This window comes from Bacillus sp. GZB (assembly GCF_001975995.1).
In the GTDB taxonomy this organism is placed as follows: Bacteria; Bacillota; Bacilli; order Bacillales; family Bacillaceae; genus Bacillus; species Bacillus velezensis.
Genome location: NZ_MTQG01000010.1, coordinates 1036079 through 1151421 on the forward strand (window position 1 = coordinate 1036079; position 115343 = coordinate 1151421).

At 44.0% G+C, this 115343-nt stretch carries 87 protein-coding genes and 6 pseudogenes (1 of these 93 cut by a window edge); 58 read left to right on the forward strand and 35 right to left on the reverse strand.

The annotated features are described in order from the left end of the window. Positions 1–144: 144 nt before the first annotated feature. A complete protein-coding gene (locus BXO87_RS05145; RefSeq protein WP_032866014.1) occupies positions 145–1239 on the reverse strand; it encodes an L-dopachrome tautomerase-related protein in 1095 nt (364 codons plus the stop codon). Between the two features lie 562 nt (positions 1240–1801). On the opposite strand from BXO87_RS05145, the gene BXO87_RS05150 reads away from it, so the two are divergent. Together BXO87_RS05150 and xynB are read left to right on the forward strand one after the other, a co-directional pair. Continuing rightward, positions 1802–3193: an MFS transporter gene (locus tag BXO87_RS05150; protein WP_038458099.1), complete on the forward strand. Its 1392-nt coding sequence runs from the start codon at positions 1802–1804 to the stop codon at positions 3191–3193. A gap of 42 nt (positions 3194–3235) precedes the next feature. After that, positions 3236–4837 (forward strand): xylan 1,4-beta-xylosidase, encoded by a 1602-nt coding sequence (gene xynB, locus BXO87_RS05155; RefSeq protein ID WP_038458102.1) that lies wholly within the window; start codon positions 3236–3238, stop codon positions 4835–4837. 143 nt (positions 4838–4980) lie between these two features. On the opposite strand, the gene xylR is transcribed toward xynB, so the two are convergent. Beyond that, entirely contained in the window at positions 4981–6135 is a 1155-nt protein-coding gene (gene xylR / locus BXO87_RS05160) for a transcriptional repressor XylR (RefSeq protein ID WP_038458105.1), read from the reverse strand. 264 nt (positions 6136–6399) lie between these two features. On the opposite strand from xylR, the gene xylA reads away from it, so the two are divergent. From xylA to ppsA, 3 genes are all read left to right on the forward strand, one after another. After that, positions 6400–7737 (forward strand): xylose isomerase, encoded by a 1338-nt coding sequence (xylA, locus tag BXO87_RS05165; RefSeq protein WP_038458107.1) that lies wholly within the window; start codon positions 6400–6402, stop codon positions 7735–7737. A gap of 135 nt (positions 7738–7872) precedes the next feature. Beyond that, a complete protein-coding gene (gene xylB, locus BXO87_RS05170) occupies positions 7873–9372 on the forward strand; it encodes a xylulokinase (protein WP_038458110.1) in 1500 nt (499 codons plus the stop codon). A gap of 174 nt (positions 9373–9546) precedes the next feature. After that, positions 9547–12144, forward strand: a complete 2598-nt coding sequence (gene ppsA, locus BXO87_RS05175; protein WP_038458111.1) for a phosphoenolpyruvate synthase — start codon at positions 9547–9549, stop codon at positions 12142–12144. A 527-nt stretch (positions 12145–12671) separates the two neighbouring features. On the opposite strand, the gene BXO87_RS05185 is transcribed toward ppsA, so the two are convergent. Beyond that, positions 12672–12770 carry a YjcZ family sporulation protein gene (locus BXO87_RS05185; protein ID WP_003154037.1) on the reverse strand — a complete coding sequence of 33 codons (99 nt, stop codon included), beginning with the start codon at positions 12768–12770 and terminating at the stop codon, positions 12672–12674. Between the two features lie 513 nt (positions 12771–13283). Beyond that, complete coding sequence (locus tag BXO87_RS05190) at positions 13284–13655, reverse strand: hypothetical protein (protein WP_154018344.1); 372 nt, start codon at positions 13653–13655, stop codon at positions 13284–13286. Between the two features lie 347 nt (positions 13656–14002). Here BXO87_RS05190 and BXO87_RS05195 point away from each other — a divergent pair, with 347 nt between their 5' ends. Then, complete coding sequence (locus BXO87_RS05195) at positions 14003–14188, forward strand: hypothetical protein (protein ID WP_003154035.1); 186 nt, start codon at positions 14003–14005, stop codon at positions 14186–14188. Between the two features lie 381 nt (positions 14189–14569). Then, positions 14570–14941 (forward strand): annotated as a pseudogene (locus BXO87_RS05200) (DinB family protein); the annotation flags it as partial. Between the two features lie 151 nt (positions 14942–15092). Here BXO87_RS05200 and adhP read toward each other — a convergent pair. After that, positions 15093–16109, reverse strand: coding sequence for an alcohol dehydrogenase AdhP (adhP, locus tag BXO87_RS05205; protein WP_038458113.1), 1017 nt, complete (start codon positions 16107–16109; stop codon positions 15093–15095). Between the two features lie 254 nt (positions 16110–16363). On the opposite strand from adhP, the pseudogene BXO87_RS20960 reads away from it, so the two are divergent. The 10 genes and pseudogenes from BXO87_RS20960 to BXO87_RS05235 form a co-directional block, all read left to right on the forward strand. Further along, positions 16364–16738, forward strand: a pseudogene (locus BXO87_RS20960) (LbetaH domain-containing protein); the annotation flags it as partial. 211 nt (positions 16739–16949) lie between these two features. Next, a complete protein-coding gene (locus BXO87_RS21130) occupies positions 16950–17072 on the forward strand; it encodes a hypothetical protein (RefSeq protein WP_007410351.1) in 123 nt (40 codons plus the stop codon). Positions 17073–17087: 15 nt separating this feature from the next. Continuing rightward, positions 17088–17291 (forward strand): hypothetical protein, encoded by a 204-nt coding sequence (locus BXO87_RS20965; RefSeq protein ID WP_017417852.1) that lies wholly within the window; start codon positions 17088–17090, stop codon positions 17289–17291. Positions 17292–17382: 91 nt separating this feature from the next. After that, on the forward strand, positions 17383–17526 hold the full coding sequence (locus BXO87_RS21240; protein ID WP_193427904.1) for a hypothetical protein: 144 nt from the start codon (positions 17383–17385) through the stop codon (positions 17524–17526). Positions 17527–17709: 183 nt separating this feature from the next. Beyond that, positions 17710–17787, forward strand: a pseudogene (locus tag BXO87_RS21245) (UPF0715 family protein); the annotation flags it as partial. Between the two features lies 1 nt (position 17788). Continuing rightward, positions 17789–18475, forward strand: a pseudogene (locus tag BXO87_RS05220) (GNAT family N-acetyltransferase); the annotation flags it as partial. 217 nt (positions 18476–18692) lie between these two features. Next, positions 18693–19235 (forward strand): GNAT family N-acetyltransferase, encoded by a 543-nt coding sequence (locus BXO87_RS05225; RefSeq protein WP_038458115.1) that lies wholly within the window; start codon positions 18693–18695, stop codon positions 19233–19235. Positions 19236–19532: 297 nt separating this feature from the next. Then, positions 19533–19784, forward strand: a pseudogene (locus tag BXO87_RS20970) (hypothetical protein). A 128-nt stretch (positions 19785–19912) separates the two neighbouring features. Next, on the forward strand, positions 19913–20248 hold the full coding sequence (locus BXO87_RS05230; RefSeq protein ID WP_021493426.1) for a DUF3902 family protein: 336 nt from the start codon (positions 19913–19915) through the stop codon (positions 20246–20248). A gap of 128 nt (positions 20249–20376) precedes the next feature. Beyond that, positions 20377–20856, forward strand: coding sequence for a DUF4944 domain-containing protein (locus tag BXO87_RS05235; protein ID WP_038463928.1), 480 nt, complete (start codon positions 20377–20379; stop codon positions 20854–20856). Between the two features lie 46 nt (positions 20857–20902). Here BXO87_RS05235 and BXO87_RS05240 read toward each other — a convergent pair whose 3' ends face one another. Further along, a complete protein-coding gene (locus BXO87_RS05240; protein WP_038463931.1) occupies positions 20903–21130 on the reverse strand; it encodes a hypothetical protein in 228 nt (75 codons plus the stop codon). A gap of 285 nt (positions 21131–21415) precedes the next feature. Between BXO87_RS05240 and BXO87_RS05245 the strand changes: the two genes are divergently transcribed. From BXO87_RS05245 to BXO87_RS05255, 3 genes are all read left to right on the forward strand, one after another. Further along, positions 21416–22036, forward strand: a complete 621-nt coding sequence (locus tag BXO87_RS05245) for a DUF3885 domain-containing protein (protein ID WP_038463934.1) — start codon at positions 21416–21418, stop codon at positions 22034–22036. A 225-nt stretch (positions 22037–22261) separates the two neighbouring features. Next, complete coding sequence (locus BXO87_RS05250; RefSeq protein ID WP_032875031.1) at positions 22262–23335, forward strand: LLM class flavin-dependent oxidoreductase; 1074 nt, start codon at positions 22262–22264, stop codon at positions 23333–23335. A 207-nt stretch (positions 23336–23542) separates the two neighbouring features. Beyond that, positions 23543–24163, forward strand: a complete 621-nt coding sequence (locus tag BXO87_RS05255) for a lytic polysaccharide monooxygenase auxiliary activity family 9 protein (RefSeq protein ID WP_003154023.1) — start codon at positions 23543–23545, stop codon at positions 24161–24163. Between the two features lie 164 nt (positions 24164–24327). On the opposite strand, the gene BXO87_RS05260 is transcribed toward BXO87_RS05255, so the two are convergent. From BXO87_RS05260 to BXO87_RS05270, 4 genes are all read right to left on the reverse strand, one after another. Then, positions 24328–24426, reverse strand: a complete 99-nt coding sequence (locus BXO87_RS05260) for a YjcZ family sporulation protein (protein ID WP_003154022.1) — start codon at positions 24424–24426, stop codon at positions 24328–24330. A gap of 748 nt (positions 24427–25174) precedes the next feature. Further along, entirely contained in the window at positions 25175–25711 is a 537-nt protein-coding gene (locus BXO87_RS05265; protein WP_038458119.1) for a hypothetical protein, read from the reverse strand. Positions 25712–25995: 284 nt separating this feature from the next. Continuing rightward, positions 25996–26142: a hypothetical protein gene (locus tag BXO87_RS20795; RefSeq protein ID WP_162472287.1), complete on the reverse strand. Its 147-nt coding sequence runs from the start codon at positions 26140–26142 to the stop codon at positions 25996–25998. A gap of 168 nt (positions 26143–26310) precedes the next feature. Continuing rightward, positions 26311–28728 carry a peptidase G2 autoproteolytic cleavage domain-containing protein gene (locus BXO87_RS05270; protein ID WP_076851239.1) on the reverse strand — a complete coding sequence of 806 codons (2418 nt, stop codon included), beginning with the start codon at positions 28726–28728 and terminating at the stop codon, positions 26311–26313. A gap of 378 nt (positions 28729–29106) precedes the next feature. On the opposite strand from BXO87_RS05270, the gene BXO87_RS05275 reads away from it, so the two are divergent. Next, the gene (locus BXO87_RS05275; protein WP_038458124.1) at positions 29107–29541 is read left to right on the forward strand and encodes a dUTP diphosphatase; all 435 of its coding nucleotides are present in this window, start codon (positions 29107–29109) and stop codon (positions 29539–29541) included. A gap of 87 nt (positions 29542–29628) precedes the next feature. Here the strand turns inward: BXO87_RS05275 and BXO87_RS20975 are convergent. Next, a pseudogene (locus tag BXO87_RS20975) lies at positions 29629–29734 on the reverse strand (DUF4177 domain-containing protein); the annotation flags it as partial. Positions 29735–29946: 212 nt separating this feature from the next. Between BXO87_RS20975 and BXO87_RS05280 the strand changes: the two are divergent. From BXO87_RS05280 to BXO87_RS05285, 3 genes are all read left to right on the forward strand, one after another. After that, positions 29947–30768: a poly-gamma-glutamate hydrolase family protein gene (locus BXO87_RS05280; RefSeq protein WP_032875039.1), complete on the forward strand. Its 822-nt coding sequence runs from the start codon at positions 29947–29949 to the stop codon at positions 30766–30768. Between the two features lie 108 nt (positions 30769–30876). Further along, positions 30877–31026: a hypothetical protein gene (locus BXO87_RS20800; protein WP_007410334.1), complete on the forward strand. Its 150-nt coding sequence runs from the start codon at positions 30877–30879 to the stop codon at positions 31024–31026. Beyond that, positions 31013–31843, forward strand: coding sequence for a prohibitin family protein (locus tag BXO87_RS05285; protein ID WP_007611716.1), 831 nt, complete (start codon positions 31013–31015; stop codon positions 31841–31843). The genes BXO87_RS20800 and BXO87_RS05285 overlap by 14 nt, the downstream gene beginning before the upstream one ends. A 27-nt stretch (positions 31844–31870) precedes the next feature. On the opposite strand, the gene BXO87_RS05290 is transcribed toward BXO87_RS05285, so the two are convergent. After that, a complete protein-coding gene (locus BXO87_RS05290) occupies positions 31871–32320 on the reverse strand; it encodes a YndM family protein (protein ID WP_003154009.1) in 450 nt (149 codons plus the stop codon). A gap of 153 nt (positions 32321–32473) precedes the next feature. Between BXO87_RS05290 and BXO87_RS05295 the strand changes: the two genes are divergently transcribed. Continuing rightward, entirely contained in the window at positions 32474–32902 is a 429-nt protein-coding gene (locus tag BXO87_RS05295; protein ID WP_038458127.1) for a hypothetical protein, read from the forward strand. Positions 32903–33240: 338 nt separating this feature from the next. On the opposite strand, the gene lexA is transcribed toward BXO87_RS05295, so the two are convergent. Then, a complete protein-coding gene (gene lexA, locus BXO87_RS05300) occupies positions 33241–33861 on the reverse strand; it encodes a transcriptional repressor LexA (RefSeq protein WP_007611720.1) in 621 nt (206 codons plus the stop codon). A 156-nt stretch (positions 33862–34017) separates the two neighbouring features. On the opposite strand from lexA, the gene yneA reads away from it, so the two are divergent. The 6 genes from yneA to BXO87_RS05330 all read left to right on the forward strand — a co-directional run bounded on the left by yneA (position 34018) and on the right by BXO87_RS05330 (position 38369). Further along, positions 34018–34329, forward strand: coding sequence for a cell division suppressor protein YneA (gene yneA, locus BXO87_RS05305; protein WP_003154001.1), 312 nt, complete (start codon positions 34018–34020; stop codon positions 34327–34329). Positions 34330–34344: 15 nt separating this feature from the next. Then, positions 34345–34995: a YneB family resolvase-like protein gene (locus tag BXO87_RS05310; RefSeq protein WP_007611724.1), complete on the forward strand. Its 651-nt coding sequence runs from the start codon at positions 34345–34347 to the stop codon at positions 34993–34995. Positions 34996–35063: 68 nt separating this feature from the next. Next, positions 35064–35297: a DUF896 domain-containing protein gene (locus BXO87_RS05315; RefSeq protein WP_003153997.1), complete on the forward strand. Its 234-nt coding sequence runs from the start codon at positions 35064–35066 to the stop codon at positions 35295–35297. Between the two features lie 166 nt (positions 35298–35463). Continuing rightward, the gene (gene tkt / locus BXO87_RS05320) at positions 35464–37467 is read left to right on the forward strand and encodes a transketolase (protein ID WP_032875043.1); all 2004 of its coding nucleotides are present in this window, start codon (positions 35464–35466) and stop codon (positions 37465–37467) included. A gap of 151 nt (positions 37468–37618) precedes the next feature. Beyond that, positions 37619–38065 carry a sporulation inhibitor of replication protein SirA gene (gene sirA / locus BXO87_RS05325; protein WP_003153995.1) on the forward strand — a complete coding sequence of 149 codons (447 nt, stop codon included), beginning with the start codon at positions 37619–37621 and terminating at the stop codon, positions 38063–38065. 85 nt (positions 38066–38150) lie between these two features. After that, positions 38151–38369, forward strand: coding sequence for a YneF family protein (locus tag BXO87_RS05330; RefSeq protein WP_003153994.1), 219 nt, complete (start codon positions 38151–38153; stop codon positions 38367–38369). A 73-nt stretch (positions 38370–38442) separates the two neighbouring features. Here BXO87_RS05330 and BXO87_RS05335 read toward each other — a convergent pair whose 3' ends face one another. Continuing rightward, positions 38443–38616 (reverse strand): aspartyl-phosphate phosphatase Spo0E family protein, encoded by a 174-nt coding sequence (locus BXO87_RS05335; RefSeq protein WP_012117647.1) that lies wholly within the window; start codon positions 38614–38616, stop codon positions 38443–38445. A 201-nt stretch (positions 38617–38817) separates the two neighbouring features. Here BXO87_RS05335 and BXO87_RS05340 point away from each other — a divergent pair, with 201 nt between their 5' ends. The 3 genes from BXO87_RS05340 (at position 38818) to BXO87_RS05350 (ending at position 40543) form a co-directional block, all read left to right on the forward strand. Beyond that, a complete protein-coding gene (locus tag BXO87_RS05340; protein WP_108654823.1) occupies positions 38818–39525 on the forward strand; it encodes a cytochrome c biogenesis protein CcdA in 708 nt (235 codons plus the stop codon). Between the two features lie 84 nt (positions 39526–39609). Continuing rightward, positions 39610–39972, forward strand: coding sequence for a response regulator (locus tag BXO87_RS05345; RefSeq protein WP_007410327.1), 363 nt, complete (start codon positions 39610–39612; stop codon positions 39970–39972). Positions 39973–40051: 79 nt separating this feature from the next. Beyond that, positions 40052–40543, forward strand: a complete 492-nt coding sequence (locus tag BXO87_RS05350; protein WP_007611735.1) for a CcdC family protein — start codon at positions 40052–40054, stop codon at positions 40541–40543. Between the two features lie 27 nt (positions 40544–40570). Here BXO87_RS05350 and BXO87_RS05355 read toward each other — a convergent pair whose 3' ends face one another. The 4 genes from BXO87_RS05355 to sspO all read right to left on the reverse strand — a co-directional run bounded on the left by BXO87_RS05355 (position 40571) and on the right by sspO (position 42023). Continuing rightward, a complete protein-coding gene (locus tag BXO87_RS05355; RefSeq protein ID WP_038458133.1) occupies positions 40571–40999 on the reverse strand; it encodes a DUF2621 domain-containing protein in 429 nt (142 codons plus the stop codon). A 234-nt stretch (positions 41000–41233) separates the two neighbouring features. Further along, on the reverse strand, positions 41234–41605 hold the full coding sequence (locus BXO87_RS05360) for an Hsp20/alpha crystallin family protein (protein WP_007410324.1): 372 nt from the start codon (positions 41603–41605) through the stop codon (positions 41234–41236). A 95-nt stretch (positions 41606–41700) separates the two neighbouring features. Beyond that, positions 41701–41847 (reverse strand): small acid-soluble spore protein P, encoded by a 147-nt coding sequence (locus BXO87_RS05365; RefSeq protein WP_003153984.1) that lies wholly within the window; start codon positions 41845–41847, stop codon positions 41701–41703. Between the two features lie 29 nt (positions 41848–41876). Next, positions 41877–42023, reverse strand: coding sequence for an acid-soluble spore protein SspO (gene sspO, locus BXO87_RS05370; RefSeq protein WP_032875047.1), 147 nt, complete (start codon positions 42021–42023; stop codon positions 41877–41879). A gap of 231 nt (positions 42024–42254) precedes the next feature. Here sspO and acnA point away from each other — a divergent pair, with 231 nt between their 5' ends. The 7 genes from acnA (at position 42255) to BXO87_RS05405 (ending at position 47051) form a co-directional block, all read left to right on the forward strand. Next, entirely contained in the window at positions 42255–44981 is a 2727-nt protein-coding gene (acnA, locus tag BXO87_RS05375; RefSeq protein WP_032875049.1) for an aconitate hydratase AcnA, read from the forward strand. 61 nt (positions 44982–45042) lie between these two features. Beyond that, positions 45043–45552, forward strand: coding sequence for a TlpA family protein disulfide reductase (locus BXO87_RS05380; RefSeq protein WP_014418022.1), 510 nt, complete (start codon positions 45043–45045; stop codon positions 45550–45552). Positions 45553–45630: 78 nt separating this feature from the next. Beyond that, positions 45631–45756, forward strand: coding sequence for an FbpB family small basic protein (locus BXO87_RS05385; RefSeq protein ID WP_012117651.1), 126 nt, complete (start codon positions 45631–45633; stop codon positions 45754–45756). A gap of 63 nt (positions 45757–45819) precedes the next feature. Beyond that, a complete protein-coding gene (locus tag BXO87_RS05390; protein WP_003153977.1) occupies positions 45820–45966 on the forward strand; it encodes an acid-soluble spore protein N in 147 nt (48 codons plus the stop codon). Positions 45967–45990: 24 nt separating this feature from the next. Then, positions 45991–46233, forward strand: coding sequence for a small acid-soluble spore protein Tlp (tlp, locus tag BXO87_RS05395; protein ID WP_007410320.1), 243 nt, complete (start codon positions 45991–45993; stop codon positions 46231–46233). An 86-nt stretch (positions 46234–46319) separates the two neighbouring features. Further along, positions 46320–46736 carry a YbgC/FadM family acyl-CoA thioesterase gene (locus tag BXO87_RS05400; protein WP_003153973.1) on the forward strand — a complete coding sequence of 139 codons (417 nt, stop codon included), beginning with the start codon at positions 46320–46322 and terminating at the stop codon, positions 46734–46736. 15 nt (positions 46737–46751) lie between these two features. Then, positions 46752–47051, forward strand: a complete 300-nt coding sequence (locus BXO87_RS05405) for a hypothetical protein (RefSeq protein WP_007611759.1) — start codon at positions 46752–46754, stop codon at positions 47049–47051. Positions 47052–47082: 31 nt separating this feature from the next. On the opposite strand, the gene BXO87_RS05410 is transcribed toward BXO87_RS05405, so the two are convergent. Together BXO87_RS05410 and plsY are read right to left on the reverse strand one after the other, a co-directional pair. Further along, entirely contained in the window at positions 47083–47370 is a 288-nt protein-coding gene (locus BXO87_RS05410) for a HesB/YadR/YfhF family protein (protein WP_007410318.1), read from the reverse strand. Between the two features lie 88 nt (positions 47371–47458). Continuing rightward, entirely contained in the window at positions 47459–48040 is a 582-nt protein-coding gene (gene plsY / locus BXO87_RS05415) for a glycerol-3-phosphate 1-O-acyltransferase PlsY (RefSeq protein ID WP_038458135.1), read from the reverse strand. A 151-nt stretch (positions 48041–48191) separates the two neighbouring features. Here plsY and BXO87_RS05420 point away from each other — a divergent pair, with 151 nt between their 5' ends. From BXO87_RS05420 to parC, 3 genes are all read left to right on the forward strand, one after another. Next, positions 48192–48599, forward strand: a complete 408-nt coding sequence (locus tag BXO87_RS05420) for a CoA-binding protein (RefSeq protein WP_007410316.1) — start codon at positions 48192–48194, stop codon at positions 48597–48599. A gap of 423 nt (positions 48600–49022) precedes the next feature. Then, on the forward strand, positions 49023–50990 hold the full coding sequence (gene parE, locus BXO87_RS05425; protein ID WP_038458137.1) for a DNA topoisomerase IV subunit B: 1968 nt from the start codon (positions 49023–49025) through the stop codon (positions 50988–50990). Between the two features lie 2 nt (positions 50991–50992). Next, on the forward strand, positions 50993–53416 hold the full coding sequence (gene parC / locus BXO87_RS05430) for a DNA topoisomerase IV subunit A (RefSeq protein WP_032858581.1): 2424 nt from the start codon (positions 50993–50995) through the stop codon (positions 53414–53416). 51 nt (positions 53417–53467) lie between these two features. Here parC and BXO87_RS21135 read toward each other — a convergent pair whose 3' ends face one another. Then, on the reverse strand, positions 53468–53593 hold the full coding sequence (locus BXO87_RS21135; protein ID WP_003153957.1) for a hypothetical protein: 126 nt from the start codon (positions 53591–53593) through the stop codon (positions 53468–53470). A gap of 24 nt (positions 53594–53617) precedes the next feature. After that, positions 53618–53971, reverse strand: a complete 354-nt coding sequence (locus tag BXO87_RS05435) for a hypothetical protein (protein ID WP_065180810.1) — start codon at positions 53969–53971, stop codon at positions 53618–53620. A 376-nt stretch (positions 53972–54347) separates the two neighbouring features. Between BXO87_RS05435 and BXO87_RS05440 the strand changes: the two genes are divergently transcribed. From BXO87_RS05440 to BXO87_RS05490, 11 genes are all read left to right on the forward strand, one after another. After that, positions 54348–55766 carry an alanine/glycine:cation symporter family protein gene (locus BXO87_RS05440; RefSeq protein WP_071391774.1) on the forward strand — a complete coding sequence of 473 codons (1419 nt, stop codon included), beginning with the start codon at positions 54348–54350 and terminating at the stop codon, positions 55764–55766. 203 nt (positions 55767–55969) lie between these two features. Next, the gene (locus BXO87_RS05445; RefSeq protein WP_076851240.1) at positions 55970–56926 is read left to right on the forward strand and encodes a sugar kinase; all 957 of its coding nucleotides are present in this window, start codon (positions 55970–55972) and stop codon (positions 56924–56926) included. Positions 56927–56955: 29 nt separating this feature from the next. Next, entirely contained in the window at positions 56956–57975 is a 1020-nt protein-coding gene (locus BXO87_RS05450) for a zinc-binding alcohol dehydrogenase family protein (RefSeq protein ID WP_076851241.1), read from the forward strand. A gap of 13 nt (positions 57976–57988) precedes the next feature. Then, positions 57989–58624 (forward strand): bifunctional 2-keto-4-hydroxyglutarate aldolase/2-keto-3-deoxy-6-phosphogluconate aldolase, encoded by a 636-nt coding sequence (locus BXO87_RS05455; protein ID WP_076851242.1) that lies wholly within the window; start codon positions 57989–57991, stop codon positions 58622–58624. A 1-nt stretch (position 58625) separates the two neighbouring features. Next, a complete protein-coding gene (gene uxuA / locus BXO87_RS05460) occupies positions 58626–59702 on the forward strand; it encodes a mannonate dehydratase (RefSeq protein ID WP_076851243.1) in 1077 nt (358 codons plus the stop codon). Then, positions 59699–60535 carry an SDR family oxidoreductase gene (locus BXO87_RS05465; RefSeq protein ID WP_076851244.1) on the forward strand — a complete coding sequence of 279 codons (837 nt, stop codon included), beginning with the start codon at positions 59699–59701 and terminating at the stop codon, positions 60533–60535. Before uxuA ends, BXO87_RS05465 begins: the two co-directional genes overlap by 4 nt. A gap of 83 nt (positions 60536–60618) precedes the next feature. After that, the gene (locus BXO87_RS05470) at positions 60619–61620 is read left to right on the forward strand and encodes a substrate-binding domain-containing protein (RefSeq protein WP_038458149.1); all 1002 of its coding nucleotides are present in this window, start codon (positions 60619–60621) and stop codon (positions 61618–61620) included. Positions 61621–61697: 77 nt separating this feature from the next. Continuing rightward, positions 61698–62969 carry an MFS transporter gene (locus BXO87_RS05475; RefSeq protein WP_038458151.1) on the forward strand — a complete coding sequence of 424 codons (1272 nt, stop codon included), beginning with the start codon at positions 61698–61700 and terminating at the stop codon, positions 62967–62969. A 118-nt stretch (positions 62970–63087) separates the two neighbouring features. Beyond that, positions 63088–63903, forward strand: coding sequence for a hypothetical protein (locus BXO87_RS05480; protein ID WP_038458154.1), 816 nt, complete (start codon positions 63088–63090; stop codon positions 63901–63903). After that, positions 63900–64508 (forward strand): DUF4166 domain-containing protein, encoded by a 609-nt coding sequence (locus BXO87_RS05485; RefSeq protein WP_038458157.1) that lies wholly within the window; start codon positions 63900–63902, stop codon positions 64506–64508. Before BXO87_RS05480 ends, BXO87_RS05485 begins: the two co-directional genes overlap by 4 nt. Then, positions 64502–66130 (forward strand): YndJ family protein, encoded by a 1629-nt coding sequence (locus tag BXO87_RS05490; protein ID WP_038458160.1) that lies wholly within the window; start codon positions 64502–64504, stop codon positions 66128–66130. Before BXO87_RS05485 ends, BXO87_RS05490 begins: the two co-directional genes overlap by 7 nt. A gap of 173 nt (positions 66131–66303) precedes the next feature. On the opposite strand, the gene BXO87_RS20695 is transcribed toward BXO87_RS05490, so the two are convergent. Continuing rightward, complete coding sequence (locus BXO87_RS20695) at positions 66304–66507, reverse strand: hypothetical protein (protein WP_161941451.1); 204 nt, start codon at positions 66505–66507, stop codon at positions 66304–66306. A gap of 188 nt (positions 66508–66695) precedes the next feature. Between BXO87_RS20695 and BXO87_RS05500 the strand changes: the two genes are divergently transcribed. After that, positions 66696–66980 (forward strand): MFS transporter, encoded by a 285-nt coding sequence (locus BXO87_RS05500; RefSeq protein WP_087920768.1) that lies wholly within the window; start codon positions 66696–66698, stop codon positions 66978–66980. Between the two features lie 144 nt (positions 66981–67124). Beyond that, positions 67125–67394 carry a hypothetical protein gene (locus BXO87_RS05505; protein ID WP_014418037.1) on the forward strand — a complete coding sequence of 90 codons (270 nt, stop codon included), beginning with the start codon at positions 67125–67127 and terminating at the stop codon, positions 67392–67394. 124 nt (positions 67395–67518) lie between these two features. On the opposite strand, the gene BXO87_RS05510 is transcribed toward BXO87_RS05505, so the two are convergent. Continuing rightward, the gene (locus BXO87_RS05510) at positions 67519–68685 is read right to left on the reverse strand and encodes an alpha/beta hydrolase (RefSeq protein ID WP_046702320.1); all 1167 of its coding nucleotides are present in this window, start codon (positions 68683–68685) and stop codon (positions 67519–67521) included. A gap of 245 nt (positions 68686–68930) precedes the next feature. Then, complete coding sequence (locus tag BXO87_RS05515) at positions 68931–70430, reverse strand: cellulase family glycosylhydrolase (protein WP_038458163.1); 1500 nt, start codon at positions 70428–70430, stop codon at positions 68931–68933. 458 nt (positions 70431–70888) lie between these two features. On the opposite strand from BXO87_RS05515, the gene BXO87_RS05520 reads away from it, so the two are divergent. Continuing rightward, the gene (locus BXO87_RS05520) at positions 70889–71200 is read left to right on the forward strand and encodes a magnetosome magnetite crystal formation protein family (protein WP_007611800.1); all 312 of its coding nucleotides are present in this window, start codon (positions 70889–70891) and stop codon (positions 71198–71200) included. 49 nt (positions 71201–71249) lie between these two features. On the opposite strand, the gene BXO87_RS05525 is transcribed toward BXO87_RS05520, so the two are convergent. From BXO87_RS05525 to BXO87_RS05570, 10 genes are all read right to left on the reverse strand, one after another. Next, positions 71250–72650, reverse strand: a complete 1401-nt coding sequence (locus tag BXO87_RS05525) for a sensor histidine kinase (protein WP_038458166.1) — start codon at positions 72648–72650, stop codon at positions 71250–71252. A 2-nt stretch (positions 72651–72652) separates the two neighbouring features. Beyond that, positions 72653–73360, reverse strand: a complete 708-nt coding sequence (locus BXO87_RS05530) for a response regulator transcription factor (protein ID WP_038458169.1) — start codon at positions 73358–73360, stop codon at positions 72653–72655. A gap of 143 nt (positions 73361–73503) precedes the next feature. Then, the gene (gene xynC, locus BXO87_RS05535; RefSeq protein ID WP_070081901.1) at positions 73504–74775 is read right to left on the reverse strand and encodes a glucuronoarabinoxylan endo-1,4-beta-xylanase XynC; all 1272 of its coding nucleotides are present in this window, start codon (positions 74773–74775) and stop codon (positions 73504–73506) included. Positions 74776–74827: 52 nt separating this feature from the next. Continuing rightward, positions 74828–76366: a glycoside hydrolase family 43 protein gene (locus tag BXO87_RS05540; RefSeq protein ID WP_076851259.1), complete on the reverse strand. Its 1539-nt coding sequence runs from the start codon at positions 76364–76366 to the stop codon at positions 74828–74830. Positions 76367–76536: 170 nt separating this feature from the next. Next, positions 76537–84396, reverse strand: coding sequence for a bacillomycin D non-ribosomal peptide synthetase BamC (bamC, locus tag BXO87_RS05545; RefSeq protein WP_076851246.1), 7860 nt, complete (start codon positions 84394–84396; stop codon positions 76537–76539). A gap of 83 nt (positions 84397–84479) precedes the next feature. Continuing rightward, positions 84480–100571, reverse strand: coding sequence for a bacillomycin D non-ribosomal peptide synthetase BamB (gene bamB, locus BXO87_RS05550; RefSeq protein ID WP_076851247.1), 16092 nt, complete (start codon positions 100569–100571; stop codon positions 84480–84482). A gap of 44 nt (positions 100572–100615) precedes the next feature. Continuing rightward, the gene (bamA, locus tag BXO87_RS05555) at positions 100616–112564 is read right to left on the reverse strand and encodes a bacillomycin D hybrid PKS/NRPS BamA (protein WP_038458189.1); all 11949 of its coding nucleotides are present in this window, start codon (positions 112562–112564) and stop codon (positions 100616–100618) included. 19 nt (positions 112565–112583) lie between these two features. Then, complete coding sequence (gene bamD / locus BXO87_RS05560) at positions 112584–113786, reverse strand: bacillomycin D biosynthesis malonyl-CoA transacylase BamD (protein WP_038458191.1); 1203 nt, start codon at positions 113784–113786, stop codon at positions 112584–112586. 559 nt (positions 113787–114345) lie between these two features. Continuing rightward, positions 114346–115131 carry a 3-hydroxybutyrate dehydrogenase gene (locus BXO87_RS05565; protein WP_014418050.1) on the reverse strand — a complete coding sequence of 262 codons (786 nt, stop codon included), beginning with the start codon at positions 115129–115131 and terminating at the stop codon, positions 114346–114348. A 12-nt stretch (positions 115132–115143) separates the two neighbouring features. Continuing rightward, positions 115144–115343, reverse strand: partial view of a CoA transferase subunit B gene (locus BXO87_RS05570; RefSeq protein WP_007410136.1) — the final stretch only. Its footprint extends 463 nt past the window's final position; 200 of the gene's 663 nt are visible here — the last part of the coding sequence; its start codon lies beyond the right edge, outside the window; its stop codon occupies positions 115144–115146.

The following is a 115343-nucleotide window of genomic DNA, read 5'->3' on the forward strand; positions in this document are numbered from 1 at the left end:
AAGAGGTCGATATTTTAGTCCTTGACCAAAATATGACCAAAAAAATTGAAGTTATGAATCTAACTCCATAATTGAGGACACGTATTTATTGTAATCCCTTATTCGGTTTAGGATGAAGGCTAAATGAACCGGCCATTTTTATTTTCAAAAAGCAGGAGCAGGAAATTCATCAATTTTGATACGAAGTAAACTATAAGGTTTCTGTCGTAAGTCCTTTCCATAATGAAATCTAGCCTGCCGATGTAATTGGTTCACGATGACATATAAGTATTCATCCGGACCAATCGAAAAAGTATCCGGCCATAAAATTCTCGGATCATGTGCGATGGTTTCCATTGTGCCATTCGGCAGCATCTTTCGAATACTATTGTTCTCATAATCTCCGGCATAAATGGCTCCTTTTGCATCTGTAATCATTCCATCAGACGCGCCTTTTTCTCCCCAATACGCCACATGATAAAGTAAATCCATGTCCGGTATATTTCTATCTCTCAGGGCTTCTGTTGAGATTGAGAACAGATGACGGCTGGTCAGTGGACAAAAAAATAATACCTTTCCGTCAGGAGAGATCGCAATACCGTCGGATGCCAGCCTAAACGGGGAAGTTGAACCATCCCTGTTACGATTCATCAAAATTTTGCCTTCTATTTTCGGTATAAAATAGGAATCCGGTGAAGTTGGATTTGCTCCATTTAACCGTCTAAATGCGTTTCCGGTTTCTAAATCAACGACGATAATAGCGCCTGGTCCTTTGGAAGAAGAATCCGTTATATAGGCATAACCTGCAGTTCCAACACGAAAATCAAATCGGACATCATTCAGGTAAGTTGTTGGAAGGACAACATCTTCTGTAAAGGTATAAACTCTTCTGATTGTATTGGTTTTTAAATCAACAGCGACTAATTTTGCCCCGCCTTTAATTGGTTCAGAAAAATTGGGTGCCGCTGTATCTAGTACCCAAAGGGTTCCTCTTCCATCAGTAACTACACTTTGGACACTGATGAAAGTCATTTTGATATTCTCAGGGTTAACCAAATTGGTTTGTAAATCAGGATAAGGCTGCAATTTATCCCCAATTATCTCCGCCACCGTAAATTTAACATCGTCTCCCCATTTCGGAAAACAAATGAAAATACGACCAGTTTCTGAAACAGTAACACCGGTAGGCATAGCTCCATAAAATGCATAAACCAGTTCTAAATCCCCAAAATATTTTTCAAAAGGCAGCATAGGTTTCATCATATCCTCCTCAACCAATTAAACGGGATATCACTTATATATGATTCGCATTTTTTCTAGTGCATGTTTCTTAATACGTTTTTCTAAACACAAGATGATGGAAGTGCTTATCATTTAATAAGTCAGTCAGGTGACACAGGGGGTTTTTACTTAACGTCTGTCGAAGCAGTCGGCAATTACAACATGGTATGTCCTTTGATCGGTTTTAAATTCTCTGAAAAAAGAGTTGAAAAAGCAGAAAAGATTTTATAATATGAAATCAAGTTAGTTTGTTCGGTCAACAAACTAATAAAACCACTTTAATTGTCCATCATGTAAAGGTCTTAAATGGGAGGGGGATAAGAGGCTCGATTTAATTGGAGGTATATAAAAGCGAAAGCCAAGCTTTTATCCTGTTCACTGCTATCTGATCACCATTTGGATGTTGAAAATGCTCTGTGAAAGTAAACCGCTGTCATTTTTTGAAAGCGCTTTTATACGCCGCTCACTGGCTGATAATTTTAAAGAAATGTTATACCATTCATCATGTTCCTTATGTAAAGGATCGAAAAGGGGAGAAATCATGCTCAGTGAAAATGTAAAGAAGATCAGCATGGTTGAAAAAGTTGGATATGCGTCTGGAGATTTTGCTTGTAATTTAATTTATGCAACAGTGTCTACGTATCTTTTGTTCTTTTATACAGATGTTTTTGGTTTATCGGCAGCAACAGCCGGTACGATGTTTTTAGTGGTTAGAATCATCGACGCTCTCGCTGATCCTTTTATCGGAACAATAGTTGACAGAACAAATAGCAGGTTTGGCCGCTTCAGACCGTATCTTTTATTCGGAGCTTTTCCCTTTGTCATATTGGCAATACTCTGTTTTACAACCCCGGATTTTTCGGATATGGGGAAATTAATATATGCCTATATCACCTATGTCGGCTTATCGCTTACATACACCATGATAAACGTGCCATATGGCGCGTTAACATCTGCAATGACCAGAAATAATCTAGAAGTTGTTAGTATAACGTCTGTCCGTATGTTATTTGCGAATCTTGGGGGACTTGTCGTTGCATTTTTTGTTCCCTTACTGGCTGCTTATTTAAGCGATACTTCCGGCAGCGAATCTCTTGGCTGGCAGCTAACCATGGGTATTATGGGAGTTATAGGCGGGTGCCTTTTAATCTTTTGTTTTAAAAGCACAAAAGAGCGTGTCACGCTTCAAAAATCCGAAGAAAAAATTAAATTTTCGGATATATTTGAGCAGTTTCGTGTTAATCGGCCTCTAGTTGTATTAAGTATTTTCTTTATTATTATTTTTGGAGTGAATTCAATCAGTAATTCGGTTGGCATCTATTACGTAACGTATAATTTAGAAAGAGCAGATTTAGTGAAGTGGTACGGTTTGTTGGGAAGTTTGCCTGCTTTAGTCATTTTACCGTTTATTCCAAAGCTTCATCAATTATTAGGGAAGAAGAAATTACTAAACTATGCATTATTACTGAATATGATCGGCCTCTTAGCTTTACTGTTCGTTCCGTCAAGTAATGTATTCCTCATACTTTTCTTTCGATTGCTGGCCGCTGCAGGAAGTCTCACTGCCGGGGGGTATATGTGGGCGCTTATTCCTGAAACAATAGAATATGGAGAGTATAAGACCGGGAAAAGAATGGGCGGTCTCATATATGCTATTATCGGATTTTTCTTTAAATTCGGCATGGCCTTGGGAGGGGTTGTACCGGGTTTGGTTCTAGATCAGTTTGGATATGTGGCAAATCAGGTGCAAACGCCGGAGGCATTGACGGGAATTTTAATTACAGCAACCATTATTCCCGTGTTCTTACTGGTTCTGGCCATGATTGATATTAATTTCTATAACTTAGATGAGAAAAAATATAAAAGCATGGTTCGAGAATTAGAGAATAGAGACAAAGTTTATTTGGATCATATTGACGATTTCAAAGCTTAAAACATGATGAGTCAACAGAAAATAGCTGAGGAGGAGTTCAAAATGAAGATTATCAATCCAGTACTTAAAGGATTCAACCCCGATCCGAGTATTTGCAGGGTTGGAGAGGATTATTATATCGCTGTATCTACATTTGAGTGGTTTCCGGGAGTCCAGATACACCACTCAAAAGATTTAATCAATTGGCAGTTGGTTGCACATCCATTACAGAGAGTTTCGCAATTAGACATGAAAGGAAACCCTAATTCAGGCGGGGTCTGGGCGCCATGTTTAAGTTACAGTGACGGAAAGTTTTGGCTGATTTATACGGATGTTAAGGTCGTAGATGGCGCCTGGAAAGATTGTCACAATTATTTAGTGACTTGTGACACGATTAATGGTGATTGGGGGGAGCCGATCACATTAAACAGCTCGGGATTTGATGCTTCTTTGTTCCATGATACGGATGGGAAAAAATATTTATTAAATATGTTATGGGATCAGCGTATTGATCGGCACTCCTTTGGAGGCATTGTCATGCAGGAATATTCTGATAAGGAGCAAAAACTAATCGGCAAACCGAAAGTGATTTTTAAAGGAACTGAAAGAAAGCTGACAGAAGCGCCGCACCTTTACCGTATCGGGAACTATTATTATTTATTAACCGCAGAAGGAGGAACTCGGTTCGAACATGCTGCTACAATTGCCCGTTCTGCAAATATTGAGGGTCCATATGAAGTTCATCCTGATAATCCTATCTTAACGTCATGGCATGCGCCGGAAAATCCGCTGCAAAAATGCGGACATGCATCCATTGTACAAACACATACAGGCGAGTGGTATTTAGCTCATTTAACGGGACGTCCCATTCATCCGGACGATGATTCAATTTTTCAGCAGAGAGGATATTGTCCTCTGGGCAGAGAAACAGCTATTCAAAAGCTCTATTGGAAAGATGGCTGGCCTTATGTAGAAGGCGGAAAAGAAGGGAGCTTGGAAGTGGATGCACCTTCTATACCAGAAACAATGTTTGAAGACACGTATCCGGAAGTTGATGAATTTGAGGATGCAACATTAAATATTAATTTTCAAACGTTAAGAATTCCGTTTACGGAGAAATTAGGATCATTAACTCAAGTGCCAAATCATTTACGATTATACGGCCATGAATCCTTAACTTCGACATTTACTCAGGCATTTGTAGCCAGACGCTGGCAAAGTCTCCATTTTGAAGCGGAAACGGCTGTTGCGTTTTATCCGGAAAATTTTCAGCAAGCCGCTGGTTTGGTGAACTATTACAATACAGAGAACTGGACGGCTCTTCAAGTCACGTATGATGAAGAGCTTGGCCGTATTCTTGAATTAACGATATGTGATAACTTTTCTTTTTCACAGCCATTAAAAAATAAAATTGTGATTCCTCGTGAAGTCAAGTATGTCTATTTAAAAGTGAATATTGAAAACGAAAAATATTATTATTTGTATTCATTTAACAAAGAAGATTGGCACAAAATCGACATTGCATTGGAATCGAAAAAATTATCAGATGATTACATCCGCGGAGGAGGATTCTTTACAGGAGCTTTTGTTGGGATGCAGTGCCAAGATACGAGCGGTCATCATATTCCGGCCGACTTCAGATATTTTCGTTATAAAGAAAAGTAATTAGCACATGAAAAAGGAGATTTCTATTTTAGAACTCCTTTTTCATATTAGAAGGTGCCTATGTCAGTATTGATTCAGAAATACGCCTAGAATAAAAAAACCCATCTTTAAAGATGAGCGCAAAACATAGAAGTATGTACATTTCAGTTATGAACCATGTCGAGAAAATGATCAATAACAATAGAGGACATTCCTAGAGCGGGTGCATTTTTTCCTAAGGTAGATGGTAATAGCTCGTAGCTATTGTCTAGCTGGGAATAAACCCTGGATGACACTTCACTTTTAATTGAATGTAAAACCATAGGATGCGATTCAATGATGCTGTTTCTTAAAATGATGGCTTGCGGATTAAATGTATTTAAAATATTGGTCAGGCCTATTCCTAAATAGAAACCAAAATTCTGTAATGCCTGTAAAGTTCCAACATCATTCAGATGGGCGAGGTCTATGATATCTTGGCTGGACACTTTTTTCTCTTTCGTCTGAAGAGATGTTACTAAAGCCTTTTCTGAAGCATACAATTCCCAGCAGCCTCGGTTTCCGCAGCTGCATTTAGGACCCTTAAAGTCTATTGTCATATGTCCCATTTCTCCGGAGAATCCGCCAACCCCTCTATATAAATGATTGTTGATCATAACGCCGATCCCTATTCCTGTACCGATACTTGCATAAATAATGTTATCGTGATTTTTTGCAGCACCAAATACTTTTTCTCCATATGCGCCGGCATTTGCCTCATTTTCAATAAAAACGGGCACATTGAACTTTTCTTGGATGAAAGATTTTAAGTCAATATCTCTCCAGTTGGAGTTCGGAGCGAAAACAATTTTTTGATTTTTGTCAATCAGCCCGGGCGCGCATATCCCTATACCAATAAGACCGTATGGAGATTGCGGCATATTTGCAATAAAGTGATGAATCATCTCAACTAAAATATCTTTAGTGATTTCTGGAGAATTGCATTCCAAATGATGGTGTTGATCAAGGACGATCGTCCCTTCAAGATCTGTTAAAATGCCATTAACATAATCCACGCCAACATCTATTCCTACGGAGTATCCTGCTTTTTTATTAAAAACAAGCATGACGGGTCTTCTGCCGCCGCTTGATTGTCCCTGACCTATTTCAAATACGAGGTTTTCTTTCATTAATGTGTTTACCTGTGACGAAACAGTTGATTTATTTAATCCGGTCATTTCAGATAATTTTGCTCTTGAAATAGGAGAATTCTTAAGTATTTCGTTTAGTAATAACTTTTGGTTAACTTTTTTGACAAAGGCTTGATCAGCGATATCCACTTCATCCACTCCATTTGTATAATCTTTAAATTAAGTTGAACGTTCTGTGTTATCGTGCGAAACGCAGTACATAGCGAATCCAACCTTTATTATATCTAATGTGTTCGTAAAAAACTAAAAAAAAATATTGAAAATACTGATGAGGTTATATAAGATGAAAATAAGTTAGTTTGTTTGGGCAACAAACTAATGTGCAACATGACATAAAAGCATTTGTATTTGAATGATCATGTTTAGAATTTATTTTTAAGGGGGAAATCACACATGGCTCACTCTCATTCCGGTTCAGTCAACTATTTTGAAAGCGCAAACAAAGTGATTTACGAAGGGAAAGAATCCACGAATCCTTTAGCATTTAAATACTATAATTCTCAAGAAGTAATTGGCGGAAAAACGATGAAAGAGCATTTGCGATTTTCTATTGCCTATTGGCATACATTTACCGCTGACGGCACAGACATTTTTGGCGCAGCTACGATGCAGAGACCGTGGGATCACTATAAAGGCATGGATCTGGCGAGAGCGAGGGTAGATGCAGCGTTTGAGCTGTTTGAAAAACTGGATGCGCCATTTTTTGCTTTTCATGACCGAGATATCGCACCGGAAGGAAGTACGTTAAAAGAGACAAATCAAAATCTGGATATAATCGTGGACATGATAAAAGACTACATGAGAACCAGCGGCGTTAAGTTATTATGGAATACTGCAAATATGTTTACGAATCCCCGTTTCGTCCATGGTGCGGCGACTTCTTGTAACGCAGATGTATTTGCGTATGCCGCAGCCCAAGTAAAAAAAGGATTAGAAACAGCAAAAGAGCTTGATGCCGAGAACTATGTATTTTGGGGCGGACGTGAAGGGTACGAAACTTTGTTAAATACCGATTTAAAATTTGAGCTTGATAATATGGCCAGATTTATGCATATGGCAGTGGATTATGCGAAGGAAATCGGGTATACAGGGCAGTTTTTGATTGAACCAAAACCAAAAGAGCCGACCACCCATCAATATGATACGGACGCAGCAACAACCATTGCCTTTTTAAAGCAATATGGCTTAGACAATCATTTTAAATTAAATCTCGAAGCCAATCATGCCACATTAGCCGGGCATACATTCGAACATGAATTACGCATGGCGAGAGTGCATGGCCTTCTTGGCTCTGTTGACGCGAATCAGGGTGATCCGCTTTTAGGCTGGGACACAGATGAATTTCCGACAGATTTATATTCTGCGACATTAGCCATGTACGAAATTCTGCAAAATGGCGGTCTTGGAAGCGGGGGATTAAACTTTGACGCAAAGGTCAGGAGATCTTCTTTTGAGCCTGATGATTTACTATATGCCCATGTTGCAGGGATGGATACATTTGCAAGAGGGTTGAAAGCCGCCCACAAATTAATCGAAGATCGTGTGTTTGAAGATGTGATTCAACACCGTTACCGCAGCTTTACTGAAGGGATTGGTCTTGAAATTGCAGAAGGAAGAGCTGATTTTAAGACACTTGAGCAATATGCGCTAAACAATCAGCCAATTAAAAACGAATCAGGGAGACAGGAGCGGTTAAAAGCGATATTAAACCAATACATTTTACAGGTATAACAAATGAAAAAAGAAGCTCCAGATCCCGCTGTAAAAAGATGCAGGCAGCCAAGTTCCCGGAATTGCCCGTCATGAAGTTACTGTTATGGCGGGTCATTTCAATGAGGATCTATTTAGAGAGGAAGGAGTGAAAAAATGAAGTATGTCATTGGAATAGACCTTGGAACGAGTGCCGTTAAAACCATTTTAGTCAATCAAAACGGCAAGGTTTGTGCAGAAACGTCCAAAAGTTACCCGCTCATCCAAGAGAAGGCGGGATATAATGAGCAAAATCCTGAAGACTGGGTGCAGCAAACAATTGAAGCATTGGCTGAATTAATTTCGATATCCAACGTTCAAGCCGGGGATATTGACGGGATTAGCTATTCAGGACAAATGCATGGGTTAGTACTGCTTGACCAAGATCGGCGGGTGCTGCGTCATGCGATTCTTTGGAATGATACCAGAACGACGCCTCAATGTAGCAGGATTACCGAGACATTTGGCGATCATCTGCTTGATATCACAAAAAACCGTGTCCTTGAAGGGTTTACATTACCTAAAATGTTATGGGTGAAGGAACATGAGCCTGAACTTTTTAACAAAACCGCTGTTTTTTTGCTTCCGAAAGACTATGTGAGATTCCGCATGACTGGCGCCATTCACACCGAATACTCCGATGCGGCAGGAACGTTACTTTTACATATGACCCGCAAAGAGTGGAGCGATGAGATTTGCAATCAATTTGGTATTTCAGCGGAAATTTGTCCTCCGCTTGTTGAATCCCATGACTGTGTAGGATCGCTGCTTCCGAGCGTTGCGGCGGAGACTGGGCTGTTGGAAAAAACAAAAGTGTACGCCGGGGGAGCAGACAATGCTTGCGGTGCTGTCGGAGCCGGTATTCTTTCTTCCGGAAAAACATTATGCAGTATCGGGACGTCAGGAGTCATACTTTCCTGTGAAGAAGACAAAGAAAGGGACTTTAAAGGGAAAGTGCACTTTTTTAATCATGGAAAGAAGGATTCTTTTTATACGATGGGAGTCACGCTCGCTGCAGGGTACAGCTTGGACTGGTTTAAAAGAACGTTTGCGCCGAACGAATCGTTTGAACAATTATTGCGGGGAGTGGAATCTGTTCCGATAGGAGCAAATGGACTGCTGTACACTCCTTACTTAGTCGGTGAAAGAACGCCGCATGCTGATTCATCTATTCGGGGAAGCTTGATCGGAATGGACGGAGCCCATAAAAGAGAGAACTTTTTGAGGGCGATAATGGAAGGCATCACATTCTCTTTATATGAATCAATTGAGCTATTCCGTGAAGCGGGAAAATCAGTTGATACGGTTGTCTCTATTGGCGGGGGAGCTAAAAATGAAACGTGGCTACAAATGCAGGCTGATATTTTCAATACGAGGGTGGTTAAGTTAGAGAATGAACAAGGTCCCGCCATGGGGGCTGCGATGTTAGCTGCCTTCGGAAGCGGGTGGTTTGACTCTCTTGAAGAATGTGCAGAGCAGTTCATTCATGAAGCAGCTGCATTTTATCCAAAAGAACAAAACGTTCAAAAATATAAAACACTATTCGAGTTGTATAAGAACATTTACGTTCACACAAAAGATCTCAACACAGCTTTAAAGAGCTTTAGACAAAAATGAAGAAAGAACCTCGCCAAATTGGCCAGGTTCTTTTTATATTGCACAAAAACAGACACGGTGATATAATCAGAACACGCGCGCTTTCTGTGTGAAAAGTCATAGTTATCCATCTTATATTATGATTATATCATGCTGAAAAGCTCTTGTCAAATTTTTTTGAAGGGGAGATATAGAATGAGTTCTTTGGTTCTCGGCATTCACGAAATTGAAAAAACACAGCCTTTGCTCGTTGGAGGAAAAGGGTTACATTTAGGGGAATTATCAAAAATTCAAGGAATACAAGTACCGGAAGGATTTTGTGTCACAACCGCAGGATATCAAAAAGCCATTGAACAAAACGAAACGTTACAAGCGCTGTTGGATCAACTGACCATGCTGAAAGTGGAGAATCGCGATCAAATTGGTGTAGTCAGTAAAAAAATCCGGCAAACCATTATGGAAGCAGAAATTCCTTCAGATGTAGTCAAAGCAGTTGCTTGCCATCTCTCCCGGTTCGGCGAAGAACATGCCTATGCCGTACGTTCCAGTGCGACAGCTGAGGATTTACCGCATGCTTCTTTTGCCGGTCAACAAGACACCTATTTAAATATTACCGGGGTCGATGCGATCTTGCAGCATATCAGTAAATGTTGGGCGTCCCTATTTACGGATCGCGCGGTCATTTACCGTATGCAAAATGGGTTTGATCACAGCCAAGTTTATTTATCCGTTATCATCCAAAGGATGGTGTTCCCTCAGGCTTCGGGAATTTTATTTACCGCTGATCCGATGACCGGAAACCGAAAGCTGCTATCCATCGATGCCGGTTTTGGACTTGGTGAAGCACTGGTCTCCGGCTTAGTCTCTGCCGATTGTTATAAAGTACAGGACGGGCAAATTGTCGATAAGAGAATAGAACCCAAAAAATTGGCTATCTATGGACGAAAAGAAGGCGGAACGGAAACACAGGAGATCGCTCTTGATCAGCAAAAGATTCAAACACTGACTGATGAACAAATTTTACAGCTGGCACGTATCGGGAGACAGATCGAAGCTCATTTCGGCCAGCCGCAAGATATCGAATGGTGTTTGGACCGCAATACTTTTTATATTGTCCAAAGCCGGCCGATCACAACGTTATACCCCGTTCCTGAAGCGAACGATCAAGAAAATCACGTCTATATCTCTGTTGGTCATCAGCAAATGATGACGGATCCCATAAAACCCCTTGGGTTGTCTTTTTTTCTGTTGACGACTGCTGCACCCATGCGTAAAGCCGGCGGAAGGCTATTCGTTGATGTCACACATCAACTGGCATCTCCTACTGTCAGAGAAGTTTTCTTAAAAGGCATGGGGCAGCACGATCCGCTCTTAAAAGACGCACTTATGACCATAATAGAGCGAGATGATTTCATTAAGCCGATACCTGATAAAACGGCACCGATTCCCGGCAAAGGCAATGCAGATATGCCGGAACAAGCTGAAAACGATCCGGCAATTGTTTCTGATTTGATTAAGAGCAGTCAGGCATCGATAGAAGAGTTAAAACAAAACATCCAGACGAAATCAGGATCTGATTTATGTCGTTTTATTTTGAAAGATATCCAGGAATTAAAGAAGATTTTATTTAACCCAAAAAGTTCGGTGTTGATTCGAACTGCAATGGATGCTTCATCATGGATTAACGAAAAAATGAACGAGTGGTTAGGTGAAAAAAACGCAGCAGATACGCTTTCTCAATCTGTACCCCATAATATTACCTCGGAAATGGGGCTTGCGCTTTTGGACGTCGCCGATGTGATCCGCCCTTATCCAGAAGTAATTGCCTATTTAGAGAATGTAAAAGATGATCACTTTTTGGATGGGCTGGTGACGTGTGAAGGCGGGCGGGAAACCCGTGACGCTATCTATGCTTATCTCAGCAAGTACGGAATGCGATGTGCCGGAGAAATTGATATGACAAGAACTCGATGGAGCGAAAAACCAACTGCACTTGTCCCTATGATTCTTAATAATCTCAAAAACTTTGAGCCAAATGCCAGTCAGCGGAAATTTGAGCAAGGGCGGCAGGAGGCGTTGAAGAAAGAACAAGAGTTATTAGACCGATTGAAGCAATTACCGGATGGTGAACAAAAAGCCAAAGAAACCAAACGAATGATCCGCATCATCCGGAACTTCAGCGGGTTCAGAGAATATCCAAAATACGGCATGATCAGCCGCTACTTCGTTTATAAGCAGGCTTTACTGAAAGAAGCCGAACAACTCGCAGAAGCGGGCGTTATTCATGAAAAAGAGGACATATACTATCTCACTTTTGAAGAACTTCAGGAAGTCGTACGCACACATAAATTGGATTACCAAATCATCAGCACACGAAAAGGCGAGTACCAAGTATATGAAAAACTATCTCCGCCGCGTGTTATCACATCTGACGGTGAAATCGTTACAGGCGAGTACAAACGAGAAAATCTCCCGGCCGGAGCGATTGCAGGGCTGCCCGTTTCCTCGGGAGTCATAGAGGGGCGGGCACGGGTTATTTTAAACATGGAAGATGCCGATTTGGAAGATGGGGATATATTAGTTACCCCTTATACTGATCCCAGCTGGACACCATTGTTTGTATCCATAAAAGGCCTGGTCACTGAAGTTGGCGGACTGATGACCCATGGAGCGGTTATCGCGCGTGAATACGGCTTACCTGCAGTTGTCGGAGTTGAAAATGCAACCCAATTGATAAAAGATGGGCAGCGAATACGCGTTCATGGAACAGAAGGCTCTATTGAAATATTATAATAGCGGGGTGTGCAGCGCGTCACCAGATATTTCCCGCATTTTAACTAAAAAAGACCGGAACCTCTTAAAGGAGGAATCCGGTTTTTTTATGTGAAAATGACTTAATGTGTGAACACCGTATTTTGTGGGCGGACCCTTTTTAAATGAGTGTGGAAGGCCGCTAAGATACCAAACAAATAAGATTCAGTGACTAAATCTAACGAATGACAATTTTATAAGGGTGAGTAATATCCTTTTTAAGTTCACAACATCTGTAATCCTGATGAATTAAAAACGCCTTAGTAACAACTATTTAGGGGCTATGTTCATGAACAAGTTTTTATTCCGAATTGGATTATTCGTCTCATTCTTCATAGCGGCAATATTGGCGCAGGCAGGGAGGAAACGCTCCCGCTTACCAGAGTAAAAATAAAAAATGGTTATCTTAGATTGATTTTTTAAAAGTAAAAACGCCATAAAACTTCTTATGGCGTCTGTCCGAACTAAGGGATGCAATGTTTGGGAGACGAATATAAATCGTCAATGTGCTAGAAAAGGAATGCAGCACCTACAATGATTAACAAAATGAACAGCACAACGATCAATACGAAAGAACTTCCACCGTAATTTCCACCGTAGTTCCCCATATTATTGCCACCTCCTGTTGTTAGGATAGTACATAATATGCCGGACGATAAATTTCGACATAGATTTAAGTCTAAATAAGAAAAAATGGATGTTATGTCTAAAATGAAGAGCTTCTAAGAATATAAAATAATGGGAAGTTAACTGAAAGAGAGAAATGGATTGGACGGTTTGCTGTTTAAAAAGGAGGGATATGGCTAAACATGCAATGAAACTGTGTATGAAAGTGGTGAGCCATGAAGTTACTTCATCATGCAGAGCCACATACGAAGAGGTACAGGGAAATTATAGTTAACGAAAATATTCATCATTTCCCGGGCAAGCGCAGTATACGACAAATCAAAACAAATCACAAAGGGACGGAAGGTACGATACAAGGAGGCTGCTTGCGGGTATGTGGTGCAGATAAAGTTTCCGTTTCAAAAAGGTCATATGTTTATTCGAAACTTTACGTTTATTCCTGCAGAAGGCTTGTAAAAGAAAGTCGGCAAAACTGCCGACTTTCCTAACGAAATTTAGATCTCAACAGATCTAAAGAAACCATCGACACTATCACCGGTGCCGCTATCATATTTCAGGATGTATTCTCCTTTTTGGTTAACGCTGAATTCCTGAATGAACGTTTTCCCCGCATTTAATGTCGTAGAGGATAAGAGTGTATTCCCATTAGGATAATTAATGGTGAATTTGAAAGATTTGCTGCCGTCATTCGCAACAAAAACTCTGATTTTTCCTGGAGAGCTGCCTTGATAGTTGAATGAAACCTTACCGGTACCGTCAGAAAAAGGCTGACACGCAATATACGGAGCGTCACATGACCAACCAGCAGGTTTCATAACTTTATCTGGATTTGGCAAAGGTTTTGCAGAAACATCTGCAGTCCCCATTAGTGGAATTAACCCAAAGCAAGAGCGCCGGCAATAATTTTCTTTTTCATTCGTATTCCTCCCCTTAATAGTGAATGTGATACAGCTATAAATTTACAATATTTATAAAATAATTCCTTATTTTTCAAATTGAGAGAAGAAGAAAAAATTTTAAGAGGACAAATAAATGTCACAAATTTACAATCTATACACTGCAGTAAACTAGTCAAAGCATGAAGATGATGACCGGGGTGGCTGCGGATCAACTGAAACGAAGTATATTCCCAGGCAAGGAGTATTTCTTTAACCTGAAACTTTTATAAAGCATTAACGTATTACTTTATAAAGGTAAATAAGGAGGCTTCTGAATGGGATTAAAAAATTTCTTTAATACTGAGTTAAAATGCTCTATCTGCGGAAAAACATTAAAATCAGGGGATGAGATAACAGCTTATCTTACACTTCCGAGTGAGAAGAAGATGCCTGTGGGGAGAATGGACAAAGTGTTAAGCAAACACTCTGATAAGGTCTGCTGTAAAAAGTGCAGTGAGTAGGTTTTTAGTGTTATGAGGAACCTCTGGCGGGTTTCCTCATAACAAATATCAACCAATTAAATTAGAAAAAAGCGAAATTGTGATGATTAAAGTAGATAAAGAACTGAGGGATACCAAAGGGATCATTTTTCGTTTACTTTGTTTTTTTGAAGGTTTGTTTAGCTCGTGGATCACTGCACCCCATAAAAGCATGGATGCTAAAATGATAAGACTCATATGTAACAACACTCCCTTGTTTTTATGAATTTTACCATATTTATCACAAGGATGTCGATAGAACGAACATCTCTATAAAAAGAAGATTTTTATCTAAAATTGTTGAGAGATTCAGTGAACTATTATGTAGATTAAATTAGAGAAGTTCGAAAAAGGCCTCAAATTACGTTCAGTCACATCTGCGCGGTGGATGTTATGTGGCTGCAAGTGCTTAAAGGGATAGACATGCAGGAAGCGTTGGAAGGTTCTATGGCTTATGCGGAAAGGGCTCATTTATATTCTGCAGATGAATTTGCGGCGTCTTATGAAGAACTGGCTTCACAGTTTGAAGAATGGATGAATAGCCAAACAGATTTAGAACAAAAAATGAACTTAAATAATCCTTGGTTAGGTTACAGAGAAACTGCTTACTCAGAAATTTTATTCCATGTTGCCAATCACGGCACTTATCATCGGGGCAGCATAACAACTATGTTAAGACAGCAGGGCTACGCTTCGGCAATGAATGACCTTGCATTATATTGGTATCAGGGTTAGTTCAGAGAGTACTTGCAAAATGAATAACCGCTGAATGGTCTGTAGAGCTTTCTTTTCTGAACTAAATGACAAAGTCTCATTCAGTCTGAGTGGGGCGCTGAGCAAGAATAGAGATCAAAGGCTGCCGTATCATTCCCGGCAGCCTTAATGATTAGGAAGTAAAATCGATAACCATGCGGCCGGTCACTTTGCCTTGCTCCATTTCTTCAAAAATATCATTCACATCTTCAATCGGGCGTTTTGTCACTTTAGGTACAACTTTACCGTCTGCAGCAAATTGAAAAGCTTCCTTTAGGTCTTCTCTGGTACCCACTAATGAACCTACTACCTGAATTCCATCTAACACGAGACGGGGAATATCTAAATCCATTTTGTCCACCGGTAAACCGACGGCGACTACGCGAGCTCCTGCTTTTACAACATCAATCGCTTGATTGAAAGGGGTTTTAGAGACAGCCGTGATGACCACTGCATCAAGCCCTAAATCGTTAGTCACTTCTTTTGCTTTAGCGACGGGGTCTTCGTTTAAACTGTTTACAACCGCATCAGCGCCTAAGCTCTTAGCAAAATTCAATTTTTCATCGCTAATGTCGAAAGCAATTACTTTAGCGTTAAAGACATTTTTTGCATATTGAACAGCTAAGTTGCCTAAACCGCCGACTCCAAATACACCGATCCATTGACCTGGCTTAATTTCACTGACTTTAACGGCTTTATAAGTTGTTACACCTGCACAAGTAATGCTGCTTGCTGCTGCAGGGTCTAAATTTTCCGGCACCTTTATTGCATAATCAACCGCTACGATTGCTTCTTCAGCCATTGCACCGTCAACTGTATAGCCGGCATTTTTTACATCACGGCACAAGGTTTCACGGCCAGTTAAGCAATATTCGCAGCGGCCGCAGCTTTCAAACATCCAGGCAATAGAGACGCGGTCGCCCTTTTTCAAACTTGTTACGCCTTCACCAATCTCAGTTACAATGCCTATTCCCTCATGACCTAAAGTGATGCCTGTAACATCCCCGAAATCAGCATTTTTAACATGCAAGTCAGTATGACATACACCGCAGTATTCCATCTTAACTTTGGCTTCACCATGTCGCAAAGGACGTAATTCTTTTTGTACGATCGCTATACTTTTGTCTTTTGTTGCTACTACTGCTTTCACGTCATACACCCCTTTTTATTATTAGCAGAAAATTTTTACTTATCTTAAAATTTAGCACATCGCTCTTGTTTTGAAAACCCTTACATTATTTTACGGACAAGTGTTTCTGCAAAAATTGTGGGAGCTATGCAGAAAAGATCCTTTGGATGATTTGTCGTCATCCGAATGGTGTTTAAATGGGGGATTGTCGTCTCCAAATGCACAGAATTTACATAGTATACATCAATAGACACGTTTTCAAAGGAGGTCTTTTTTTGAGCGATAGAAAGCTGACGGAAGATAAATTCGATAATCGGCTCACTAAGTTTGCGTCCTTTATCAGCCCTAACCCTGTTACATCATTTAATCCGGTTTAAAGATATCCTAAAATCGATAAAACGTCGTTCATAAGTCCGTTTTCCAGCGTGATAGGAGACGTGAGAATAAAGGACAATGTTTATGTAGCGCCAAATGCTGCTATTCGTGCAGATGAAGGAACACCCTTTTATATTGGTTCAAATACAAATCTTCAAGACGGAGTCATTTTACATGGTTTGTTAAAGCAATTTGTCGCAGTCAAAGATAAGGCATATTCCATTTATATCGGAAACAATGTAAGTGTCGGGCATGACGCTCTCATTCATGGCCCTAAAGCTTCGCGAATGAGCCTAAAAGCGGCTCTTTTATAATCCGTCTTTAACGCTTTAACGTAGAAGTTCAGCACTCATGGTTCTGCTGGATAAGACAACTTTTCTTATACAATTAGCATAGTGAAGTTACTTATTTTTACATAACTGTTGGAAATGGTCTTTCCATCTGAGATAATAAAATTCATCTTGATTGATACATGGGGGAGTAAGGATGGGCTGTTTTTATCAAGCGGCACGCAAACCATTTTACAAACAAATTCCTCAAGCGGTTTTTATAACCGAAGAAATTAGTGCTTTGGATAAACGCTGTAAGAAAGACTCTCTGTTTAAATAAACGAGGTGAAAATCAATGAATGGTATAGAATTCTTAGAATCTGTGTCGCGACTTGGACAACTCATTTTGGTGTTTTCCTGCTACGCCGTTTATTGGAAATTGGGTAAAACGAAAAGGGAGCGAAGACTTACAAAATTCGAAGCTTTGCTTAGGTTCTTTGTAATGTTCGGCCTATCTGCATGGGGGCTGTCGTTTCTTGCTTTGAATTTGTGGTCGTAATCATTCTGTCGATATTTGACTTGCACTGCAGAGAATTACACTGGCAGGATATGATTTTACCCTTAGTGAAAAGAATTTCAGGGGTAATCATTTGAACTTGAGAGCGGCTGATAAGGTGAATGGTGATGCAAACAGAAATCATTACTTATTGATCACAAAAGGAGCCGGCTGCGGAGATGTGTGGATTAAAGGCTTTTACGGATTCGAACACGATGAGCCGGATGCAGATTGGTGAGCGATACACAGTCAAGGTATTTCCTTGACCTTTTTTAATGGCAATTAAAATTTCTGGATATTAAGATAGTGAATTGATGATCTGCCAAAAAAACATAGATCTTTTAAAGTGATGGATATATACTGATTTTAAACAATAGGAAAAAAATGAGAAATGTATTTTTATAAAAAGCAGGTGAAATATATGGGAGCGGCGACTTGGAGCAAAAGTCAAAGCTATACTTACACATTGGCTTTTTCAAGTTTGTCGTATGGTTTGATCTTATGAGGATGCGGTAAATGAAAAGAAGAGCTGGCTCAAAGATCGGATGATTGATGGCTTGGTGTTCTATCGCCTAAACGAACGGGCAAAAGTTTTTATTGAATATTTACCTGCAGAAGAAGCGTGGGTTCCGGTAAGCGCACCTCATTTTATGTTTATTAATTGTCTTTGGGTCTCAGGTAAATATAAGAATAACGGACATGCGAAACACTTGTTAGAAAAATGTGTGTCAGATGCAAAATCCCGCGGTATGGATGGGATAGTTCATATAGTGGGGAAGAAAAAACTCCCTTATTTAAGTGATAAGCATTTCTTTGAACATATGGGATTTGCTGTGCAAGATGAAGCAGAACCCTATTTTCAGTTGGTGTCACTGACGTGGAATGAACATGCACATCCTCCTGTATTTAAAAAACAGGTGAAAAGTAATTCCGTTAATGATGAGGGAATCACAATATTTTATACAGCTCAATGCCCGTTTGCAGTCGGATTGTTAAAGGATTTTAAGGAACTGATTGAAAAGAAAGGACTTCATTTTCAGGCCCGGCGAATAACGTCAAAAGATATGGCGCAAAATCCCCGGCAGTTTGGACGACTTTCAGCGTGTTTTATAATGGGACATTTCTCTCATGAGATGATGAGCGTGAATAAGTTTGAAAAAATACTCAATAAGCTTTTAATGGCTTAACTTTGTTTAATTACTATTGCTCGTTTCTATATTCGATACTGAGGGTTTTTCACGAAAATTGTTCAGTACTTTACATCGCGGGCGGCAAATGAATGATTACTGTTTTTGACAAAGATGATAACGTCTATCATTATAGTAAAAATAGATTGAGATAAGTTCTTCAACAAACGAAGAAGATCTTTTCAATGATCGATAACAATGAAACAGGAGACTGCAAATGCAAAAAATTGAAACCCTTCGCTTAATTTTAAGAAATTTTACCGAGAGAGATGCACAAGGTCTGTTGGAATATTCTGCACATCCGAGAGTGAATTGCTTTCTTGATGACAGAATGTCTACGTTAGAAGAAGCTGCCGTAAACGTTCAAAAAAGAAGCCGAGATGACTCTTATATTGCAGTTTGTTTAAAAGACAGTAATGATCTAGTCGGAGAACTATTTTATTTAAAAGAAGAGCCAGATACCTATTCTGTTTGTTGGAATTTCAATGCCCGTTTTGAAGGGAAGGGATACGCAAGTGAAAGTGCGAACGCTTTCTTTGAGTATCTCTTTATGCAAAAAGAAGCAAGAAGGCTTTATGCATATGTTGAAGATGATAACTACAGGTCACAAAAACTATGTGAGAGATTAGGAATGCGTAAAGAAGGTTATTTTCTTGAATTTATTTCATTTACTGCACACGAGGATGGAACACCTAAATATGAAAACACTTACCAATACGCATTGCTAAAGAAAGAATGGTTAAAACAAAAACATAGTTAATAGAATTTGTGGGGAAATAACCTCTCCTTTACCGAAAAAACCTTGCTGAAAGCAGGTTTTTTTGTATTTAAGTTAAATACTTCATTAGGTTACCGATCATACCAATGTATTATGGAATTGAAAAAAGTAATTAGATTAGTAATGATCAAAAAGATTAAGCTTGAAGGTTGGGAAAAACATGAAAATCATGAAAATCATTATAGCAACGTTGTAAAATTGGAGAGAGGATGAATGTGATGGACATTTTGCAGTTTAGCGACAGAAGGTGCAGGAAGTAATTCGAATCAGCAATGTTCAATTCATTTTGATGAATTGAAAGAAGCGCTCGAGAATGGAAAAGTGGTTGATAATCAAAACCTTAAAAGCAGTTCAGAATGAAATCACCAGTTTGATTACTGGAAATCCAGAATAACTGGTGGACGAGCTGTAACTGAAACCGATAATCAAGTGCTGGATATCATCAAACAAGCATACAAACTTGGAATGGTTACGAAAGATAATATGCTTTTGAGAAATCAAGCAATTAACGCTTATAAAACATCTATTTAATTTTAAATCGGCGTTTCAGGTGAACTTTATATCATTTCTGTTTTAGTAAACATATTTAAAAACGAAATAAGAATTAAAATATGCAGACAAAGCGGCGAAGCATATCGCATAAAGGTGTTATCAGATGTATGACCGTGCCTAAAAATAAAACTTATGAAGAAAGGAACTCTAACTTGAAATCAAATTTAGTTTCGTTTCTATTAGCATTGTCAGGATTTATATTCAGTATTTATATGCAGTCAATGGCTTACTGGAGCAATGACTCTATGTTGTGGTATTGGGTCGGTGCGGTTTTGTCGTATCTATTTGCTGCAGGATCAGTGGTTACTCTGATTCTTAACAAAAACAAAGACTCAATTCTAACAATAAGTTGTCTCTTTTTAATGATTGTAACCGTTATGCTTATTTTAGTCACAACTTTTTGGACGACTTTTATCATTATTGCATGGCAATCTGGGATGTGAGGCTAAGGGGAATATGATCTTCTTAGTATTTTTTTATTCCTGGGATTAGAATCCCTTTTTATTATTCTTTCAAATTAAATGTAACAATTCTAATATTCATACGTTCTAAATGATAAAGGCGGGATGTCATGAAAAAACGTAAAGTCATTAAAACATTGCTGGTTATTATCACTGTTCTCATAATAGCAGCCGGATGTGCACTGTTTTCTTTAATTTCAGGAGAAAAAGTTAAATATATCGGCTATAGCCAAAGCAAGACGTGGGAAGCGTCAATCGAAAAATCAGGCAAGACCTCTATCGGCCCTAACTATTTCTTGAATTTGTATTACAGAGGTAATAAAGTGAATGAAAAGAACACGGTGATTAAGAGATTAACATTATTTGTTGACGGCCGGAAATATGGTGAAGATAAAGACTATCATCTTTCAGAATACACCGGAGAGAAATTAGAAGGCGGCGGAACGGGAGAAGACCATATTCAGACGTTTGAATATATGCCGGAAAATGAAGTGATCGGTCATGAAATCACTGTTGAAGCAGTATGGAAAACCGCTCATGAGTCCTATTCAGAAAAATTCAACCTGAAAAGAACGCATTGGTATGACTGAAAGAATAAAAAGAGGGCGGTATAACCCTCTTTTTGACGCGGAGCCTTTATTTTTGTCTGTTTTTCCTCGATTTGCTGAAGTCGATAAAAGAGGCATTGGAGCCGATAAAATTACTTACTAAGACATACATAAAGAAACCATCAACAGCTCCCTGCCGGCGTCCGTTAAAAAGAATGGATAATGAGATAAGCAATACAGCCGCAAGCAAGTCTGCAGCCAGACCTATTTTACGGTGAGACTGAAAATATGCTCTTAATCTTCTGATGTTATTCAAAGCTGACACCTCTTGATGCTTATGTATAAGAAAATAATACCATTGAAATATATGTAATATAAATGAATAAGGTTGGAAACGGAGGTGTCAAAATTTGGGGCGATCTTGTGTAAAAGAAAGGATCAGGATGAATGTGACCAGCATCCACCCTGATCAATGGGGTTCACAGTGTTCTATTTCATTGTATTCCAATCGGAATAATATAACAAGGGTGAAAAAGAAATAAGCGGAATGTTTTCGGCTTCTTCTGCTTCTGGAACGGGAAAAGGAAAGTGAGATGTTTGAATGAAAATAAATGATTATCTGAAGGAAAGGTTTCCGACTTTAAAATTAGTGCCCGGCATTTATCATCAATGGGACGTGGGAATTCATTTTTCTCTCGGCGGCAATATGTATCAATTTAATGAAAGTGCTGCTTTGAATCTTGAGTATTTTCAGCTTGTTCATCATCAAACCGCCGCACTTTTCAATGAGCTGTTTGAACATAGCGATGACATGTTCCTTGTTGCCAACGTGTATAAGCACAAATCTCAAGGTCATCACGCGAGAAAATTAAAGGTTTATCAGCCGTTTCTGAAGTGTAAGGATGATTTATATCGGATTCAAGTGAAGACCTGTCCATGCCCGTTCGAAGAAGAATATGAAATGCAGCAGTTTTCTTTATTATGTAAACGGAAAGATCTGCGTATCCCCCAATTACTTAAGGCAGCCGTCCACGAAGATTTTCCGCTGAAACCAAGGTTCGGGGGCTGTTCCGTTGGGTATTCTGATGTTTTTTTTGTGAATATGACAAAAGATATTATTTTCTTTCTGTATGATGACAGAGGGTGTGAAGTCATTGCTCTTGATGCCGGAAGAATAGGAAAGCTTTATGATCAATATCACGATTGGATTGAATTGGACTGAAAATGAACACATGAATTCGAATCCGCTTGTGCCGGCTTTTTTCTTGCTTAGTCGGGCTGCATGAGTGTAATGGGCAGAATTGAAGGACGCCAGAAACTTTTTTTCCTCTCATACCGACCTTCTGCATGTTAAGCTTCTGTATTTATTTTGAACGAATTCCTATTTGTAAAACGGCTGAATAGAATAACATAAAAGCTTTTTTATACAGTGCAGGAGGAGAGAAATGTGAGGGCTGATCACCGTGATTGTATGGAAATTGGAATTTATTCATTTGCAGAATTATATCCCGATCCTCTGACAGGGAAAACAGTCAGCGCAAAGCAGCGGATAGACGAATTGATGAAGCTGGCGAAACTGGCTGACGACGCAGGGCTTGATGTATTCGGTGTAGGCGAGCATCATCGTCTTGATTATGCGGTATCTTCGCCGCCGGCCATCTTATCAGCGATTTCACAGATCACTGAAAATATTAAGCTGACCAGTGCCACGACTGTATTATCCACCGCAGATCCCGTCCGTTTATTTGAGGATTTTGCAACGCTTGATCTGATTTCAGACGGCCGGGCGGAAATCATTGCGGGACGGGGCGCATTTTTAGACTCGTTTCCCCTTTTCGGTTATGACGTAGGCCATTATAAAGAACTGTTTGAAGAACACATTGACCTCTTTTTAAAATTAAATTCCGGGGAAGAATCGGTTACCTGGAAAGGACGTTACCGGCCGCCGCTGCGCGAGGCAGAAATTTCTCCGCGGCCTTTTCGCGGAAGCATTCCGCTATGGTTAGGTGTTTCGGGGACTCCGGAAAGCGCAGAACGGGCCGGGCGTGCAGGCGCGGGTTTGGCATTAGCTGTACTGAGCGGTGATCCGATGTCATCTAAGCCGCTTGTTGACAAATACCGGGAAGCGGCTTCTAAAGCCGGTCATCCTCCGGAACATGTGAAGGTTGCGGTAACCGGACATATGTTCATTTCAAAAACGAATGAACAGGCAATACAAGAATTTTATCCGTATCATTCAAATTACTGGTCTCACGTTCATTCATATCACGGGATCGATGAGCCTTTAACGAAGGAAGATTTTGAGCGGGCGTCCGGAAAAGAAACAGCTTTATTTGTGGGAAGCTCACAGCAGATCATTGAAAAAATCATGCATCAATACGAGTTATTCGGACATCAGCGATTTCTCGCGCAAATCGATATAGGAGGTATGCCGTTTAAAAAAGCCGCGGAAAACATCGAACGATTAGCAGCGGAAGTAGCACCGGTTATCCGAAAAGAAACCGGCAAATCCAGCGAATGAAGTTCTGAGCAAAAGGGGCGGGCCGGTCAATCGCGGATTCGACAACAGAATCGGCCCGGCTTTTTCTTTATGATTATAAAAAACAAAGGGGAAAGCGCGAACCTCATTGCTTTTTCCTATCAAGAAAAGGAAGGTCATTTCATCCTCCATCGTGAAGTGTATATACCGAAAGGTTTTTATTAACAAAAGAGGGAGGATGATGAAGTAATGAAGGGTTTAGTCAAAGCTGCAGTTTTAACTGTTACTCTTGGTATTGGAGGCGCTTTCTATTCAAGTGATGCATCTGCGCACGGGTATATAAAAGAGCCCGTCAGCAGAGCGTACATGGGAGCATTAGAGAAACAAACATTGGGCTGGACGGCCGCTGCGCAGAAATATGGCTCCGTCATTGATAATCCTCAGTCTGTAGAAGGGCCGAAAGGATTTCCGGCTGCAGGTCCGCCGGATGGAAGAATTGCGTCTGCAAATGGAGGATCGGGACAAATTGACTTCGGTTTAGACAAGCAGACTGCAGATTATTGGGTAAAACAAAACATCCGCGGCGGTTTTAACACCTTTACTTGGTACTACACGGCCCCTCATGCGACATCAAAGTGGCACTATTATATCACCAAGAAAAACTGGAATCCGAATAAACCTTTGTCAAGAGATGAATTCGAATTAATCGGAACGGTAAACCACGACGGTTCCAAGGCAGATACGAATCTGACTCATAAGATTTTTGTGCCGACTGATCGAAGCGGGTATCATGTTATTTTAGGGGTATGGGACGTTGCGGATACTTCCAATGCCTTCTATAACGTCATCGATGTAAACCTTACACAATAATCTATGAATTACTGATCGGCTGCATGTTGATACATCGGCCGATCTTTTTAGTTTTAATGTGTGAATGAAAAGGGGAGAAACAGCAGAGCGCCATAAACATTTCATTTATGGCGCCGTACGATCATGGAGGTGCTGCTGACATGGATGCGGAGGTAAGAGGATTCTTAATAACCGCCGAGGAAAGAAGCCCCAACGATGATTAATAAAATGAATAGCACCACGATTAACGCAAAGGAGCTACCATAACCACCTGAGAATCCCATATAATCTCACCTCCTAAAGAGGATTAATACATATTATGCCGAAATGTAAAGTTTGATAGGGATGCTAGTTTACTTTTTGAAAAAAGGTTTTTTAGTCTATATTTCCTTTACATGACCATCCGTTAAAATGAGTAAAAGGAGGCATCGTACTGCTTCCTGTAATAGAGACGGGTAGGCTCATACATTGAGAAGTTGCGAAGAGAATGCGCAGGTGGCTTGTTTTAAAAAAAATGAAAAGTAACAAGCTATTAGGATTGAAACCTTTTGGTTGGTTTCAAGAGCAGAAGCATGAAAAAAGGGAATGCGAGAAGGAATAGAGAAAAAAGATGCGAAGGGCATAATCGGAACCATGTATCAAAACGGACTGCCTGATGATATACGCGTTTACTCCATTCTGAATGGGAACGTTAACGATCTAAATAGAAGAACTTCAAGTGTTCTGCGGTAAATAAAAAAAGCCGATGAAGGCTTAACATTGATTCGAAGCCATAAAGCATTTTTTTGCTGCGCTTTCTGCAGACGGAGTTTGATTGTAAGAAACGATTCCGATAATCACTAACAAGATGATGAACACCAATATGCTCCACAACATTATTTTTAAAGACTTTGACATGGCATACCCTCACTTTGAAAGACTTTACCGGGGCTGCGTTCGGAGCCCGCACTTCAAGTATAGTCGTTATAACGGTGAAAAATGTGCAGTCCAGTTAAAAAAAACTTGCGGGCGCTCCCGCAAGTTTTCTCCGTATTAAGGTCTGTGAAATTCAATATGCTGATTATCACGATCGAACCACCCTCTGAAAGCCCAATTGATCCAGCCCCCGTCTCCTTTGTTATCGAAGGACCCGTCTTCGAAGACCCAGATTCCGTAAGTAATACCGTCATAAACGGCTGATCCGTAAAATTGAACGCCGTTAAAGCGGTCTTCATATTCTTGATTTAAATTGAACACCATGACGTTGTACTTCTGTCCTGATGCGTAAAATGTTGTTTCCATAACATTTTTTACCCAGCCGGTTCGGTTTTGATCTGACTTAATCGCTTCAGCAATGCGATCTGAGATTCCGAGAACATCTACGTTTACGTTCAGCCCGGCATCAACACCTGCTGCTTTTACGTTTTGGTCTGCTGTTTGGGATAATTTACTTTCTAACGGATTTGCAACGGGTGAAACGTGAGGCGCGTTTGCGTGTTCAGACTGACTGGCTGCTGAGGCACTGGCTGTGAAAGGAATTGTTAGAGATAAAGCTAAGCATGATCCGACTACCGTTCTGGCGATTTTCATGGCTATGACCTCCTGAGGAAATTTTTAAAAATTGTTGCAAATTCATGGTACCGCAGAAAAATTGACCAAGCAAAGAGTAGATTTTCTCAAAAGTCATGTCATTCTATTTGTGTTGTTTTCTGTAAATGAAATACTTTTAATTACGCGAAAAGGGAAGAAATAATAGAGTCTTTTTATGTATTGTGATAGGATGACCGGATTTTGGGTGAAAATAGCCCGGAGAAACGCCATAATAAGAAAAACACCCGGAGTTTACCGGGTGTAAAAAGTGTTGATATGTCAAGTTAGCAGCATTTTTTACATTTTCTTTTATAAACAACGATGTAATCATAATCAAGATGCTTTTTATCTTGTTTCTTCTTTTTTTGTTTAGGCTGCTTTGGGTGGTGATCATAATGTCCGTTCATATCCATGTCCATACCCATATCCATACTCATATTCCTCCTTTTTTCATCTGACGGTAGTATTCTATGACAGAAAGCATGGATGGCTTGGACAAATGAAACGGTATGCTGAAAAAGAGGCATCTCATTCGGTATAAAAAAAAGGATCATACCCGCCCGATAGAAAAGAGAGGAGATGATCCTGATATTGAGACCCTATTTGATAACCGCAATTGCAATGCCGTACCCTTTTTCAGAACTGTATAAGGCTGTCAGTTTCAATACCTTCCAGCCTTCCGCGGCTTTAGTTCCGATGCCGTTATGGGCCGTGATATAATCTCCCGGGCTGACCGTACCGTCGACCCGTACGTAATGCCGGCCGTTGAGTCCGACAATGTGCCATTCGTCTCTGGCCGCGCGTGCTTCATAGTCAGCTTCAAGAGCCGGACTGCAGTCCGGGTTTTGTTTCGGCACGCGTACCGTTTCTCCTGTTTCTTCGTCAGTCACATTCTCGTATATGAAACCGCCGAACTCATTTGTCAAAAAGCGGCTTTGCCATCCGAAGCTTGCGGCTCCTGAGATAAAAGCGGCTGTTTCTGAAATGACGCCGAGCATGTAATCACCGACGTGAGCCGGTTCAATTTTTTCGCCTTTCACTGTGACGATCGTCCCGGCGGGAATTGTCTGGCCGGTTACACTTTCAAAATATTCTCCGTACCCTGACAGGGAAGAGGTGACAGCTCCGGCGAACGTACCGTGGCCGCCCGCTGAATCCAGTTTCCATTTGATGGACTGATGCCCTCCGGCAACCGTGTATGGTTCTTCCAATGTAATGCTTTCTGATGACAGAATCGTTCTGGAGACTTTGCTGCCCGTAATATGGACATTGTTTGAAGCGGCGATAAATGCCCTTGAACCTTCAGAACTTGAACCTCCGGAAGAGCTGATGATCGCATTTCTGTCACCTCTGGCCGTAATATCGCCTGTTCCCGCAATAACGGCGCTTGTCGGGTTGAATGCAAAACCGGAGCTGGTCGCGAGCTGTGCGCCTCCCTTTAAATTGACGGGGATCTGCTCATAAGTCTGTCCTTTTATAGATGCGGCCGCGCTGTAACCTTCCGCTTGCACCCCGAGAATGACGGCCTGACTGTTAGGGGACGTAATTCCGACGGAACCGCCGTCTCCGATCATCGTACCGTTCATAATATTTACGTTATATTGGCCTCCGCCGATTGAGATGCCTTTAGGAGAAGACTTGTATATATCAAAATTTAAAATTTTAACATAATCGGTTTTATTTGATCCGCCGGATATATTGATGTCAACACCTGCTTGTGTAAAGCCGCGTATTTTAATGCCGTTGATCGTAATATTTTGACTGCGGTATTGAAGAGCCACGACTGGATTCCCGCCATAGTCGTATGAGGGATCACCAATAGCTGTGAATCCGTTTACATTAACGTTTTTATAGGCAGAGATGACCAGCGCCCTCGGGGTCACACCGTCATAGAGAGCATTGAATACCGGTTCAATCGCGGTGCAATCGGTTAAAGTAACATCATAAGCCGTCGTGCTTTCGGGGTCTGAGGCCTGATGATGGCCGATATGACGAATATCAAATGAACGTACATCACGATACGAAACATGACCGATAATATGAACATTTTGAGAAGCCGGCCACAGGCTGTGCGCCTTTACCTCAATCCCGCGGATATTTCCGCTCGTATAGTTATTTAAAAGCCATACATGTTTAGAGCCGTCGTCAATTTCAATGCCGTTCGAGTTTGCGCTGCCCTCAGCATGCTCTGTGCCGCGGGGGTTTCCGGAATGGCAGTTGGAAATGAAAATATACTCGCTGTAATGGGTGGTAATGCCGTCGTCTCCGGCGCCGTATGCCACACAGTTATCAATCCATATATATCGGCAGCCGTCTTTCGTCCATTCTGTTTCAGGCAAATGATCGTAAGTCGGAGATGTAATATCAATACCATGGAGACCCGCGTTAACCGTTTCAACATTCTTAATCCAGCCGTATTGCACATTAGCAAACGTTAAACAGCTGGAAAACTGTCCTCCGGGGTTCCTGACCCCGCATTGACGATCAGGATTCCAGTCTAAAGTCATGTTTTCCACAAAAATATTACGGTTTCCATTTTCGTAATCATCGTTAGTAATGACCCATTCGAATGCGGGAGTGTCCTCATGAAGCTTAAGCACGGTAATCCCTTGTCCCTCACCGGAAATGGTAGTCCATGAGGGGAGTTTTATCCCTTGAACCAAAAATTCTCCTGCGGGAACATTTACTTTGACCCGGCCGTTCCCGATCGCTCTCCGAAAAGCTTCCGTATTGTCCCGGCCGTCAGGGACCGCTCCGTAGTCCTCCACATTCACTTCCCGGGTGATTTTATTCATAAGCATTTCGTATTCGGTATCAAGCCGTTCTTTTAAAAGTGAGGTGACCATTCCTTCCGCCGTCACCCGGGCATCTGCGATCTCAAGATTATCATCCGTTGCGGAATGCTTAATAAAATTCTGCATCCTTGCTTTGAGATGCTCCAATTCAGAGGGCTGTGCAGGGCGAGACTGCAATGGGGCGTTTAAAGACGGATCAGGAAAGTTTTTAAATTGAACCATTCTAAAGACACCTCTTTCTTTTGATATAAGCGCCTGAGGCAGGGGACAGAAAAGAGTCGTGCGCCCTTTAAGCGCTTATTCTTCAAATTCTTTATTCAGAACGAAATTCCTTTTGAAACCAAGGTGAAATTTTAAAAAAGCTCTGTTGAAAGAACGGATATAAAGCTTTGTATTATTGTAATTGAAGCTGTCATGTGAAAATGGAGGAAAAACTGATAGGAGGGGCCCTCATTTTAGGTTTATTCTCATTGGCTTCGCAGTGCTTCCTCTTCGGTTGCATATACACCAAAATCAACATTCTTATCAGTTAAATGGTATAATGGGGCACGGATTGGTCATCAATACGACTGAAATAGGGAAGCAAAAGGAGCAGCGAACATGACTTTACAAATCAAAATTAAATATTCAGATGATACGCAAACGAGAATCAGTAAAATTGAACAGGGCGATTGGATTGATCTGCGGGCAGCTGAAGATATAACAATCAAAAAAGGTGAATTCAAACTTATCCCGCTTGGAGTTGCGATGGAACTGCCGGAAGGATATGAGGCCCATGTCGTTCCGCGTTCAAGTACATATAAGCATTTCGGTATCATTCAGACAAATTCAATGGGAGTCATTGATGAATCTTATAATGGCGACAATGACTTCTGGTTTTTTCCTGCATTCGCGCTTCGGGATACCGACATTTCCAAGGGGGAGCGGATCTGCCAATTCAGAATCATGAAGAAAATGCCTGAAGTGGAGCTGATCGAAGTAGACAAGCTCGGGAACAATGACCGCGGCGGACTGGGATCAACAGGCACGAAATAAAACGAAAAAAGACTGCTTAACAGCAGTCTTTTTTTATGGAAACAGCAGTTACATTCAGTTTGTTTAGGGGGTTCTTGAATTGGGAAATCATACGTCACGTTCGAAATTGACTTCGAAATTCGGCCACTCCGTAACCGTTTATGCCGGGAGCAAATATTTGAGTCGGACGCCAGCCCAGCTCAGCATATTGATAAAATGATTTCCCAGCAGTCTTCACTCTCCTCCAAAACTAAGGAGAAGTGTTTCATTTTTATCATTTAAGCTTTCCGTCTCTTTGACAGAAAGACTTTTTTAAGTTAAAGGATAGAGGTTGTTTTGATGTTTTTATTCTTCAAGATGAACGGAGGTTTTGTCCAACGTATATAATATTGTGACAAAAGTGTAAACAAAAGAAAGGATGATGTTATGGCAAAAAGGGTTAGAAGAGTAGAGCGTAAAGCAGCTGGCAAAGAGGCAGAGCAGAAGAAACCGTCCAAAGTCACCCTGTTCTGCCGTTCGCTTCAAAGGCTGAAGCATTTGTATTGTAACATAAACATACAAATGCCATCAATAACCAAAAAAGGAATTTTAGTTTTAATTTTACCGTTTTTGCTCCTGCCGTTCTTTCAGGCTAATGCCGCTTCAGATATTTACGGCGGTTTCGAGGAATTAAAGCTGAATGAAGATCCTTCCGATTTTTCCATTTCAACGCGAGAGCATGACCCTTCTGTCCTCATATTAGCTATACACGGCGGAGGCATAGAGCCGGGTACCAGTGAGTTATCGAGAGAAATTGCCGAAAACCGGAGTTTATATTTATTTGAAGGGTTAAAATCAGCCGGTAATGCGGCTCTGCATTTGACAAGTTCGCATTTCGACGAACCGAAGGCCGTGCAAATGGTGAAAGAGCACTCTAATGTCATTTCATTGCACGGTTACGGCAGTGACGATAAAAAGATAAAAATCGGCGGTACAGACAGAGAGCGGGCCGAACTTTTGACCGATGTGCTGAAACGGCACGGGTATCCTGCCGTTCTTCTTGGCATAAATGATAAATATGCAGGCGTCAGTCCGAACAACCTTGCCAATCAATCTTCATCCGGACTGAGTATTCAAATCGAAATGAGCACCGGCTTCAGAAAATCACTATTTGACACTTTTACGCTGAAAAGCAGAGCATCCACACAAAATGGAACCTTTTATCAATTCACAAAAACGATTTCTGATTTTATCAGTGACAATTATTAATAAGCACGCCTATTTTGCCGGCGGGGCTTTTTCTTTTGAAATTTATGAAACTTTAAGTTCTTAAGATCGTATACATAATTGACAGGATGAAAGAAAAGAGGTGGGCAAATGAAAGTGATGATCGGGTCTATCATTCTTCTTGTCATCATCGGATTCGGTTTATGGCTGATGCTTAGTCCAATCTTTAAACAAGTGGGAAGCGGAGCCAAAAAATTCAAAAAGTCATGGGAGGAAGAAGATCAGCATGAGCGAAAATAAGCGCGGAAACACAAAAAAAATTCTCGGCGGTGTGATTATAGGTGCAGCCCTTTTAATTGCGGGCGTTACAGCGTCACTATTCATTGAAAAAATACCGAACGGTTATGTCGGGGTTGTATACTCACCGAATGGCGGGGTAAAATCCGACACATTGGACCAAGGCTGGCACTTAGTCGGATTATTTAATAAAGTAACGGAATATCCGGTGCGTATGCAGACAGTGAATAATGAAAATATAAAAGTGGCAACCTCAGACGGTAAAAATATAGAAATGGATATCGCTTACAACTATGTCGTGCAGCCTGATAAAGTAGTCGATCTGTTTAACAAATTCGGCGCGGTAGACGTTGAAACGATTGAAAATACATATTTAAAAACAAGGCTGTGGGATGCAGCGCGAAAATCAATCAGCAAATACTCGGTTATTGACACATACGGGCAAAAATCTGCAGAAGCCGCTGCTGATGTCCAAAAACGGTTTGCTGATGATATGAAGAGTCTTGGATTTTTAATTGACGATCTGACGCTTGGCGTACCGAAGCCGGATAAAGCCACACAGGAAGCTATCGATGCAAGGGTGAAGTCTTCACAGGAACTTGAACGGACACAAACTGAAATTAAAATAGCCGAAGCCGAAGCGAAAAAGAAAAAAATTGAAGCGGAAGGGATCGCTGATTACAACCAAATCATAAAGAAATCAATGTCAGATGAAATGATCAAATATAAATGGATTGAAAAATGGGACGGAAAAACGCCGAAAGCGACAGGCACAGACTCACTGCTGCAGCTGCCGCTGGACGATCAGAAGCAAAAATAAAAAGAGAAGGAGGCGATTGCCTCCTTTTTATGTTTTTTCCTGTGGGTCTTTTTCCGGCACTAATTCTTCAGACGCCTCGGTTTGATAGCTCCATAGCGTGCTATCCGTCTCTGTTGTGTCCTGATAATCTTCGGGAAGTACATATTGCTGCAAATACCGGTGAAAAAATGCCTCAAAAACAGAAATGCAAAGTGCAGAGATAACCGATGCCGCGGCAGGCGAGACATTAAATCCGCCAATGTTCATAAGGAATATCCATAATATAATGAATGAAATTCCGAAATCAGCTGCAACGGCTGTGAAATTGCTTGTTCTCGGCAGAATCATGCAATCACCCGCAAAATAAGTGATTAAACTTAAGATCACTGTAATAAACAGAACGTTTAAAAAGGTTACTTGGTACATAAGATCCAGAACAATGTACAGTAAAGCAAGTGTGAGCGCCGTTTTAGAAGCGAAAGCAATTACGTGTTTCATTTGAACCACCTTCGTTATTTCGTTTAGTCTTCATTGTAAGCAATCCGCAAATTTTTAAACTGGTATATAGTGGTTATAAAGGATACGTTTTAATAAAATGTGAATAGACATCACAGGATTCACAAGTTAAAATATGTAAAAAGGGGGATGCAAATGAAAAAATACTGGATATGTATTGCTGTTTTTTTATTATGTTTTAGCGGAATACACTCAGCTAAAGCGGCTACCACTGAATTCGGATCAAAAACAAGCTTCACTTTGGAGGGAAATGCAAAAGAGTTTCATATTGAAAATCCGGGGGCTGTAGCTGCCGACGATTACTTTTTAGGATATAAGTTCACCATAATGAACAACTCTTCGTGCGGTTTAAGCATGAAACTCCAGCGGATGGCGCTGAACGGAAATTTTTATACATTAAGTTCTAAAAACTACAGCGGCAGCTGGTTAAACCTCAGTGCCCAGGATAAAAAATCAATTGATCCGTATCACAAATACAGGATTCTGGTTGAAAGTTCTTCAAACGTCTGTGGCCCCGTCTATATTAAAGGGTTATACGGTGTAGAATATTATCATTTTGATTGAAAATAGATACTCGCTAAAGGCAGCGGGTTTTTTTATATTCAGATATAACTTATCGTACTATGTACTAAATATTCATATATAAATTTTGATGCATCCGCCCACAGAAAAGATAAACAAAAGCAAATTCATCACGCACAAATATACAAAGTTGAAAAATGGATGAAAAGTTTCCTGAGGGAAACATTATTAGTTGACTTCAAAAGTGTGATGTCGGATAATAAGAATGTAAGTTTTTCCTCCTTAGCAGATTCGTTTCTTAAGCCAGGGCGAATCTGCTTTTTTTATACAAAAAAACCCCTTACAGAGGGGTTTTTTACGATAAATGAAGTTTAATAGAATTAATGTACGGCTCTGAATACGCCGATAACTTTCCCCAAAATGCTTACGTTTTGCAGGATAATCGGCTCCATCGTCGGATTTTCCGGCTGCAGCCGCACATAATTGTCTTCTTTATAGAAGCGCTTGACCGTCGCTTCATCATCTTCGGTCATAGCTACGACGATTTCTCCGTTATTGGCCGTGTTCTGCTGTTTGACAATGACGTAATCTTTGTCAAAAATGCCGGCGTCGATCATACTTTCTCCCATGATTTCTAACATAAAGACATGTTCGCCCGGAGGAACCATCCGGTCAGGAAGCGGAAAATACTCGTCGATATTTTCAACAGCCGTAATCGGAATACCCGCCGTCACTTTCCCGATGACCGGAACGTTTACGACCTGGCTTTTCGGAATTTGGACTTCTTCTTCATCCAATACCTCAATCGCCCTCGGTTTAGTAGGGTCCCGTCTGATCAGGCCTTTTGTCTCCAGCCGCGCCAAATGGCCGTGCACGGTTGAACTGGAAGCCAGTCCTACTGCTTCTCCTATCTCTCTTACAGAAGGCGGATATCCTTTCGTTTTTACCTCTTCTTTAATAAAACGCAGGATATCAAGCTGCCTTTTTGATAGCTTCGTCATATTTCGCACCTCAAAACGTCGATTTTAAGTAGATTATAGCATGATTTTCCTGACAGTACAAACATAGGTTCGAAAAAAACGATTGACAGAAACGTTTGTTCGTATATACTGAAAGGTATAAAAAGCGAACAAACATTCTTATCGGAGGTTGTTTACATGGCGAAAGAATCTATTATATTTGTCGGGCTGTTTACTGCAATTTTAAGTGCCGCTATTTTACTTGTCTCATGTGCGGGGAATGATCAGTCCCTCAGCCAATATGTTAAAATAAAGGTTCAGGACGGCGATACACTCTGGTCACTTGCGGATCATGTAGCAGAAAAGAAACACATTAATAAAGAAGATTTCATTGAGTGGGTGACGGAGAATAATCATCTCCAAACTGCTGATATAAAGCCCGGAGACGAACTTATTCTTCCGGTTAAGAAGAAGCATCCGGCCGTATATCAGCTGGCCATTGTCAATTAGAGAGGAAAGAGAGAAATGAAGGCGCTCATTTATGCCCGCGTAAGCACAAACAAAGAACAGCAGCAAACATCATTAAAAAGACAGGAAGAGGAGCTCAGTGAGATCGCTGCTGCAAACGGCATGGAAGTCGTGAAAGTCATTTCTGAGAAAGCCAGCGGTTACGAAATGGACCGCGACGGAGTATTTGAAATGCTTGATGAAATTAAAAAATCACATATTGACGCGATATTGGTGCAGGACGAAACGAGATTGGGAAGAGGAAACGCCAAGATTGCGCTTTTGCATTGTATTTACAGGGAGAATGTGAAAATATATACGACGGCTCATAAAGGTGAACTGGAGCTTTCTGAAGCTGATTCGATGGTACTCGAAATCGTCAGTATTGTTGAGGAATATCAAAGGAAAATTCACAATATGAAAATCCGGCGGGGAATGAAAAGAGCCGTGAAAAACGGCTACAAACCTGAACGGAATCTGAAAAACAGGCATGAAAACAGCGGAAAAGAAAAAAAAGAGGTTCCGGTTTCGGAAATTATCAGGCTGAGAGCCAACAAGCTTACCTTTGCAGAAATCGCAGCGACCTTAAGGGGCTTCGGCTACGATGTGTCCAAAGCCACGGTTCACCGGCGGTTTCAGGAATATATCGCAGACACAGAAGGCAGCTGACGCGCATCAGTTGTAAAAAAGACTGCGTTTTAGTAGTATATAATCAACACGCACCAAAGGAGCTTATTATGATTTCTAAAGAAAAAATTGCAAGAATTAACGAATTGGCTCAAAAAGCTAAATCAAACACGATAACGGATGAGGAAAAAGCTGAACAGCAAAAGCTTCGCCAGGAGTATTTGAAAGGATTCCGCTCCTCAATGAAAAATACGTTAAAGAGCGTAAAAGTGATTGATCCGGAAGGCAACGATGTCACCCCTGAAAAATTAAAAAGAGAACAACAGAAAAATAATCTTCATTAAACAGAAAGAATACGGCAATACGTATTCTTTTTTCGTATATACTAATATCAGGATGTGCTTTACGACAATTTTCAACAAGTTTATCTCAAATTTAAGCTGAAAGAGTTGAGAAAAAGTCAGCATCGCTTTATGATGAAAAGGTACAACAATATGGAAGGGGATTATAATGGATACAATTGAAAAGAAATCAGTTGCCACCATTCGTACACTATCTATAGACGCAATTGAAAAAGCGAATTCCGGACATCCGGGCATGCCGATGGGAGCTGCTCCGATGGCATACACGCTGTGGACGAAATTTATGAATGTAAATCCGCAGAATCCAGGCTGGTTTAACCGCGACCGTTTTGTTTTATCAGCAGGCCACGGTTCAATGCTTTTATACAGCATGCTGCATTTAAGCGGATATGACCTCAGCATTGAAGACTTGAAACAGTTCCGTCAATGGGGAAGCAAAACACCGGGACATCCGGAGTTCGGGCACACAGCCGGAGTAGACGCAACGACCGGGCCGCTTGGACAGGGTATTGCAATGGCAGTGGGAATGGCAATTGCAGAACGCCATCTGGCTGAGACATATAACCGTGATTCATTCAACGTAGTTGATCATTATACATACAGTATTTGCGGAGACGGCGATTTAATGGAAGGCATTTCTTCCGAAGCCGCTTCTCTTGCAGGCCATCTTGAACTAGGCCGCCTGATCGTATTATACGATTCTAATGACATTTCCTTAGACGGCGATTTAGACCGTTCTTTCTCTGAAAATGTAAAGCAGCGTTTTGAAGCAATGAACTGGGAAGTTCTTTATGTTGAGGACGGAAACAACATCGCTGAATTGACGGCTGCAATTGAAAAAGCGCGCCAGAATGATAAAAAACCGACTTTGATTGAAGTGAAAACCACGATCGGTTTCGGTTCTCCAAACCGTGCGGGCACATCCGGCGTTCACGGCGCTCCGTTAGGACTAGAAGAGAGCAAGCTGACAAAAGAAGCGTATGCTTGGACGTTTGAAGAAGATTTTTATGTTCCGGAAGAAGTATACGGGCATTTCAATAAAGCGGTAAAAGAAGCCGGCTCGAAAAAAGAACAGGAATGGAATGAACTGTTCGCGGCTTATAAAGAAAAATATCCTGAGCTTGCTGAACAGCTGTCACTCGGCATGAAAGGCGAGCTTCCTAAAGACTGGGATCAGGAAGTTCCCGTTTATGAAAAAGGCAGCAGCCTTGCTTCCCGCGCATCTTCAGGTGAGGTGCTGAACGGGATCGCTAAGAAAATTCCTTTCTTTGTCGGGGGATCTGCTGACCTTGCGGGTTCAAATAAAACGACAATCAAAAATGGAGGAGACTTCACGGCCAAAGACTACGCCGGGAAAAACTTCTGGTTCGGTGTCCGTGAATTTGCGATGGGCGCTGCATTAAACGGAATGGCGCTTCACGGCGGCCTCCGCGTATTCGGCGGCACATTCTTTGTGTTCTCTGATTATTTAAGACCTGCCATTCGTCTGGCGTCATTGATGGGTCTTCCCGTCACTTATGTATTCACACATGACAGTATTGCCGTAGGAGAGGACGGGCCGACTCACGAACCGATTGAGCAGCTTGCTTCTTTACGCGCACTTCCTAACCTTTCTGTGATCAGACCTGCTGACGGAAATGAAACCGCAGCTGCATGGAAGGTTGCCGTTCAAAGCCAAGATCATCCGACAGCTCTTGTATTGACACGCCAAAACCTGCCGACGATTGATCAGCAGGCTGAAGAAGCGTATGCGGGCGTGGAAAAAGGGGCTTATATCGTTTCCAAAGCCCAAACGGAATCACCGGCCGCTCTTCTTTTAGCGACAGGTTCTGAAGTGGGACTTGCGATCGAAGCTCAAGCGAAACTGGCTGAAGAAAACATTCACGTATCTGTAGTCAGCATGCCGAGCTGGGACCGCTTTGAAAAACAATCGGCCGAGTACAAAAACAGCGTGCTTCCTCCGAATGTGACGAAACGTCTTGCGATCGAAATGGGTTCAAGCTTCGGATGGGGCAAATTTACCGGTCTTGAAGGAGACGTTCTCGCAATTGACCGTTTCGGTGCTTCAGCTCCGGGAGAAACAATTATGAAAGAATACGGGTTTACTGCAGAAAACGTGGTTGACCGCGTGAAAAAACTTTTAAACAAATAACGAGACAAAAGAGGATGAGTCAAATCATCCTCTTTTTCCTGTTTATGCGACAAAAATAGAAGGGGCGGCGTAACAGTAAAAGACAATTCTTTCTTTTCTCCTTTTGTATAATAGAAAGCAATAACGAAGCGCTGTAAAAGGGGATGAGGAAATGGAACGTCATTACTATACGCACCTGATAAAGGATGAGTTTGCGAACCACTACTTCGGGCGGGAAACGGCTATGTTTGAGTTGTTTCGAGACTATCATTGGACAGACCTGACACCCCAGGAATATCAAATGACAGAAAAGCAAGTTCAATATATAACGGAACCGATTCCGGTGATACATATGCATCAGCGTCTCCAGCTGCATTTAAACCGAATGAGTTACAGCCGTTTGGATTCCATTTACCGGCTTACACTGCCCGGAGAAAAGGGCCGCGCCACCTTCATGATGAAAGACAGTTTAATTGAGATTGCAGCTTCGGGAGATTATGAGGCGGAAACGATTTTCTTTGAGATTCTGCGTAAAATCAGCCCCTGTTTTCTTGCAATGGATTTCAAGACACGGCGCTATGGGTGGTTAAATCCGGTCAGAGAAAGAAATTTTGTCTAAAAACGAGGAAAAAGAGATGTAAATGTTGTATAATAGCCTTTGGTTTAGTACACTTTAAACTAGACAACATGAAGGAGGAAATAAAATGACTTTATGGGTTGGCATCCTAGTGGGCGTTGTCGCATTGCTCATAGGTGTTGCACTCGGGTTTTTTATTGCTCGTAAATATATGATGAGCTATTTGAAAAAGAATCCGCCTATTAATGAACAAATGTTACGCATGATGATGATGCAAATGGGAATGAAACCTTCTCAAAAGAAAATTAATCAAATGATGAAAGCCATGAATAATCAAGCGAAATAATACGTACAGATTATGATATAGAGATACATGGTTATAAAAATAAAAAACCCGGAGAGGGTTTTTTATTTTGACGTCATGTTTCACCCCAACTGCCGGTGTGCAGTTCTTTTTGGTATTGTATGAGAAGGTGGTCAAGCTCCTGGCTGAGTTCTATCGTAATGTTTGATGTCATTCCGTTTGTCATGACGATTTTAAGCAGCTCTGCCCGTTTTTTTTCAATTTCATTTAATAGATGCTCTCTAATCACAGGGATATATCCTTTCATACATAAATCTTTCACCTGAGTCGCTATTATTATATCCACATTTATACTGTTTTTCAAATAAGAAGGAGTATAATATCTCGATGTCAAATTAAATTATATAAGCTTTTTCTATAAAAAGTAATCCTTCTCGGGAAAGTGTTAAAAAAATGAAATGATTTTGTCATAACTCGAAGGGAGTGTGTCATCGTGAGTTTTAATTACTTTCTGACGTTTGGGGCCGGATTTCTGTCTTTCATTTCTCCATGCTGTCTGCCGTTGTATCCCGCTTTTTTGTCTTACATAACTGGTGTCAGTATGGACGAGGTGAAAACAGAAAAGGTGATGCTGCAAAAGCGCGGCCTCATGCATACACTTTGTTTTTTGCTTGGTTTCTCCGTGATTTTTATCGCATTGGGATATGGAACTTCGTTTATCGGCAGTTTTTTTACCCAATATCATGAAGCGATCCGCCAGTTTGGCGCTATCATGCTGATCCTTTTCGGGCTGGTTACTGCCGGTGTGTTTCAGCCGAAATTCATGATGAAAGAGCGGCGCATTCACTTTAAGCGCCGTCCGGAGGGGTTTATCGGTTCGGTTCTGATCGGTCTTGCGTTTGCAGCCGGCTGGTCGCCGTGCAGCGGGCCTATTTTAGGAGCGGTATTTTCGCTGGCTAATACAAATCCTTCTTCAGCAGTGCCGTATATGTTTTTATATGTTCTCGGATTTGCGATTCCTTTTCTTGTTCTTTCATTTTTTATTACCAGAATGAATTGGATTCGCAAGCATCAGCTGCTTATCATGAAAATCGGCGGCATTCTTATGATTCTGATCGGAGTTATGCTGTTTTTTAACTGGATGAGCTACATTCTGATCGTTCTGTCAAATCTTTTCGGAGGATTTACGGGTCTGTAACGGATTAATAACTTTTGAACTATTATATACCCTTTTGTTTTTGGTACAATAAGACTAGTTAATGTTAAATATGTGGAGGGGAATATGACAAGAGTTTTAGTTGTAGATGACGCCAAGTTCATGAGGGTGAAAATCAGAGAGATTCTGGAATCGGCGAATTACACAGTGGCCGGGGAAGCGGCTGACGGTGAGGAAGCTCTGGCAGTATATCAAAAAATCCGTCCCGACCTGGTGACTATGGATATTACCATGCCGGTCAAAAACGGTATACAGGCGCTGCAGGATATTTTAGCTTTTGACCCGAAAGCCCGGATCATCATGTGCACCGCCATGCGGCAGCAGCGGATCGTTCTGGAAGCGATTGAATTAGGCGCTAAAGACTTTATCGTTAAACCGTTTGAAGCATCTAAAGTGCTGGAGGCCGTAGGCCGGGTAACGGGAACGTAAACGTGTTCTCTTTTCAAATTGGTTTTTTTTATGTTTTTGGAGTATAGTATATAGTATCAAACTCCGTGCAAGCAAAGGAATGATAAAGATGATGATTATAATTTCATCCGTTATTGCAGCGGCCATGGCAATTTCCGTGATGATCGTCAGGATTAAATCCTCCGACAAGCCCGCTTCACCTAAAAAAATAATTCTCCCGCCGATTTTCATGAGTACGGGAGCGCTTATGTTCCTTTTTCCGATTTTCAGAGTGACGGGCGAAGAATTTTTGGAGGCCATTACGCTGGGCGTGATCTTCTCTATTTTTCTGATTAAAACATCTAAATTTGAGATTAAAAATAATGAAATCTATTTAAAACGGTCAAAAGCGTTTGTGTTTATCCTGATTGGTTTGCTGGTTATCAGAATCGCTATGAAATCCATTTTGAGCACGACGATTGATTACGGAGCTTTAAGCGGAATGTTTTGGATTCTTGCTTTCGGAATGATTGTCCCGTGGCGCATCGCGATGTTTTTGTCTTACCGCAAACTTTCGAATGAACTGAAGACCGCTGATATTCAGATGAATTAAAACCTTTCCGTCCGCCGGAAAGGTTTTTTATTTGAGCAGGGCTTGATAAGGAGTAAGATCAATCTGTTTTTCACGGAGATGCTTTTTTAAAAATTGATGATCACGCTTAGGAGTGGCCAGTATGTAACCCCTGATGATTAAATCACGGTTTATTTGTTCAGCTTCCTCCGCTAAGCAAAGTTCACCGATTTTTCCGGCGATTTTCGCTTTGGCTACATCCCGAAAGAGCTCCGGCACGGGGGCGACCAATTCATCCAAAAACGCCTTGTCACCCTCATTCCATAAGTGCCTGCTTTTTTCAATATAATAGTCCTGCCAATCCAGTTCTGACCGGCCGTCTTCTTTCGGTAAGCGTTTTAAAAATTTTCGAAACATAAAAAACCCGCCGATAGACAGCAATCCGATCATCACGATGACCCAAAATAAAATAAACCACATAAACCAGCCTTCCAGCATTGTTCTATCTCCTCCTTACTTTAACCATATTGTAAACGAAGACAGAATAGAAGAACACATGAAAAAAAAGAATAGAAAAAATGATAGATGTCCAGTCATTCCGGTTGCTAGAACATATTCTATCGTATAGTGATTCTGCTATTTGGCCATGGGAGATTCACTTTGAGGGTATATGACTGATATGACCGGACAAAAAAGCCGCTTCCATTGAGGGATGAAAGCGGCTTTTTTATGTTATAGAGGAAATTGAAAGGAAAAAGAGGCAGGAGTCTCATTTGGCTCCTTGTTCATGGAGACGGTCAGAATATGGTTGGTGAAATCAGTGAAAATATGTTTGTCATTCAGATAAAAAGGAAGCATCATTTGTTTGTTTAACGTCCGTTCAAGCGTTTTAACAGAGAGCATAAACTCATTTCCCGAAAGAGTGACGGTTATCGCTTGCACCTGCTTCAGCGCCGTCAGGTCGGCTTCAATGATATATTGACGGCTTGTTTCATATAGATCGATCGGCAGCGTCTCGTCATACCAAGCATACGGGTCCTCGTAAAACTGCCGCAGCCATTCTTCCGTATCATCAAATTCTTCAGCGTTTTTTGAGTGATTCATGGAAGCATCCCTCCATATTAAAAAGCCTTGCTATAACGTATGCAGAAGCTTTGAATGGGTGAATGGCACAAAAAAAACAGACACCGGGGTCTGTTTTACATATCGTGGCTTGTATTATGTTTTTGTCTTGTATGGTTGCGGTTTTTCACTTTTTTGCTTCCGCTCAGCGGTTCCGGCTGGCCGGGGTTATGGCCCTTCGGAGCATTTTTATGCATATCTTTACTCGTATTTTTATTTGTCATGTTAAAGCCTCCTTTTAAAGGTATTCCGGCTATTGGTTTGTTTTTCTTTTTTTATTGTTCTGCCGTTCTTCTTCCGTCAAAACGAGCTGGTCATTTTCTATATAGCCCGCGCCTTTGCCTTGGCTTTTCGCATCATTCATGCCGTTCATTACATGATTGGCTTTCCGTTTTACCATGATCATCACCTCAACATTAATATGGCTCTTTACAGCCCGTTGTATGAGGCGGAAAATCGGACAAAATTTACCGAAAATCATGCTGATAAGACGATCTTATTGTATTTAATAAAAACATTGATATTTACTTATGTATGATTTTATACTAAGATGAAATTGTGAGAAAATTGTGATGGAATGTGAACATTCATCTAAAGAACGATCTTGATCATTGAAGGGGGATTTTGGAGAATGACAAATCAGCAAAAAGTCGCAACACAAGACGTTTTCCAAGCAAGAAAAACATTTTCTTCAAATGGGAAAACATACAACTACTATTCATTAAAAGCATTGGAAGACGCAGGGGTCGGCAATGTTTCAAAACTTCCTTATTCTATTAAGGTTCTTTTGGAATCCGTTTTGCGTCAGGTAGACGGACGCGTCATTACAAAAGAACATGTTGAAAATTTAGCAAGATGGGGTACTGCTGAATTAAAAGATATCGATGTGCCGTTTAAACCGTCACGGGTTATTCTACAGGACTTTACCGGTGTTCCGGCCGTAGTTGACCTGGCATCTTTAAGAAAAGCCATGGCCTCTGTCGGCGGAGACCCTGATAAAATCAATCCTGAAATTCCGGTTGACCTGGTCATTGACCACTCCGTACAAGTCGACAAAGCCGGTACGGAAGACGCGTTAGCCATTAATATGGACTTAGAATTCGAAAGAAATGCAGAACGTTATAAATTTTTAAGCTGGGCAAAGAAAGCGTTTAACAATTATCAGGCGGTTCCGCCTGCAACAGGTATCGTTCACCAGGTAAACCTTGAGTTTTTGGCAAGTGTCGTTCATACGAAAGAGGAAGACGGAGAACTTGTGACATATCCTGATACTCTGGTGGGAACAGATTCCCATACAACAATGATTAACGGAATCGGCGTCCTCGGCTGGGGTGTCGGCGGTATTGAGGCGGAAGCGGGAATGCTTGGCCAGCCTTCATATTTCCCTGTTCCTGAGGTCATCGGCGCGAAACTTGTCGGAAAATTGCCTAATGGAACGACGGCGACTGACTTGGCGCTGAAAGTCACTCAAGTGCTGCGCGAAAAAGGCGTAGTCAATAAATTTGTTGAATTCTTCGGTCCTGGTGTTGCTGAGCTTCCGCTTGCGGATCGTGCGACTATTGCCAATATGGCGCCGGAATACGGAGCGACTTGCGGATTCTTCCCGGTTGACGAGGAAGCACTTTCTTACCTGCGTCTGACCGGCCGTGAAGAAGAGCAGATCGATATTGTGGAAGCATACTGCCGCAACAACGGTTTATTCTATACGCCTGACGCGGAAGAGCCGATTTTTACAGACGTTGTGGAAATTGATCTGTCAAAAATCGAAGCGAACCTTTCAGGACCGAAACGTCCGCAGGATTTAATCCCGCTTTCCGTTATGCAGGAAACGTTTAAAAAACATCTTGTCAGCCCGGCCGGCAACCAAGGATTCGGAGCGGATGCTGCTGAAGAGAACAAAGAAATTTCATTTAAACTTAACAGCGGTGAAGATGCGGTTATGAAAACAGGGGCGATTGCAATCGCCGCTATTACAAGCTGTACGAATACATCAAACCCTTTTGTATTAATCGGTGCCGGATTGGTAGCCAAAAAAGCGGTAGAATTAGGCTTGAAAGTGCCGAATTATGTTAAAACATCACTTGCACCGGGGTCTAAGGTTGTTACTGGATACTTAGTCAACTCAGGCCTGCTTCCTTACATGAAGGAGCTCGGCTTTAACCTCGTAGGGTATGGCTGTACGACATGTATCGGGAACTCCGGCCCGCTTTCTCCAGAGATTGAAGAAGCGGTTGCTAAAAATGATCTCTTGATCACTTCTGTCTTGTCGGGTAACAGAAACTTTGAAGGCCGGATCCATCCGCTTGTCAAAGGAAACTACCTTGCGTCACCTCCGCTTGTTGTTGCATACGCATTAGCAGGCACTGTGAATATCAACCTGAAAACGGATCCGATCGGTGTCGGAAATGACGGACAAAATGTTTATTTCGATGACATCTGGCCGTCCATGGATGAAATCAATTCTCTCGTCAAACAGACTGTTACGCCGGAATTATTCCGCAAAGAGTATGAAACGGTATTTGACGACAACCAGCGCTGGAACGAAATCGAAACGACGGATGAAGCGCTGTACAAGTGGGATCAGGATTCCACTTACATTCAAAACCCGCCGTTCTTTGAGGAAATGTCTGTAGAGCCGGGAAAAGTTGAGCCTTTAAGAGGACTTCGCGTTGTCGGCAAATTCGGCGATTCCGTGACGACTGACCACATTTCTCCGGCCGGAGCGATCGGAAAAGACACACCGGCGGGCAAATACCTGCAGGAAAAAGGCGTTTCTCCTCGTGACTTTAACTCTTACGGCTCACGCCGCGGAAACCATGAAGTCATGATGAGAGGAACATTCGCCAATATCCGCATTAAAAACCAAATCGCACCGGGTACAGAAGGCGGATACACAACACATTGGCCTACCGGGAAAGTGACATCTATTTATGATGCCTGCATGCGGTATAAAGAAGATAAAACGGGCCTTGTCGTCCTGGCCGGAAAAGATTACGGAATGGGCTCTTCACGTGACTGGGCTGCAAAAGGAACAAACCTGCTCGGCATCAGAACAGTCATTGCCGAAAGCTTTGAAAGAATTCACAGAAGCAACCTCGTCTTTATGGGTGTGCTGCCGCTCCAGTTCAAACAGGGTGAAAACGCGGATACACTCGGCTTAACCGGTAAGGAAGTCATCGAGGTGGATGTTGATGAATCTGTACGTCCGCGCGACTTGCTGACTGTCAGAGCAATCAGTGAAGACGGTACGGTAAAAACATTTGAAGTTGTTGTCCGTTTTGACAGTGAAGTGGAAATTGATTACTATCGCCACGGCGGCATTTTACAAATGGTGCTTCGCGATAAAATGAAACAGTAGCAGAATGAACAAAGGAGAGAAAGCAGTCTGCTTTCTCTCTTTTTATGCGGGAGGCCTTAAGATGCTTGCGAAATGGCTGGGCGGAATATTACTAATCGGGTTGTTAGTGTATGCGGGCTGGAACATTTATTCTGTACAAAAAAGTCCGAAAGAAGGGACAGAAGAAGGGATGAAAGCCCCTGACTTTACACTTGATACATTGTCAGGAAAAAGCATCTCCCTTTCTGATTATAAAGGAAAAAAAGTGCTCCTCAATTTCTGGGCGACGTGGTGCAAGCCGTGCCGAATGGAAATGCCCGATATGCAGGAGCTGCAGAAAGAATATCCTGATATTGCGGTAGCAGCCGTTAATTTTACGTCCTCTGAAAAAAATATACAGGCTGTGAAATCATTTGCTGATCATTATCAGCTGACCTTTCCTATTCTGATTGACAAAAGCGGAATTAATGGAGATTTCAACGTGCTTTCTTATCCGACAACATACATATTAGACGAAAAAGGAACCATTCAGCATATTCGCGTAGGCACGATGACCAAAAAAGAAATGAAAGAAAAACTGGATCTCAAATAGAGGTTCAGTTTTTTTATTGTGAAGGGCTTAGGTTTTGAAAAATTGGAAAAAATGAATGAAAACACGGAGGTGAGAAGATTGAAAAAAATGCGAAAACGTTCTTTTCATGAATTGGTTATGGAAAATAAACGTGAGCTGATGACCAATACGGAATATTTGAATCAGCTTGAAGAAAAGCTGGAGCAGCGGTTCAAACAAAAATAACCTTTAATTTGCAGTCATGTTTGCACCTCCTTTTGCAAAATATACTCTTAAGGAGGGATGAACATGGGCATAAACAAGAAAGACGGCCAGCCGCAATACGCTCCGAGCCACTTAGGGACAAAACCCGTTAAATATAAACGCAACAAAGGGGAAAAGTTTCATGACAAGTCAAACGGACATCCGATTGTCATGCAGACGAAAGGCGAATAACATCATCAAAGGAGAGCAGACATTATGACAAACAATTATCAAAAACCGAATCCGGATGACCGCTCCGATAACGTTGAAAAGCTGCAGGATATGGTGCAGAATACAATTGAGAATATAGAAGAAGCCAAAGAATCAATGGAATTTGCGACAGATGAGGAAAAACAGCGCATTCAAGAGAAGAATGCCAGACGCAATGAAAGCATTGAATCGTTCCGCAGTGAAATCCAGGATGAATCGGCTGCAAGAGAAAACGGCTATCAATCATAATAAAAACCAGGGAAACCTGGTTTTTTTCTCTTTCCGGCTCGTTGTGATAAAATGGGGCTAATCTGATAATAAGGGAGCAGAGAACGTTGCATGTGTCAAAAAAAGAAATAGAAGTGCGTTATGCGGAAACAGATCAAATGGGCATCGTCTATCATGCCAATTACTTAGTCTGGATGGAGGTCGGCAGAACGGCGCTGATTAAGGAACTCGGATTCCTTTACAAGGATATGGAAGATAGAGGAGTGCTGTCCCCTGTATTGGATATCAGCATTTCTTATAAAAAGCCGCTCCGCTACGGAGAAACGGCTGTCGTACATACTTGGATTGAAGAATATAATGGATTTAAAACCGTTTACGGCTACCACATCTATAATCCGGACCAAGAACTTGCCATCAAAGCGACATCCTCTCATATATGCGTTGATAAAGAGAGCTTCAAACCGATTCAGTTTCGCAAGGCTTTTCCTGATTGGCATGCCGCTTACGAAAAGGCAAAAAAATAAGGAGCGGCTGCAGTTATGGCATTTGGAATTACGCGTAAGGAACTGGAAAGATGGAAGCGGGATGTGTCGGAAGGAAAAATCGCTTTTTTAACGCATTACTGGCTGGACGACCGCTTTCCGGAGGCTAAGACCGTGACGAAGGCCGGTTCAAGCGACCTCAATAAACTGATCAGATGGGGAGCGGAGTACGGGCTGAAGCCGGAGTGGATTCACCATAAAAATGAATTTCCCCACTTTGACCTGCTCGGTGATACGCAGAGAAGCATATTAGAAAAAGAACGTCTGACTGATCATCTCAAAAGGTTCAGGCTGTAAAAAAAAGAACGCATCCGCTGCGTTCTTTTTTTTACACATAATCAAATACCGGCTCTTCCGCCTGATCTGAATATGTGACTGACAAATCATGATTATCAAAGTACCATAAGTCGCTTTCTTCAATAAAAAAGGTAATGCCTTCAACTTCCGTGCTGGTGCCGATGTTCATCGGCCGGTCTTTTAAAATGCCGAGAGAAAAGCCTTTCTGAACGTTGCTGCATCCCCCGTAACGGACAAAGAAACGGACATGATCACCTGTTTCCAGATCGAGCTCTTCTTTGTACCAATCCAGCGCGCCTTTCGTTACTTTCATGTTCATCCGGAACACTCCCTTTTTGTTTCTCATATAAAGAAATTATCTCTATTATAAACGCATATGGCATTTTGATGTCAAAATTGAAGTTTCATCAAAACCATTTGATCTTCGGCTCTGTTTTGTTTATGATCCGTTTGATGTTTGCCCTGTGTCTGTAGATAACAAACGCGGTCAAGAGCGTCACTACGATTAATAAATAAGGGTCTTTTACAAACAGACAGTAAATAATCGTATAAATCCCTGTTAACATTGAAGACAGAGAAACAAATTTCGTAAGGAATAAAAATACGAAAAATACTGCAACCATCGTAACGAATAACAGCGGAGCATAAAACAGCAGGACGCCCCCTGATGTGGCTACGGCTTTGCCTCCTTTAAACTTTGCGAACATGGGGAATACATGGCCGATCACTGCTGCCACCCCTGCGAGAAGAGGATGAATGGGGACGTGCAGTAAATATGGGAGCGCCGCGGCCAGGGTGCCTTTTAAAATATCGGCTGCGACGACGACAGATCCCGCTTTAACGCCAAGCGTGCGAAAAGCATTTGTAGCGCCCAAATTGCCGCTTCCGTGTTCTCTAATATCGATCCCTTTCGCAAGTTTGCCTACGATTAAACCTGACGGGATGCTGCCTATTACATAGGCCAAAATAATCAATAAAGCAATCAACATCTACATTTCTCCTTTTCAATGTCCCTTCACTTTATTTTAACACGAGTTGTTACCGTCTGATGACAAGTTTTTTGAGAATTAAGCTGACAAAGCGCTTTTTTTGATTCCGGCGAAGCGGTCATGTACAATATATCAAAAGGAGATGGTAAAGATGCAAAATCCTTCAAAATCAGAGATTAAAGAAATTCTGGACCGGAGCAAACGGATCGCAGTCGTCGGGCTGTCAGACCGTCCCGACCGGACTTCTTACATGGTTTCCAAAGCGATGCAGGATGAAGGGTATGAAATTATTCCCGTCAATCCAACGATTGATGAGGCGCTTGGCGTTAAAGCCGTCGCTTCATTAAAAGACGTGGAAGGACCGATTGATATCGTGAATGTGTTCAGACGCTCTGAGCAGCTTCCCGGCGTCGCTGAAGAATTTTTACAGACGGACGCTCCCGTTTTTTGGGCGCAGCAGGGTCTTGCAAATGAAGAAGCGTATCGCATGATTACAGACAAAGGACGGACGGCTGTTATGGATTTATGTATAAAAGTCGCCCGCGCTGTTATAAAATAGGAACAAAAAAGGCAAAAATCCTTGGCAAATCAGGGGTTTTTGCTTTTTTATTGAAAGAATACTCTTTGCGTATGATGATGAAACAGATACAATAAAGCATGAACAGCTTTTTTAGAAACCCCTTTATACAGGGGTTTACAGTCTGTTTGCGATGGCCCGCATAAAGCTATATAATAGAAAGCGAACTCATGTTCTTATCCGCCGAAAAGGGCACCAAAAAGATGAAAAGCCGTTCGAATGTATGTCTTGCGGCCTAAAAAACGAGCCATTCGCTTAAATATGTTGCGAAATCAAGCATATTGGTTATAATTGTGAGTCCGAGGAGAATTGGACCGAAGCTTGCGCATACTGAAAAACAAAGACATGAAAACATTTAAAAAAGAGAATGATTAAGAGCAGGTTTTTTGAAAGGGGTTTGTACGTTTGGCTAGAAAACAGCAATTTGATTACAACGAAGATGCCATACAGGTGCTTGAAGGCCTGGAAGCCGTCAGAAAACGACCGGGAATGTACATCGGTTCGACGGACGCACGCGGCCTGCACCATCTGGTATATGAGATCGTCGACAATTCCGTCGATGAAGTTCTTGCCGGCTACGGAGATCATATTATCGTAACGATACATAAGGACAACAGCATCTCTGTACAGGACAGAGGACGCGGAATGCCGACCGGGATGCATAAGCTCGGAAAGCCGACGCCGGAAGTTATTTTCACCGTGCTGCATGCCGGGGGGAAATTCGGACAGGGCGGCTATAAAACAAGCGGCGGTCTGCATGGTGTCGGCGCATCTGTCGTAAACGCATTATCGGAGTGGCTGACAGTTACTATTGAGCGTGACGGATATGTTTATAAACAGCGGTTTGAAAACGGCGGCAAGCCCGTGACTTCACTTGAAAAAATCGGAACGACCAAAAAAACGGGAACGCTTACCCATTTTAAACCTGATCCGTCAATGTTCAGCGCAACGGTTTATAATTTTGACACGCTGTCAGAACGTCTGCGCGAATCGGCTTTCTTGTTAAAAGGTTTGAAAATAGAATTAATTGATGAACGGAACGGCGTAAAAGAAGTATTTTATTATGAGAACGGAATTGAAGCATTTGTCGCTTATTTAAACGAGGAAAAAGACGCTTTATGCGAAGTGGTTTCCTTTGAAGGCGAGCATCATGACATTGAAGTCGATTTCGCGTTTCAGTTTAATGACGGGTATTCAGAAAATATGCTGTCATTCGTTAATAACGTCAGAACAAAGGACGGCGGCACCCACGAATCAGGAGCCAAAACGGCAATGACAAGAGCGTTTAACGAGTATGCGCGAAAGGTCGCCCTTTTAAAAGAGAAAGACAAGAACCTTGAAGGCTCCGATATCAGGGAAGGTTTGTCCGCAATCATTTCCGTGCGTATCCCGGAGGAACTGCTGCAATTTGAAGGCCAGACGAAAGGGAAGCTTGGCACAAGTGAGGCGAGATCCGCCGCGGATGCCGTCATTTCCGAGAATCTTGCTTATTTCTTGGAAGAAAACCGCGACACGGCGACCCTGCTTGTCAAAAAAGCGATTAAAGCCAGCCAGGCCCGTGAAGCGGCCCGTAAAGCGAGAGAAGAAGCGAGAAGCGGCAAAAAACGCAAAAAATCAGAAGCGACGCTGAGCGGAAAACTCACACCGGCCGGTTCCAGAAATCCGGCGAAGAATGAATTGTATCTGGTGGAGGGAGACTCTGCGGGAGGTTCTGCAAAACAGGGAAGAGACCGGAAATTCCAAGCCGTGCTGCCCCTTCGCGGAAAGGTCATCAACACAGAGAAAGCAAAGCTTGCAGACATCTTCAAAAATGAAGAAATCAATACGATTATTCATGCGATCGGAGGCGGTGTCGGCGCAGATTTTGAGATAGACGACATCAACTATGACAAGATCATTATCATGACGGACGCGGATACCGACGGCGCGCACATTCAAGTCTTGCTGTTAACGTTTTTCTACCGCTATATGAAACCTTTAATCGAGCACGGAAAAGTCTTTATCGCCCTTCCGCCTCTTTACAAAGTGAGCAAAGGAAGCGGTAAGAAAGAGATTATTGAATATGCTTGGTCCGACGAAGAAATGGACGGCGTTTTAAAGAAAGTCGGCAAAGGGTATACCATCCAGCGCTATAAAGGTCTGGGAGAAATGAACGCAGACCAGCTCTGGGAAACGACGATGAATCCCGAATCGCGAACGCTCGTCAGAGTCAAGATCGACGATGCGGCACGGGTAGAGCGCCGCGTAACGACATTAATGGGAGACAAAGTAGAACCGAGAAGAAAATGGATTGAAAAGAATGTTGACTTCGGATTAGATGAGGAAAGCAATATTTTAGAAAATGAAAACTTGTCGGTCGCTGAGGAGGTTTAATAGTGGCACAGCCAGAATTATTTCATGATTTACCGTTAGAAGAAGTAATCGGCGACCGTTTCGGACGCTACAGTAAATACATTATTCAAGACAGGGCGCTGCCCGACGCTCGTGACGGTTTAAAGCCGGTGCAGCGGAGAATTTTATACGCCATGCACGCAGACGGAAATACATTCGATAAAAATTTCCGTAAAGCGGCAAAAACGGTCGGAAACGTTATCGGTAATTATCATCCGCACGGTGACAGCTCCGTTTATGAAGCGATGGTGCGGATGAGCCAGGATTGGAAAGTGCGGAATGTGCTGATTGAGATGCACGGCAACAACGGAAGCATTGACGGTGATCCGCCGGCTGCCATGCGTTATACGGAAGCGAGATTATCTTCTATCGCGTCAGAGCTTTTGCGTGATATTGATAAAAATACGGTTGAATTCGTTCCGAACTTTGATGACACCAGTAAAGAGCCGGTTGTTTTGCCCGCCATGTTCCCTAACTTGCTTGTTAACGGATCAACCGGGATTTCAGCGGGCTATGCGACTGATATTCCCCCTCATCATCTGGGTGAGGTCATTGATGCCGTCATTAAACGGATTGAATCTCCGGATTGCACCGTCGATGACTTGATGCAGGTGATTAAAGGGCCTGACTTTCCGACAGGAGGCATTATTCAAGGAGTCGACGGCATTCGGAAGGCTTATGAAACCGGTAAAGGCAAAATTATTATCCGCGGCAAGGCTGAAGTGGAATCCGTAAGAGGCGGACGGGAGCAGATCGTCATTACAGAAATTCCGTTTGAAGTAAACAAAGCCAATCTCGTTAAGAAAATGGACGAATACCGCATAGACAAAAAAGTCGAAGGCATTTCTGAAGTCAGGGATGAAACTGACCGCACGGGGCTCCGGGTGGTCGTTGAGTTAAAGAAAGAAGCCGATGCAAAAGGCATCCTGAATTTCTTATATAAAAACACTGATCTGCAGACAACATATAACTTTAATATGGTCGCCATACATAACCGCCGGCCGATGCTGATGAGTCTTACGGCCATCCTGGATGCGTATATTTCCCATCAGAAGGAAGTGGTGACAAACCGCTCCGTCTTTGAATTGCAAAAAGCAAAAGAGCGGCATCACATCGTTGAAGGACTGATGAAGGCGCTGTCTGTGTTAGATGAGGTCATAGCGGTCATCCGGGCAAGCAGCGACAAGAAAGATGCGAAACAAAACTTAATTTCTAAATTCGCATTTACGGAGCCTCAGGCCGAAGCAATCGTATCCTTGCAGCTGTATCGTCTGACAAACACGGATATTACGGCGCTAAAAGAGGAAGCGGAAGAGCTCAGCAAGAAAATTCAGGAGCTCGAAGCCATTTTAAGTCATGATAAAAAGCTGTTAAAAGTCATTACAAGCAGCCTGAAAAAATTGAAAAAGACCTATGCTGACAGCAGACGGTCTGTCATTGAAGAAAAGATTGAGGAAATTAAAATCAATCTTGAAGTCATGGTTGCCTCTGAGGACGTATATGTGACAGTCACTAAAGACGGCTATGTAAAACGAACAAGCCAGCGGTCATTTGCCGCTTCTAACGGCCAGGATTTCGGTATGAAGGATACTGACAGGCTGATTCACCAATTTGAAATGAATACAACGGATGTTCTCCTGCTCTTTACCAATAAGGGAAGCTATGTTTATTGTCCGGTTCACCAGCTTCCCGATATCAGGTGGAAAGACATGGGGCAGCACGTAACGAACATCATCACGATTGACCGTGATGAAACCATCGTGAAAGCTATACCGGTAAAAGAATTTGATCCATCTTCATATTTATTGTTCATGACGAAAAACGGCATGGTGAAAAGAACTGAAATGACGCATTACAAAGCGCAGCGTTACTCGAAAGCGCTTGTTGCCCTTAACCTTAAAGGGGATGATGAGCTGATTGATGTTCATGTCACAGACGGCGGCAGCCAGCTGTTTATCGCCACCCGCCTCGGGTACGGTTTATGGTTCGGTGAAGATGAAGTAAATGTAGTCGGTGCCCGTGCGGCCGGCGTAAAGGGCATAAATTTAAAAGACGGTGATACCGTCGTATCAGGGCAAATTCTGCATGAAACAGATTCGCTCGTCCTTGTCACACAGCGGGGAGCAATCAAACGGATGAACCTATCTGAATTCGAAAAAACATCCAGGGCGAAACGCGGTGTCATCATGCTGCGTGAGCTTAAAAAGAACCCGCATCGGGCAGTCGGCGTATTTGCGTGCGCTTTGGCCGATATGATCGCTGCGGAAACAGAAAAAGGCGAAAGAATCGAAATCGCCGTGAAGTCCTTGCGGGCGAATGACCGATACAGCAATGGCTCCTTCTTTACCGATGAAGATGAGACAGGGCCGGTAACAGATGTATGGCGTATCCCTGCATACGATGTTTAAGAGTAAAATTAAAATAAAAAACCTCCGCTCATTGAGCGGAGGTTTTACTATTTAGCTTTCATGGCTGCCGAATAAGTCAGTGATAGCGTGAATGACTTCGATTCCCTGCCATACAAATAAATTCAACGCAGTGAATGAAAACAACCCTAAAATCACCATTCGTAAGATAAACAACATGTTTAACAACCTCCTCATTTTATGTTACATAGATAGGCGATGTTGAACATGAAGCTCATCGAAATACGAGGACTGATAAAATTTAGCGATTAAAAAGCTTTTCTTTCGCTGTCTTCTCCGGGAAGCGGGGAGTCTCCTGTCTGATATCACGATCAGTGAGACAGAAGCGGCAAAAAGCGCCGTCAAGATATATGAGCCCGTCAGCGATTTTTTCTCATCATCAGCATTTTGGCCGGCCTTCATTTCGTGCATTTCCTGCTGGTCGGCTACCGCTTTAAAATGATGAGCGGTATCAAACGCATGGGGAATGGAGAGCAAATGAAAGCTTGCAATCGCTAAAAATAAAATAGAAGCTTTTAAAAACAAGATTTTTTTCAAATGTTCTCCCCCCTTCATAAGTCTGAATATTTTTATTATAATACCCTAATTTAAATGTAAAGTAAACACATTTATTAAATTTAAAAAATTATTATCCTGGTTAAGTATATACCATTCCATCCATCTTTTCATCTCTTTTTTCTTAAAGACCTATTTGTTATGATATGCACGCATTCCTTATGACGTGACAACATTTTTCGGGCTGTAAGATAAAAAACGGGGCATGACAGCAAAAGATGTGATGAAGAAACCGAAACATTTTCTTAAAAAAACTTCTCAACCACTGTTGTTGTGATATAATAATACCCGTTGTGTTAAAAGATCTAACATATGCAGCAAAAATGACAGTAAAAGATATGTAAAAGGGAGGTTAAACATGGAGGCTTTCATCAGTGAAATCATAAATGTTCCAAATGATTTTATTTGGAAGTATCTTGTTTATATTTTAGTCGGGATCGGATTGTACTTTACGTTCCGTTTTCGCTTTATTCAATTCCAGTACTTTTTTGAAATGTTCAGAATCGTCGGGGAGAAGCCGCAAGGAAATAAAGGAGTGTCTTCAATGCAGGCATTCTTTATCTCAGCCGCTTCTCGTGTCGGAACCGGAAACTTGACCGGCGTCGCGCTGGCGATTGCAACAGGCGGTCCCGGCGCAGTATTTTGGATGTGGATCGTAGCGATTGTCGGTATGGCTTCCAGCTTTGTGGAAAGCACTTTGGCGCAGCTGTATAAAGTGCGTTCCGGTGACGAATTCCGCGGCGGTCCGGCATATTACATGGCAAAGGGACTGGGCGCCCGCTGGCTCGGTATTTTATTCGCCGTATTGATTACCGTTTCTTTCGGACTTATCTTTAACGCGGTGCAGTCAAATACGATTTCTGTGGCGTTTGACGAAGCATTCCATGTGAATAAAACAGTTATCGCAATCATTTTAGCTGTATTAACGGCTTTCATTATATTCGGCGGTCTGAAGCGTGTTGTATCTGTCTCGCAATTAATCGTTCCGGTTATGGCGGGAATGTATATTCTGATCGCGCTGTATGTCGTGATTGTAAATATCTCGGCGGTACCTGAGCTGCTTGTTACCATTGTGAAAAATGCGTTCGGTTTTGAGCAGATCGTCGGCGGAAGCTTAGGAAGCATCATTATTATCGGAGCGCAGCGCGGCCTGTTTTCAAACGAAGCGGGTATGGGAAGCGCGCCGAATGCCGCAGCAGCTGCACATGTGTCGCATCCGGCTAAGCAGGGATTAATTCAGACCCTCGGCGTGTTCTTTGATACGTTTATCGTTTGTACATCGACTGCTTTTATCATTTTATTGTACAGCTTTACGCCTAAAGGCGACGGCATCCAAGTGACGCAAGCCGCACTGCAGCACCATCTCGGCGGATGGGCGCCGACATTTATTGCGATTGCGATGTTTTTATTCGCATTCAGCTCAGTCGTCGGCAACTATTACTATGGTGAAACGAATATCGAATTTATTAAAACAAGCAAAACATGGCTTAATATTTACCGCGTATTCGTCGTAGTGATGGTGGTATACGGATGTTTGGCTGACTTCCAGATCGTCTGGGACATGGCAAACTTGTTTATGGGACTCTTGGCTCTCATTAACTTAGTGGCAATCTTACTGCTGAGTAATGTAGCCTACAAGATCTATAAGGATTATGCCGCTCAGCGCAAAAAAGGTCTTGATCCTGTATTCAAAGCCGAGAATACCCCGGAGCTCCAGCATATTGAAACATGGGCGGAAGAAGAAGGTACAAGCCCTGAACGTAAGACTGCTAACTGAGGACACATGCATACAATTTTCAAAAAAACCCCTTACATTTTGTTGTGAGGGGTTTTTTATGTGAAAAACCGGGTTATTTTTACTGAAAACAGATTTTTTTGAATTTATTGTATTTTTCTCTTGTGTATGTAAGGGCTTTCATATAAAGTTTAACTAAACCGGTTTACCAAACCGATTTAGTCTTAAAGGAAAGGAGTATTGATGTGGCTTCTGATTATGGCATTTTTACGATCGGTGATGCGATGATCACCTTAAATCCCGCAAGCACAGGACCTTTGCGTTTTGTTACCCATTTTGAACGAAAAGCAGGAGGAGCTGAACTGAATTTTGCGATTGCATGCGCCAGATTGAACCTGCACTCAAAGTGGGTCAGCAGACTGGGGAAGGATGAGTTCGGCAGAGTGATTTATCAGTTTGCCAAAGGAGAAGGAATTGATGTGACTGACGTCTCCTATGTTGAAGGCTTTCCTACATCTTTAAATGTCAAAGAGATCAGAAATGACGGTTCAGGCAAGACGTTTTACTATCGTTTCAATTCACCAATTCTGACTCTTGCACCGGAAGATATAACAGAGAATATGTTTGCCGGCATTCACATCGTTCATCTTACCGGTGTGTTCCTCGCGCTTGATAAGAAAAATCTTGAAATTGCTGAAAGGGTGCTTTCCATCGCCAAAGCAAGAAAGATTCCCGTATCTTTTGATCCGAATATCAGGCTGAAGCTGTGGACGATTGAGGAGGCGCGTGCGGCATTTCATCAAATCTTTCCGCATACTGATATTCTTCTGGCAGGCCGGGACGAAATGAAACAGCTGACAGGTATAGGAGAAAATGAAGCATTAGCCCGGTTTGCAGAGAGCTATTCAATCAGTCAGCTAGTCATAAAAGACGGTGAAGCAGGTTCTGCGCTGTATCATGATCATAAGTGGGTTCACAAAGAGGCTTTCCCGGTTGCGCCTGTCGACACGGTAGGAGCGGGTGACGGCTTTAATGCCGGCTACCTGTACAGTTATCTGCATGGTTTTGAACCGGAAAAACGTCTGGAGTTTGCAAATGCAGTCGGTGCGCTCGTCACCACAGTTTCCGGTGACAATGAAGGGCTTCCCTACCTAGAAGAGGTTCTGTCATTTGTAAACAAAGAGACTGTGATTGAACGGTAGCAAGCACAACTTAAAAAGCGGGTGAAAAAATGAAAGCGGTTCAAGTACGGAAAGCATTTGATCTGATGGTGACGGAATGTGAGAAACCGTCAGTTGTCCACGCGGATGATGTTCTTGTCAAGGTGAAGCGGGTCGGAATTTGCGGATCAGATTTGCATATTTATCATGGGACAAATCCGTTAGCGTCCCTGCCGAGAGTAATCGGACATGAAGTCACAGGGGAAGTCGCAAAGACCGGTTCTCATGTCCGGCGTTTCAAGCCGGGTGACCGGGTAGTGATTGAACCGATATCTTATTGCGGAACATGCTATGCCTGCCGGAAAGGACGTCCAAACGTCTGCAAAGCGCTTTCGGTGTTCGGCGTTCATGAAGATGGCGGGATGCGGGAATATATCGTGCTTCCGGAAAAGCAGCTGCATGCTGTTTCGCCCGATCTGCCCTGGGAGGAAGCGGTCATGGCAGAACCATATACGATCGGCGCCCAGGCTGTTTGGAGAGGCAGCGTCGAGAAGGAAGATACCGTTTTGATTCAAGGAGCGGGGCCAATCGGAATCTGCATATTAAAAATGGCAAAGTTCAAAGGCGCTTCCGTCATGATAACCGACTTGAATGATGAACGCTTAGCATTCGCTGAAAAAAACGGTGCGGACGTTACTGTCAACGCACAAAAAGAAGATCCCGTTTTGCGGGTGAACGAATGGACAAAAAACGAAGGCGCCAATGTCGTCATTGATGCTGTCTGTCTCCCCTCAACGTTTGAAACGTCAATTGACGCGGTGTCTCCGGCCGGTCATGTGGTTGTGCTAGGTTTTGATGAGAGGACTGCCGGCATTTCTCAGCTTCCGATCACAAAAAAGGAAGTCACGATCACCGGTTCAAGATTGCAGACGAATCAGTTCCCGTACATTACAGACTTACTGAATAAAGGCCTGTTAACGCACGGCGGTCTTATTACACATACATTTTCAGCAGATGACGTCCATCAAGCATTTCAGTTGATCGAACAGCACCCGGACAAGGTGGGAAAAGCAATCATTACGTTTGATTAAAGGAGGAGCGAGAATGCTGCCTAAGTACGCCATTTACGAAAAACTTCTGCATGCACAAGTGGTGGCTGTCATAAGGGGACAAAACAGCCAAGAGGCGCTTGAAGTTTCAAAAGCGGCCATTTCAGGAGGCATCAGCGCCATTGAGCTTACATACACAACTCCTGAAGTGGAAGATGTCTTTAAGGAACTCCGGCATCAAGATATTCTTCTTGGAGCCGGTTCTGTAATGGATACAGAAACGGCGAGACACGCCATTTTATCAGGCGCCTCATTTATCGTCAGCTCTCATTTTGTAAAAGAGATAGCATCTCTATGCAACCAGTACAGCGTACCGTATCTGCCGGGATGCATGAGCGTGTCTGATATGGCTTTGGCGCTCGAAGCCGGATGTGATGTGGTAAAGCTGTTCCCCGCTAATTCGTTTAATCCCTCATTTATCAAGTCGGTCAACGGCCCTCTGCCGAATGTCCGCATTATGCCGACCGGGGGTATCTCATTAAACAGCATGAATGACTGGCTTTCTGCCGGAGCGGTCGCGGTCGGAGTGGGAAGTGACTTGATAAAAGCATATCAAAAGGGCGGCTATGAAGCTGCCGTATCCCTCAGCAAAGAATACGTCTGCCGAAAAAACGAATATACGGGGGTGTAACATGAATATCACGTTTCGCTGGTATGGCCAAGGTAATGATACGGTGACTCTTGAACATGTCAGACAAATTCCCGGGGTCAAAGGCATCGTCTGGGCTCTTCACCAGAAGCCCGCGGGCGAAGTATGGGAAAAGGAGGACATTGAAGCGGAAGTCAGATTCATTCAATCCTATGGGTTTCATGCAGAGGTCGTGGAAAGCGTGAATGTTCATGAAGCCATTAAACTCGGTCATGAAGAACGCGGACAATATATTGAGCACTATAAACAGACCATTCGCAATCTTTCCGAATTCGGCGTGAAAGTCATCTGTTACAATTTCATGCCGATATTTGACTGGACGCGTACCGATATGTTCCGCGCGCTGGAGGATGGGTCAACCGCTTTGTTTTTTGAAAAAGCGAAAGTGGAAAGTCTGCCTCCGGCGGAACTGATCCGCACGGTTGAGAAATCTTCTGATTTGACGCTTCCCGGGTGGGAGCCGGAGAAAATGGCCCGGATCAAGGAACTGTTTGAGGCCTATCAAACGGTCGGTGAAAAACAGCTTTGGGCCAATCTAGAATTCTTTTTACATGAAATCCTTCCTGTAGCGGAGGAACACGGCATTCAAATGGCCATTCATCCGGATGATCCGCCCTGGTCAATTTTTGGCCTGCCCCGTATTATCACCGGTGAGAAAAGTTATGAAAAGCTGCGAGAGATTTCAGATTCACCCGCCAACTGTATTACGTTGTGCACGGGTTCGATGGGAGCGGATCCCGCCAATGATATGGTAAAGATCGCCAAACGCTATGCGGGAGCTGCGCCGTTTGCCCATATACGAAATGTGAAAATCTGCGATAACGGTGATTTTACGGAAACTTCGCATCTTACCAGTGATGGGTCCATTGATGTTACCAGTGTGGTAAAAGAATTGCACGGCCAAGGCTACAAAGGATATGTACGGCCTGATCACGGCCGTCATATCTGGGGCGAACAATGCCGGCCGGGTTATGGTTTATATGATCGTGCCTTAGGAATTATGTACTTGAACGGACTGTGGGATGCGTTCTCGTCTCATGAGAAAGGGGTGAAGAGATGAGACCGATTCATGAACGTTTATCAGGAAGAACCGCTGTCATAACAGGCGGGAGCGGTGTTCTCTGTTCAGCAATGGCAAAGGAGCTTTCACGGCAGGGGATGAAAATTGCGATCGTCAGCCGGAATGCTGATAAAGCAGAGCGTGCGGCGGGCGAGATTGCTGACGCTGGAGGAACCGCGGTTTCTGTACCGGCTGATGTTTCAGCCCGTGATTCGCTTGAAAAGGCAAAAGACGAGATTATCAGCCGGTTCGGTTCTGTCAATCTTTTAATAAACGGAGCCGGGGGAAACCACCCGGATGCGATCACTGCCAGTGAGACGTATGAAGAGGATGAGCAGGGCACATCATTTTTTGATATGGACGAAACGGGGTTTTCCAGCGTATTTTCAAGCAACTTTACCGGTGCATTTCTGGCATCGCAAGTGTTTGGAAAAGACCTTTTGAAGGCGGAATGTCCCGCGATTATTAATATTTCTTCTATGAGCGCGTATACACCGATGACAAAGGTGCCTGCCTACAGCGCGGCTAAGGCGGCGGTTCAGAATTTTACGATGTGGATGGCTGTTCATTTCGCAAAAAAAGGGCTGCGGGTGAATGCCATCGCTCCGGGTTTCTTTTTGACTGCGCAAAACCGTGAGTTGTTATTACAGGAAGATGGAAGTCTGACAGACCGATCCAATAAGATTATGGCACATACACCGATGAAACGTTTCGGGAAACCGGAAGACCTTCTGGGAACGCTCCTGTGGCTTTCGGATGATTCATGCTCAGGCTTTATCACCGGGGTCACCGTTCCCGTCGACGGAGGTTTTATGGCTTATTCGGGAGTGTGACAGAATCCCTGTCCCTGTCAGATTGTAAACGATTTACTTCTGACTTATACTAGTGAAAAATGAAGACAGACGGGGATGAGTCTATGAAAACCATTACAATTTCTGATGTGGCGAAATATGCAAACGTATCTAAAAGCACCGTATCTCAATTTTTAAATCAGCGCTATGATTATATGAGCGAGAAAACGAAACAAAAAATAGAAGCGGCCATTCAAGAGCTGAACTATCAGCCGAATTTTGTCGCCCGCAGCTTAAAACAGAAATCAACATTTACGGTAGGTGTGGTGGTGGCTAATATTCTTCACACCTTTTCCACTCAGGTCATCAGGGCGGTGGAAGACTATTTTCATGAACAAGGATTTCATATTATTGTCTGCAATGCGGATGATGAACCGGAAAAAGAAAAGAAATATATTGAAATGCTCAGGGCCAAGCAGGTAGACGGAATTATTATTTTTCCGACGGGCGAAAATCTCTCTTTATATGAAAAGATGAAACGCGATACGTTTCCGGTCGTGTTTATGGACAGAACCATTGAAGAACTCGGGATTCCGACAGTGATGCTTGATAATCATCATGCAGCCGGTCTTGCCGTTGACCGGTTTATCGAGAGCGGCATAAAGAGAATCGCGATTATTACGACGTCCATTATACGGGAAATCAGTCCGAGGGTAGAAAGGATTGAAGGGTATAAGAAGGCGCTTGACCGCCACGGAATGATGGTGCGGAACGAATATATCAAAACAGCCGATGCAGCTGATATTTCCAATGTTTTGTCAGAGCTGTTCTCACTTGAGGAGCCTCCAAAAGCGATATTGGCGGCAAACGATATCGTTCTTGTTGAGGTGCTGAAGTATATGAAGGAGCATGATATGACAATTCCGGATAAGGCTGCCGTCATCGGGATTGATGAAGTTCCTTTTGCGGGTTTTTTTACTCCTCCGATTACGACGATCGTTCAGCCTGCGGCAGAAATGGCGCGAAAAGCGGGAAGCATTCTTCTTCGCCAGATACAAGAAAAAGATAGCGGTGAAAAACGGATTCACCGCTATAAACCGGCGCTGCTCGCAAGGCAATCCGGATAACCGGTTTCATTGCATAAACCGGTTTACTCCGGCAATTCAAATGTCTGAATGTTATGAAATGATGAGAGGGGGATTTTATGTTCTCAAAGGATAGATTCCCTATTATTCTTCTTTTATTTTCAGCCGGGGTGATTAACTATTTAGACCGCTCAGCGCTGTCTATTGCAGCGCCGTTCATACAGCAGGATCTCACATTGTCGGCAACCCAAATGGGGCTGATTTTCAGCAGTTTTTCTGTCGGATACGCTGTGTTTAACTTCCTTGGCGGTGTTGCATCTGACCGGTACGGGGCTAAATTGACATTGTGTACGGCGATGATCGTTTGGTCTCTTTTCAGCGGAGCGGTTGCGCTTGCTTTCGGATTTGTAAGTCTTTTGATTATCCGTGTTTTATTCGGTATGGGGGAGGGGCCGCTGTCGGCTGCCATAAGCAAAATGGTCAACAATTGGTTTCCTCCGTCTCAGCGCGCCACGGTCATCGGCCTGACAAACAGCGGAACGCCGCTCGGTGGAGCGATCTCCGGCCCGATTGTCGGGATGATTGCTGTGGCGTTCAGCTGGAAGGTTTCCTTTGTCCTGATCATGATCATCGGTTTAATCTGGGCGGTCATCTGGTTTAAATTTGTCAAAGAACGGCCGGCCCCGACGGAAGACGCCCCGGCAATGAAAGCAGCGATTCAATCGCATGAGCAGCATATCCCGATGACCTTTTATTTGAAACAAAAAACGGTTCTCTTCACGGCTTTTGCCTTTTTCGCCTACAATTACATCTTATTTTTCTTCTTAACATGGTTTCCGAGCTATCTGGTGAAAGAACGCGGTTTAAGTGTTGAATTTATGAGCGTGGTGACTGTTATTCCTTGGATTCTTGGATTTATCGGTTTGGCGGCAGGCGGAATGATTTCTGATTATGTATTCAAAAAAACCGCCGGAAAAGGGGTTTTGTTCTCACGGAAAGTCATTCTTGTCACTTGTCTGTTCGCTTCCGCTGTACTGATCGGATTTGCCGGACTTGTTACCACTACCGTAAGTGCCGTTATTCTCGTTGCTTTATCAGTTTTCTTTTTATATATAACGGGCTCTATCTATTGGGCGGTGATTCATGATGTGGTTGATCAAAGGAATGTCGGGTCAGTCGGCGGCTTTATGCATTTTCTTGCAAACACGGCCGGTATTATCGGGCCTGCTTTAACCGGCTTTATCGCGGACAAAAGCGGATCATTCTCGGGGGCGTTTTTGCTTGCAGGCGGATTAGCCGTTTTGGCCTCGGCTGCGGTAATCCGTTTCGTGCGTCCGATTATCATTCAACCCGCTTCTGAAGATAAAATAGACACGATACCTTATTCATAAGTCATCAAAGTCACTGAGGCTGTCCTGCCGATAACGGGATGGCCTTTTCGTTCTGCCGCTTGATCTGTTCCTATGATAATATAGGAATTGTTTACAAAAGAAGGGAAGAGGAGGGAGCATGAAACAGAAGACGATATATGTCGAAATCAATATTGCATCTGATATAGAAACGCTTTGGGAATATACGCAAAACCCGCATCTTCATAAGGAATGGGATCTGCGTTTTTCTGACATTACATATCTTCATAGGCTGCCAGATGAACCGCAGAGATTTCTATATGAAACACGAATCGGTTTTGGGCTGAAGGTATCCGGCACGGGCGAATCAATAGGTGACATAAGGCCTCGCTCGTCAGAAAGAGTGTCTTCGCTCGCTTTTGCCTCTGATCATCCGCTGTCACTTATAAAAGAAGGCAGGGGCTACTGGAAGTATATAGAGCGGGATAATGGACAAACCGCATTTTTGACTCAATATCAATATGAAACGGCCCGCAGTCTGCCGGGAAGTTGGATAGACCGGTTTTTATTTCGTCCTCTGCTAAGCTGGGCTACCGCATGGAGTTTTGATGCGTTGCGGCTTTGGATAGAACAAAACAGACATCCGAAGATATCAGTCCGTTTCGGATTTGTCTATGTCTTTATGTGTCTCGTATTCAGTCTGTATTGGTTTTTTCAAGGCTTTCATGATGGCTGTGCCGATGCAGAGATCGTGAGGGGAGTGCTGGAGACAGGGTTAGGGGTCTTATGGCTGCTTCCCATGCGGAGAAAGTGGCTGATTCACGCCGGGCAGTCAGTCTTCTTTTGTGTAACGGCACTGTTATATTCCGGCGGCGGATTCTTGATCTCATTAGGAGTACTTACAATAGCCGGCATGATTCTTAAGCTCAAGCTGCCGAGCGCCTGGCATACAAAACGAAAGAGAGAAGTGAAATGACGGATTCAATGTATGAAAAAGCGATTACTCATTATCAATCACTGCACCCGATGCTGCAGAAACGGTACAGATTTGACGGATCACGCAGGTTTTGCGGAGAAGGCGTTATGTCAGAAATAAAGGGAGGTTCTTTTCTTGTCAGAATGCTTTTAAAGACAGGTGTTTTTTTCAGATGTTTTTTCTCAGAGAGGGGAAACGATATCCCTTTCACTATCGAAAACAAAAACAGGCAAAGTGGCGTGGAATGGAATCGTACCTTTTTCTTTAAAAGCAAAACGCGTTTTTTTGATGCAGTCATGGAATATGATGAGCGGGAAAACAGAATTCTTGATTACTTCGGAAAACCCCGCATCCTACTGTCTGAACTGCATTTAGAAGCGTCTTCAGGCGGAGGGCTTGTTATTACATCCGGAAGGCAGTGGCTCCTGATAGGCGGAAAGAAAATCCCGCTTCCGGCATGGATGTGCGGCAGTTCAACCGTTTATGAGGCTTATGATGAAGAAATGAATTGCTTCAGCATAAAGGTTCATGTGAAAAACCGGATACTCGGCACGCTTTTCTCTTACCAGGGGACTTTCCGGGAAACAGAGGGAGAAACATGCTGAAGCGTCATCTCATGGTATGCGTGATTTGCTTTTTGGGATTTGCGGCAGCTGAAGCTCCGCATATATCAGCTGCTGAGACGTTTGTTTTATTTTCCGTACTTTTTTTCGTTCCCGCTGTATTCGATTTTGCTTTTCGGCCGTCAAAGACCTTAGAGAATGTGTTATTACGGAGTTATCCTGTTGCCGCTTTATGTGCGGTGCTTGCGCTTGTCACAGACTTCAGTTTTTTTGCTGCTGTGTGGCTCATTTATACGTTTGGGCTGGCACTGTATGCTGTCCGGCGGCTGACGAAAACAAATATTCACAGAACAGAAGAGATATCTGTTATGGCGGGTTTCATTTATTTGGCCGGGGGCGGATTCTGGTTCTTCGCATATGTCCTTGAGATTCCCGTCATGAATTTCGGCCCGCTTATCGTTCTGCTGACGGCGGTGCACTTTCACTATTCCGCTTTCCTCATTCCGATCTTTAACGGATTGCTCGGCAGGATCATACGGGAGAAACGCGAACTTTACCAGTGGAGCACGGTCATTATTTTGATTTCGCCGATCCTTATTGCCTTGGGGATTACATTTTCAAAGACACTTGATGTGATTGCTGTCGCTCTGTATCTGGCGGGTCTGTATGTAAATGCATATCTCGTCTTTACGGGGCCGTTTGTTACGAAAACAGGAAGGGTCTTGATCAGGAGTTCTTCGGCTGTGTTAATGATCACAATTGCTTTTTCTTTGATATATTCGTACGGTGTCTACCGCGAGGAGGCAACGCTCACGATCAGCCAGATGATTTGGATTCACGGGGCCGTCAATGCATTCGGCGTTATCCTGCCGGCTTTGGCGGGGTGGAGGTTGGAAAATCCGAGACCGTTTGATGAGGGCAGTGAAAGAACGTTCAGCCGTATTTACGGGAAGAGAACGATAGGCAAAGAATTTTTGACTGATATTCATGCAGCAAATGACATCCATTATACCGGCCTTCTGGATCAGCTGAGAGAACTGCATTCTGAAGACTTTTCAACTGAAAAACTGGCGCCGGCCGTTATTTCCTTTTATGAAGAGACAATTGATTATGACATCATGGCAAAAGTGACGTGGAGCAGATGGTTTCGTCCGTTCGCGCGCATGTACGAGCCGTTCAGCAGAAGAGCGGGGCAGATTCACCTGTCCATGAATCCGGATTGGTATATCATGCACAGTGATATTATAGGAGTTGACTCTGACAAAGATGGCAGAAAAAATGTCCGTGCGTGGATCAGAACAAATGAAAAGCAGGAAACCGTTTTTACTGCGCTGTATTCAGCGTACAGGTCAAAAGGGGAAGGATACATGAATATCTCTCTTCCGCTGCCGTACGGCCAAATGACGGGCATTTTAAAACCTTATGCGCGTAAGCAGAATCTTGTTTTGACAAGCAGACGGCGAAAAAGCGGAGCGGGTGATGAAGGGATTTATCTGCAGACGAAATGGGGGGCGTGTCATCTTCCGCTGGCAGAGACATTTCTTATTTCAGCCCAGAGCGAAACAAGCCTGAAGGCCGTTCATCATATGTGGCTGTTTGGACTGAAATTTTTAACTGTGCATTATCGGATCATTCATGCTTCCGCAGGTAACCGAAGCAAGTAACAAGCTGCAGAGCCGTCTGATCATCAGGCGGATTTTTCTCATCTACATGGGTTATATTCACCATTTTATTTGCGAGCTATTTTGCGGCGGATGACACGAAAGGAGTCATGCGCTGGATCTCATTTATTCTCGTGTTAGCTCAGCTGTCCGGGATGACATGAGCGGTTATGTTGTCAGTGAATGAGGATAGGACGCAGCCTCGGTCTTGCCAGTCTTTGCCTGTCTTTCATGATTCGCGAAATGAAAACGACCGCAAAGATACCTGTTACATTGAGCGGTATGGTGAAGGCATTTGGCTTCACAACGGCATATGCGCTGCGTATAGGTGTCAGTGAGAAAGAAATCAGCTTGTTGTCTTTTCGTTTATGACTCCCCACGCACTGGCTCCGCTAGTGATAGGAACGTTAGTTCGCAGGTGCGGAAACTGGGTAACATTAAAGCTGTTTTATTTACTCGCAGCCGTTTTTATTTTTATCATTCCTTTTACCATCAGCCCGATGGCGCTTTATGTGGTTCAGATTTTAATAGGTTTTTCACTCACATTATCTTTCCTTTGCTGCTTGGAATGTCGATTGAGTCTGTTCCGGCAGACATGAGAGCAACATCGATGGGGGCGTACCAGGCGCTTTATGCACTCGGTATTTTCGGAGGACCTTTGGTCGAGGGATTTTTTAACGATTGGCTGGGGCTCAGGGCCGGATTTTATTTCGCGGCAGTGCTCGGGCTGGCGGCTGTCATACTTGCTCAGCTCATATGTGAGGAGCCGATGCGAAAAAATCGTCGGAGTATTACCAGACATGATTTTATTTTTGTGTACGCTTTCAAAAAAGAAGAGATCTTATTCGGATAAAATTCATGACAATATATGTATTTTTAGTGAAAATAAGTATCTGACCTACAAAATATGACAAATTCCCTTTGTACAAGATGGTAAAATCAGATTACCTGCTAAGTGAGAAAGCAGCAGGCAATAAATCACAAGGGGGCAATATTAATGTTAAAAAGTAAAATTAAAAAAATAGCCGGTGCGGCTGTAATTGCTGGAGCATTATTGGTTTCTGTGTCGCCAGCAAAAGCAGAAACTCTTCCGGGATTGATCTGGGTCATGGACAAATATACTGACGCTTTTAAATTCGACATGTTTATTAAAAACGGAAATGAAAAATGGGTTTATGTTTACACAAGATTATCCGATGGCAAAGTTGATGTGGAAGAAGTAAAGTGTGAAACAATTTATAAAGATCGATGCTATGTAAAGCAGTAAGAAATAAATACAAATCGTAATACATCCTATTTTTTTAATTCTGTCTCATCAACTAAGTATACTTAAGATAACGAGACAGAATTTCCATTAAAGATTTAACTTCCTAGAATATATATTATGTAAACTAAAAATTGTGAAGAGAATATAAAAGTGGATTCATATTGCTGGTCTTCTTGATCAAGTCCACGCCATCGTATGCCAGACTTTCCACACTTGCAGCCTTCTGCAGTATATAATGATCAAAAAAGTTCTTCGTATAGTCTGTAACAAGATTTCGCATCTCCATGGCATCCCGTTCGCCTCTAAGTTCCTCATTCACACTGGTAAACACGATGTCGCAGTAATCTAAATGCGCAGCACGATCAACAGAGAAATAATAGGTATCCATGCTATTGTTAGCGCCAATGATCGCATTCATGTTATAGTTCGGTTCAGAAAACAGCAGCAAAAAGGGTTTCTTAAGGTCGCTGCCCTGAAGGCCGAACGCTCCGCTATCCAAGCCAATCCCGCAGGCGAACCGGTCGTCGTCCCGGCAAACAATCGCCGTCGTAGCCCCTCCATAAGAATGTCCGACTATGCCCATACCGATGTCAAGCAACAATCTGCCCTTAAAGATGGAATTCAGCTCTCCAGAGTCCATTTTGACAAGATAATCGGCTACATACCTTACATCTTCTTCCTGTAATTCACTATACTCTGTTAACTTGTCAAGTATCGGCAGTGTAAGCACGTTTCGGCACATCTCAATGGCAGTTTCGTCGTCAGGACGCATCTCCATCTTACCAGCCAAGGCCATCATCTCCGGATCTTCAGAAAACGCCATAATAACATCCGAAAAATCCTTTGATATATTAAACAGGCGCCCATCTTTACGCTTATACATCGTGCTATTCTGATGGCCGATGCTTACCACAACATATCCCATGCTTGCCAAGTCTGTACAGATCACTGTACCCCATTCTGGAGAACCGCCCCCGCCGCAAACATAAAATAACACCGGATAGCGTTTTTCCATCCCGGAGAGAGCAAGGCCGTCGTAACATTGGGTCTTGATATCTAGAGAGTAAGCATCCTTCAACGCAGTGAGAAGCGGCTGCTCATCAAGCATTTCACAGACTTCAGGAAACATGTACGCTGATGCAGTCTTCCCTTCGCTGCTGTCGGACGGATAGTACACAAACGCCGTCAGTTCTCTTTTTGCATGATCTGATGCCGTGTACTCAAAATCCATCTGGGTTCGGCCGACAGTATAGCCGCCAATTGGCTCTGGAAATGCGTCATACTTTTTCATTCTCTTGTTCCCCCTTAAGTAATAAAAGTGGCGGATGTGAAATACATACATTGCGCTACAAACGCTTTTCATTACATCATATGTTCAGTGAATCATATCTACTCCTTGGCTTTCTTGAGATTGCTAACAATATTTGTACAGGCTCATATACTGTTTCAGAGTTTCATCCGCCACGTGAACTTCCTTGTATTGCTGTTTAAGATGATAAAAGCGGACATCGTTGCTGATGTCCGCCTAAAGCTTAACTAATTGGGTTCTGTTCCCCAAATCAGTTTTCCTTGATGATATAATGTGATTTTTTTCGTTGCTTTAAACGTATTTGATTGGAAAAAGGAATAATCGCCGCTTTGTGCATAATTGCTCCAGTCATCGTTGTGAAGACGAAGCTGAATATTCCCTGTGCTTGCTCCCGGTGACAGTGTTCCTTTTTTAAACCCCAGTTCCAGATAGGTATCTGCGCCTTGCTTAGGTTTATGCAGCGTCACAAACTTGTGGGTCAGATTGCCGCATCCAATCTGCGCGTAGTCACAGTCAAAGTTTTGGCCTTTGTTTTTCGCGTTATACCAGTAACGGGCAGTGACATCTTTTAAATCAACCGTCGTATTCCCGTTATTTTTTATGTGAAGCTGCGGGCGGATTTGGTTGCTGTTCACACTCCCATCCCCTGCTTTGTATTGTACAGAAACGCCTTTTTCCTGTGTGGGATTATCTTGTGCTGGCGTTTCAGGGCCGTCCTTCGTTGAATCTTTGTTGCCGCGAATGTTTTCTCTTACGAAGGTTCCTGAAGCAGTTAAATCTGACAGCGGCCAGCCGCCTGTTTTAGATGCTCCTGGCTTTAACGCTGAGGATGATTCCTGCTTATCAGAAAGATTCCAGTTCACCCAGCTGATTTTCTTGCTGTCGAGATAATTCAGCCATTCCCGCGACTGGTCAAGGAATACACCGCCATTTCCAGACGCGTCGCTTGTTCCCCATTCCGTCACGAAAATAGGCGCTCCTTTACTGAGTGCATAGTTTGCTTTATCCCGTAAAGATTGGCCGTGTGTGCCGGCATAAAAATGAAGCGCGTACATGACGTTTGCATCTTTTAGCTGGTCATTGGCAGCATCATTCACATCCTGGCTCCATGTACCGGTTCCGACAATGATGGGATTGTCGGGGTCATTTTTGCGGATAACGGAAATCACTTCTTCCGCATACGGTTTAATATCACGCTTCCAGTTCACGTCACCGTTTGGTTCATTTGCAATTTCATAAATGACGTTTGGCGTGTTTCCGTAAAGACTTGACATTTCCTTGAAAAATTCTTTCGCCTTCTCTTTATTTTGGTTTGGGTTGCCGTCATTTAAGATATGCCAGTCAATGATGACATATATCCCAAGTTCTTTTGCCGTTTCAACTGCTTCTTTCACTTTATTTTTCACGGACGGGTTGTCAATATAACCGCCGTCTGCCGTATACATTGCCGCGCGGAAAACGGTTATGCCCCAATCGTCTCTCAGCCATTTTAAGCTGTCTTTATTGACGAAATCGCCATACCATTGCAATCCGTGTGAGCTGATCCCTTTCAGCTGTACCGCTTTGCCGTCTCGGTTTACGAGCTGTGTACCTTTTATGCTAAGCTGACCATTCTTGGCTACTGGCGTTTTTGTCCCTGCTGCTGATGCCGGTGAAGCCGGCAAGCCGCTCATTGTCAATACCGTAATCAATAAACACGTAATAAAAATAGAAATTGACCGTTTCATATCTGATCTTTTCCTCCTTCGCATCATTTTGGCTCTTTCTTATGAGCTCGAACTCATTGTAAAAATCTTTCTCATGATTGTCTATCAACCTAATTTCTTGTTTTTGGGAGGTGTAAAAGCCTGTCAATTTGCTCTATCTCTATTGAATAAGACACACCTGACACATATAGTACAAAGAAAACCGGACTGAATCGGGACTTTACACGTCATTTTTCAATCGAATCGAAAAATTAAATTTATTTCCAACGTAGACACGCTGAATGTGATGAGTCTCAATATGGCATTGAATCTTAGATTGTTGTAAGAAGACGAGCCCTTGCCCGTCCTGGTTAATTTAAGGTTGATGTAAGGTTCGGATTAATACGGGTTAAGGTTGGAGTTGTACAATAAGATTGTACTTCAGTGAGGGATTCAGCCAGAAGAATTCCCCCTTCAATAAATCATAGAGGTGAAAAGGTTTGAGAGAAAATAAAATTTTGTCTTCATTATGTTACTTCAGTATATTTTTTGCGCCATTTCTGTTTCCGATTATCGTCTATTTCTTAGGTCAGGACGATGTGAAATATCATGCGAAAAAATCTTTATGGACGCATCTGATTCCTTATTTGATTTTTGTAATGGGCATCATCGCTTCAGGTTTACTTGGTATGAATGACATCAGGCACGCCGGGCCTTTCCTGCTTGCGACGTATGCTGTTACATTCCTTGTGGCGATCTACTTTTTCATTTGGAACATTGTCAAAGGAATCAAAGTGTTTTCGGAACAATAGGAAAAAAAGGTTCTGTTATTGATCACAGAACCGTTTTTTTGTATAGCCATTATGATAATTGTATATCTATCGTTGTCCCTTCTCCCGCGGTGCTTTGAATGGTGATGTCCCCTCCGTGCTTTTGGATAATATCCTTTGCTATGGCCATTCCAAGACCAGAGCCTGCATGCGTCGTTCCTGTATTTGTGCCCCTGTAATAGCGATCAAACACTTTTTCCAGCTCCTCTTCTTCTATCCCTTTGCCGTTGTCCTTAATTGTCACATGAGTCCGTTCTTTTTGTTCAAGCTGTACAACGATCTTCACATCAGGATCATTGTGAACGAGGGCATTTAAAATGAGATTCGTGACCGCTCTCCGAATCAATATCGCATCAAGGTTCAGCATCAGCTTTTCCAGGTTCGTTTGAAGTTCAATGGACTTATCCGCATATCTAGAATCGTTTAACATATCAATTAACGTTTCCCGCAGCAGCGATACAAGGTTTACCCGCTCTGTATGTAACATCACATCGTTGTTTTTCAGCCTTGTCGTTAAATTTAAATCTTCCATCACATCTTTCATATAGAGGGATTTACTCTCAATGATCTGGGCGTACTCTCTGATCTGTTCGACTGTGAGATGGTAATTTGGATCTTGGATGATTTCTGCATAGCCTTGAATAGATGCTAATGGTGTTTTAATGTCATGAGAAATATGACTGATCCACTCTTCACGCATTTGCTCTAATTTATCTTTTTCTTTTTTGCTTGAAGATAGTTGTTCCGATAAGTGATTGACATTATAGAAGACATCTTTATAAATGCCTTTGGATTTCATTTTGATCGTATAATCTCCATTAGCTAACCGCTGGATTCCTTGAATGACACGGCCGAGCGGTTTTGTGAGCTGCCGGCTGAATAGATAGCCGATGAGTAACGCGATCAATGCATCTATTGATAATAATATGATGGTCCCTGCATTGAACTTCGTCACAAATTCCTTGGTATCATATGAGAGGACATACTTTCCGAGAGAGGGATTTTTAAACCCTATAAAGTAACTGTACTCCTTGCCGTTTACTTTTTTTCCGCCGGCGTAAATGGTTGATAATAATTGTTCATCCTTATATTTATGTAAATTTACAATTTCAATAGGCGTATATTTTTTCTTCAGTCCTTTAGGTTCTCTATCATGATAAACATCTTGTCCGTTTTCATCTAATATTTGAATCCATGCATTCTGCTCTTTTAAAGCTTTTTGGCCCTCTTTGTTTACTGTGATACCATTGTTCGATAACGTGACATATTGTCGGAATGATCTTGTGAAAGTTTCCGGTGTACTTTCTTCGTCATGTTGGCTGTTCGCCTGGAAAACGAGCCAAAACATAAAAATAAATAAATTAATGAAGACTGTAATGATGGTCACGATAATGACAGAGACCATATATCTGCCTGTTAATCGCCAATTCATCCTTACGCATCCTTTACAACAAATTTGTAGCCTAACCCTTTCACAGTGACGAGAAAGTCTGGTTTTGAAGGGGTGTTTTCTATTTTCTCACGGAGCCTGCGTATATGAACCATCACCGTGTTGTCAGAACCGAAGAAATCTTCTCCCCATACAGCTTGATAGAGTGTTTCTTTACTGATCACCCGATTGGGATGCTGCAGAAAATAGGTCATAAGCATAAGTTCTTTAGGTGTTAACTCAATAGCCGCTTCATTTTTGGTGAGCTCGGCTTGTTGTTGGTTTAATTCAAATGGCCCTTTTTTTATCACGGTTCCGGTTTGAGAAGGCTGTAAGTAAGAGACCCGTCTCAGCTGCGCTTTGACTCGATATGCAACTTCCTTAGGGCTGAAGGGTTTTGTAATGTAGTCGTCCCCGCCGATGGCAAGTCCTACAATTTTATCCGTTTCCTCCCCCTTTGCAGACAAAAAGATAATAGGAACGTGTGAAATGTCTCTTATTTGCTTGCAGATATCATAGCCTTCACCGTCTGGCAGCATGATATCCAATATCACAAGATCGGGATTTTCTTGATGAAATTGAGCTAATCCGTCACGGGCAGACGAAGCGGTGATCACGCGATCAATGCCTTCTCTTATTAATACGGTTTTGATCAGTTCCAAAATTTCTTTTTCGTCGTCTATGATTAATACTTTGCTGTGAAGCCGTGACATATATTGATCACTCCTTGAAGTCATTGTCATTATTATACCCAATGTCTGTGTATCGTTAAAAAAATCAACACTTCTATCCCACAGAAAATAAGCCAATTTTCTTTTTCGAGTAAGAAAATTGGCTTATTGCGATGCTGATGCCTTTAACGCTTTACAACAAATGTTGTCACGCTTTGAGCCGGCAGATGGGCCCAAAAATGATTATCCGTTACTTTGAGATCCGTTCCAGGTTGAAGATTGCTGCTGCTGCTCGTGATCCATCTGGATACTTGCGAAGCAGACCCATTCTGCAACACGAAGTTTTGGTTGACCCCTGTGTTATTTTTATTAATGGCAACAATCACGACTTTATTGTCTCCTTTATAGGCTGACACATAAACATTCGGTTCAGGATTTTTCGTTGCATCAATCCTTACATAGCCAGGGCGCACAAATTTTGAGAAATGAGCCATATTGTATCCGCGTTTGCTGATCATCCCATCTTCTTTCATCGGGCCGTATGATCTGCGGATGTACCACCACACATAAGCTTGAAAATCTCCCTCTACCATTGAATGATGAATATGCTCTGAAACACCTAAAGCCTCAGGCCATCGATCCGCCGAGTTGTTATCACTGTTCGGATAGTATACTTCCGTCATCCAAAGGTCCTTCCCCGCTCCTTTTTGTTTGAAAAGAGGATAAGGAAACTGACTGACCTGAGTGCCGTACAGGTGGGTTCCGAGGATATCCATATTCCTAAGCGCCTGCGGATCGTTCAAAATGGGGTCCGATATATTTTTCAGGTATTGAAATGATTCCGGCGCAATCACACGGGCATTAATGGAACCGGCATTCTCTCTCATGAAACGCAGGATTTCTTGGGGCGTCCACCATGTCCATTCGTGAGCGTAATCAGGCTCGTTCTGCATAGAAATCGCATACAGATTCACACCATTACTCTTCATGAAATTAACGAAATCGTTAAGATGCTGCGCGTATGCGGCGTACTTATCGTATCTCAGCCGCTTAGCTGATGTGTCACCATTATGATTGAAAGTCTCAACCATATCGTTTGGCGGATTCCAAGGGGAAGCAAAAACGATTGCTCCATGTTTGATCGCACTCTTTGCAGTCTCCACTTCCTTGTACCAATTGTTTTTATTTTCATCTACATGAATTCTTAAGACCGAAAAACCTAACTGATTCTGTCCATTGCCAAAAGCGGTCTCCCGTTGAGGCGCAGTCAAATCTCCAATCCAAGCCGGGTGGTTCATTCCTCCAAAACCGCGAATCACTTGTCTATCTGCAGATATATTAACTGTTGCATCACTCGCTGCTGAAACTTCAGTAACTCCCGGTCCTATGAATATGACGGACAGCATTGTGAAACATACCAATAACACACAAATTGGTTTTTTTACGCTCGACATCATTTTTTTCCTCTCCTTCATTTGTCTTTTATGGACTTAGAAAACGTACCTTTGCTTATCTTTGTGTAAACTGCCAGTAATCAACATTAAACAAGTTTCCTGTACCAGTTCCGGTAAATACAAAGAATACGTTGTGAACACCGGATGCGCCGCTTACCGCAGTTTCTATTTCTCTCCAGGATTGCGTTCCGCCTGTGGAAGGGACATTCAAGGTTCCGACAAGCTTACCGTTTGCACTGTCTAGTCGCACTTCTATTCTTCCGCCAAGAGCGGACGCTACATTTGCTTTAAACGTCCTGGCACCGCCTGACCCGAAGTCTGCATTTCCAACAGCAATCCAGTCTCCGTTATGAATGTTTGTGACATGTTGATTATTGACCGGCCCGCCGGGTGCAGAGGAATTCTCGGTCAAAATCCGTCCGTTCCAGGCAAACGTTTCCGCTTCTACCCGGTGATATGGATTCAAGTTGGATAGCTGTTTGACACCTGCAAAATTTGCCGCTACCTCTTGCAGGGAGCCATCTGGATTATGCACAAGCTTATTTATATGGGGAGAACGGTATCCTTTGCCGGCCCCGTAAAGAGCGGAGCTGACAGTTTGAGTATGATACACCACATACCACTCGTTTTTAAAATTGAAAACAGCATGGTGATTGTTTCCGCCGCCTCCGAAAAATGCTCCCGGATTTTTCAGAAAGTGCCCTCTATACGAAAAAGAATTCATAGGACTTGAGCTGGTCATATAGCCGATCTCACCTGGAGGTTTATCGGCCGGGTGCGCGCCCCCGAAATTGATACAATAGGAATAGTAATATTTTCCGTTATACTTATGCATTCCCGAATCTTCAAACATAAAAGGCGCATCAATCGTAGATGCACTTCCGGCAACACTGGTCATATCAGGCCCCAATTTCATGACTCTTGCTGTTTTAGGATCGGCCCATTGCCCCTGTGTGGGATTTGAACCGCCCGGAACGCCTCCGCCGGCATATAGGTAACCGGTACCGTCATCATCTACGAATACTGCAGGATCAAAAAGCCATACAACACCGGACATTCCTGGTGTACTTGGCGTCACCAGCGGTTTTCCGATCGGATCTGTCCATGGGCCGGTCGGGCTGTCTGCGGTGAGAACCCCGATACCTCCGCCGCCGTTTGCGAAATAAAGGAAAAATTTATCCTTACCGTTGATCTTTTTCACCGCGGCTGACGGGGCCCATGATGCTCCTGCCCATTTGGCAATCCCCCGGCCGCCATTCACCCCATTGGCACCCGCTGCGGGAATCGCTCCGTGATCTGTCCAGTTCACCATATCCGCTGAAGATATGACGGATATTTTATTCAAATTGGCAAATGAATTATCCTTAATCGTGCCGTCGCTATTATATTCATAGTCATCGCTTGACATATAGATGTAGACTCTTCCGTTATAGGTCAGCGCAAACGGATCTGCGCCCAGATGGTGGTCGATAAGCGGATTTGAATTCCCAACATGTTTTGCAATTGGAGTGCTTACCGCATTCGCATATTCCCCAGGTAAACAGCTCAATAATAAAGCAAGAACAAATAAACATACGCTGCACTTTTTCATCAGCTTAACATCCTCCTGTTTCCGCATATTAGGTTTTTAAAAAATATGATAACAACAGGTCATGAAGAATGCGTAAAATGAATGATTTTTAGAGTGAAAACGTTGCAAATATCTGACCCTCTTTTATGAAAAATGCCGCCGATTGCAGTCAGCGGCATTTTGCCCTGAATCACTTACATTTTGTCAAACTTCGTGTCGCCAGCAAACGATCCTATTGACAGTTGTTCTTCAAGAACAAGTCCGTGATGATGCCGTTCTTCAATCCTTTTGATAAGAGATCGAATTGTATCCGTATTTTCTTCAATATTGTGAGGGTCAAAGATCGTCACATGGTCTCCTTTTAATTTGTACTCAAGGTAATGCTGTGCGGTTGATTGCTTCCATCCTCTATCGGTCAACTCGCCGCATAGAAAATGATGAATGTTGGCGTTCACCGCGCCGGAATTGATCAGTTTATTGTGATATGTGAGATAGCTTCTGATTTTATCCTTAATGGAAGGAATGGTTAATAATTCTCTATAATAATCCGGAATGATATCCAGATTCCGATGAATGATCTCTTCGGTTTCCTCTTCCGAAAAATAATTCACCGAAACGGCTCTTTTAGAATCAAGCATCATAATGTCCGATACGATGCGTCCGCGCTTCTCCAAGGCTTTGGCAACCTCAAAAGCCAAATTCGATCCCGAGGAGTAACCGAGTAAAACAAAAGGCCCTTGTTCCTGAATGCCTATCATGCTTTCTGCATACCGGTCGACTATCTCTTGCTCGTAAGACGGCTCTTCTAAGAAATCAGCGGCATAGACGGTGCAGCGGCCGTCTAGTCTTTTCGCCATTTCATTATAGACCAGCCCGTACCCGATTAAAGGCGGGAAACAGAACAAAGGGATTGAACCGTTCTGATTCATCTTGACGAATACGTTATCCGTCTTGGACTCGAAAACTGCCGCTTGAATAGCGCATGCCATTGTTTCGATGGTAGGAAAATCGTATACGGCTTGATAATGCATTTTGATTCCCATACGGTCATTGATTTGATGAATAACTTGCAATACTTTGAGCGAATGGCCGCCAACGTCAAAGAAGTTATCTTTAATTCCCGGGTCACTGAGAGCTAAAATGTTCTTCCATATCTCGGCCAGCTGCTTTTCAATTAACGTTCCGGGCGCTTCGTATTCGGTTCCGGTGGGCCTATTTCCCTCAGGAGCCGGCAAAGCTTTTCGATCGATTTTCCCATTTGCGGTTATCGGCATCTTCTCCATTTGGACAAAGTAAGCCGGTATCATATAAGCGGGCAGTTTGTTCAGTAAATGACGCTTCAGCTGCGCCGTATTTAATGAATCGTCTCCTGACAAGTAGGCGCACAGCTGCTTTGAGCCCTCTTCTTCAATCGCGATGACGACCGCTTCTTTGACAGATTCCGATTGCAATAAAGCCGCTTCGACCTCGCCAATTTCAATCCGGTAGCCCCGGATTTTCACCTGATGATCAATTCTTCCTAAATACTCGATATTGCCGTCAGGCAGCCACCGGGCGACATCTCCCGTTTTGTACATTTTTTCGCCTGCAGCAAACGGGTGTTCAACAAATTTCTCAGCCGTTAATTCCGGGCGGTTCAAATATCCTCTGGCCAGTCCCTCTCCTGCCACATAGAGCTCGCCCGGTATGCCCATGACCTGAATGCGTTGATATTCGTCCAAAATATACGCTTGCAGAGTAGGAATAGGTTGTCCGATGTTGCTTCTGCCCTCGTTGATTTCCCGTTCCGTGATTTCTTTATATGTGACATGAACGGTGGTTTCGGTGATGCCGTACATATTGATTAATCGCGTTAAAGGATATTTAAGCTTCCAGTCTTTCAAGAAGGATGGATTTAACGCCTCTCCGCCAAATATGATTTTTCGGATGTTTAAATTGGATTCGGGATCTGCTCTCTCCTCCTGCATCAGTTGATAAAAATAACTTGGCGTTTGATTTAAAATGGTCACAGCTTCCGATTTTAACAATTGCAAATACCTTTCCGGGTTTTTTGCTATTTGTTTCGGAACAATCACTAATTTGCCTCCATACAGCAGCGCTCCGTACATTTCCCATACTGAAAAATCAAAGCAGAAGGAATGAAACAAAGTCCAAGTGTCCGATGCGTTAAAATCAAAAACATTTTTGTTGTTAAATAACAGACGAACCACGTTTTTATGTTCAATGAGCGTGCCTTTCGGATTCCCCGTAGTTCCTGATGTATAAATCACGTAGGCTAATTGATTTGGCATCACGCTCAGATTGAGATTAGATGGTTCGGCGTCGTATGATGACGGATCGTCAAGGAAGACAGTATGACTTTGATAATCGGTACCTTCCAGAAGATGATGTTGCAATAATAAGATAGAGACGTTAGAATCCTCAAGCATATAATGGATGCGTTCTTTCGGATAATCCGGATCGATCGGTACGTAAACGCCCCCGGCTTTCAAAATAGCAAGGATGCCTATCACCATCTCCGGTGAACGCTCCGCCATAATGCCGACAAGCTCCTCGGCCTGAAGACCTTTTGCAACCAAGGTTCGGGCCAGCTGATTGGCGCGTTCATTTACTACCCGATACGTCAGCTTCTTATCTTCAAAAACAATCGCTGCTTGCTCCGGCGTTCGCTCCGCTTGTTCTTCAAACAATTGATGAATCGTCTTTTCCTTTGGATACTCAGCCGCCGTATCGTTGAACTTATCTATCAGAAGCGATCGCTCATCCGCTGTTACGATATCAAGGTCTTGAACGCGAACTTCCTGATCGTCCGCCATTTGCTTCATGATTTGCATGAAATGCGTCTGCATCCGTTCAACACTTGCTTGATCATAAACATCGCGGTTGTATACAAAACGAATGTCAATTTCTCCATCTGGCATCACGATAAAAGTAAAGTCATAATGTGTATGTTCTTCCATATGAAAATCGAGAATGTCTAATGCGTTGTCATCCTGCTTCATATGTTCTATTTGTTTCTCAACCGGGTAATTTTCAAATACCATAATATGATTGATCAACGGCTGCTTTTGCTCAGTTTGAGCCTGAATGTCATACAACGGGAATGTATCATATTTTTGAGAAGCCAGTGCCCGCTCCTGGTTCATTTTCAATACTTGTGCAGCTGTCATTTCAGGCTGCGTATGAATACGTACGGGAATGGTATTGATAAATAAACCGACCATGGTTTCGATTCCCGGAATTTCTGCCGGTCTGCCGGATACGACAGTGCCGAAGACGACATCCTGACTCCCGTTGTATCTTTGCAGCAATAAGCCCCATGCGGTTTGTATCCATGTATTGACGGTGACTTGCTGACGGCTTGCGGCCCGTTTGATTTCGTCTGTGAGCCGCTTTCCTAAACGAAACTCATGCTCACCTTTTTCGTATCCTTTCGCCCGGTCGGAAGTTTGTTCTTGTAACAAAACAGTCTGCCCTTCATAACCTTCTAAATAGTTACGCCAATAGGCTGACGCCTGCTTGTGATCTTGTTGATCCAGCCATTCGATATATCGGCTGTATGGAGTGACGGCTCCCCGCTTCGGCTGCCTTTGCTCGAGTATCGCATAATAGGTTTCAAACACTTCTTTCGTAACAAGAGGCAAACACCAGCCATCCATTAAAATATGATGAAAGCTCCATATCAATCGCGCTTGGTCTTCTTCTGTCCGCAGGATCGATACGCGCATTAAAGCATCCCGGGTGAGATTGAATCCCCGCGCCTTATCTCTTCTTGCAAAATCGGCAATAAACTCGCTTCGCTGATGACTGTTCATGCTGCGAATATCTTCAACGGCCGTTTCAATCGGCTTTTGCCGGAATACAATCTGCAAAGGCTGATCTTTCCATTCTGTATAAAAAAGAGTCCGAAGAATGTCATATTTTTCGGCCAGATGCGCCAAACTCATCCTGAATGCATCGATATCCAAGAAACCTTTCAGATCTAAAGCGGCTTGTTCAAAGTAAGCTTCGGAAGCCGAATCGATCAAGCTGTGGAACAACATTCCTTTCTGCATCGGGGTTAATGGGTATATATTTTCAATGTCACCGAGATGACTCGTTTGCTGCACAAATTGATCCAGTTCACAGATCGTTATACCTTTTAACGAAATATCGCTTGGCGTCAGGTGAATTTGATCTTGAGCATCACAATGTGCGATGACTTGCTGCAGGCTGCTTTTTAAGAGATCGGCACAAGCTTCCATTGTTTCTCTCTGATATTGTTTACCGCAATAGCTGATGGCCAGCGACAATCGGCCGTCTGAAATCATGCCGTTGATATCAAGTGTATAGGTCAAGGGACGATTGTCACTGGCTGTTTTCCCGCTTGAGTAAGGGGATACCTCCATCTTGCCGTTCCGGACATCTTGATCAAATTGACCCAAATAATTGAAACGTATTTCCGGATGTCCGGTCCATTCATGTGCCTTCGGGTGATCGGACAAATATTTGATCAGGCCGTAACCTATTCCTTTTTGGGGGATCTGACGCAAATTTTCCTTCACTGTTTTAATCCGCTGCGGGATATCCTGATCAGCTTTGATTTGAAGCGAAACCGGATATAGGCTTGTGAACCATCCCACCGTACGCGAAATATCGAGATCCGGAATGATAGACTCTCTGCCGTGTCCTTCAAGATCAATGAGAATGTCTTCACATCCGGTCCAACGATGAATAGCAGTTCCCAGACCGGTCAGTAATAAATCGTTCATATCGGTCGAATAAGCCCGGTGAGCGTTTTTTAATAAACGTTCGGTTTCCTCAACGGTCCATTGAACGATGACCGTTTCCTTGTCTTTGGCCAGACCGGTCTCCTGTTCATTGTCCTTTGGCAATGTATGCTGCGGATTATGTTTCTGTCTGAACCAGTATTGATTTTCCGCTTCGAATTCCTGACTTTCTGCATAACGATTCAACTGTTCAGCCCATAACAGGTAAGAGTCCGTTTTCTTCGGAAGCCGGATCGCTTCGCCGTTTTGAAGCTGCTCATAAGCTGCTGCTATATCCTCAAGTAAAATCCTCCACGATACGCCGTCGATGACCAGATGATGAACCGCAATCAGCAAATGATCTCCCTCTTGACACCGGAACAATCCCAGTTTCATGAGCGGCCCTTCGGCTAAATGAATGGATTGCTGAATCTCATTGGAAATGGTTTCTATCGTCTGGGACACATTTTTTTCTTCGCGTAATGAGATCACTTCAAGGCCGAACAGATCACCTTCATCGATCCCGCGATTTCGGGCTTCATATCCATCTTCTGTCGGAACATAGACCATGCGCAAAGCATCGTGATGCTCTGTGATCTTCTTCATGACGTCCCGAAGCTTTGATTCATCCAGTCCCTCTTTCCAATAAAGCATAACCGCTTGATTGTAATGGTGTAATTCCGGGTATTTCTGGTCAAAAAACCAATGCTGAATCGGTGTCAGCAGCGCCCGGCCTTTGATTTCTCCTTGTTCTGCGATTCGGGTTACCGGCTCTACGTATGGAACAAGCTCGGAGATCGTTGGGTATTTAAACAAGTGTTTGATTTCAAACTTATACCCGGCTTGGTATAATCTTGAGGACACTTGAATCGACTTAATGGAATCGCCCCCCAATTCGAAGAAATGATCTGAGATTCCGACCCGTTCTAAGCCTAAGACCGCCTCCCACACCGCGGCCAGTATTTTTTCCAGTTCTGTTCGAGGAGCTTCATAGTTCATGCCTGTAAGATTCTCTCTTGGAGAAGGAAGGGATTTACGGTCTATTTTCCCGTTGAAAGTAAGCGGCATCTCTTCCAGCTGAACGAAATACGCAGGTATCATATAGGATGGAAGCTGGCGGGACAGCTCTTCACGGAGCTCGCCTGCAGTTAAAGCATGTTGTGCGGTATAATAGGCGCACAAGGATGTTTCCCCATCGATTTCCCGGGCGATAACGATGGCTTCTTTGATCGCCGGCAGCTGAAAAAAAGCGCCTTCGACTTCGCCGATTTCAATGCGGTAACCGCGGATTTTCACCTGGTGATCAATCCGGCCCAAATACTCGATATTGCCGTCCGGCAGCCATCTTGCCAAGTCTCCCGTCCGGTATATCCGTTCTCCTGATGCAATCGGATGGTTTACAAACTTCTCGGCCGTCAGTTCGGGACGATTCAAGTAGCCCCTTGCAAGCCCATCGCCCGCTATGCACAGTTCTCCCGCCACACCGATCGGCTGCATATGTTCCAAATCAGCATGTAATGTATACAATTGAATGTTGGAAATCGGTTTGCCTATCGGAATCGATGCATACATTTCTTCCGTCTGGCAATCAAAGTATGATACATCAATTGTTGCCTCAGTCGGTCCGTACAAGTTGATGATTTGAGCTTGGCTCACCGATGTGATGATGCGTTTGAAGCCTGCGACATGTACAGGCTTCAAAGCCTCACCGCTTGCAAACACATGTCTTAATGACGCTAATTTTTGTTTCAACATCCCGCTTGGCTTCTGATCCATGGATTCCAGGAAGGCATGCAGCATCGCCGGTACAAAATGCAATGTGCTGACACCTTTTTGTGCAATTGTATCTAAAATCAGCTCGGGATTCTTTTCTCCTCCGTTTGGCAACAGAACCAATCTGGAACCTGATATCGTCCACCAGAACAGTTCCCACACTGATACATCAAAGGTGATCGCAGTTTTTTGCAGAATCGCATCCCGCTCATCGAGAGGGTATTTTTCCTGCATCCACACCAGCCGATTGATGACCGACCGGTGCTCAACCATAACCCCTTTCGGCTTGCCCGTTGAACCCGATGTATAAATAACATAGGCCAGATGATCCGGACCAGCAGCCGGCTCTACATTCGACCCGTCTTCACAAAAGTTTTGCGGATCTTTCATATCCAGCACTTTTCCCGTAAAAGGTACTCTCTCTCGCGATTGATTCTGCACGAGTAACAACTTCGTATCCGAATCCTCCAATATGTATCGAACCCGTTCCTCCGGATAGCCCGGGTCAATCGGTACATACGCTCCGCCGGCTTTCAAGATCCCGAAGATCCCTACAATCATATCCAGGGAGCGTTCGGCCATAATCCCGACCGGCTGATCCGGCTGCACGCCCTCAGATTGCAGTGTCCGAGCGAGTTGATTCGCCCTTTCATTCAATTCCCGGTACGTCAGACGGCTATCCTCGTAGACAACAGCCGTTTGATCAGGGGTACGTTCCGCTTGTTCCTCCAAAAATTGATGAATCGTTTTTTCACTTGGATACTCTGCAGCCGTTTGATTATAGGCGATGAGTTGATTTGTCTCTGAGTCTGACAGAATATTAAGCTGGCGGATCATAAGGTCGGGTTGGAATAACAAAATCGAAAAAATCCGGTTTACATGTTCGATCACTTGCATCATATACTGGCGATCATAAGATTGTTCATTATAAGTTAACTTTAAATGAATCGAATCATTTTCTATGGAAAACTGAAATAATGTATCAGCAGCAGCCGTTTCTATAAAACGAATGGGGTGAAGCTGATCTAGTGATACAATCGTGTGGATCATTGGCAAATGATTTGAATCGTAGTTCAGATTTAATGGACCGGCCATTTTATCGAAAGGAACGTGCTGATGTAAGATGGCTCCGTTCAGCGTATGCTTGAATTCATTAAAAATGGATTTAAATGTGCCGTCCGCATTTATGTTTTGTTTGATTAACATGACTTGATCTAAACGAAGGTCTTCATCGGTCTCGTCTTCAAAGGTCGGAACACCTACAATAACGCCCTCTTCCCCCGTATATTTGTACAAAAGACACTCGATTCCGACCAGGAGAACCATATAAACGGCCATTGGCGATTTATTCGTCATCTTCATGATGCGCAGGGATACATCGGAGCTCAATGAACTGTGAATACGGTTGGGTGCACTCGACGCATCGTGCTCTATTGTTGAGTCCGACATTTGAAACGAAGGGATTGCACTGGGACGATCTTCCGCATCGAACATGCTGCTCCAGAACAACTCCTGTTGCTTAAATTCTGACATTAATATCCCTCCAGTAAGTTTTAGCCGGCTGACCGCTGTCCCCGTAAAAACATCATGCTGGGGACAGCCGGTACCGGCCGTTTTTAGAAATTCAATTCGATTTCGTTTGCAAAGTGTTCACTTTTATTTACTTTCTCACTTAATTGAATTTCTTTTAAAGGAATCGATGGGTCTTTTATGATCGCCGACAGAATCATGGCGTAATCTTTGCTCAGCGTAGCGATGGTTTTCTGTTTAAACAGCTTCGTGCAGTACTCAAAGCTTCCTTGAATCTCGTGCGGATTCATCACGAAAGTCAGCTGCAAATCAAATTTGGCCGCCGTATTTGTTTGTTCATATGGTCTGACCGCGAGAGAGTCCAATTCGATATCCGTTTGTTCCGTATTTTGCAGAACAAACATCGTATCGAATAACGGATTACGGCTTAAGTCCCGTTTCACTCCCAGTTTCTCAACTAATTCTTCAAAAGGATATTCTTGATTTTCATAAGCTTTCAGCATCGTTTCTTTTGTTTCCGTTACATAGTCCATAAAGGTTTTTTCTCCAGCCGGGGCCGTACGGATGGCCAGCGTATTCACAAACATCCCGATAATATGCTGTAAATCTTCATGCATTCTTCCCGCAATAGGCGTACCGACGACGATATCTTCCTGACCGCTGTATTTGGCCAGCAGTATGTTATAGGCTGACAGCAAGATCATGTAAGCGGTCGATCCGGTCAATTCTTCCATCTGTTTTATCCCCTGGATCACAGTCTCATCGAGGGCGAAATTGTATCGCTTGCCTTCAAAGCTTCGAATTCGCGGTCTGGCAAAATCTTTCGGCAGCTCAAATGGCGGGAGTTCCTCATGAAATACATTCAGCCAATAGTTCTCCTGCCTTTTGATGCGTTCCCTCTGCTCCGCCTGCTGCTGCCATACAGTGTAATCTTTGTATTGAATCCGGAGCGGGGTTAATTCTTTGCCGTCATACAATTGAATCAGTTCTTCAACGAAAATATTCATAGAAGCGCCGTCTGAAACGATATGATGCATGTCAAACATGAAAACATGTCTGTCCTGTTCTAATTCGATGAGCCCGGCCCGAAGCAATGGAGCCTGACTGAGATCGAAAGGCCGCACGAAATTGCGGAACAGCTCCTCGACCTGCTTATCAGCTGCTTTGTACCTTTCTATAGAGAAATCCGCCTGCGGCTTGATCACCTGCACCAGCTCTCCCCGAACCATTTCAAATCCGGTTCGTAGCGATTCATGGCGCTGGATCAGACTTTGGAACGCAGATTGTAAACGATTCATATCCATCCTGCCTTCCAATGTCAAAATCCCCGGCATGTTGTAACTTAGTTCTCCGCCTTCAATTTGTGTAGACAGGTAAACCATCTTTTGTACGGAAGATACAGGATAAACATCTTTGGCTTCTGCAACAGGGATTTCATCCGGTCCGCTGGTTTCCGCGCCCGCAATGACCCTCGCCATTTCTTCAACCGTCGGGTATTGAAACACTTCTCTCAATGAAATGCTTTTGCCGAATTGCTTATGGATCTTGGTAACGAGCGTCATCCCCCGTAACGAATGCCCGCCGAGATCGAAAAAGTTATCTTTGACGCCGACTTGTTCTAACTTCAATACTTCTTTCCAGATGTGAACCAGCTGCTCTTCCGGCTTTGTCCTTGGAGCAACATAGTCAATCCCGGTCTGCAAGCCTGCTTCAGGCAGCGGTAACGCGCTGCGATTCACTTTTCCATTGGAGGTTAACGGCATTTGTTCCAGTTGCATCAGGTATGAAGGAACCATGTAGCCTGGTATTTGATCGGAGAGTTTTTCTTTAAGCTGATTGATCGGCAGTGACTTCTCCCCTGTAAAATAGGCATACAAATCGCTTTGTCCCTCTGCATTTTCTCTGGCCAGGATCACCGCTTCTTGTACATGCTCGATGTTGAGAAGAGCGGCTTCCACCTCGCCAAGTTCGATCCGGTAACCGCGAATTTTGACCTGATGATCCTTTCTTCCGGCATATTCAATGTTTCCATCCGGCAGGTAACGGGCAAGATCGCCTGTTTTATACATCCGCTCTCCGATTACAAACGGATCGGCCACAAACTTTTCACCCGTTAATTCAGGCAAGTTCAGATACCCTCGTCCTACTCCGTCTCCGGCGATGCACAGCTCGCCCTTTACACCTATAGGCAGCATCCGATCATGGGAATCAACAATATACACACGGTTGTTGCCCAGCGGCTTGCCGATCGGCACGTAACCGCCGTCGTCAGCGGATGCCAATGTCTCCGGTACGATATGGAAGACCGATGCATCCACGCAAGTTTCCGTCGGACCGTATACATTGGTTATGAGCGGCGTTGATGACCCGTTCGAAGCGAACAATTCAAGCAATTGCGCCACTGTCGCCTGCGGGAGCGCTTCTCCTCCAATAAGCATGTGCCGGATCGTTACCCCATGAAGGCTGTCTGCAGCGATAAGCAATTGCAAATGTGACGGTGTTCCGTCTGTTACGTCAATGCGGTGGGTGCGATAATAGTTTGACAAGGCATAACCGTCTGATACTGATGCTTTAGGGACGATATACAGTGCATGTCCCCCTAACAGTGCCGCGAAAATTTGCTTGACCGATGCATCGAAATAGTACGGTGCCAACAAAGACACACGCAATCCCGAATCATAAGCACCGTACACTTGTCCGCGGAGCCCCTCCATCAAATGAAGGACCTGGCGATGCTCAATCAGCGTGCCTTTTGGCTTGCCGGTTGTGCCTGATGTGTAAATCACATACGCCAAGTGATCCGGTCCGGCTGCCGTCACCAGATTCGAGCCATCCCCGCTGTTCATTCGTTCGTCATTCAGCAGTAAAATCTCTCCGGCAAAGGATACACGATCTTGTAAATGGGGCTGTGCCAGCAGAACCTTTGCTCCTGAATCCTCCAGAATATAGCAGAGGCGTTCCTGCGGGCTGTCCGGATCCATCGGCACATACGCGCCCCCGGCTTTCAGGATCGCCATAATCCCCACGATCATTTCCAGAGAACGTTCTGCCAGAATACCCACAGGCTGGTCAGGCTGCACGCCTTCGCTTCTTAAAATCCGCGCCAGGCGGTTGGCCCGCTCATTCAGCTCACGGTATGTGAATCGGCTTTTCTCGTAAACTGCGGCCGTATGTTCCGGCGTGCGCTCCGCCTGCTCCTCGAACAATTGGTGAATTGTTTTGTCCCTTGGGCAGTCTATCGCCGGTTGGCCCCATCTCTCCACAATCTGCTCTTTCTCCTTCGCGGTGATCATCTCCAGCGATGAAAGCGGCGCCTGCGGATTATTCGCAATCGCCTCGATCAATTGGATAAAGTGCTTTGCCATGCGTTCCGCAGTTTCCTGCTTGTACAGCGCTGCCGCGTAACTGATCATACCTGTAATTCCGTCTTCATTCTCTGCCGCTTGGAACGTCAGGTCGAACTTCGCCATCGCATGGTTGTCCGGATAAGGGGTAAAACGCACATCATCGAGGCTCAATTCTCCCTGTTCTGTGTTTTGCCATATGAACATCGTGTCAAACAGCGGATGGCGGCTGAAATCCCGGGACACATTCAGCTTGTCCACCAGTTCGTCGAATGGATACTCTTGGTTTTCATACGCTTTTAATGTATGCTCTTTGACTTCCTGCACGTATTCCCGGAATGTTTTTTCCCCGACCGGATTCGTTCGTATCGCCAGTGTGCCCACGAACATGCCGATTAAGCTTTCCAAATCCGAATGGGTTCTTCCGGCAATCGGGCTGCCTACTACGATGTCTTCTTGCCCGCTGTATTTGGCAAGCATGGTCGTATAAGCAGCCAGCAGGACCATGTACAGCGTGCTTTTGCTCTTCAGCGCCAAGCCTTTCAGCTGTTCCGTCAACTCCGGTCCGATGACAAACTCGATTTGTCCTCCATCAAAGCTCCGCGCAGCCGGTCTTCCGTAGTCGGTTGGCATATCCAGCACCGGAACCTCTCCGCTGAACACATCCAGCCAGTACGCTTCCTGTTTCTTCATCCGTTCGCTTTGCATATCCGACAGCTGCCACGCCGCATAATCTTTATACTGAACCCGCAATGGCGGGAATTCTTTTCCTTCATATAATGAAACGAACTCTTCAATCAAATTCTTGATAGATACGCCATCGGAAATGATATGATGCATGTCAAACAGCAGCAAATGGCGGTCTTTTGCAAGCTCGATCAATCCTACCCGCAGCAGCGGTGCTTTCTCCAAGTCAAATGCACGCACAAAACCATGAACGAGGGCTTCCGCCTGTTCTTCTTTCGCTTGAGTGAATTCCACTGCAAATTGGACGTCGTCATAGATCCGCTGCACCGGTTCTCCATCTATCAGTTCAAAGCCGGTACGCAGCGTTTCATGGCGCTGAATCAGCTTGCGGATCGCCTTCTCGACAAGTTCCCGATCCAGAGCTCCATCGGCTCTCATGACACTCGGCATGTTGTAGCTCAGCTCTCCGCCTTTCAGCTGATTCAAAATGTACAGCCGTTTTTGCGCCGAGGAGACGGCATAGTATTCTTTTGCTTCAACGGTCGGGATAGATGTATATGCTGTGTGTTTCATTCCGGTAATTGTTTCTGCCATTTCTTCAATTGTTGGCGATCGGAACACTTCCCGCAGCGGCAGGCTGACCCCCATCTCTTTGTGCAGCTTCGCTGTCAGCGTCGTTGCCCGCAGCGAGTGACCGCCGATGTCGAAGAAATTGTCTTTCACGCCGATACGCGGAAGTCCAAGCACCTCTTTCCAGATATGCGCCACCTGCGCTTCCGCCGCTGTACGGGGAGCAACGTATTCGCCCCCCGTTTGCACGCCTCCTTCTGGTTCTGGCAATGCTTTGCGGTCGACTTTTCCGTTTGCCGTGAGCGGAATCGATTCAACAAAAGCCCATTTCACGGGAATCATATAGTCAGGAAGGTTTTTGGCCAGATCTTTCCGTAATGCTGAAGGATCAGTCGCTTTTGAGACGCTGCAGTACGCGCACAATTCATTTTCACCCAAAGCGTTTTTTTGAATAAGGACCGCTGCTTCTCTCACCGCCGGGTGATTGGCCAATATGACCTCAACTTCTTTCGGTTCGATCCGGTAGCCCCTTATTTTCGCCTGATCATCAATGCGGCCGAGGTATTCGATTTGCCCGTCCTCACGCAGCCTTGCCAAATCTCCGGTGCGGTACATAACGGCTCCCTCTCTGAACGGATCAGGCAAAAATTTCTCTCCCGTTAAAGCCGGGTTATTCACATAGCCTCTCCCGGTATTTGCTCCGGAAATATACAGTTCTCCCGCAATGCCGAAGGGCTGAAGCTGTTTGTTTTTGCTGATGACATACATATTGTTATGGCATATCGGTTTGCCGATCGGCGGATATTCAGGAATATCATCTCCCGGTTGAATGGTATACGTCGACACTACATGAGTTTCTGACGGACCGTAATGATTGTGCAAATGCAAGCCGTGTGTGCGGAGCACTTGCTGAAATAAACGGGATACTGTTAATTGTTCTCCTGCTGTAATCAAATGCTTCACACAGCGTGGAAATGAATATGCATAGCTCTCTTCGTTAAAAAGCATTTTGGCAAAAGCAGTCGGGAAAAAGACGATGTCCGTCTGATGTTTATTAATAAACGAAAACAGCTGAGCCGCGTCCCGCTTTATTGATTCAGGCACGATGTGGAGTGTGCCGCCGCTGAGCAGGGCTGAAAACAGCTCTTGATAGCAGACGTCAAATGCCGGAGATGCATATTGAAGCACATTGGTTTTGAAATCGATGCCTGAGTTTGTAAATTGGTCATACAGCAAATTGGCCATATTTCTATGTTCAAGCAGCACACCCTTCGGTTTCCCCGTTGTTCCTGATGTATAAATAACGTAAAGCAGATCCTCCGCCGTGTTTATCGTCTGCACATTGCTCCCGTCCGGTTCTGTCTCCGCTTCTTCTATGAATGTGACAATCTGCGTTGCTGCCTCGGGGACTGACCGGTCTTTCTCTGTTACAACATGAGTGCAGCTGCTGTTTTCAATGATATAGCGGATTCGTTCGGCAGGATGGCTCGGATCAATCGGAACAATGGCACCGCCCCCTTTTAAAATGCCTAAAACAGCAACCGCTAATGATGGTGAACGCCCGGCGATCACAGCCACCGGCTCTTGATGCTTCACACCTCGCTTTCGGAGAATCCGCGCCAGTTTATTGGCCGTTTCGTTCAGCTCTTTGTAAGAAATCTCCGCCCCTTCGTATTGAATTGCGATTTCTTGCGGCGTTTGTGCCGCCTGGCGTTCAAACATAGTATGAATCGTTTCGTATTCAGGCTTCTCTGTTCCCCCGGAAAGCGGAGTGAGCAGCTGTTCTTTTTCCTGCTGCGTCAGAAGTTCCATTTCTTCTATTTTGACAGACGGCAGCTGCAATACTTGCTGCATAAGCTGTTCAAAATGTCCGCGAATCCGCTCTGCCTCTGATTGTTCATATTCATTTCGGTTAAAACTAAAATGAACGGTGAGTTGTTCGCCAGGGATGACAACTACATTAAAATCGTAATGGGTATGTTCTTCTATATGGAAATTCACGATATTTAAATCCGCAGCATCATGGCCCTCTTCGACCTGCTGCCCTATCGGATAATTTTCAAAGATCATGATATGATCAATTAAGTTTTGCTTTTGTTCCGTTTGGGCCTGAATTTCGTATAAAGGATAGGTATCGTACGATTGGGAAGCCAGCGCGTTTTGTTGAACCATTTGCATCGTATCAGCAAAAGTGCTGTCCTCATCGCAGCGGATGCGAACCGGAATCGTATTGATGAACAGGCCGATCATCTGTTCCACATCAGGAATTTCCGCCGGCCTTCCCGACACGACACTGCCGAAGACAACGTCTGCGGACCCGCTGTATTTCTGTAATAAAACTCCCCATAACGTTTGGATCAATGTATTTAATGTAACCTGATGCTGATTTGCGATCTGCTGTAATTGTTTTGTCTGTTCGTGATCAAATCGGCAGATCACATTGGCATAGGCGTATTCTTTTTGTTCATGCTGCTCTATTTTATGAAGAAGCGTGGTTTCACCTTTATATCCTTCAAGATACCCGCTCCAGTACCGCTTTGCCGCTCCCTGATCTTGGCGGTCAAGCCACTCGATATAGTCGCTGTAAGGAGCTGCCGATGACGGTTCTGGTTCCCTGCCTTCCTGTAAGGCGCGATAATGATCAAACACTTCCTTCGTGATAAGAGACAGGCACCAGCCATCCATCACAATATGATGGAAGCTCCAAATCAAATGATATTTGCGGTCTTCCATCCGGAAAATCGCTATGCGCATCAGCGGATCCAGAGCCAAGTCAAATCCTTTTGCCTTGTCTTCTGTTTGATAGGCTGCGGTTACATCCTCTCGCAGGTGCTCCTCTATGTCACGCAAATCTGTAAAATGAATTTGCGGTGTTTGCGTTTTATAGACAATTTGTAAAGGAGTATCGTTCCAGCCGCTGTAAAAACGGGTTCTGAGCACGGCGTATGTTTCAAATAATCGTTCAAGGCTTGCTTTAAACCAATCAATCTTTAACTCTCCCTGCAAATCAAACGATGCTTGTTCAAAATAAGAACTTGAGGCCTCGTCCAGCAGGCTGTGGAAGAGCATTCCTTTCTGCATCGGAGTGAGCGGATACACGTTTTCAACCTCACCTGCATGCGGCAGTTGAATGAGGAGCTGATCCAATTCGTCAATGGACATGCCCTTTAACAAAATATCGCTTGGCGTCAGTTCCGATTGTTCTTTATGAACGCAATGCGTAATGATGGTCCGCAGGCGGCTTTGAATCGTTTCCGATAACCGCATGATCGTTTCTTTTGCGTACTGTTTGCTGCTGTAGCTGATCGTAAGCTTCAGCCGGCCCTCTGTGATCATTCCGTTTATATTCAATACATACGGTCTTTCTTGATTTTCGCTTGAGTCTGAACCGCAAGAATAAGAAGATAATTGAACCCCATGCTGCTGTAAATCTTGGTCAAACTGTCCAAGGTAGTTAAAGCTGATCTCAGGATTGAGTTTCGATGGCATTCCGCCGCTTAAGTACCTTGCTATTCCATATCCGATCCCTTTATGCGGAATTTGACGCAATCCTTCTTTGGTCGTCTTGATATAATCAGAGATTTCTTTGCCCGGCTGTGCGTGCAGCACAACCGGATACAGACTTGTAAACCACCCGACCGTGCGGGAGATATCTATATCTTGTATAACCTGTTCTCGGCCGTGTCCCTCTAAATGAATCGGAATTTGTTCCAGTCCTGACCAATGCGATATGGAAAGACCCAGAGAAGTTAAAAGCAAATCGTTTATTTCCGTGTTATAAGCGCGATTCGCTTGTTTTAATAGCAGATCCGTTTCCTCTTTCGTCCATTCCACAGTTGCTGTTTCACTGTCTTTTGCAGTTGTATGGGTTTCATGAAAATCTTTAGGCAGCGGTTTGACTTCGGTTTGTTCGATCTTTGTCCAATATTCCTGTTCTTGTTTTATGGTTTCACTTTGCGCGTATTCTGACAGTCTCTTAGCCCATAATTGGAAAGAGTCTGTTTTTTGCGGCAGTTGAATCACTCGCCCGTTCTCGGCCTGCTTGTAGCCGCTAACGATATCTTCCAGTAAAATGCGCCATGAAATCCCGTCTATAATCAAATGATGGATGGCAATGAGCAGATGATCTCCATTTGCGCATTGAAACAACCCGGCTTTCATTAACGGCCCATCACTTAAACGCATACTGCTTTGTATCTCATCAGCCTTGGCTTCAATTGTACGCCCCGGATCGGAATCTTCTTTCAGATTCAGGACTTCTAAGCGGTACAGTCCGCTTTGGGCGATTTCTTCATTCTGTGCCTCACAGCCATTTTCCGTAGTCCGGAACGTCATCCGGAGCGCATCGTGATGTTCTGCAAGCTTTTGCAGGGTTTGACGAAGCGGCGTTTCCTGAAAACCTTCCGGCGCATGCAGCATGACGGCTTGATTATAATAATGCTGATCTGTTGTTGTTTGTTCGAAAAACCAATGCTGAATAGGAGTCAGGCTGACTTTTCCTTTGACCTCACCTTGATCGGCTATACGCAGATTCTGCTTGATATGCGGACTCAATTCAGCAATTGTTGCATATTGAAACAAGTCTTTGATTTCCATTTTGTATCCTTGCTGATTTAATCTGGAGGATACTTGAATGGATTTAATGGAATCTCCGCCAAGGTCAAAGAAATTATCAAGAATACTGACGTTTTCAGCGCCTAATACCGATTCCCAGGCAGAAACTAATATTTCTTCAGCTTTTGTTCGGGGAGCTTTATACTCTGCTCTGTCCTGCAGTTCGAAATCCGGAGCCGGCAGCCCTTTTCTGTTTATTTTTCCGTTAGAAGTTAAAGGCATTTCATCAAGCTCAATAAAATAAGCCGGAACCATATAACTTGCAAGGGTTTGAGACAATTGTTTCCTGAGCCGGGCTGCCGTTGTTTGCCCGCCGCTCACGTAATATGCACACAATTGTTTAAACCCGTGGACGTCCTCTCTGGCTGTAACGACAGCTTCCTTGATCGCTTCTTCTTGAAGCAGTGCCGCCTCGATCTCGCCTAATTCGATACGATAGCCTCTGATTTTCACTTGTTCATCTATTCTGCCCGCATATTCAATGTTTCCGTCCGCCAGCCACTTCGCCAAATCTCCGGTCTTATACATCTTCGCTCCGGGTTCAAACGGGTCATCGACAAATTTCTCCGCCGTTAATTCGGGACGGTTCAAATATCCTCTTGCCACACCGGCGCCGCTGATATAGATCTCTCCCGGCACTCCGATCGGTGCGGGTTTCATATTCTCATCAAGAACGTAAATGCTCGTGTTTGCCGCAGCGGTTCCGATCGGTACCGATTCCCGTCTGTCCTTTGCGGCATCGTAACGGTAGATCATGCAGCCGACAACGGTTTCCGTCGGTCCGTACTCATTGCATATTTCAATCCGGCCTTCGAACTGTTCATGAATGCTGCGGGCTAACCGGGTGCTTAAGTTTTCCCCGCCCACAATCATTCTTCTGACAGCCGTTTGATCGGCAATGTTCATTTCTTTCAAAACCTGCAAATGGGCCGGGGTCAATTTAATGATATCCACCCTCGGGTCCCGCACAATCGATTCAAGCAGAGCTGTTTTATCCTCTCCGTCATAGACGATGATTGCATTTCCTGTGACAAGCGGCGTGAAAATAGAAGTCACCGTCAGATCAAAAGAAATTGACGAATACAATGGGAAGTTGGCTTTCTCGCCTTTTACATAAACCTCTTTCGCCCACCAAATATAATTGGTCAAGCCTTGGTGCTCGATTAGTACGCCTTTTGGCCGGCCTGTGGAACCTGACGTATAAATGACATATGCCAAATGGCTCGCATCATTTATCGGAGCAAGGTCAGAGCCATCTTGGTGATAAGAACTTTCATCATCAAGTAAAACCGTGGCGCCTTCATAGGCAAGCTGTTTCCTGACATCCCGCTGCATTAAAACGATTCCGGCTTGGGAGTCATCCAGCATATACCGGATGCGGTCTTGCGGATATTCCGGATCTATAGGGACATAGGCTCCGCCTGATTTTAAAACGGCAAGGATTCCGACCACCGATTCGATGCTGTTTCTTGTGATGATGGCTACAGGCTGATCCGTCTGCACTCCTTTCGCCCTTAACGTTCGCGCCAGTCGGTTGGCCCGCTTATTGAGCTCTCCGTACGTCAGCTGCCTGTCCTTATCAATGACGGCTGCTTGATTGGGCGTACGCTGCGATTGCTCTTCAAATAATTGATGAACCGGCGTCTGCGGAAACGGCGCGGCCGTGTCGTTAAGCGTCTGCAGAAGGGTTCTTCTTTCGCCTTCCGTTAACAATTCCGCTTGATCCACCCGGATATCCGCATTTGTCACGACTTGATGCAGGATTTGCATGAAATGTTCCCGAACCCGCTCTATGCTTGCCCGATCATACACATTTGCATTGTATTCAAAAGAGATGTTCATCTCGTCACCCGGTATAACGGTCAAATTAAAATCGTAGTTGGTCTGTTCTTGCATTTGTACGTTGGAAATTTTGATGGATGTTCCGTTCTGGCGGCCTATACTTTCCATATACTGATCAACCGGATAATTTTCGAATATCATTAAATGTGTAATTAAATCTTGCTTTTGCGTTGTACGCGCTTGAATATCGTACAGCGGGTGCGTCTCAAATTGTTGAGACGCTACAGCCCTTTCCTGCGCCTCTTTCATAAGCTCAGCAAACGTTGTCCCGGCTTCACATCGGAACCGGACGGGAATGGTGTTAATGAATAAGCCGATCATGGTTTCCACGTTTGGAATGCCAGCAGGTCTTCCGGATACAACACTTCCAAACACAACGTCCCGGCTTCGGTTATATTTCTGCAGCAAAACCGCCCATGCCGTCTGCAGCAGCGTGTTCAGCGTGACATGATGCTTGCCTGCCGTCCGCTTCATTTTCGAAGTGAGATCGGAGCTTATGCCACATGTCACTTTTTCAGGAACGTATCGTCCGTCTTCCGCTGCATGGTGATCCTTAGGAAGGCTGGTTTGCTCCTCATATCCCTCCAAGTACTGATCCCAATAAGCCGCGGCCTCTTTCGCATCTTGCCGGCCGAGCCATTCAATATATTGACTGTACGGAGTAATTGATGATTGTTCAGGCTGCTTTTGCTGAAGCAAGGCAAAGTAATTCTCGAATATTTCTTTTGTAATCAGCGGCAGGCACCAGCCGTCCATCAAAATATGGTGGAAACTCCAGATAAAACGGTATGTCTTTTCATCCGTACGAAGGATGAATAACCGCATTAACGCGCCTTTTTCTAAGTCGAACCCCCGCATCTTATCTTCTCTGGCATATTCCTGAATCATCGCTTCTTTTTGTGATTCCTTCATCTCTCGTATGTCATTGAATTGAAAACCGATTTTTTTCGTTTTGAATATAATTTGGAGCGGCTGATCCTTCCAGCCTCTGTAAAAATTCGTGCGGAAAATATCATATTTTTGCGATAAGCCGTCCAAGCTTTTTGAAAATGAATCAATCTCCAGATCACCATGCAGATCAAACATCGTTTGCTGAAAATAAGCACCTGAATTCGGATCAAATAAGCTGTGAAACAGCATGCCCTTCTGCATCGGCGTTAATGGATAAATATTTTCCGCTTCGCCTAATTCACGCGTCTGCTCCAAAAGCTGTTCCAGTTCGTCGATTGAGATGTCTTTTAACAGGATGTCACTTGGTGTGAGAGAAGTCTGCTGCCGGCTCACGCAATGCGCAATGACTTCTTGCAGACTTTCTTTCAACCCCCGGGCAAATTGCGCCATAGTAGATCTTTCGTATTGTTTGCTGCTGTAGCTCAGTGTCAGTGATAATGTCCCTTCGGCAATCATGCCGTTCAAATCAAGCACGGCCGTTCTCTCTTGGTTTTCGTTCATTGATAACCCTGTGGAAAAAGGCGAGATGCGTAAAGCCTGGTGCTTCAGGTCTTGGTCAAATTGTCCCAAATAGTTAAACGATATCTCCGGATTCAGCTGCAGGCTGTCGGCTTCCGGATGCCCGGATATATATTTGATGATGCTGTAATTCATTCCTTTGTCAGGGATGCGGCGCAACCCTTCTTTCACGATCTTGATCCGCTGCGACAGGTTTTTTCCGGCTTCCATCCTCAGGACGACAGGGTACTGGCTTGTGAACCATCCTATCGTGCGGGAAATGTCAGCATCCGGAATAATCGGTTCTCTCCCGTGGCCTTCCAAATTCACGACAATGTCTTCCGTGCCTGTCCACTTGTGAACAGCCAGCCCTAACGAAGTCAGCAGCAGATCGTTGATATCCGTGTTGTAGGCGCGGTTCGCATGTTTTATTAATTGCTCCGTTTCCTCTTTTGTCCATTGAATCGTCACTTCTTCGCTGTCTCTTAATAACGATCCTTCGCTGATAGTGTCCTTAGGCAATGGCTGAGGCTTTATACTTGAAAGCTCAGTCCAATACGCAATCTCCTCTTCCATATCGGTTTCCGCCGCATATTTGGACAATTGATCGGCCCAGAATGGAAACGAGTCTGTTTTTTGCGGGAGCTGGATCGTTTGTCCGCGTTCTGCCTGCTCATATCCGCTTGCAAAATCTTCGAGTAAAATACGCCAGGATACTCCGTCAATCAGCAAATGATGAATTGCAATCAGCAAATGATCTCCGTCCGGACATTGGAACAAACCGAGCTTCATCAATGGCCCTTTGTCTAATACCATGCTGCTTTGAATCTCATTCGCTTTATCGGCAATCGCTTGAGCCGGATCGGTTTCCCCTTTATAATTCATCACTTCCAGATGGTATAGTTCACTTTCATCTGTTCCTGTAATTCGCGGAGCGTATCCATCCGGCGTTTTTTCAAAAATCATCCTCAAGGCATCGTGATGCGACGCGATCCGTTCCATCGTCCGGCGAAGCGGGCCCTCTTTAAAGCCTTCCGCCGAATATAACATGACGGCCTGATTGTAATGGTGTGCATGCGGCATTTTTTGCTCAAAAAACCAATGCTGTATCGGGGTCAGCTTGGTTCCGCCATTCACTTCTCCTTGATCAGCCACCCTGCTGACCGGCGCTACAAACTGACTAAGTTCAGCAATCGAGGGGTGTTTAAACAAATGCTTCATATCAACCTTGTATCCGGCTTGATACAATCTGGATGACACCTGAATTGATTTAATCGAATCTCCGCCAAAATCAAAGAAATTATCCAGAATTCCTATACGTTCTGCTCCTAATACTTCTTGCCAGATGGACGCCAGCAGTTCTTCTATTGTATTCCGCGGGGCTATGTATTCGTTTTCCGCCCGCGTATTTTCGTCAGCAGCAGGCAAAGCTTTCAGATCAATCTTCCCATTGGAAGTGAGCGGAATGCGTTCCAAAGGGATAAAGCGGGAGGGAATCATATAATTCGGCAGTTCCCGGGATAAGTCTTCTCTGAACTGCGCAGCGGTCAAAGAAGGCTCGCCGACATAATAGGCATACAATTGTTTGGCCCCGTCTGCGTCTTCCTGCGCGACGACTGCGGCTTCACGAACGTTTTCCAGATTGAACATGGCTGCCTCTACCTCGCCGATCTCAATCCGGTAGCCGCGAATTTTTACTTGATGATCAATCCGCCCTAAATATTCAATCCGTCCATCTGGCATCCATCTGGCGAGATCCCCCGTCTTATACATCTTTTGACCAGGGACATGCAGATGCTCCACAAATTTTTCCTCCGTCAATTCAGGCCGATTGAGGTAGCCGCGGGCCACTCCCGCTCCTCCGACATACAGCTCTCCCGGTACGCCGATCGGCTGGATTTGATGGTGCGCTCCTAAAATATAAGCTTGATGGTTGGCCACCGGGCTGCCGATTGTGATCTGTTCATCAGCGGACTGAACAGGGTGAAATGTAGATACCACGCTGTTTTCTGTCGGTCCGTATTCATTATTGATCCGAATGCGAGGCTGCAGAGAATGCAGCTTCTCAACTGTATCTGTTTCCAGCTGCTCACCGCCTACAACAACATGCTGAACATGGATGAAGTCCTCTCTGTTCATCTGTTCGATCATCGTTTTCAGAAGACGGGGAGAAGTTGAGAAATGGGTAATTCTATCTTGTTTTATGGCATTTTGAATGGCGAAAGTTTCTTTATTCTCTTCATTAGGCAAAAGGTGCAAAGTTGCTCCTGAGATGAGCGGGCCGAAGAAGTTTAAAATGAACGCATCAAAAACATACGGGTACAAGACAAGCACGCGATCCGCCGGGGAATGCTTGAAAAACGCCTTCTTCCATTGGAGCGAATTCACAATGCCGCTGTGTTCAACCATGACTCCTTTCGGCTTTCCTGTTGTACCCGACGTATAAATGACATAGGCTAAATGGCTGTGTCCCGCTACTGGTGATAACAATGAGCAATCGGCATGGTATGATGTTTCATCATTCAAATCGATCACCGGGCCGTCAAAGGCGAGACTGTTTTTTAAATGACGCTGAACAAGGAGAACGTCTGCATCCGCATCATGAAGCAAATATTGAAGCCGCTCTTTTGGATATTCAGGATCCAGGGGCACATAAGCGCCCCCTGCCTTCCAAACAGCTATAATGGATACGATCATCTCTAAAGAACGATCAGCGAGAATGGCGACTAACGTATCGGGTTGAACTCCGCTATTACGCAATGTTCTTGCCAAACGGCTCGCCTTCTCATTCAGTTCCCTGTACGTCAAATGGTCGTTTTTAAACTTGACGGCCGTATGCTCAGGCGTTCTTTCTGCCTGCTCTTCAAATAATTGATAGACTGTTCTGCTCCCGGAGAAATCTCTGACGGTGTCATTAAAATCAAACAATAGCTTCTGTTTTTCCGCTTCCGGTAAGATCTCTGCCGTATGGATCGCGGCTTGAGGCTGAAACAGGATCACAGACAGCAGCTGATCCAAATGGGATACAATTTGATTGATATGGCGCTCATCGTACAGATTGCCGTTATAAAAAAGCTTCAAATGAATCCCGTTGTTCTCCAAGTCAAAGTGAAACAGCGTATCGGTTGCAGTATCTTCTTTAAATTGCAAGGAATGAATTTCGTTAAGCGAAACGACGGTATGAATCAAAGGCATATGCTTGTCATTGTATTGCACGCTCAGATGCCGGACCATTTTTCTAAACGGCAGGTTTTGATTTTTCAGAGAATCATTAACGGCTTCTTTCAGCTGCCCGAATACGGTTTTAAATGTGCTCTCATTTGAAAGCGTATTTTTTAAGAGGACAATGTTGTTAACGGCTGACTGGCCGGCTTTTTGCTTCGATACCGTTGGAATGCCAAGAATCAGGCTCGTTCGATCCGTATATTTATATAACAAGCATTCAATACCCGCCAATAAAATCAGATAGGCCGCCATATCGGAATGATTCGCCATTGTCATGATTCTTTGAGATACTTCCGGAGATAAGGAACGGCAGATGCATTTTTCCTGGTAGCCGGTACGGGCCAACGACGCTTTATCCGCTGCTTTAAAGTAAGGGAATGCGCTTAGGCCGTCTTCTTCATCAAACAGGTTTTCCCAGTACGTTTCTTGAGTTTTAAATACCGACATTGGAGCACCTCATTTTATATAATTTAAAGAAATAATGCTTTTCCCTAAAAGTTCAATTGAATAGAATCAAGCGCGTTCTCTTCTTCCTCATTGCTGCCGCTCAATCCGATATGTTCGATTAGAATGCTTGGCTGTTCCAAAATCGCCGATAGGATGTGTAAGTAATCGTTTGATAAAACCTCGATTCTGCTTTTCTTAAACAGTTTTTTCGAATATTCAAACAGTCCGTGATAGTTGTCGCGGTCCGCCTGAATCGACAAGGTCAAATCGAATTTCGCAACCGGATGATGAAATGGATACGGCTTGATTTGAAGGGAATCGAAAGTCAATTCAGCATGATCAAGATTTTGCAGCACAAACATCGTATCGAATAAAGGATTGCGGCTTGAATCTTTTGGAAGATGCAGATGCTGAATTAATTCTTCCAACGGATAGTCTTGATTTTTATAAGCGTTCAGCATGTTTTCTTTTACTTCATTTAAGTAGGCATCAAATGTTTTACGGCCCGCCGGGTGATTGCGAAGGACTAACGTATTGACGAACATTCCCACGACCGGCTCTACATCTAAATGAGTCCGCCCGGCAGATGGCGTTCCTACGATAATATCTTCTTGTCCGCTGTACTTGGATAAAAGAATCGTATAGGCTGCCAATAAAATCATATACAGTGTTGCTCCTGTGTCTTCTTCCATTTGGCTTAAACGCTGTTTCAAGTGTTCGGGTATAAGAAATTCAAATGATTCGCCTTCGTAATCGCGTATGGCAGGTCTCTCATAATCCGCAGGCATATCCAGTACAGGAATATCACCGTGAAACTGATCCAGCCAATACGCTTCCTGGTTCTTGATGTTCCGTTTCTGAATGTCCGATTGCTGCCAAACTGCAAAGTCTTTATATTGAATAGAGAGCGGGTCCGGTTCGTTCCCCTCGTAGATTCGGCTTAAATCTTTCATCAGAATATTGACGGACACGCCGTCAGAAATGATATGATGCATATCAACCACAAGCACGTGCCGCGCAGGTTCAATTTCAATCAGTCCGGCCCGCATCAGCGGCGGCTTGGCTAAGTCAAACGCTTTGATGAAATCAAGCACACGGTCTTCCGCCTCTTCTTCGCTAGCTTGAATTCGTTCTATCGTAAAGTCGACGTTCTGATGAATACGCTGTGCCGGCTCGCCTTCATATAAATCAAAGCTGGTACGCAACGCTTCATGACGCGCGATTAATTTTCGGAAAGCGGCGTTTAACCGTTCGGGATCGATCGTCCCTTCCACATTCATGGCACCCGTCATATTGTAAGTCAGCTCGCCGCCTTCTGTGTGACTTAACAAATACATCCGCCTCTGAGCTGAAGAAACCGGATAATATGGCATTTCCTTTGCAGCCGGAATCGGTACATATCGATTTTTGTCCATGTGTAACGCCTTGTCAGCCAATTGTTCAATGGTAGGAAACTTGAATATGTCTTTGAGAGACAGATTCACATCCAGCTCTTTGTGAATTCTGGCGGCTAAGGCAGCCGCTCGGATGGAGTTGCCTCCGAGATCAAAGAAATTATGTTTGATCCCCGCATGGCTTATTCCGAGCACTTCCTTCCATAAATCTGTCAGTTTGGACTCCGTCTCATTACCCGGCGGAACATATTCAGCTGTCTGCTGCAGACTCGCTTCCGGTGCAGGCAGTGCCTTACGGTTTATTTTCCCGTTGGATGTTAACGGCATATGCTCCAGATGGACAAAATAGGTCGGAACCATGTAGTCCGGAAGCTCCGATGACAATTGTTCCCTAAGCTGAGCAGCCGCTATAGGCTTGTCGCTTACGTAATACGCACATAATTGTTTTAAGCCGTCTTCTTCTTCTTTCACTGTAACCGCGGCTTTTTGCACCGCTTCCGCGTTATGCATTGCTGCTTCAATTTCACCAAGCTCGATTCGGTGTCCCCTGATTTTGACTTGTTCATCAACGCGCCCAATATATACAAGATTTCCGTCCTTCAATCGCTTAGCCAAATCCCCTGATTTGTACATCTTCGCTCCCGGGACATACGGGTTTTCAACAAATTTCTCTGCCGTTAAATCCGGGCGGTTCCAATACCCTCTGGCAACACCCGGTCCGCTGATATATATTTCGCCGATTACCCCGATTGGAACCAGGTTTCTGCTTGCATCGGCCACATAAATATCCGTGTTGGCAGCCGGAGTGCCGATCGGTACAAATTCCCGCTTGTCCCGTTCTGCGTCGAAGTGATAAATCATACATCCGACGACAGCTTCCGTCGGTCCGTATTCATTGAAAATGTCCAGCCGGCCTTTAAACTGCTCGCTGACACTTTTGGCCAGACGGGTGCTTAAATTTTCTCCGCCGACAATCATTTTCCGTATTGCGGTGCCGCCAGCGATATTCATCTCCTTGATGACGTGCAGATGTGCCGGGGTTAATTTGATCATGTCTATTCTTGAGTCCCGCATAATCTCAGAAAGCACAGCGCTTTTGTCTTCGCCGTCAAAGACAATGATGGTATTTCCCGTAACCAGCGGTGTAAATATCGAGGTCACAGTCAGATCGAAAGAGATGGAAGAGTATAATGGGAAGTTGGTTTTCTCACCTCTTACATAAACCTCTTTCGCCCACCAAATATAATTGGCCAGCCCCTGATGCTCAATGAGTACACCTTTTGGATTTCCCGTGGAACCTGACGTATAGATCATGTAGGCCAAATCATGCGCATCGCTGTCCGATTCAAGATTCGAGTGATCCTCATGGTATGAGTTTTCCTCATCCAAAAGCACAATGTCACCATCATACGGTAAGTGATCCAGCAGGCTGCGCTGTGTCAACACAACCTCCGCTCTTGAATCTCTCAGCATATATTGAATCCGATCTTCCGGATATTCAGGATCAATGGGCACGTATGCGCCGCCGGCTTTCAGAACAGCCAAAATTCCGACAATCAGCTCGATCCGATGCGGGCAGATGATAGCAACGAATTGATCCGCCTGTACGCCTTTTGTCCGTAACGTCCGCGCCAATCGGTTCGCCCGTTCATTGAGCTGTCTGTACGTATACCGCTCATTGCCAAAAATAACGGCTTCATGATCGGGACTCTGTTCCGCCTGCATTTCAAACCACCGATATACCGTTTCCTTATGCGGATACGGCGTCTTTGTGCCATTACACTCCGTCAGCAGTTGATGACGTTCGGTTTCAGACAGCATAGGAACAGAAGACAATGTCATCTCCGGCTGCTCAGCAAGGCTGTTTAAAATGGCGGTATAGTGTCTGGTGATCTGTTCAATGGTGTCTTTTGTGAATCGTCCCGGTTTATAATCAAAATGCATCTCTATCTGTTGACCGGCATCTTCGATCGTGAGCATCAAATCATATAAAGAGACCCCTGGATTTCGTTCTTTCACTTTAAATGTACATTCATTGTGCCGGATTTCATGAAATTCAATGTTTTGAAACACAAACATCGTATTAAACAGAGACTTTCCGGTTGTTTCCCGCTGTACATTTAATTTCTCCACAAGCCGGTCGAATGGATAGTCTTGGTTTTCGAAAGCGTCAAGCGTCTGCCGCTTTACTTCTTCCAGATAATCCGTAAACGTTCTATTGGCGTGCGGCTTCGTCCGGATTCCAATGGTTTGTATGAAAATACCGATGATCTTTTCGATATCCGGATGATTTCTTCCTGAAGCAGGCGTGCCAACGACAATGTCTTCTTGTCCCGTATATTTATGAAGCAGCACATTATAGGCGGCCAGAAGCACCGTATAGAGAGTCGTTTCCGCCTTTTGTGCCAAGTCTTGAAGCGAACGGATGACATCCGGCTGTAAGGAGCATGTCACGCGCTGTCCCTCAGAAGACCGTTCTGCCGCTTTTGAACCGTCTGTCGGCAGGTCAAGGATGGGAATTTCGTCTTGAAATTGTTCCAGCCAATATGTCTCCTGCCGCTTCATGGCATCGTCATTCAGCCGTTGGTTTTGCCATTCTGCGAAATCTTTATATTCAAATTCAATGTCCGGTAATGGTTTCTGATGATATAAAGCCAGCAATTCATTTGTAAGGATGTTGACGGAATAACCGTCCGAAATGATATGATGCATATCGATGAGCAGTTCGGCCTGCTCGTTTTCAATCTTGATCAGCTCCGCACGAACTAACGGAGCTTGGTCCAGGCGGAACGGTTTTACAAACCGGTCTGAATAGGCATCAAATTCATCCCGGCTCATTGTCCGGACATGAACGTTAAAATCAACTTCGTTTTCAAGTTTCTGAACGATATCGCCATCTATAATGTCGAAATACGTGCGAAACGCTTCGTGCCGCTGCATCACTTGTTGAAGAGATGAGATCAGGGCTTGCTCATCGTACTTCCCTGTTATTGATATGTGGCCGAACATATTTTGCGCCAGCTGATCCGGTTCCAGTTGGTGCAGGAAATATACTCTTTGCTGTGCCGGCGATGTCGGGTAATACGCTTTTTTCTCGGCAGCCTTCATCGGGAGGTGTACGACTTTCGTTTCGTTCTGAATGAAATGTGCTAATTCCTTAACAGTCTGGTGATTGAAAAATTGTCCGATGGAAACCTTTTGATGAAATGTCTTCTGAACTTTGGAAAGCATAAGCGTCGCCTGGAGTGAGTTTCCTCCCAGAGCCAGGAAGCGGTCTGATCTGCCGACCCGTTCAAGGCCGAAAAGTTCCTCCCAAATCCGCGCCAGCTGCCGCTCCGTTTCATTTACCGGCGCCTCGTAGGCTTCAGTAAAATTTGCCGTATTGCTTCCTATTGAAGAAACCCGCTTCTGGTGTTCGGCGTAAAGTGCTTGTAAATCGTGCTGTTCTTCATCGGAAAAAATCATCATGGCGTCAAGAGGGATTGAATCTCCCTCAACCATTTTTTGCAGCAATTTTGTAAAACCCGCTCCCCACTTTTTCATGATTTCCGGACTGATGACGTTCGTATTAAAGTCGAAATCAAGAACATATTCTTGATGCGCGTCTGTTATGTTAAGAAATAAATCGTACAGGGTGCATTTTACCGGGTATGCTACGGGCTCCGCCTCCGCCTTTCCGAAATGCAGCTTTCGAAAAGGTCTGTCTAAATTAAAGATAATACGCATATCGGGTACTTGATCGTGCGGAAGCTCTCTGGCCACCAGTGTCATCGGGACGGCTTGGTGCCGCATTGCAAGATTCACGCTTTCTTTCATGCTGCCAAGATAACCGGATAAAGTGCTTTCTGAAGAAGACGTGTTCTTCACCGGAATCATATTGACGCAATTTCCAATCAGATCATGCTGTTTCATATGCGATTGACCTGCAGCGGGGATCCCGATCACAAGGCCTGACTGTTTGGTAAGCCGGTGCAGAAAAAGATGAAATGCACCCAGCATCGTCACAAATACGCTATTTTTCATCTGAATGCTTAATGACCTTAAAGCCTCGCTCAATGGCCGTCCAAGCCTGACGGTACACCGGTCTCCCTCATACCCGTTCGGATAACGGACAGAAGCTGTGCTCGGCAGAATTGGCTGCTGTATCGGTTCAGAGAAATGACGCCTCCAATAACGGACCCCTTCTTCATACTGGCCGCTGTCAATCTGTTCCTGCTGCCAGTCTAAGTATTGGCGAAACGAAACATCTGCCTCTTTCGGCGAAATCGGTTTTCCTTGTACTATTGCCGCGTAGTTGCTCTCCAGTTCTTGAACAAAAACGGCGATTGACCATCCATCGGCAATGATATGATGGAACGTGAGCACAATCAGATGTTCATTGTGAGCCGATGTAAGCACATGGATTCTAAACAAAGGCTTTTGTTCATGGAAATGAAACGGCCGCTTGGCATCTTCTGTCAGCCATTTTTGGATTTCCGGCTCCCGATGTTCATGCGGGAGACCGGTAAAATCAATGACAGGTATATCTATATTCATCCGTTCCTGCACTTGCTGTTCCTCGTCATCGGGATGAATCACCGTACGTAAAGCTTCATGACGGTCAACGATATGCCGGACGGCTTGTTTTAATGATGTATACTGCAGTTCGCCCTTCACTTTCAGCATAATGGACTGGTTTAAAGCGGCGGAAGCTTCATTCCCGTAATGGGATGCCATAACCAACTGCTTTTGTTCAGGTGAAAGCTCGCGCGTCCCGGACTTTTTACGACCTCCGCCATCAGGGGAATCCGGGCCTTCCGGAATAAATCCGCCTCGGCGAAGATCCTCCACCGTGTCTTTCACCGCTTGAATAATATTTTCGATATCATCCGCGGTATGCGCCACAGACAAGAAGCAGTTGCGTCCCTCCCATACATAGACCCCTTTATAGTTGAGATGGTAAAAGAACAAGTCATTATCAAGCGATGAGACAAACCGGAATAAAGAACCGAATCGAACCATGCGGATAGGCACTTGCGCTTGTTCGAAGCAGCGATTCAGCTCATCGACCAGGTAGGCTGTTTTTTGATTAAGCTGCTCATACAGATGTTCTCCCTCGGTTTGTAAATGGCGAAGGACGGCTAATGACATCCTCATGGTAAGCGGGTGAGTATTGAAGGTGCCGGCCACAAACGTGCGTTTCGCCTCGTCTTGCGGGTAGGAATCGTCCCCATACTGCCAGGTACCCCCGTCGATCGCATTCATGAACTCAGCTTTTCCGGCAACTACCCCTAACGGCTGTCCGCCGCCGATGATTTTTCCGTAGGTCACTAAATCAGCCTGAATGCCGAACCATTCCTGTGCGCCGCCAAGACCGATCCGAAATCCGGTAATAATTTCATCCATAATCAGAGCTGTTCCGGATTGCTGCGTGATCGCCCGCAATTCTTTCAAAAATGCCTGCGGCTGCAAATCCGGTCTGCGGCTTTGTACCGGTTCCACCAGTACGGCTGCCAATTCATCACCAAGACTGCGGATCACATCCAGCGAATCGGGATTGTTGTAATGTAAAATAATCAAATCATCCATAAAGCTCTGCAGTATGCCCGGAGCCAGCGGATTCGCAGACGCAGCCCCGCCTTTTGTGCCGGCAACCCCTAATACGCCGTCAAACGTCCCGTGATAAGATCCTGAGAACGCCACGACTTTCTTTCTTCCTGTTGCCGCCCGCGCCAAACGCAGGGCAACCATGACGGCCTCTGTTCCGGAATTATAGAAAGCGACCCTTTCCACTCCGGTACATGTGCGGATCCGGTCGGCAACTTCACCGGCGACATCTGACATCGGGCCGAGCGGAGGCAATGATGAACGGGTTGAATCATCGATAACCTGTGTAATAAAGGAAGGATGATGCCCGAAAAGGTTAACCCCGAATCCCATGGTGATATCGATATATTCATTTCCGTCAATATCCCACATTTTAGAACCGTCAGAACGTTCGGCGATAATCGGGTATACGATTTCCTTCCAATACGAACGGAAGCTGGACAAATTGCGGTTGTTTGCATGAGCAAATCGGGTGTTGTCCGTATATTGTTTGGAACCTTTCGTTTTATCTGCGTATTTCTTGATGAAATCTTCTAAGTATTGTTTTTGCCGTGCGGTATAGTGTCCCTGATCATTCAGGTTCTGAGGCTGGAAAGGAACATAGGGTTTCGCTTCTTGAGCCGCTTTCTGTTCTGCATTGACGGTCGGAGGCCCCTGCTTGACAGAAGGAATTGATTTCTCTTGCGCTTTAGCGTATTCTTTCTCATCGGAATGATGTCCGCTGTTTCTCAGCAAATTAAAGCTATTTAATTGAGCTTGCAAGGCATCCTGAATTAATTGATTTTGAGATGCGATTATTTTTTCGAGCGTATGCTCTTGATGACCATCTCTGCGATCCGATTCAGGCTGAGCTTCTGAAATGACCTGTTTTTCCTGCACCGGAACATTCTCTTGAGGCGGAGCGGATGCAAAGGACGATGGAACGGTATCAGCCAAGTAATCTATGACACTTTGAAGGTTGGTCAACGTATCAAAAAAACGATCCATCGGGATGTCTACCCCAAATTCGTCCGCGATGGCTTTTTTGACCTGTGACAGCATGATAGAATCCATTCCGAGCCCGATAAAATGAGCATTCAGATCGAGTTCCTCTCCCCTGATCCCTGAAGCATTGCTGATTACAGTTTTCAGGAAGGATTCAATATGCGCCTTCGATTGATTGATATTCAATGCCGCTTCTCCTCTCTTTTCGCCCTCGTTTAAGCGCAATTGGTCAGCTTCAGCCCAGCATCGGCTCCGTTCAAACGGATACAGGGGCAATGGTGTCTTTTGTACAGTTTCACCGGAATAAAGCGCGCGCCAATCGATAACGGCTCCTTGCACAAATAATTCGGCTGCGCGATGCAGCCATGTGATCCGTTCATCTTGCGTACGTAAACGCTGCTTAATCAGAGCGGCTGCTTGTTGATTCAGCTCTTCTTTATGAGCAGGCAGCATTTCCTTCATATTCTTGTAACCGATGTATACACCGGGAAGGTTTCTGTCTCCCTGAATCAGGCGGGACAGCTTATCCGATAATTCTTGCTTACCGGATACAATCATGGCAATGCCATGATCCAAATGAGCCCTGCCCGTACTGGCTGTATAGCAAATGGACTTTAATGAAGCTTGGCTGTCATCCGATATATATTGCCGGTACTGCTGTGCGAGTTCATAGAGTGATTTTTCAGTATGAGCGGATAAAACAAATAGGTGCGGCTCATGTTCATCCTCGGGTGCATACTCACTTTGAGAAATATATTCTTCCAATACCACATGAGCGTTCGTTCCGCTAAAGCCAAATGAGCTGACTCCGCCTCGCAGCGGCTCATCACCGGATGTGAACTCCGAAACTTCCTGATTCACATAAAATGGTGATGAGTGAAAATGAATGAGCGGATTAGGTTCATTAAAGTGCACTAACGGCGGATTTTTCTTGTGATTCAGCATGAGGACAGATTTGATCAGCCCGACGATGCCTGCCGCTTCAAACAAATGGCCGATGTTCGATTTAACAGAACCAATCGCACAAAATTGTTTTTTTGCCGTATATTTTTCAAACGCTTTACAAAGCCCGTTAAATTCAACCGGATCACCGAGCTTCGTTCCGGTGCCATGCGCTTCGATGAAAGACAGTGTTTCAGGAGCAATGCCCGCGTCTTTCCAGGCCGTCTCAATGACCTCAGTCTGAGCTGCCGGATTCGGTGCTGTAATCCCGGCGGTTGTTCCGTCTTGATTCATCGCGCTTCCCTTGATTACGCCGTAAATATGGTCTCCGTCGCGAACAGCATCCTGCAAAGGTTTTAGCAGGACTGCGGCCGCGCCTTCACCTGTGCCCGTGCCGTCTGAATCTTTGCTGAACGTTTTCGTGTACCCGTCCGAAGATTCCATATCAAGTCCGATACAGATCGGCAAGAGCGATGTCCGGATACCGCCTACAAGAGCCATTTCACAATCGCCGGACGTTAAAGATTTACATGCCATATGAACGGCGGCAAGCGATGAGGAGCATGCCGTATCCACTGTGACCGCCGGCCCTTTTAAATTTAAGAAATAAGCGATTCGGCTGGCTAACACGGAAGGAAGATTGCCCACGATATATTGATGAAGTTCCTCCGGATAATTCGCAGAAAGGAGACGTTCATAATCGTAGCCCACCTTCGAGTACCCTGCATATACCCCGACACGGCTCCCGTTCATGCTGCCGCCGGCATAGCCCGCATCTTCAATCGCATGCCATGCAGACTGCAAAAACAGTCTTTGGTTAGGGTCCATAAACTGAGCCGTTTTAGGAGCTAAACCGAAGAACGAGTAATCAAAGCGGTCGATTTCATCTAAATAGCCGCCCTTCACAAACTGATTCTCATTGAACTCGCTTTGGATGGACTTTAAATAATCCGCCGCATCTTTCAGCCGGGATGCAGGGTATTCTCGAATGCTGTGCTCACCTTTTTCAAGCAGATTCCAAAAATCACTTTTCGTTGATGCTCCCGGGACATTGAGCGACATCCCGATAATGGCGATATCTTTCGGTGTCACATGGCTTGGTTTTGCTGTCACGTCCTGCTTGATTTCAGCCCGACTTTCAGACAGATATGCCGCTAACTCAGTGATAGAAGGATACGTAAAGAGATCTGAAACGGCAAGCTCGCGTCCGAATTTCTGTTCTATGCGCTCGGCAATCTGCGATAACTGTAATGAATTTGCTCCCATATCAAAATAACTGTCAGCGAGGTGAACCTTTTTCCCATTGAGCACATCGGAAAAGATAGACAGTAATTCCGTTTCAATTTCATGAATGGGAGTCTGTCCGGATGTTTCCGGGCTGCTCTCCAAACATTCATTGATAGCGGCAGACTCTGTTGAAAAATTCCCTGCCTCATACTGTCTGGCAAGTTCGTAGCGTTTAACCTTTCCGCTGGTTGTTTTAGGGAGTTTTCGGATCGGAAGGACATCTTTTATGCTCCAGCCGCCCCGCTTGAGCAAATGCTTTTTTATCTCTTTGACAAGCGGTGCGAATTTTTCAGGTGATTTTTTGTAAACAACAAAGAGCACGATTTCTCCGCTTTGTGTCTTTTGATCATATACACCGCAGGCGGCAACCCTTCCTAAGTCAACCTCTTCCATTTCAATCGCGACCCGTTCAATATCGTGCGGGTAGATATTTTTTCCGTTCACGAAAATAATGTCCTTTTCTCTTCCGGTTACGACTAAGTTACCACTTTCACTAATAAATCCGAGGTCTCCCGTTTTTACCCAGCCGTCAGAAGTCAGCGCTTTTTCCGTACTCTCTGGGTTGTTATAATACCCTTGCGTCACATTGTCTCCTTTGATGTGGATATGGCCGATGATTCCGTCTTCTACTCTTTCATTTGTTTCATCGGAGATCCGAAGCTGACAATAGTCAATAGGTTGTCCCACCTCAACGAATGAAGCGCAATTTTGGTCCTCTTTGCTGACTTTTACAGCTCTTTCACCAAGATTTAAATAGTCACGATGCAAATAAACGGGAACGAATTCTTTACCTATTTTAGAGAACGCTGCGCCAACCGAAGCTTCCGCTAAACCGTAAACATTCAAAATGGCGGATCTTTTCAGATTGAATGCTGCGCATCTTTTCAAAAATTCGTCACACAGCTCCGGCAATATCGGTTCTGCACCGTTTGCGATGACCTTGATGTGGGATAAATCCCAGTCTGGTTCGTTTTTCAGAAATTTAAGGAAGTAGTTGTACCCGAAATTAGGAGATGATAGAATACTGGCTTTATGTTCATGAGCTTTTTTCATCCAAAGAATAGGTCTGCGAATAAATAACTCTGTAGGCATTAGATTTTGATTGATTCCGGTTATGAAGGGAACAAGGTGGCAGGCGATGAGCCCCATATCATGCGTTAAAGGCATCCATGATAAGAAAGAGTCTTTCGAATGAACGTGTAGGGCAGTCCCAATGGCGCACGTGTTATGTATTAAGTTGTGATGCGTTAACATGACTCCTTTTGGGTCTCCTGTCGATCCGGAAGAAAATTGGATAAAGGCGAGTTCATCCGCATCAGGTTCATAAAATGAAGCGGGGTAATCGTAGGTTTGATCTTGAATGATGTCAGATTTTTCGTTTAATTGATGATGGAAATCCTGTAAATCGTGTTCTGCAGCGTATTTCTTTATTTTGTCCAATACTTTTTCAGAGGCAATCAGAAAGGGATGATTTAATATATTCCAAATGCGCCAGACCTTCAGTTTATGGTCATCATCTTCTCCGATACTGACCGGAACCGGGATCATTCCTCCTAATATACAAGCCCAAAAAGCAACGACAAATGATTTGTTTTCTTGGATTTGAAATACAATTTCCTGCTTCGGCTTAATGCCGAGATGCTGTAAATAGCCAAGATACCCTTGCGCCTCTTCAAACAATTGGCGGTAAGAGACAACCGTCTCGTTTTTATCGGATTCGATAAAACGGATCCCGCGATCAGAGATACTGCTTCTTTCCCGAATGACATCTACTAAGGTTTGGAATTGACTGGTATACATAGGTCCCCTCCTGGGCGCTTTATTTTAAAATCCGCAATTCTTCCCAAGCCGGAAGCTGTTTAGCTTCACAAATTAATTTGCATAAATGGATCGAATGTTCGAGTTCTTGTTCTGAAAGCACGTCTTCATGCCTTTTCATTCTCTCTTTCAGCTCTTGGATTTGCGTAAATAATGGCGTCGTCATAGTGGAATAAGCCGCTGAATCCTTGTTGTAATTTCGCGCAATGACGGATTGAATCATCAATTTATTCAGTTGTTTTTTGCGTAAATGGACAATATGTTTCTTTCTTTCCGTTGAATTGGAAAGCGGGGGAACATCAGATGTCTGTCCTAAGGGATAAGGTACAATGTGATTCGTTGTTTTTCTCAGCAGACCGGCTAAGACATTGTTCGGACCCATTTCGATGACTTCTGTGACTCCATGTAAAAGCAAGTAATGCATCGATTCTGTCCATCTAACCGGCATCGTCATGTGCTGCTTGAGATGTTCGCTGATCGAATTTCCGCTGCTGTAAGGGCGCGCGGTGACATTTGAAATGATCGGCCATGCGGCATCCCGGAAGGAATACCGGTGTAATACAGTCTGGAATTGTTCGGAGGCTGATCGTATCATCGAACTGTGAAAAGGCGCACTGACATTCAAATAAGTGTATGCCGCACCCTTTTCCTCCGCCATCTTGATGACACGTTCCACAGCTTGCCGGTGTCCGGAAATCACATGCTGCTGTTCTGAATTCATGCAGGCTACACCTGCCGGAAAGTCTTCCGTCGATACTTTCGAACATATTTCCTGCAAGGTTTGGAGAGAGAGCTGTGTCACGGCGGCCATCGTCCCCTGCTGATGGGGATCCGCATTTTGCATAAGAATTCCCCGCTCCCTTACAAGTGTAACGGCATCCTGAAAAGAAAGGGCGCCGGCACAGACAAGCGCTGAATATTCGCCTAAGCTATGGCCTGCCAGGAAGCGGGGCTTCACCCCTATTTCCTGCATATACACTTGAAAAGCAATCACACTGACCGTTAAAATAGCGGGCTGCGCGTTCATTGTCTTTGTCAATTCATTCATATCTCCGTTAAAACACAGTTTTTTTACATCCAAGGAGATCGCATCGCTCGCTTCTTCAAACAATCTCTTTGCGAGCACAAAATCATTCCAAAATTGTTTGCCCATTCCTACAAATTGAGACCCTTGTCCAGGAAATAAAAAGGCAAGATTGTTCATGAGATTCCTCCGATCATATTGAACAGGGGATACAATATCCTACAAAATATCCCTTTATCTAACATCCTAGCATGATTATAACAAATGTGTATAGAATACTTTCGGAGGAGTTATTGTTCGTTTTCACAAACGAATTAGATATATTTATTCATAAAATAAAACATGGGGGTTTCACCGAAAATCAGTCTTAAAGAGAGATGATGAAAGCCGGGGTGGAGCCTGTTACCGGCTCTTCTTCACTTAGGACGCGCTCTTCATGTTTCATATGTTTTAGGGCTATTGGCATTATTGTGTCAGAAATTACATATTTTCTGTTTATTGTAAAAAATCATTTGTATATCTGTGAAGGATTGTAAATTGATTGCGCTTGTTTATAAATGTGGCGCAAGAGATGGATCTGGATGGGGAAAATCCGCAAGGACGAAATACGCCGCAGAACATGCGAATGACCCTGCCCGGATACCGATTGACGCAGTAAATCGGCCTATTGAGTGAACAAGGTTTTCAGGCATAAAAAAACAGCCGTTCAGAGCGGCTGTTTTTTTAAAAAGTATAAGAACTATTGAGCGGTATACCCGCCATCCATGACTACGGCCTGACCTGTGACCCCTTTTGCTTTGTCGCTGGCCAAAAATACGGCGTAATCAGCGATTTCCTTCACTGACAGCAGCCGTTTTTGGGGAACGAGCGGAAAGATGACGTCCTCAAGCACCCGCTCGTACGGTACATTCCTTGTTGCGGAAATGTCCTTTAACTGATTGCGGACAAGCTGAGTGTCCACATATCCCGGACAAAGCGCATTGACGGTAATGCCGTCAGCCGCGCCTTCAAGTGCGCCGACTTTCGTTAAACCAATGACGCCGTGCTTGGCGCTGTTATATGCCGCTTTCCCGTGAAAACCGATCAGTCCGTTGACAGACGCCATATTAATGATTCGACCGAATTGCTGTTTTTTCATAATGGGAAATGCATGCTTCATTGCGATAAATGGCGCAGTCAGCATGAGACGAATGAGCCGTTCAAACTGTTCGGTGGGAAATTCCTCGATGGGCGCGACATGCTGAATGCCCGCATTATTCACAAGGATATCGAGACGTCCGAATTGTTTCTCGACCGTCTGCAGCATGTCGGCCACTTGCTTTTCATTTGTTACATCGCATGTGATGCTGACTGCTTCACAGCCTTCATCTTTCAGTCTTGCCGCCGCTTCTTTCCCCGCTTGTTCGTTTACATCAGAGATGATGACGGCTGCTCCTTCACGGGCGAATTCTTTTGCGATTTCAAGCCCGATTCCTCCGGCTGCTCCTGTTACAACGGCTGTTTTTTCAATAAGCAATGAATGCATGACGGCACCTCCTCATTTTGGTCTGACCCCGTTTTTTAACGACTGGCTGACAGTAAAATGACCTTCTGTTTTCTCAAAGACCTCCTCCATTGTTACACCTTCCTGCAGTTCGGTGAGCGTCATACGGCCATCATGAAAATCGAATACAGCCAAATCTGTGATCAGCCGATCGACCACCTGCCTGCCGGTTAAAGGCAGCGTACATTCCGTTC

Excerpts from the sequence above, each read along its gene's own strand:
- acnA (WP_032875049.1), top strand. The coding sequence starts at position 42,255 with ATGACAAATCAGCAAAAAGTCGCAACACAAGACGTTTTCCAAGCAAGA.
- BXO87_RS05295 (WP_038458127.1), top strand. The coding sequence starts at position 32,474 with ATGAAAAAATACTGGATATGTATTGCTGTTTTTTTATTATGTTTTAGC.
- BXO87_RS05190 (WP_154018344.1), bottom strand. The coding sequence starts at position 13,655 with ATGGGGACTGCAGATGTTTCTGCAAAACCTTTGCCAAATCCAGATAAA.
- BXO87_RS05330 (WP_003153994.1), top strand. The coding sequence starts at position 38,151 with ATGACTTTATGGGTTGGCATCCTAGTGGGCGTTGTCGCATTGCTCATA.
- BXO87_RS05440 (WP_071391774.1), top strand. The coding sequence starts at position 54,348 with ATGGAGGCTTTCATCAGTGAAATCATAAATGTTCCAAATGATTTTATT.
- BXO87_RS05420 (WP_007410316.1), top strand. The coding sequence starts at position 48,192 with ATGCAAAATCCTTCAAAATCAGAGATTAAAGAAATTCTGGACCGGAGC.
- BXO87_RS05505 (WP_014418037.1), top strand. The coding sequence starts at position 67,125 with ATGTTAAAAAGTAAAATTAAAAAAATAGCCGGTGCGGCTGTAATTGCT.
- BXO87_RS05280 (WP_032875039.1), top strand. The coding sequence starts at position 29,947 with ATGGCAAAAAGGGTTAGAAGAGTAGAGCGTAAAGCAGCTGGCAAAGAG.
- sspO (WP_032875047.1), bottom strand. The coding sequence starts at position 42,023 with ATGGTAAAACGGAAAGCCAATCATGTAATGAACGGCATGAATGATGCG.
- BXO87_RS05225 (WP_038458115.1), top strand. The coding sequence starts at position 18,693 with ATGCAAAAAATTGAAACCCTTCGCTTAATTTTAAGAAATTTTACCGAG.
- bamC (WP_076851246.1), bottom strand. The coding sequence starts at position 84,396 with ATGTCAGAATTTAAGCAACAGGAGTTGTTCTGGAGCAGCATGTTCGAT.
- xylA (WP_038458107.1), top strand. The coding sequence starts at position 6,400 with ATGGCTCACTCTCATTCCGGTTCAGTCAACTATTTTGAAAGCGCAAAC.
- BXO87_RS05500 (WP_087920768.1), top strand. The coding sequence starts at position 66,696 with ATGTCGATTGAGTCTGTTCCGGCAGACATGAGAGCAACATCGATGGGG.
- BXO87_RS20965 (WP_017417852.1), top strand. The coding sequence starts at position 17,088 with ATGAATGGTATAGAATTCTTAGAATCTGTGTCGCGACTTGGACAACTC.
- bamD (WP_038458191.1), bottom strand. The coding sequence starts at position 113,786 with ATGAACAATCTTGCCTTTTTATTTCCTGGACAAGGGTCTCAATTTGTA.
- BXO87_RS05310 (WP_007611724.1), top strand. The coding sequence starts at position 34,345 with ATGAAGGCGCTCATTTATGCCCGCGTAAGCACAAACAAAGAACAGCAG.
- BXO87_RS05485 (WP_038458157.1), top strand. The coding sequence starts at position 63,900 with ATGACGGATTCAATGTATGAAAAAGCGATTACTCATTATCAATCACTG.
- xylB (WP_038458110.1), top strand. The coding sequence starts at position 7,873 with ATGAAGTATGTCATTGGAATAGACCTTGGAACGAGTGCCGTTAAAACC.
- BXO87_RS05455 (WP_076851242.1), top strand. The coding sequence starts at position 57,989 with ATGCTGCCTAAGTACGCCATTTACGAAAAACTTCTGCATGCACAAGTG.
- BXO87_RS05465 (WP_076851244.1), top strand. The coding sequence starts at position 59,699 with ATGAGACCGATTCATGAACGTTTATCAGGAAGAACCGCTGTCATAACA.
- bamA (WP_038458189.1), bottom strand. The coding sequence starts at position 112,564 with ATGTATACCAGTCAATTCCAAACCTTAGTAGATGTCATTCGGGAAAGA.
- tlp (WP_007410320.1), top strand. The coding sequence starts at position 45,991 with ATGACAAACAATTATCAAAAACCGAATCCGGATGACCGCTCCGATAAC.
- yneA (WP_003154001.1), top strand. The coding sequence starts at position 34,018 with ATGGCGAAAGAATCTATTATATTTGTCGGGCTGTTTACTGCAATTTTA.
- tkt (WP_032875043.1), top strand. The coding sequence starts at position 35,464 with ATGGATACAATTGAAAAGAAATCAGTTGCCACCATTCGTACACTATCT.
- BXO87_RS05150 (WP_038458099.1), top strand. The coding sequence starts at position 1,802 with ATGCTCAGTGAAAATGTAAAGAAGATCAGCATGGTTGAAAAAGTTGGA.
- BXO87_RS05260 (WP_003154022.1), bottom strand. The coding sequence starts at position 24,426 with ATGGGATTCTCAGGTGGTTATGGTAGCTCCTTTGCGTTAATCGTGGTG.
- BXO87_RS20800 (WP_007410334.1), top strand. The coding sequence starts at position 30,877 with ATGAAAGTGATGATCGGGTCTATCATTCTTCTTGTCATCATCGGATTC.
- BXO87_RS05365 (WP_003153984.1), bottom strand. The coding sequence starts at position 41,847 with ATGACAAATAAAAATACGAGTAAAGATATGCATAAAAATGCTCCGAAG.
- BXO87_RS21130 (WP_007410351.1), top strand. The coding sequence starts at position 16,950 with ATGGGCTGTTTTTATCAAGCGGCACGCAAACCATTTTACAAACAAATT.
- BXO87_RS05350 (WP_007611735.1), top strand. The coding sequence starts at position 40,052 with ATGATAAAGATGATGATTATAATTTCATCCGTTATTGCAGCGGCCATG.
- BXO87_RS05290 (WP_003154009.1), bottom strand. The coding sequence starts at position 32,320 with ATGAAACACGTAATTGCTTTCGCTTCTAAAACGGCGCTCACACTTGCT.
- BXO87_RS05230 (WP_021493426.1), top strand. The coding sequence starts at position 19,913 with ATGACCGTGCCTAAAAATAAAACTTATGAAGAAAGGAACTCTAACTTG.
- BXO87_RS05355 (WP_038458133.1), bottom strand. The coding sequence starts at position 40,999 with ATGCTGGAAGGCTGGTTTATGTGGTTTATTTTATTTTGGGTCATCGTG.
- plsY (WP_038458135.1), bottom strand. The coding sequence starts at position 48,040 with ATGTTGATTGCTTTATTGATTATTTTGGCCTATGTAATAGGCAGCATC.
- sirA (WP_003153995.1), top strand. The coding sequence starts at position 37,619 with ATGGAACGTCATTACTATACGCACCTGATAAAGGATGAGTTTGCGAAC.
- BXO87_RS05380 (WP_014418022.1), top strand. The coding sequence starts at position 45,043 with ATGCTTGCGAAATGGCTGGGCGGAATATTACTAATCGGGTTGTTAGTG.
- BXO87_RS05510 (WP_046702320.1), bottom strand. The coding sequence starts at position 68,685 with ATGAAAAAGTATGACGCATTTCCAGAGCCAATTGGCGGCTATACTGTC.
- BXO87_RS05275 (WP_038458124.1), top strand. The coding sequence starts at position 29,107 with ATGACTTTACAAATCAAAATTAAATATTCAGATGATACGCAAACGAGA.
- BXO87_RS05470 (WP_038458149.1), top strand. The coding sequence starts at position 60,619 with ATGAAAACCATTACAATTTCTGATGTGGCGAAATATGCAAACGTATCT.
- BXO87_RS05475 (WP_038458151.1), top strand. The coding sequence starts at position 61,698 with ATGTTCTCAAAGGATAGATTCCCTATTATTCTTCTTTTATTTTCAGCC.
- BXO87_RS05480 (WP_038458154.1), top strand. The coding sequence starts at position 63,088 with ATGAAACAGAAGACGATATATGTCGAAATCAATATTGCATCTGATATA.
- BXO87_RS05360 (WP_007410324.1), bottom strand. The coding sequence starts at position 41,605 with ATGAATCACTCAAAAAACGCTGAAGAATTTGATGATACGGAAGAATGG.
- BXO87_RS21135 (WP_003153957.1), bottom strand. The coding sequence starts at position 53,593 with ATGTTGTTTATCTTACGAATGGTGATTTTAGGGTTGTTTTCATTCACT.
- xynC (WP_070081901.1), bottom strand. The coding sequence starts at position 74,775 with ATGATGTCGAGCGTAAAAAAACCAATTTGTGTGTTATTGGTATGTTTC.
- BXO87_RS05525 (WP_038458166.1), bottom strand. The coding sequence starts at position 72,650 with ATGAATTGGCGATTAACAGGCAGATATATGGTCTCTGTCATTATCGTG.
- xynB (WP_038458102.1), top strand. The coding sequence starts at position 3,236 with ATGAAGATTATCAATCCAGTACTTAAAGGATTCAACCCCGATCCGAGT.
- BXO87_RS05530 (WP_038458169.1), bottom strand. The coding sequence starts at position 73,360 with ATGTCACGGCTTCACAGCAAAGTATTAATCATAGACGACGAAAAAGAA.
- BXO87_RS05410 (WP_007410318.1), bottom strand. The coding sequence starts at position 47,370 with ATGAACATGAAAGTAACGAAAGGCGCGCTGGATTGGTACAAAGAAGAG.
- BXO87_RS05315 (WP_003153997.1), top strand. The coding sequence starts at position 35,064 with ATGATTTCTAAAGAAAAAATTGCAAGAATTAACGAATTGGCTCAAAAA.
- BXO87_RS05270 (WP_076851239.1), bottom strand. The coding sequence starts at position 28,728 with ATGGTTCAATTTAAAAACTTTCCTGATCCGTCTTTAAACGCCCCATTG.
- bamB (WP_076851247.1), bottom strand. The coding sequence starts at position 100,571 with ATGTCGGTATTTAAAACTCAAGAAACGTACTGGGAAAACCTGTTTGAT.
- BXO87_RS05235 (WP_038463928.1), top strand. The coding sequence starts at position 20,377 with ATGAAAAAACGTAAAGTCATTAAAACATTGCTGGTTATTATCACTGTT.
- BXO87_RS05245 (WP_038463934.1), top strand. The coding sequence starts at position 21,416 with ATGAAAATAAATGATTATCTGAAGGAAAGGTTTCCGACTTTAAAATTA.
- BXO87_RS05185 (WP_003154037.1), bottom strand. The coding sequence starts at position 12,770 with ATGGGGAACTACGGTGGAAATTACGGTGGAAGTTCTTTCGTATTGATC.
- BXO87_RS05490 (WP_038458160.1), top strand. The coding sequence starts at position 64,502 with ATGCTGAAGCGTCATCTCATGGTATGCGTGATTTGCTTTTTGGGATTT.
- uxuA (WP_076851243.1), top strand. The coding sequence starts at position 58,626 with ATGAATATCACGTTTCGCTGGTATGGCCAAGGTAATGATACGGTGACT.
- BXO87_RS20795 (WP_162472287.1), bottom strand. The coding sequence starts at position 26,142 with ATGGATATGGGTATGGACATGGATATGAACGGACATTATGATCACCAC.
- lexA (WP_007611720.1), bottom strand. The coding sequence starts at position 33,861 with ATGACGAAGCTATCAAAAAGGCAGCTTGATATCCTGCGTTTTATTAAA.
- BXO87_RS05195 (WP_003154035.1), top strand. The coding sequence starts at position 14,003 with ATGGGATTAAAAAATTTCTTTAATACTGAGTTAAAATGCTCTATCTGC.
- BXO87_RS05255 (WP_003154023.1), top strand. The coding sequence starts at position 23,543 with ATGAAGGGTTTAGTCAAAGCTGCAGTTTTAACTGTTACTCTTGGTATT.
- BXO87_RS05265 (WP_038458119.1), bottom strand. The coding sequence starts at position 25,711 with ATGAAAATCGCCAGAACGGTAGTCGGATCATGCTTAGCTTTATCTCTA.
- BXO87_RS05345 (WP_007410327.1), top strand. The coding sequence starts at position 39,610 with ATGACAAGAGTTTTAGTTGTAGATGACGCCAAGTTCATGAGGGTGAAA.
- BXO87_RS05145 (WP_032866014.1), bottom strand. The coding sequence starts at position 1,239 with ATGAAACCTATGCTGCCTTTTGAAAAATATTTTGGGGATTTAGAACTG.
- ppsA (WP_038458111.1), top strand. The coding sequence starts at position 9,547 with ATGAGTTCTTTGGTTCTCGGCATTCACGAAATTGAAAAAACACAGCCT.
- BXO87_RS05405 (WP_007611759.1), top strand. The coding sequence starts at position 46,752 with ATGGCATTTGGAATTACGCGTAAGGAACTGGAAAGATGGAAGCGGGAT.
- BXO87_RS05390 (WP_003153977.1), top strand. The coding sequence starts at position 45,820 with ATGGGCATAAACAAGAAAGACGGCCAGCCGCAATACGCTCCGAGCCAC.
- BXO87_RS05450 (WP_076851241.1), top strand. The coding sequence starts at position 56,956 with ATGAAAGCGGTTCAAGTACGGAAAGCATTTGATCTGATGGTGACGGAA.
- BXO87_RS05565 (WP_014418050.1), bottom strand. The coding sequence starts at position 115,131 with ATGCATTCATTGCTTATTGAAAAAACAGCCGTTGTAACAGGAGCAGCC.
- BXO87_RS05515 (WP_038458163.1), bottom strand. The coding sequence starts at position 70,430 with ATGAAACGGTCAATTTCTATTTTTATTACGTGTTTATTGATTACGGTA.
- BXO87_RS05285 (WP_007611716.1), top strand. The coding sequence starts at position 31,013 with ATGAGCGAAAATAAGCGCGGAAACACAAAAAAAATTCTCGGCGGTGTG.